This is a genomic window from Thiobaca trueperi, from assembly GCF_004342175.1.
Taxonomy (GTDB): domain Bacteria; phylum Pseudomonadota; class Gammaproteobacteria; order Chromatiales; family Chromatiaceae; genus Thiobaca; species Thiobaca trueperi.
In genome coordinates this window covers 54986-155056 of record NZ_SMAO01000009.1, presented here as the reverse complement: position 1 = coordinate 155056, position 100071 = coordinate 54986, and the positions used below count along the sequence as shown (strand labels likewise).

The following is a 100071-nucleotide window of genomic DNA, read 5'->3' as shown; positions in this document are numbered from 1 at the left end:
TGGCAGTTGGCAGTTGGCAGTTGGCAGTTGGCAGTTGGCAGTTGGCAGTTGGCAGTTGGCAGTTGGCAGTTGGCAGTTGGCAGTTGGCAGTTGGCAAGGATTGTGTTGTCCCGTTTCACCGTGTCAAGCTCGACTCTGACGACTGACGACTGACGACTCGAAAAGACCGATCGGCACAGGTGAGAAAATGGTTCAGATTACACTTTATACAACCCAAACCTGCCCCTATTGCACGCGCGCGCTCAGTCTGCTGAAACGCAAGGGCGTCGCCTTCACCGAAATCCCGGTCGATGACGATCCTGAGCAGTGGCGGATCATGGAGGAACGCAGTCAGCGTCAGACGGTGCCGCAGATCTTCATCGACGACCGACCAATCGGCGGCTATGACGACATGGCTCAACTGGATGCCAAGGGCGAACTGGACGCCCTGCTCGGTTTATGAACACGGACAGCCACAACGAAGAACTGCGCCTGGATAAATGGCTGTGGGCGGCGCGCTTCTTCAAGACCCGCCAGCTTGCGGTGGAGGCCATCAACGGCGGCAAGATCGAGGTGAATGGTCAGCGCGCCAAACCCGGTCGCGCCATCCGGCCCGGAGCGCGGCTGGAGATCCACAAAGACAGCCTCATCTGGGAAATCGAGGTGCTGGCGATCAACCGACAGCGACGCCCGGCCAGCGAAGCGGCCCTGCTCTATCGTGAAGACGAGGCCAGTCGCGCGCGGCGCGAGGAACGGCTGCGCGAACGCCGTGATCTCGGCATGGGTGCGAGCAGCGCCGATGGCCGGCCCACCAAACGCGATCGTCGCCAGATCCAGCGTTTCACCGGACGGGATGAGGGCGGTCACTCCGGCGGCGGCGATTGACGCCCATCGACCACGAGGCCATTGCTCATGACGACAGTCCTTCGCACCGCACTCATCACCGGCGCTAATTCGGGTCTGGGCAAGGCGGTTGCTTTGGGTCTGGCAGCCGAAGGCGCGCGGGTTGGTCTGGTGGCCCGCGACCGTGCACGTGGCGAGGCTGCGCGTGCCGGGATCCAGGCCGCGACCGGCAACGCGGACCTGCATCTGTTCGTCGCCGATCTGGCGGATCAGACATCGATCCGCGCGCTGGCCGAGTCAGTGCTGGCGCGTTTCGACCGGCTGCATCTGCTGGTGAACAATGCCGGTACCGCCTATCCCGCACGGCGTCTGAGCCCGGACGGGATCGAATGCGCGCTGGCGGTCAATCATCTGGCGCCTTTTCTGCTGACCCATCTGCTGCTCGACCGGCTCACATCCAGCGCATCGGCACGCATCGTCAATGTCGGCACCCGCATCGACGCGGCGATGGACTTCGATGATCTCAACTGGGAGCGCCGGCCTTATCGCATGATGCAGGGCTATGCGCAGTCCAAGCTCGGCAATCTGCATTTCACCTTCGAACTGGCGCGCCGGCTGCAAGACAGCGGGGTGACAGTGAATGCCGTGTTTCCGGGCGTCTTCCGCTCCAATCTCGGCGGCACCGATGGCGCGCAGGGGCCATTCTGGAAGCTGGTGGCCGCGCTCGGCGGCTGGGCGATCCCCTCGCCCGCTCAGGCGGCGCGGCGGGTGCTCTATCTCGCCAACGCCCCGGAGCTGGAGGGTGTCAGCGGGCAGTATTTCGGCAATCGCAAACCACTGCGGGCACCGGCTCAGGCGCGCGACCCGGAGGCCAACCGGCGTCTGTGGCAGATCAGCGAGCGGCTGACCGGGCTCGGCGTGGAATCGTCTTAACCGCCGAATCCGGTCAGGTGATTTCCTGGAGACCAGGATCCCTGAGCCGGGTGTCGATTTAAACCGCACCCGGTGCGGTATGTGATCGTTGAGGATTGAGTCGGCCTGGGCAGAATCGACGACCGTTCGAGCGGGTGCGGTTTAGCCGCGAGTCGCTGCCCGGTTTGTCTTCGCGAATGACAGTCCCCATGTTGGCTCCGCTTCCCGTCACCCTTATTGAATCGTCTCCGGGTTGCGCATGTCCTCCACATCCATCACGTCGCGCGAAACACGGACCCGCCGATCATGCCGATAGAATTGCTGTGGCTGCTGCTGCCCTGGAGTCTGGCCTTTGTGTTTCTCGGGCGTCTGCGCGCCTGTCCGCCGACGCCGGAGCAGGCACCGGAGCGGCTTGACGAGATCCGGGTTTCGGTCATCGTGCCCGCCCGCAATGAAGTAGCGCGTCTGCCGCCTCTGCTGGCTTCGCTGCGCGAACAGGATTATGTGAACCATGAGCTGATCGTGGTCGATGACAACTCGACCGACGGCACCGGTGAGCTGGCGCGCGCGGCGGGGGCGACGACCCTGACGCTGACCGAACTGGCGGATGGCTGGCTCGGCAAGCCGCGCGCCTGCTGGGTTGGCGCACAGCAGGCCAGCGGTGAGCTGCTGGTGTTTCTCGATGCCGATACCGAGCTTGCGCCCTCCGGTCTGCGACGTCTGGTCGCTACCCATGCGCGCTATGGCGGTCTGGTGTCGGTGCAGCCCTATCACCGGATGCGCCAGGCCTATGAGCGGCTCTCGGTCTTCTTTTCCATCATCATGATGGGCAGCATCCGTTCATTCACCCTGGCCGGAGAGCATGTCAAGCCCAACGGGAGCTTCGGTCCCTGCATGCTCTGTTCACGCGCGGATTATGTCCGCACCGGTGGACATCATCTGGTGCGTGCGGAGATCGTCGATGACGTGGCGCTGGCGCGGGAGATGAACCGACACGGCGTGCCGTCGCACAACTTCATCGGCGAGGGTGTCATTTCATTTCGCATGTATCCGCACGGCGTGCGTGATCTGGCCGAGGGCTGGACCAAGAATTTCGGACGTGGCGCCATCGCGACCGATCCGGTGCTGCTGTTGATGCTGACGGCCTGGATCTCGGGCAGCATCGCCGTGCTCGACGCCATCCGGGGCTGGCCGGCTGACGGTCTGTCCAACTGGGTCGTCGCCGGTCTGGCGGCCTATTGCGCCTATGTCGTCCAGCTCTGGTGGCTGCTGCGACGGCTGGGCAATTTCGGCTGGCTGACCGCACTGACCTATCCGGTCTCGCTGGCCTTTTTCGTTGCGGTCTTTTTACGCTCGCTGTCTCTCACCCTGACGCGGCAGAGCGTGCGCTGGAAGGGCCGCGTCATCCCGCTGCGCTCGTCGCGCTAAAGTGCGCGCGACGCGGCGCAGCCGGATACGGTTGTAGCGTTGCACGAGAATGCAGGGCAGATTGCTCGCCGCGCCATAGATCAGCATGACCACGCCAATCTGCCAGGGATTCCAGACAAAGAAAGTGAGCGCCAGACTCCAGGTCAGCCAGTGCGAGCACTCCGCGCGGCAGGTCTCCAGCGCGAACTGGCCGAGATAACCCGGATCTCCGCTTTGCAGATGTCGTTTGGGGAAACCGCCGCGCAGGAATCCACCGGCCTCGGGCAGATGATCCTTCCACCAGCGGATGCCGAGCCGCTCGTAGAGCCGGCCTGAATCCTCCCAGCCATATTCACGACTGACGAGCGGGAAGTCAGCAAACAGGCGCCCCGGCAGACGCTGGGCAACATAGCCGGCGCCCAGATGGAAACCAGTCCAGATGAGTCCATAGAGTATGAGGAGATTCAGCATCCGGGCTCCAGGCAGACCGCAAGCCCGCGATTATGGGCTATTCTTACCCTCTTTTCGTCTCTGTAGATGGTCTTCGAGTCATCCATGACAAATCCACCCCTCCCCTTTTGCCGTCTTGGTTTCTGGCCGGATCTGGCACTGCTCCTGTTAAGCGTACTGGCGATCAGTAGCGCCACGGCGGCAACGGCAGCCGATCCCATTGCCCAGGTCAAGGGCATGAATCAGGCGAGTCTGCTGCTCCAGGATCAGGGCCGCGAGGTGATCGCCTATCAGGCCGACACGCCGCGCGTCCCGGCCTCGACCATGAAACTGCTGACCGCCTTCGCCGCGCTGGAGACCTGGGGCCGGGATTATCGTTTCGAAACCGATTTCTATCGCGACGAGGCCGACTGGCTCTGGGTGAAAGGCTATGCCGATCCCTATCTGGTATCGGAAGAACTGGACCGGATCGTCGCCGCGCTCCAGTCCAAAGGGGTGCGCGAGGTCGCCGGAATCGGTCTGGATGACAGTTTTTTCGGCCCGGATGTCGAGATCGCCGGGCGCTCGTCTTCGGATAATCCCTATGACGCGCCGGTGACGGCGCTGGCGGCCAACTTCAACACGCTCAATCTGATCCGCGAAGGCGATCAGGTGCGCAGCGCCGAACCCCAGACTCCGCTTACCGCCACCGCACGTCGCTTCGGTCTGGCTGGCGGTCCCGGCAAACAGCGGGTCAATCTGCGTGAGCATGACACGGCAGTGCGCTATGTCGGCGAACTGCTCGCCGCCAAGCTGACCGGCGCCGGCATCCGTGTCGGTGAACCCCGACGGAATGCACCGGTGCCGCGTCAGGCGCAGCGCCTCTACCGTCACATCAACAGCCGCACCCTGGCGCAGATGGTTGAGCCGATGCTCAAATACTCCAACAACTTCGTCGCCAATGCGCTCTTTCTGCGGCTGGCGCAGCCCGAGGGCAAGGGGCAGGTGACCATGACGGCGGCCAGACGGGCGATGACCGATTTTTCCCGCAAGCGTTTCGGCTGGAGCGATGTCGTCATCGAGGACGGTGCCGGACTCTCGCGCGGCAACCGCCTGAGCGCGCGCCAACTGGTTGATCTGCTGGACGCCTTCGTACCCTATCGCGACCTGCTGGCGGCACAGGACGGCAACCCCAATGTGCGCGCCAAGACCGGCACCCTGCGCGGCGTCAGCACCTATGCCGGCTATGTGCGCCGCGATGGGCGATGGGCGTCTTTTGCCCTGCTCATCAACCAGCCGGTGGACGCCAGTCTGCGCCGCCGGGTGGCGAGCAGCCTGGCGCGTTAAGGTGATTTTCTGGAAAATTTATACCTGATACACGCATTAAATAGACAGGATTAACAGGATTTTCCAGGATGAACGGGATTTTTAGATCATTGTTTTTAATCCTTTTAATCTTGAATCATCCTGTTAATCCTGTCCATTGACGGCGTTTCAGGCGGGTACGAACTGTTCCGGGAATCACTTAAACCGCCGTCGTCACAACTCACAGGATCTGCCCGTGTCCTCATCGCCGCTCCGGTTTGGTTGGCCCGCTCGCGCCCTGTGGCCGCTGGCGCTGCACGCACTGCTGCTGACGGCCTGCGTGATGCCGCAGCCCATCGAGACGGCGGGGATCGAGACACCGAAATCAAGCGGCGCACTGTCCGGGCTCATGTCCAGTGCCGGCTATCCGTCGCTGGCCCCCTTGATGCGGCAGGTCACACCCGCCGTGGTCAATATCGCGGTGGAAGCCAAGGTCGCAAACGATCCACACGCCTTTCTCCGCGATCCCGATTTCCGGCGCTTTCTGGATCGCTTCGGTCTGCCGATGCCCGAGCTGGACGAGACCGAGCGGCAGCGCAGCCTCGGCTCCGGGGTCATCGTCGATGCCGCACGCGGCTATGTCATGACCAATGAACATCTGCTGAAAGACGCCACCGAAATCATGGTGACGCTCAAGGACCGGCGCAGTTTCCGCGCCCGGCGGATCGGTTCGGACGACGCCACCGATCTGGCGATTCTCAAGATCCCGCCCGTCAGCATCCAGCCCCTGCCGCTCGGCAATTCGGATCGGCTGGAGGTCGGGGACTTCGTGGTCGCGATCGGCAACCCCTTCGGTTTGGGACAGACCGTGACGCTCGGGATCGTCAGCGCAGTCGAGCGCAGCAGTATTTCGGGCAATCGTCTCGGCGAGTTGATCCAGACCGACGCCTCCATCAATCCCGGCAACTCCGGCGGCCCGCTGATCAATCTGGCTGGCGAAGTGATCGGCATCAACACCGCACTCATCGGTCCCACCGGCGGTAATGTCGGCATTGGTTTTGCCGTGCCCAGCAATCGTGCCCGCGCGGCCTTGAAAAAGGTGATGGGAGGACGCTGATGGCTCAGTCTGAGCGGATCGATCCACGCCTGAACGGCGTCCAGAGCAGGACGCCGGGTTTCGAGTCAGTTCGATGCTTCGCTTTTTCAGGATTCGCGCGCACAAAAAAACCGTGAACGACCACTGATTGATCGCACGGTTGCTTTGTCTTACAGAAATGGTGCCGAGGAGAGGACTCGAACCTCCACGAGCTTTCGCCCACATGGACCTGAACCATGCGCGTCTACCAATTCCGCCACCTCGGCTTGAGGGTCGGGATGAGCCTGAATGGCGTCTCACCCTGGCGAGAGCGCGAATATTAGTGAGACAGGCCGGGCTTGTCAACGCTACACTAGTATTTTTTAGCAGGAGCAAGGAACGAACGTGGCAAAACGTCGATCGCCCACCGTCAGAGACGCGGACCCCCATCGCCAGCGCGAGGCGAAGAAATACGCCAATCCCATCCCCAGTCGCGAATTCATTCTTGAGACACTGACCAGCAACGGCATGCCCCTATCGTTCGACGAGATGGGGACGCTTCTCGCCCTGACCGACGAGCAGGATCTGATCGCCCTGGAACGCCGTCTGGGCGCGATGGTGCGCGACGGCCAGTTGGTCCGCAATCGCAATCAGGCCTTCTGTCTGGTCAACAAGCGTGATCTCATCGCGGGACGGGTGATCGGGCATGCGGATGGGTTCGGCTTTGTGCGTCCGGACGAAGGCGGCGACGATCTCTATCTGTACCCCAAGGAAATGCGGGCGCTCTTCCACGGTGATCGGGTGGTGGTACGGGTCAGCGGACGCGACCGGCGCGGGCGGCTGGAGGCGGCGCTGGTGGAGATCCTGGAGCGTAACACCCGCACTGTGGTCGGACGCTTTCATCAGGAGAGCGGGGTCGGCTTCGTGATGCCCGACAACAAGCGTCTGACCCACGACATCGTCATCCCCAGCGACTGGATCAAGGGGGCCGAGCAGGGCCAGATCGTGGTGGCCGAAATCACCGATCAGCCGACCTCGCGCACCCCGCCGATCGGGCGCGTGCTGGAGGTGCTCGGCAACCATATGGCGGCGGGCATGGAAACGGACATCGCCATCCGCGCCCACGATCTGCCGGTGGACTGGCCGGTGGAGGTCGAGGCGGAAGTGGCCGGACTCGCCGCCGAGGTGCCGGAAGCCGCGAAGGCCGGTCGCACCGACCTGCGCAAGCTGCCGCTGGTGACCATCGATGGGGCCGATGCGCGTGATTTCGACGATGCCGTCTACTGCGAACGCAAGCCCAAGGGCTGGAAGCTCCTGGTCTGCATCGCCGATGTCTCCAGCTATGTGATCCCCGGCACGGCGCTGGACCGTGAGGCCCAGGCGCGCGGCAATTCGGTTTATTTCCCGGATCGCGTCATCCCCATGCTGCCGGAGGTGCTGTCGAACGGGCTCTGTTCGCTGAATCCTCATGTGGATCGGCTCTGCATGACGGCGGAGCTTTACATCAATGGGGAAGGAAAAGTCACGCGCACCCGCTTCTTCGAGGGCGTGATGCGCTCTCAGGCGCGTCTGACCTATGATCAGGTCGCCGCCATGGTGGTCGATGGGGACGGCGCGCTCTGCGAGCAGTACGCCGATCTGCTGCCGCATCTGCACGAGCTCTATCAGCTCTATCAGGTGCTCCACGCGGCGCGGGTCGCGCGCGGCGCCATCGATTTCGACACCACTGAAACCAAATTCATCTTCAATGATCAGGGGCGTATCTCAGGCGTCACACCGCTGGTGCGCAACGATGCGCACAAACTGATCGAGGAATGCATGCTGGCCGCCAACGTGGCCGCCGCGCGTCTCTTCGAGCGCAAGCGTCTCCCGGCCATCTATCGCGTCCACGACACGCCGAGCGAGGAAAAGCTGACCGATCTGCGCGAGTTTCTCGGCCAGTTGGCGCTCAAACTCCCCGGTGGTCCCAAACCGACGGCGGCGGATTACGCCAAACTCCTGGGACAGATCAAAGAGCGTCCGGATCGCCGTCTGATCCAGACCGTGCTGCTGCGCTCCATGCGTCAGGCCATGTACAGCTCGGACAACGTCGGCCATTTCGGGCTGGCCTTCGACGCCTATACCCATTTCACCTCGCCGATCCGACGTTATCCGGACCTGGTGGTCCATCGTCTCATCAAGCATCTGCTTGCGGGCGGGACGACGGTTGATCTGGATTACTCCCCGACCGAATTGCAGCAGATCGGCGAGCAGTGCTCCGGCACCGAGCGCCGCGCCGACGAGGCGACCCGCGACGCCGAGGACTGGCTCAAATGCGAGTTCATGCAGGACAAGCTCGGCGAACAGTTCGACGGCACCATCACCAGCGTCAATTCATTCGGCATCTTCGTCGAACTCGATGAGGTGCATGTGGATGGTCTGGTCCATATCACGGCGCTCGACAACGACTATTATCATTTCGACCCCATCGGTCATCGTCTGCATGGCGAGCGCACCGGCACAGTCTACCGTCTGGGCGACCGGCTGCGGATTCAGGTCGCCGCCGTGAACCTGGATGATCGCAAGATCGATTTCGTGCCGGCTCAATCGGCGGACTCGGGCACCCGCAAGCCCGCGAGTCGGGGCGGACGCAAACCGGCCGATCAGGGCGAACGTCAGCCCACTGCTCAGGCCGCCCGCAAACCGGCCGCCCAAGGTGCGCGCAAGGCCGCCGTGCCTGCCGCAAAGGAGACCGCGCCGGCTGACGCCAAAAAGCCCCGTTCGCGCAACCGGCGCAAGCGCAAGCCGGCCGGCTCGACCCCGGCGTCCTGAGCATGAGTGGCCTCGCATCCGTCGCCGGTATCCACAGCGTCCGCGCCGCGCTCAAATTCGGTACAGAAGGTGTGGCCGAACTCTGGCTGGAGCGCACCCGGCGTGACCGGCGTTTGTCTGAAGTCGCGGATCTGGCGCGTCAGGCCGGCGTCAAGGTGCGTCAGGTGGACCGCGATGAACTGGATGGTGCCGCCGAGGGGGCCAATCATCAGGGCGTGCTGGCCTGGGTCCGCGTGCCGGCTGCGCGTGCTGAACAGGATCTGACCGCACTGCTGGATCGGCTTCAGACACCGCCCTTTCTGCTGCTGCTCGACGAGGTGCAGGATCCGCACAATCTGGGCGCCTGTCTGCGCACCGCCGAGGCAGCCGGTGTCCAGGCCGTGATCGCGCCCCGTGACAATGCGGTCGGTCTGACCCCCGTGGTCTGCAAGGTCGCGAGCGGCGCGGCCGAAACCCTGCCTTATATCCAGGTCACCAATCTGGCGCGCGTCATGGACGCGCTCAAGGAGCGTGGAATCTGGCTGATCGGAACCGCTGGCGAAGCGGCTGAAGACCTGTATGGGGTCGATCTGCGCGGCCCGCTGGGGCTCGTTCTGGGCAGCGAAGGCAGCGGCCTGCGGCGTCTGACCCGCGAACGCTGCGACGCCCTGGTTCGGCTGCCCATGCTGGGCCAGGTCGAGAGCCTCAATGTCTCGGTTGCCGCCGGGGTCTGTCTCTATGAGGCGTTGCGCCAACGTCGTTGAGCAAGACGCGGTTTGGACCAAATCGATCTTCGGGCTGGCCGGGCGTATTCGCCCGGCGCCTGTTCAGTCCAGTCAGCCAACATTCCTTTAGAACGCATCCCCCGGCACGCGCACCCAGCCCTCCATCAAGACTCTCGCGCTGCGACTCATAATGGCCTTGGTCACGGTCCAGTCGCCATTGACCTGACTCGCTTCCGCACCCACCCGCAGCGTACCCGAGGGATGGCCGAAGCGCACAGCGGTGCGTGCGCCGCCGCCAGCCGCGAGGTTGACCAGCGTACCCGGAATCGCCGCCGCCGTGCCAATGGCGACCGCCGCCGTGCCCATCATGGCGTGATGCAGCTTGCCCATGGAGAGCGCGCGCACCAGGAGATCAATATCGCCAGCGGCGATCCGTTTGCCACTGGAGGCGACATAATCGGCGGGCGGGGCGACGAAGGCGACCTTGGGGGTGTGCTGACGCTTCGCGGCCTCACTGATGTCCTTGATGAGACCCATGCGCACGGCACCATAGGCGCGGATGGTCTCGAACATGGCGAGTGCCTGGGGATCGCCGTTGATGGCGTCCTGCAACTCGGTCCCTGTGTAACCGATGGCCTCGGCATTGACGAAGATGGTTGGGATGCCGGCATTGATGAGCGTCGCCTTGAGCGTCCCGACGCCGGGCACCTCCAGGTCATCGACCAGATTGCCGGTCGGGAACATGGAGCCGCCCCCCTCGCCTTCGCCTTCATCGGCCGGATCCAGGAATTCGAGCTGGACCTCAGCGGCCGGGAAGGTCACGCCATCCAGCTCGAAATCGCCCGTCTCCTGTACTTCGCCATGGGTGATGGGGACGTGCGCGATGATGGTCTTGCCGATGTTGGCCTGCCAGATCCGCACGGTCGCCATACCGTTCTGCGGGATGCGGCCGGCATCGACCAGTCCGGACGCGATGGCGAACGAACCAACGGCGGCGGACAGGTTGCCGCAGTTGCCGCTCCAGTCGACGAATGCGGTGTCGATGGAGACCTGGCCGAACAGGTAATCAACATCATGATCGGGCTTGCTGCTTTTCGACAGGATGACCGTCTTGCTGGTGCTGGAGGTCGCCCCGCCCATGCCGTCGATCTGTTTGCCGTAAGGGTCGGGGCTGCCGATGACGCGCAGTAGCAGCGCATCGCGCGCCGCGCCCGGCGTCTGACAGGGCTCGGGCAGGTCTTGCAGACGGAAGAAGACGCCTTTGCTGGTGCCGCCACGCATGTAGGTGGCGGGGATTTTGATCTGGGGGGTGTGGGTCATTGGGTTGAGATTCCTTGATGCGTTGGTGCGGTTTGCTTTCTCTCCCCCTCTCCCCAACCCCTCTCCCGCGAGGGGAGAGGGGCTATTTACGGTGCCTTGCGCGAGGTCGGGAGGCAAATTCTATCCGTATTGCTCCCCTTTCCCCTTGCGGGAGAGGGGCCTTTTTCAAGCCGCTTTGGTCGATTCCAGGAAATCCTGCGCAAAGCGTTGCAGCACGCCACCAGCCTCGTAAATCGAGACCTCTTCCGCAGTATCCAGACGGCAGGTCACCGGCACTTCGACGCGCTCGCCGTTCTTGCGATGGATGACCAGCGTCAGGTCAGCGCGCGGCGTGCGCTCGCCGATCACGTCATAGGTCTCGGTGCCGTCGATCGCCAGCGTGTTGCGATTCACGCCCGCCTTGAACTGCAGCGGCAGCACGCCCATGCCGATCAGGTTGGTGCGGTGGATGCGCTCGAAGCCCTCGGCGACGATCGCCTCGACGCCCGCCAGACGCACGCCCTTGGCCGCCCAGTCGCGCGACGAGCCCTGACCGTAGTCGGCGCCGGCGATGATGATCAGCGGCTGCTTGCGCTCCATGTAGGTCTCGATCGCCTCCCACATGCGGGTGACCTGGCCCTCTGGTTCGATGCGGGCCAGCGAACCCTGCTTCACCTTGCCGTCCGCGTCGCGCACCATCTCGTTGAACAGCTTGGGGTTGGCGAAGGTCGCGCGCTGCGCGGTCAGGTGGTCGCCGCGATGCGTCGCGTAGGAGTTAAAGTCCTCTTCCGGCAGACCCATCTTCGCCAGATATTCGCCGGCTGCGCTATCCAGCATGATGGCATTGGACGGCGACAGGTGGTCGGTGGTGATGTTGTCCGGCAGCACCGCCAGCGGACGCATGCCCTTCAGGGTGCGCTCACCGGCCAGCGCGCCTTCCCAGTAGGGCGGGCGGCGGATGTAGGTGCTCTGCGGACGCCAGTCGTAGAGCGGGCTGACCCGCTCGCCGCTCGCGGCGGAGATGGCGAACATCGGCTCGTAGACCTGACGGAACTGCTCCGGCTTGACGCTGGCGGCGACGGCGGCGTCGATCTCGGCGTCGGTCGGCCAGATGTCTTTCAGCCGGATCTCCCGGCCGTCGACCACGCCCAGCACGTCCTTCTCGATGTCGAAGCGGATGGTGCCGGCGATGGCATAGGCGACGACCAGCGGCGGCGAGGCCAGGAAGGCCTGCTTGGCGTAGGGGTGGATGCGGCCGTCGAAGTTGCGGTTGCCGGAGAGCACGGCGGTGGCATAGAGGTCGCGGTCGATGATCTCCTGCTGGATCGCCGGATCCAGGGCGCCGGACATGCCGTTGCAGGTGGTGCAGGCGAAGGCGACGATGCCGAAACCGAGCTGCTCCAGCTCGGACAGCAGACCGGCCTCCTGCAGATACATGGGGACGGTCTTGGAGCCGGGTGCGAGTGAACTCTTGACCCAGGGCTTGCGGGTCAGACCCAGTCGGTTGGCGTTACGCGCCAGCAGGCCGGCGGCGATGACGTTGCGCGGGTTGCTGGTGTTGGTGCAGCTGGTGATGGCGGCGATGATGACCGCGCCGTCCGGCATCTGGCCCGGGACCTCTTCCCACTGGCCGGCGATGCCCTTGGCCGCCAGGTCGGTGGTGGCCACGCGGGCGTGCGGGTTGGACGGACCGGCCAGGTTGCGGACCACGCTCGACAGGTCGAACGACAGCGTGCGCTCGTACTGGGCGTCCTTCAGGCTGTCGGCCCAGAGTCCGGCCTCCTTGGCGTAGGTCTCGACCAGCTTCACCTGGGCGTCGTCGCGGCCGGTGAGTCGCAAATAGTCGATGGTCTGGCCGTCGATGTGGAAGAGCGCGGCGGTGGCGCCGTACTCGGGGCACATGTTGGAGATGCTGGCGCGGTCGCCGATGGTCAGCGCCGCGGCGCCCTCGCCGTGGAACTCCAGATAGGCGCCGACCACCTTTTCCTTGCGCAGGAACTCGGTCAGGGCCAGCACCACGTCGGTGGCGGTGATGCCGGGCTGCGGCCTGCCGGTCAGCTCGACACCGATGATCTCGGGCAGACGCATCCAGGAGGCGCGGCCCAGCATCACGTTCTCGGCCTCCAGTCCGCCGACGCCGATGGCGATGACGCCCAGCGCATCGACATGCGGGGTATGGCTGTCGGTGCCCACCAGTGTATCCGGGAAGGCCACGCCGTCTTTGGCGTGGATCACCGGGCTCATCCGCTCCAGGTTGATCTGGTGCATGATGCCGTTGCCGGCGGGGATCACGTCGACATTGTCGAACGCGAGCTTGGTCCAGTTGATGAAGTGGAAGCGGTCTTCGTTGCGCCGGTCTTCGATGGCCCGGTTCTTGGCGAAGGCATCGGGGTCATAGCCGCCGCACTCGACGGCCAGCGAGTGATCGACGATCAACTGCACCGGCACCACCGGATTGACCTTGGCCGGGTCGCCGCCCTGATCGGCGATGGCGTCGCGGAGCCCCGCCAGATCGACCAGCGCGGTCTGGCCCAGGATGTCGTGACAGACCACGCGCGCCGGGAACCAGGGGAAATCGATCTCGCGCCTGCGCTCGATGAGCTGCCGGAGCGCATCGGTCAGATTGGCCGGGTCGCAGCGACGCACCAGATTCTCGGCCAGCACGCGCGAGGTATAGGGCAGGGTCGCATAGGCGCCGGGCTTGATCGACTCGACCGCTGCGCAGGCGTCGAAGTAATCCAGATGAGTGCCGGGCAGGGGTTTGCGGTGGGTGGTATTCATGAGCCGTCCATTCATATAGGGAGTTAGGCGCGTCGCGGAGGGACGCTGAGAAGCGGTTCGGTGCGGCGGAAGTCGCACGCCAGGCGGCAGAACGGTCGCCGCTGTGACAGGGCTGTGATCAATTCAGGCGCTCGGTGGAACAGGGTGTGAGTCCAGGCCGCAGGTTGACGCGGGGCGGTCGCATCATGCGGCGCCTCTATCGACCAGACGTCGCAGGGCGTGGATCTTAGCTGTACGTCATGCGCCGGGCAAGCGGCCCGGTTGTTTTGGCAGGGCGATCCCGACCCGGTTGCGCCCTGCCGACTTGGCCTGATAGAGCGCCGCATCCGCCCGCTGCAATGCCGCATCGGGGCCACGATCAGCACCGTCGAGAAGGGTCATGCCGACGCTGACGGTGATCGGGATCGCGTCCTCTTCTGTTTTCAGCACGGTGTCCGCGACAGCCTGACGCAGTCGCTCGGCGGCGTCCAAAGCCCCCTGCCCGTTCACGCCCGGCAACAGAACGGCGAATTCCTCGCCACCGATGCGCCCGATCAGATCGATCTTGCGCAAGGCGCCGCGTGCGACAGCGGTAAAGTGCTGGAGCACCCGGTCGCCCGTCGCATGTCCATAGGTGTCGTTGACGCGCTTGAAGAAGTCCAGATCGACCATTAGCAAGGCGCAGGGCTCATGCAGACGACTGAGGCGCATGAGTTGCTGAGTCAGTTGCTCCAGGAAATAGCGACGGTTGAACAGCCCGGTCAGCGCGTCCGTGGTCGCCAGTTGGATCAGGTCGGCGGTCTGTGCGTCGAGCTGGCGCTGCCATTCGCGGCGCAACAGAAACAGCACTCCCAAAAGCAGGGACTGCGCGACCAGATAGCCCGCCAGGGAAAATCCGTTGATCTGCTGACGCAAGTGTTTCAGCTTTCGCCACGGTTCGCTGACATTGTGCCAGATAATGATCGAGCCGACCGGCGGACGTGCGGCGTCCAGTTGCCCCAGATAATCGCGCAGCGGAAAACGGATGACCTGGAATAGCTGGCCCTGCCAGTCCAGCCTTGTCACACGATAGGTGCCGGCGTAGTCCGGCATCCTGGAATGGGCGAGCCAGTCGGCAAGTTCGGGACGGGAGGCCGCCAGCAGATAATCACCACGGAGTCCGCCCGTGACCTGAGGCGGATGATAGGTTTCGAGCATGGTCTCAACGACCGCTTCCTGATTGAGCAGAACGCCGTAACCGACACCTGTCTGCCCGCTCAGACGCTCGACATGTCCCGCAAAGCTGACGCCAACCTCAAGACTGCCGATCAGCACCCCTGATTCTGAGCCGGGTGCCCAGACAGGAACCACGCCCCGTACCCCAGCATAAGATGGGCCAATCTCGAAACCGCTGCGCCGCTGTCCATCGCGCTGCACATCCGGGATCAGTTGACGAGAACGCCGCAGTGCATCGCCGAAGGCTTCGGGCGCACGCATGCGCAGAAAGGATGTCGTTTCCGGGGCCAGATGCACATGAATCTGCTGCAAACCGATTTCCTGATGCAGGGTCTCCCATTGCGGCGCTATCCTGCGCCGGAGCGTCTCGCGCACCTGCGCCGCCCGCTCGCCGCCGCGCCCGCCGCCCTCAGCCTGCACAGCGGCGGCGGCCTCGGCCAGCAGTCGCCTGACATCCTGATCCGATGCCAGCAGGTCCGCGATGGAGACCATTTCATGTTGCAGCTCGATCTGCAGGACATCGAACGCGGTCTTGAGTCGCAGCGCCTGCTGGTCGAGATCCGCCGCCAGCCGTCGTTCCTCCAGATCGCCTGCCAGATGGGCGATGACCATGCAGGCGCCACCCAGCAGCAGACTGGCGAACAGGATGACCGCGCGATAGGACATGGCGCACCTCGCCGTAACCGCCATGGATCCAAAACCCTGTTCCACACACCAATGCCAAAGTCAACGACGCAGAGTGAATGGAGCGGATCCTCACTGGCAGACTAGTTCGCTTTGTTGCGCCCGGCAGGGTCAGGAATGAGATCTGTGTCACAGATCTGCATTGTTATCGATATTCGCGGGACAGAAGTGGCCGGAAAGCAGCCCCCGCACGTATCCCAATGCACATCCGGGATGATGAGGGGGCAGGGAACGGCGGCGAGAGTCTAGCGATCAGACCTGTTGGTCGAGGAACGGACAAAAGACATGAGACGATCCTGAAGATCTTTGACCGGTTGGGGCTGCGCCCAATTCCAGCCGATCAGGATACCGATCACCACTCCAATCACTAATGCAAGCATACTGGTTTCTCCTCAGCCGGATGCGTTGAAGACAGATCCGCGAAACAACCACTTAAGACAAGGGTTGCGTTGCGGATTATCTCAAAAACGACCTCTGAATTCACATTTTTTCAAAGGGAATTGTCATTCGTCACAGATGTTCATCGCCGGTCAGAATCAGGGGCACCTGACAGCATGGCCGGCATTGCGCTATAACAGCCACTTTCCTCATCGCCGTTCTGGCGCACGACCCAGGGGCCAGTCCGATAGACCAGGCACATCAGGATCCGTTCCAGACTGGCAAAGCGGGCGTCAGACAGCACCCGACCCCAGACCCATCAGTTCACCACCGGATAGCGATACAACCCATGTCTTCGCCCCCAGAAAACGGCGCCAAATGCAAGTTCGATGACGAGACGCGCATCTTTTACGATGGCTATTGGATCAAGTATTACGACGCACCGGAGGAGACGCTGGAGATGCGGCGGCGCCTGATCCAGGCGCTGACGCATCGTCTGTTCAACCATGTCGAGCATGGGATCAACATTCCGGGCTCGCGCCTGAAAGAGGCCCGCGCCGCCTATGAGGCCGAGACCGACATCGAACGCAAGCGTGTCAACGGCGCCATGCTGGCCGGCGCGCTCTTCAATCGCGCAGCGGACATTTTCCATAGCCTGGTCGATCTTCAGGGTGCCGGCGTCGAAATCGCTTCCAACCACCCGCTCATGCGCGAATGCGGGCAGTACCTGCTGGAGGCGCTGGAACTCGGCAAGATGGTGCGTCATCGCGGTGGCGACGAGGGTATCGACGAACTCTGGGGCGAGCCCTTCAAGGCGTTTTCAATCCCCATCGAGTCCTTTTACGAAGGCCGTTATCTGAAGATCGCCATGACCATGCGCGATATCGACCGGCTCGCCGCCGTGCTGAAGGACACCTTTGCCGACAGCCGGCAGATCGTCGATATCGCGACACGCATCGATGAACTGGCTGAGGCGGCCCGGCGCAAATGTGAAATTCTCCGCACCGATCCGGTGGTATTCGATGTCTGGCCCGCCTATGTCGTGACCAGCGAACGGCTGCGCAACATTGAACCGCTGCTGCCGACTGTCCCGAGCGCACTCGACATCCAGGAAGCCGTGGAAGGCAGTCGCCTGCTGCGGGACGGAACCGATCTGATCAGCAATATCGTGCGCGCCCGTGTGCCCATGCCCAAGAGCACCAGCGGGTTCATCGCACGCTGCCATCAATTTCGCCATACCTTTTTCGCCTCGCAGACTGTCGCAGCCAGTCAGCAGCCGGAAGCCACCCCGGCGTAGCCATCATGTCAGCCATGCAACCGCGACTCGTCTATCTCCACGGCCTCAACAGCTCCAGTCAATCCGCCAAGGCCAATCTGCTGCGGGAGCGTCTGAGCGATTTCCAGGTGCTGACCCTCGACTATCCGGCCCATCGTCCGGATGAGGCGATTGTGCGTCTGTCGCGCTTTTTCCTGGAGTTGGGCGAGGTTTGTCCGACCGTGATCGGGAGCTCGATGGGCGGCTTCTATGGACAGTATCTGGCCAGACACTTTCGGTTTTCGCATCTCTATCTGGTCAATCCAGCAATCACGCCCTGGACATTCCTGACCGAACATCTTGGCGAAACCATGACCACGGCCGACGGCGAGCCGTATCTCATCACTCAGACCCTGTGCGACAGCGCCCGCCGCTATGGCATCGCCGCCCCCTGCGACGGTGTACCGACCACGGTTTTTCTGGATCGGGGCGATGAAGTTCTCGACTACCGCATCGCCGAGCGGGCCTATGCGGACTGCGGTCGGATCTTGATCTGGGATGGCGGCAACCATGCCTTTACACACATGGAAACTGCTGTTGAGATCATCCGCGAGCACCTGGAGTCTTGATCTTAAATCGCGGCAGCTTCGACAGTCGTCGAGGCTGCCAGGGTTTGTTCAAGCCCAAAACATCGTCTGTCGCGCGGGGCGCGATTTAACCCGCAAAGAGCCGCTTGACGATCTGAAAGCTGGCCAGATAGGTACCGATCGCCGCCCCCAGCGAACTCAGGAGGAAGACCAGAAAAATTCGCGACACCCGATTGCGCCACCAGCCGCGCCAGGAGGCGACATCCGCGCGCAGACGGCTGAAATCGCCGACGCTGGGCTTGCGTAGATAAAGCTCGACCGCGCCGGTGATCATGCCCGCGCCGATGGCCGGATTCAGGGTTGTCATGGGTGCCGCGAGAAAGGCCGAAACGACCGTCAGCGGATGTCCGGCGGCCAGTATCGTGCCAAACGCCGACAGACCGCCGGTGATGAAGACCCAGGTGAGAACCAGATCCCAGCCGAGATCGGGGCTCATGGCAAAACCATAGGCAAACCCCGACAGGATCAGCAGCAGAATCGACCAGGCCAGGATCGTCGGCCAGCGGCTCGGCGGTGGGAGACGCTCCAGCTCTGCGAGCGTGGCGACCGGATCCTGCCGGTTCTGCTCCAGGATGTCGGCGATCCCCTTCATGTGCCCGACCCCAACCACTGCCAGCACACGCCTGGCGCCGACACGCTCCGCCTCCCGCTGCAACTTGGCGGCCATATAGCGATCACGCTCATCAATCAGCGGGCGATAGAGATCCTGACGGTCGGCAGCAAACTCGGCAAAGGTGGTCTCCAGCACATCGCCATCCTTTAACCGCTCCACGTCCTCCTCGGTCACTTCGTCGGAGGTCAGCATGGCCGTCAGCAGACCGGTAAAAAGGGTATAGCGTTTCCACCAGCCAAGATTGGCGGCGATGCGCTTGAGGGTGATGCCGATCTCGCGATCAATCAGCAGGATTGGCAGGTCGCGTTCCCTGGCCAGACGCAGCGCCATGCGTTGTTCGGCCCCTGGCTCGATACCGAATTGATCCGCGAGCCGTTGCTGATAGGCCGACAGAGCCAGATTGGCGACCACCATATAGACCCGGTTCTGCCGGATCACTGAGAAGAGATCCATCTGAGACAGCGACTTGGGATCCATCAATGAATTGAAGCGGCTCCGGCACAATTCGACCGCCACCGCATCATAGTCGCCGCTCTGGATCAGCCTGCGCACCTGCTCGGCGCTGGCGCGCGACACATGGGCCGTGCCAAGCAGGGTCAGCGTGACCCCCTCAAGAAGGATCTCGCGCTGCGGTTCGGGTGACTCGACCATGATGATGTTGCCGTTGGAAGTGGAAAACACAAAGGGCGTAATCATACCTCAGACGATGAACGTACCCCGCTCATCGATACCAGGCCGTGTTAGCGGGAGCCGATACCTTCGTCGAGATGGAGGCCTGGTTCCGCAAGAAGCTGGAATGGTTTCGGCGCGATCTCAAGCCCGAGCATGGCATTTCGTCTCATGACACGTTCGGGCGGCCGTTCGAACTGATCGATCCGGACGAGTTCGCACCTGCATTCCAGCCCTCGATCAGCAGCGTTCTGCCTGCCGTGGAGCCACAGGAGGTGGCTGCTATCGACGGCAAGGCCAGCCGACGCACGGGCAAAGTCGGTTCATGCGATTGCCCTGGATGGGCATGGACATGCAGCGGACTCAAGTTTAGAATGCGCACCCTGCTTGAGTTACTCAGCAGAGTTTGTCCTGGAGAGGTGCCGGAGTGGCCGAACGGGCCTGACTCGAAATCAGGTGTACGCGCGAGCGTACCGTGGGTTCGAATCCCACCCTCTCCGCCAATACCCTAAAATCCCTCGTTTTCATTTCAATCAATTAGTTAGAGCGTCAGCCAAGACCGTTCCCCCATACGGCCTGCCCACACGCTTTAACTGTCCAAGGCGCTGTAAGGCGCCCGCCTTGAGATCCGAGGTCTGCGGCTATCGACTTCTTGTTCTCGCCTTGAGCAATGCGAGGTTGGGAGGCGCGCACCAGCGCGGGGTAGCGAATGTGCTTGATCTGGATCCGGTGCTCGCGCAGCCGCTGTACATAGGCGATGGCTTTGTCCCGCAGCGGGCGACGCCCGGCGGTGGCGACCAGGGTCGGGGGATAGCCGGACGTGAGTGGCATGAAGAGCCGGGAGACCTCGCATGAAGTCTCTGCGTGCTGGAAGATGAGCGGCGCGCTTAACGCCGCCCATTTCAGGATGCCTTCTACTTCAGTCCCATGCAATTCGCGTAGTAGGTCACAGTTGCCGGCCAATCGGAGAAGATGCCAAGGATCTTGACCTGCTGGGCCAGGACATCAAGCGCCTTGTACATGTCGCTGTCCTTCTTGATGGCTTTGCCTTCCGGATCGAAGAGGTAGTACCAGCCACCCTTGGAGGCGCCCTGACGCAGATCGGAGCGTTCGAAGGTCCAGGCGATGATGGCAAGCCCGGCCTTCTTGATGTCTTTGGCGTACTGCGAGGGTACTACCTGGCCTGCTTCATTCACGTCCAGCAGTGCCCACATCGGGGGAGCAACGATACGCACACCGTCCTTCTTCAGCGCCTTGAGTTCGTCCAGAGTCAGGCGCGGGATGGCCGGATTAGTGGTGGGGTCGATGCTGTCCAGATAGACCGCCTGCTGGCCATAGGCAGGTGCATTCTGAATCCAGTAGAGCACGTCATCCTTGTTGAAGGATTGCAGCCAGACATCCTTCGGGTTCACCTTTGCCTCTTTCAGCTCGTCGATGAGTTTCTGGGCATACTCCTCCTGGCTGCCAAAGATGTCGTCTACCCGATCCTGATGGGTTGCGCCTTTAAGCTCTGGAGTGTGCTTGACACCGTTCTTCCGGTTGAGTGCAACACTCTCCTTGAAGGTAAGGATCTTTGCGCGACCAGTGTAAAGATCGGTACGCCAACTGGCGGTACCGCCCAGGAACTCCTCTGCCGTCTTGGCTGCCGGATTGCTTGCGTCCATCTTGGGCTGGAGGGTCTTGAGTTCGTCCAGGGTCAGGTCGCTGGTGCAGCATTGCACGGCCGGACTCTGGCCCGGACCCGTCCAGGGCACAGTGCATTTGGCATTGAGCGGGGTGGCGACGATGTTGGTTGTGGTCGCCAGATCGCACTCACTGTGCCGACAGACCAGCTCGCCATCGGCGGTGAAGGTCACGTCGCACTCCACGATCCCCGCGCCCATCTGCGCCCCGGCCGTGTATCCGATATCGGTATGCTCCGGTATCTGCAGGGCCGCGCCCCGGTGGGCGATGGAGAAATCGGTTCGCTGGAAGGGGCCATCCTTGCAGGCCATGAGGCGGCTCTTGAGATGCCCGGCATCCATCCCCTGCACCAGATAATAGGGTCGTGGACCAAGCTGTATCGTCTTGATGCTGGCAGCGGAAGCTGCATCCAGCGTTGCGCTTGACTCGTCGTCAGTCGCGGCGTTCGCCACTGCCATTCCAATGGCGGCAAATAATGCAAAGGCTATGCTGAGCGTCTTGTTCGTCATCGAATGATCCCTGTCTATTTAGTGAGTTGGAGCGGGTCGCTGTGTCGCCCGGCTCGAAACTCTAGGCGCTACGCATGAATATTGAGTGGCAGTTTGGTTGCCGGGTGGTGAACCCATACCATGAGCACCCAAGCATTCTGATTCGCTCTCGCGCTGTTTCAACGATGCTCCCGATATCTTTCCCTCAAGCTGCTGGAGCGCAGGCCGTGCGCCAGCCGGAAGGATTCGCGGCAAATACGCCCTCCCTGAAGCCGGGCATCGCTGTATTTATCCATCCTGCGAACCGGGGCACGGCCCAATTTGCCGGTCTCGGTTTGCTCTTCTGAGTGGCAGCTTTCCGCACCGGAGCGCCTTGAAACGGCGCGGTCTGGCCTTTGGCGTGGTAGAATTGGCGCCCTTCAAGCCTAGCGCCGCACCAATTTGGGGCGGCGCCGTTCGTTCACAGTCGGTTCATCGCTCATGCCAGATTTCGCCAGAGAAGTCCTGCCCATCAATCTCGAAGACGAGATGCGTCAGTCCTATCTCGATTACGCCATGAGCGTGATCGTGGGGCGGGCGCTCCCGGATGTCCGCGACGGACTCAAGCCGGTGCACCGCCGGGTGCTCTTCTCCATGCATGAGCAGGGCAACGTCTGGAACCGCGCCTATCGCAAATCCGCGCGCGTGGTCGGCGATGTCATGGGTAAGTATCACCCGCACGGCGACTCGGCCATCTACGACACCATGGTGCGCATGGCCCAGCGTTTCTCGCTGCGCTATCTGCTGGTGGATGGGCAGGGGAATTTCGGTTGCTTCACCGGCGATACCGCCATCAAGCTCGCCGACGGCACCGAGAAGACCTTCGCCGAGCTGGCGAAGCTACCGCCCAATGAAATTTTCTATGTCTATGCCGTAGACAAGGCCGGCAAGATCGTCATTGCCGAAGGCCGTCACGCGCGCATGACCCGCCCCAATGCCGAGTTGCTGGAACTCACCCTGGACACGGGCGATGTCGTCCGCTGTACCCCCGACCATCGCTTCATGCTGCGCGACGGCACCTATAAGGAAGCGCAGGATCTGACGCCGGATAATCATCTCCGGTCAGAGCAAGACAATATTAACTGCGTTGTCAGTCAACGTCTGCTCACGGAGCGTGAGGACACCTACGACATTACGGTCGATCATCACCATAATTTCCTGCTGGCATGCGGCGTTTTTGTTCACAATTCGGTCGATGGCGACCCGCCCGCAGCCATGCGTTACACCGAAGTACGCATGATGCGCATCGCCGATTCGCTGTTGGACGATCTGGACAAGGATACCGTCGATTTCACGCCCAACTACGACAACACCGAGCATGAGCCGGCGGTGCTGCCGGCGCGCTTTCCGAACCTGCTGGTCAACGGCTCGTCCGGCATCGCGGTGGGTATGGCGACCAATATCCCGCCGCACAATCTGCGCGAGGTCATCGACGCCTGTCTGGCGCTCATCGACAACCCGCTGACCAGTATCGAGGACATCATGGAGATCGTGCCGGGGCCGGATTTCCCGACCGCCGGTCTCATCAACGGCATTCGTGGCATCCGCGAGGCTTACCGCACCGGACGCGGACGGGTGGTGATGCGCGCGCGCACCCACACCGAGGTCCAGAAACGCAGCGGACGCGAGGCCATCGTCGTCACCGAGATCCCTTATCAGGTCAACAAGGCGCGGCTGCTGGAACGCATCGCCGAGCTGGTCAAGGAAAAGAAGATCGACGGCATCGCCCAGGACGGTCTGCGCGACGAATCCGACAAGGACGGCATGCGGATCGTCATCGAACTCAAGCGCGATGCCCATGCCGAGGTGCTGCTGAACAATCTGTTCCAGCACACGCAGATGCAGCAGGTGTTCGGCATCAACATGGTCGCCCTGGTGGATGGCCGTCCGCTGACGCTCAATCTCAAACAAATCCTGGAATATTTCATCCGTCACCGCCGCGATGTGGTGACGCGCCGGACCCTGTTCGAGCTACGCAAGGCCCGTGACCGGTCGCATATCCTGGAAGGCTACGCGATTGCGCTGGCGAATATCGATGAGGTGATCGCCACCATCAAGGCGTCCGCCAGCCCCGCCGATGCGCGCGAGCGGTTGATGACCCGCACCTGGCCGCCCGGCGCCGTGACCGGCATGCTGGCGCGCGCCGGTGCCGAGACCACGCGCCCGGAAGAACTCGAACGCGAGTTCGGTCTGAGCGAGGCGGGTTATCGCCTGAGCGAGCGTCAGGCCAAGGCCATCCTGGATCTGCAGCTACAGCGGCTCACCGGGCTGGAGCAGGACAAGATCCTCAAGGAATTCGAGGAGATCCTGGAAAAGATCGCCGCACTGCTGACCATCCTCTCCGATCCTGACCGGCTGATGGCGGTCATCCGCGAGGAACTGGTCGCCATTCGCGAGCAGTTCGGCGACGACCGGCGCACCGAAATCCAGGTCGATCATACCGACCTGACCCTGGAAGACCTCATCACGCCTGAAGAAGTGGTGGTGACGCTCTCGCATCAGGGCTACGTCAAGGCCCAGCCGATCAGCGATTATCAGGCGCAGAAGCGCGGCGGCAAGGGCAAGAGCGCGACCTCTTTCCGCGAAGAGGATTTCATCGACCGCATCTTCGTCGCCAACTCGCTGGATACGGTGCTCTGTTTCTCCAGTCGCGGGCGGGTCTACTGGCTCAAGGTCTACGAATTGCCGCAGGCCGGACGCAGCGCCCGTGGGCGACCCATGGTCAATCTGCTGCCACTGGAAGCGGGCGAGCGCATCAACGCCATGCTGCCGGTGCGCGAATATGAAGACGGTTATTGCGTCTTCATGGCGACCAGCGCCGGCACGGTGAAAAAGACCCCGCTCAAGGACTTCTCACGACCGCTGTCGCGCGGCATCATCGCCATCGATCTGCGCGAGGACGAGGTGCTGGTCGGGGTCGCCATCACCGACGGCAGACAGGATCTGATGCTCTTCACCTCTGCCGGCAAGGCGGTGCGTTTCTCCGAGGATCATGTGCGGGTCATGGGCCGCACCGCCCACGGCGTGCGCGGTGTGCGTCTGCAGGACGGTCAGCGGGTCATCTCGCTGGTGGTGCCTGAGCCCGGAACCGTGCTCAGCGTGACCGAGAATGGCTATGGCAAGCGCAGTCGGGTCGAGGACTTCCCGACCAAGGGACGCGGCACCCAGGGCGTCATCGGCATCAGCACCTCCGAGCGCAACGGCGCCCAGGTTGGCGCGGTGCTGGTGCGTCCGGGCGACGAGATCATGCTCATCACCGAAGGCGGCACACTGATCCGCACCTCGGTGGACCAGATCCCGGTGGTCGGTCGCACCGCCCAGGGCGTCAAGCTCATCAACCTGAGCGAAGGCGAACGGCTGGTCTATGTCGAGCGCATCGTGGCCCTGGAAGGCGACAAGGAAAATGGCGAGGAGACTGGCAACGGCGATTCATCTGCGGATGAGGGCGGCGCGCCCGATACCGACGACACGGATGAGTCAGCGTAAACATTTTTGAACCGCGAAGGCGCAAAGGACACGCAAATCGAAAGACTTCGTGACCTTTGCGCCTTCGCGGTTCCAATCTCTGAATTCAACAATCTGTATGGGGAATGTGAGAATGGCTCGCGTCTATAACTTCAGCGCCGGTCCGGCGATGCTGCCTGAGCCGGTCCTGGCCCAGGCCCGTGATGAAATGCTCGACTGGCAGGGCAGCGGCATGTGCGTGGCCGAAATGAGCCATCGCGGCAAGGAATTCATGTCCATCGCCGCGCAGGCCGAGGCGGATCTGCGCGAGCTGTTGCAGATTCCGGCCAACTACAAGGTGCTGTTCCTCCAGGGCGGCGCCTCCAGCCAGTTCGCCATGATCCCCATGAATCTGCTGCGCGAAGGCGGCAGCGCCGACTACATCAACACCGGATCCTGGTCGAAAAAGGCGATTGCCGAAGCGCGCCGTTATGGCACGGTCAATGTCGTCGCCTCCACCGAGGCCGACAAGTTCACCCGCGCGCCCGCGCAGGACGAACTCAAGCTCACCGCTGGCGCGGCCTATGTCCATTACACGCCGAACGAGACCATCGAAGGGGTCGAATTCCCCTATGTGCCCGAGACCAACGGCGTGCCGCTGGTTGCCGATATGTCATCCACCCTGCTCTCGCGCCCCATCGATGTGTCCAGATTCGGGCTCATCTATGCTGGCGCGCAGAAGAACATCGGCCCGGCTGGACTGACCATCGTCATCGTGCGCGAGGATCTGATCGGCCAGACCCTGCCCGGCACCCCGACCATGTTCGATTACAAGATCCACGCCGACAACGAGTCCATGTACAACACCCCGCCGACCTATGCCTGGTATCAGGCCGGGCTGGTGTTCAAGTGGCTGAAGGACATGGGCGGACTGGAAGCGATGGCGGCGGTCAACGCACGCAAGGCGAAAAAGCTCTACGACACCATTGATGCCTCGTCGTTCTACCAGAACCCGGTCGATCCGCCAGCGCGTTCCTGGATGAACGTCCCCTTCACCCTGGCGAACGCCGAGCTGGACGACACCTTCATCAAGGAAGCCAAGGCGCAGGGTCTGACCACACTCAAGGGACATCGCTCGGTTGGCGGCATGCGCGCCAGCATCTATAACGCCATGCCAGAGGCGGGCGTGGATGCGCTGGTGGCCTTTATGCAGGATTTCGAGCGTCGGCAGGGCTGATGTAGCGGATATCCGATGCGGTGAGCTTGTGGCGAGCCGCATCGGTTGATGATTCACCTGTGTGTCGTTATGCGGAAGGCTTCAGATGCTGGATTAATATTGACGGCATCTGATGCTGTGGTTTTGAGTTGGCTTTTTGACTGAACTGCTTTCGATCTAGCTAAGTGGATTAGGAAATTAATCTGGAGCACGTTAGCTCTTAGTAGTGGAAACAAAAGTCACATTTGCCGATTTTTTTGCACTTGCGCCAGGGTTGATCGCCCTGGATAGGGAGCTTGATGCTAAAGGTTGCCCTATTGCATATCGCAAGTATTTAGCCGCAGATTGGCTCATAGGGCGAAACTGGCGTAATGAAGCTATTGGCCGTGCAGAAGCTCTAATCACTGAGAAATGTTTTGATGTTCGAACGGTGTGCAGTGTTTGGTACAACAACGTATATGGACATGTTGTCTACCAGCCGCCTGCTTCTCGTTTTGTTGCGCTCTCCACTCCGGTTCCCGTCGTGATTACATGGAGTCCGTTAGATAAAGAGGTGACACTTCCGGATGTAACGCTGATCCAGTACGAGTTGGAGGAATCGCTAAACGAAATCTTGAATCCAGATGGTGTTTTTCTCGATGGGCTTCGCAAGTTCCAACAACTCCCGGTAGCCAAGTGGATATGGTTGGCGATGGCTGATTATGACGTATCGGTATCATCGTTCGAGCTTCCACGTCCGGCATACCATTTGTCCCTTTGGCATTCATTCCAGACGCTTGAAAAAATCCTTAAGGCGGTTCTTATCAGGTTCGGAGACACTCCTGAATTTTTAAGGAAGTATAACCATGATGTAAGGAAGCTCACTTCTGCTCTGAAGAAATATGGAGTCATCCTTACAGATACGGGCTCTCGTTTGGCGCAGGAGATAGAACGATTAACAGGGGGGCCGGGGGTCAGATATCTCGATGATTTAGACAATCAACGGAGCAGGCTCGAACTAGCAGAGCGGTCGCTTTTGGCGCATCACTCGCTGCTAAAATTTTTCGCCTCAGAGGGTGAATACATCGGTTCCGTCTTATCCGCTGAGGGAGCCGATTCTGTCTTTGGTGTAAATTCTCGCGAATCAGATCAGCACTTGAGAAGCAGGGTCCATTTGGAGCACAAATCAAGATGCAGCCACTACGCTTACATGGTGCCGCCATACACAGAGTCGAGGCAAGATATTATTCATCCTTTGCCGGGTATAGGACCATTGGGGCGAGCGAGGCAGGATGGATAGATCGCAGCGAAACCCATCATTCCCATTTGCTTTAGTGGCTACCTCGCTAAGTATGAGCTTTTATCAAGAACCATCTTACTACGAAAAAACGATACTGTCTGAATTACAGGGCGCTTGGAAACTTCTGAGAGATGCGGTAGTAACCGAACACGAAACAAAGGACTGTTCGCAACTGCTATTTCACATTGACGAAGCAATGAGCTGGGAGAGCGTGCGAAATATAGAGCACATGAAGAACACGCTTGTTCTCATTCAAAGCATTGCGCAACAAGTCAATATTTCTGACGAAACCACAGAGTTGATGGAAGATGTCAGAGATATTTTATATGAAACTTTAGAAGAAATTAAAAATGGGAGTGTCTTGTAAGCGAAATTAAATAGCTTGAGGTGGCCGATAAAATACAGAGTCGCTCTCCGAAAAACATATGCGCTATGCAATCTTCATCGAAAAGGCAGCAGGCAGTTTTTCCGCCTATGTTCCTGACCTTCCCGGCTGCATTGCGACAGGGAATTCGGTTGAGGATGTCGCGAAGGAAATCAAGAAGGCTATTGATTTCCACCTGGGGGGGATGCGAGAAGATGGAATCACACCTCCTGTTCCGCAAAGTTATGTCGACTATGTGGAAATAGCTGCTTAGCGAAGACGTGCAGAATGAGAACGGCCATGCGATAACCTCTCCGCTTGGTGTAAACAACTGCGCAAAATAAAGGGCCATAGGATGCGGTTCGTGCCTCATTGCATCCTAAATAGACTGTTGATCCGAGGCGCTCCGAAATTCATCACAAGATTCACCACATAGGGTTCGAGTCGATACACATGTTCAAGATCCAAACGCTGAATAACATCTCCGTGGCCGGACTGGAGCGCCTGCCGCGCGACCGCTACGAAATCGCCTCCGAGATCGCCCACCCGGACGCCATTCTGGTGCGCTCGGCCAAGATGCATGACCTGGTCATCCCCGAGACGGTCCAGGCCATCGGTCGCGCGGGTGCGGGCACCAACAATGTGCCGGTCGCCGCCATGACCAAACGCGGTGTGGCGGTGTTCAATGCGCCGGGCGCCAATGCCAATGCGGTGAAGGAACTGGTGATCGCGGGCATGCTCATGAGCGCCCGCAACATCGCGCAGGCGTGGAACTTCGCGCGCGGTCTGTCAGGCGACGATGCCGCCATCAATCAGGCGGTGGAGTCCGGCAAGAAGCATTTCGCCGGCTTCGAGCTGCCGGGACGCACCCTGGGCGTCATCGGACTCGGCGCCATCGGGGTCAAGGTGGCGAATACCGCACGCGCCCTGGGGATGCGGGTCATCGGTTACGATCCGACCATCACCGTGCAGCGCGCCTGGCAGCTCGAAAGCGACGTGCAGCAGGCGATCAGTATCGACGACCTGCTGTCGCGCTCGGATTTCGTCACCTTCCATGTGCCGCTCAACGACGAGACGCGCAACATGATCAACGCCGAGCGCATCCGCACCCTGCCGAAAGGCGCGGTGCTGCTGAACTTCGCGCGTGAGGGCATCATCGACGATGTCGCCGTGGTCGCCGCGCTGGATCAGGGACATCTCTACGCCTATTGCTGCGATTTCCCGAGCAATCTGCTGAAAGATCATCCGCGCGTCGTGACCCTGCCGCATCTGGGCGCATCGACCCGCGAGGCTGAGGACAACTGCGCCATCATGGTGGCCGATCAGATCCGCGACTATCTGGAAGACGGCAATGTGGCCAACTCGGTCAACTTCCCGGACATCTGCCTGCCGCGCAACGGCGGGGTGCGTCTGGCCATCGTCAACAGCAATGTGCCGAACATGCTGGGCCAGATCTCCACCGATCTCGCCCATGCCGGGCTGAACATCATCGACATGCTCAACCGCTCGCGCGGCGATGTGGCCGTGACCCTACTCGATATTGACCGGCCCTGCCCGGATGACACCCTGGCGCAGCTTCAGGCCATTGAGGGCGTGCTCTCGGTGCGCTGCCTGGGTTAGATCGCGCTTTTGGGAATGGACAGGATTAACAGGATGAATCAGGATTAACAAGATTAAAAACAATGACGTAAAAATCCTGTTCATCCTGGAAAATCCTGTTAATCCTGTCTCAATCTTAAAATATGCGCCCGGAGACTACCGCCATGACCGCCAGCAGTGATGAGGAACTCGACGCGGTTCGACGCCGGATCGATGCCATCGATCAGGATCTGCTACGGCTGATCAGCGAGCGCGCCCGTTGCGCCCAGCAGGTTGCCCACATCAAGACCGGAATCGAGGGGGGCGGGGTCCAGTTCTATCGCCCGGAACGCGAGATCGCGGTGCTGCGCCGGATCAAGGACGCCAATCCGGGACCGCTCGACGGCGAAGAGGTCGCGCGACTCTTCCGCGAGATCATGTCCGCCTGTCTGGCCCTGGAACGTCCGCTCAACGCGGCCTTTCTGGGTCCGGAAGGCACCTTCACCCAGGCGGCGGCGATCAAGCATTTCGGCCACTCGGTGGTCACGCGGGCGATGGCGACCATCGACGAGATCTTTCGCGAGGTCGAGGCCGGCGCCTGCGATTTCGGCGTGGTGCCGGTGGAGAATTCGACCGAGGGGGTGGTCAGTCACACGCTCGATCTCTTCATGAGCTCGCCGCTGCGCATCACCGGCGAGGTCAGCCTGCGCATCCATCATCATCTGATGAGCCCGGAAAGCGATCTGAGTACGATCCGCACCGTCTATTCGCATCAGCAGTCACTGGCGCAGTGCCGGGGCTGGCTCGACCGCTATCTGCCCCATGCCGAGCGGGTGGCGGTGGGCAGCAATGCCGATGCCGCGCGCACCGCGATGAACGAGCCGGGCGCGGCGGCGGTCGCCGGTCTCCAGGCCGCCGAGATCTATGGTCTGAAGGTGCTGGCCGAGCGGATCGAGGACGATCCGGGCAACACCACGCGCTTTCTGGTCATCGGCAAGCAGGATTCGCCGCCGAGCGGTCAGGACAAGACCAGTCTGCTGCTCTCCTGCCGCAATCAGGCCGGCGGTCTGCATGCGCTGCTGATGCCGCTGGCCGCGCATGGGGTCAGCATGACCCGGATCGAATCGCGTCCGTCACGTCGCGGCATCTGGGACTATGTCTTCTTCATCGACATCATCGGTCATCGTCAGGATCTGCCGGTCGCCGCCGCGCTGGAGCATTTGCAGAAGGAATCGCTGCTGTTCAAGGTGCTGGGCTCTTATCCGCTGGCGGTGTTGTAGGCGATTTCCGGGAAAGTTCGTACCCGCCCGAAACGCCGTCAATGGACAGGATTAACAGGATGATTCAAGATTAAAATGATTAAAAACAATGATTTAAAAATCCTGTCCATCCTGGAAAATCCTGTTAATCCTGTCTAAATTTAATCCTGTCTGTAAGGTAATGGCTCAATGATCCAAGCTGAAAACCCCTTTCTCTCCATCGCCACGCCCTGGATTGCCGGACTCACCCCCTATGTCCCCGGCAAGCCGATCTCGGAGCTGGAGCGTGAACTCGGCATCCGCGATTCGGTAAAACTGGCCTCCAACGAAAACCCGCTCGGCCCCGGCCCTAAAGCACGGGCGGCCATCGCGGCCCTGCTGGGCGAGATCGGGCGTTATCCCGATGGCGCGGGCTTCGAGCTGCGCCGGGCGCTGGCCGATCATCACGGTGTCTCGCCGACCGCCATCACCCTTGGCAATGGCTCGAATGATGTGCTGGATCTGATTGCCCGCACTTTTTTACAGCCCGGTGTCGAATCGGTCTTTTCCGAGTATGCCTTTGCCGTTTATCCCATCTCGACCCAGGCCGTCGGCGCGACGGCGCGGGTTGCCCCGGCGCGCGACTATGGGCACGATCTCGACGCCATGTCGGCCCTGATCAACGATCAGACCCGCGTGGTCTGGATCGCCAATCCCAACAACCCGACCGGCACCTGGCTCGCGGCGAGCGCACTCAGGTCATTCATCGGCTCGTTGCCCAAGACCTGCGTGGTCGTGGTCGATGAGGCCTATACCGACTATGTCTCCGAGCCGGATTTCCCGGACACGACCAACTGGATCGAGACCTTCCCGAATCTGATCGTCACCCGCACCTTCGCCAAGGCTTACGGACTGGCCGCACTGCGGGTCGGCTATGGCATCAGCGATCCGCGCGTCGCCGATCTGCTGAACCGGGTGCGTCAGCCTTTCAATGTCAATGCGCTGGCGCAGGCCGCTGCCGCTGCCGCCATCGGCGATCGCGAGCATGTACGCGCCTCGGTGGAACTGAACCGCGCAGGCATGCGCCAGTTGACCGACGCCTTCGCGCGCCTGGGGATCGATTACATCCCCTCGGTGGGCAACTTCGTCACCATCGATCTCAAACGCCCGGCCGGTCCAATCAATGACGCGCTGCTGCGACGCGGCGTCATCGTGCGTCCGCTCGCCAACTATGGTCTGCCGAATCATCTGCGCATCAGCACCGGTCTGGAGCAGGAAAACGCGCGTTTCATCGCCGCGCTGGAAGACGTGCTCGCGGCATGATCAAACGTCTCGCCATCATCGGGGTTGGACTCATCGGCGGTTCGCTGGCGCGTGCCCTGCGTGCGGCGGGCGCGGTCGGTGAGGTCGTCGGCTGCGGTCGTGCGCTGCCGAATCTGGAGAAGGCGCTTGAACTGGGCGTGGTCGATACCTTTACCCAGGATCCGGCGGAGGCCGTCGCGGGCGCTGACATGATCTTCGTCGCCGTGCCGCTGGGCGCCATGCGCGGCGTCTTCGAGACCATCCGCGATCACCTGCACCCGCAGGCCATCGTAACCGATGGGGGCAGTGTCAAGGGCAGCGTGGTCATGGACGCCATCGGGGCTTTCGGCACTCTGCCGCCACGACTGGTGCCGGGCCATCCCATCGCCGGCACTGAGCACAGCGGGGTCGAGGCATCCTTTGCCGAGCTGTATCACCATCGTCGGGTGATCCTCACGCCCCTGCCCGAGACCGACCCGGAGGCGCTGGCGCGCGTCACCGCCATGTGGGAAACCGCTGGCGCCGACGTCACCTGCATGTCGGTCGCCCATCATGACGAAGTGCTCGCCGCGACCAGCCATCTGCCGCACATGCTGGCCTTCGGACTGGTCGATACCCTGGCGCGGATGCGCGAGAACGACGAGATCTTCCGCTATGCCGCTGGCGGTTTCCGCGACTTCACCCGCATCGCCTCCAGTAATCCGGTCATGTGGCGCGACATCTGCGTTGCCAACCGTGAGGCACTGAGCGCCATGCTCGCCCGCTTCGGGGTGGAGATGACCGACCTGGCCGAGAGCATCCGCCATGCCGACGGCGAGCGTCTGCTGGAGATCTTCGCCCGCGCCAAGGCGGCGCGCGACCGCTATCTCGATAGCGCGCGCTAAATCGCGCGCGCTATTGGGTGAAGCGAATCGTCTTTTAGCAGGGTGAGACTTCGGCGAGAAATTTTTTGACAGGGTTAAACCGCGCCCGGTGCGGTATGTGATATTTGAGGATTGAGTCGATCTTGGCAGAATCGACGACCGTTCGAGCGGGCGCGGTTTAAGATATTAAAAAATATAAAATTTCAAACCGCGTCACAGCCAAGAGCGAAGGCTGTGCCAAGTGTCTGACTCACCCGAAACTCAGTCTCTTGCTCTGGACGCGGTTTAACGAAACTGGTAGGAGAGTTGCACCCACCAGGTGCGTTCTTCCAGCAGCGGGTAGTCGTCGCGGTAGGTGTTGACCGGCGCGGGTGACTTGATCGTCTCGCCGAGCAGATTCCTGATTCCGGCCCGGAACGTCAGCCCGGCGATGCCAGCATCGAACCAGTTCAGTGTCAGCGCCAGATGATTGGTTCCAGCGAGCGCTTGACGAAAATCACCCGCAGCCCGCAGACGTTCTCCAACAGCGCGCCAATGGCCGGTCAGCATTAGATCGGGATGCGGACGATAGAGCAGGCTCAGATTGCCCAGCCATTTGGCAGAACCGGCCAGCGGGCTGTTGGTTTCCTCATCCAGCGCGTCGGTGTAGCTGAGATTGGCCGCCAGTTTCCAGTCCGCGCCAAGTTGCTGCTCCCATTCGCTTTCCGCCCCTTGCAGGCGCGCCCGCCCGCGATTGAGATAGCGGCTGTTTTCGATGACGATCAGATTCTTCACCTGAGAATGAAACAGGGTGAGACGCGCCACGGTGTCGCCGGATCGCAGGATATAACCCAGCTCAGTGGTGGCGATGGCCTCTGCATCGGAAGCGGTCGAGGCGATTGGCGAACTCGGGTTGCCATAGATCTGGAGCAGCGAGGGCGGAAAGAAGGCCCTGGCATATTGCGCCTTGAACAGATGTTTCTCGCTCAGACGCCAGACGGCGGCCAAGCGAGGCGAAAAGTTATCGTCCACATCGCTGTAGCGGTCGTAGCGCAGACTCGCTGTCAGATCCAAAGACTCGTTGAAACGGTATTCATCCTGCACGGCGAGACTCAAAATGGAACGCCCTGCGTCCTCGTCGATAAAGTTCTGAGCACCGGTATAACACCGTGGTACCGGCACCGGTTGCAGGGTGCTGAGGTCGCCGTTGAATGACCACCAGGCATTATCGATCTGATCCTGGGTCGCGCTGAGATCAAACCGCCAGCGATGATTTTTCCAGCCGCTCCAGTTCAGGCCAAGCGCGGTCTCCCAGCGACTGGTACTGACCGCATTGCGAACCGAGACGCCATCCGGATAGATCCTGCCGAATGGCAGCGGATAGGGCGTCCCTGGCGGAAGCGCATCTTCCCGCCAGTCACCCTCGAACTGCCACCAGGAAAACTTGAGCTCGCCCCCCAGGGTCTCAGCCAGAGCGAACCCCTGGCGCAACTGGATCAGTGTCTGTTCGGTCAAGACCGCATCCGGGCTGTCGGTCGCGGCGGGCAGGACGTTGAAGGCGCCAAAGAAGGGGCCGTTCCGGCTGCGGTTGTACTGTGCCAGCAGAGAGAAATCGCCGTGGTCGAGCGTGAACACTGCCAGACGATTGCCCTCTGCGTTGCCGACCGGCCCCGGTGCACGCGAGAGTGCCCCCAGACCCAGCGCGTACAGCCGGTCAGTGCCGGCCATCACCTGACTCCCTTCTGTCTCCCAGCCAGCAACATTGAGGCTCAGACGCAGATCCCGTGCCGTATCCTGCATCGAGAACACGCTCCCGGCGCCTTGCGCATCGCCGCTGCCGACACGCAGATGAATGCGGTTCCCGTCCTGGCGGGTGACGATGTTGACGACCCCGGCAAAGGCAAATTCACCATAGACCGCCGAGCCCGGCCCCCGGATCACCTCAATGCGCTGCACCTGCTCGACCGGGATGGAGAGGATATTGGCGTAGCCGCTGTAGGCATTGTTCATGGCGACCGCATTGAGCAGCAGCTTGATATTGCCGTTGCCATGCTGAAGTCCGCGAATAAAGACCCGCAAAGCGCCATTGTTATTCCGGGCGATCTGCACGCCGGGCACCAGCGCCAGCGCCTCCCACACGCTCTGAACACCCAGCGCGACCAGCTCCTCGCCGTGGAGGACGGTCAGGATGCCCGGCACGAAATCGGCGTTCAGACGGGTGCGGGTGGCCAGTGCCGAGACATCGTCGATGATGCTCAGGAGATCGGACAGCGCCGCCTGATCGTCGCGCGCTGATTCAGCGGCAGCGAATGCGACCAGCGGTGCGCCAGCCATGAGCGCACCATAGCCAAGGGCGCTCAGGATGAGGATGGCTGATCCTCTGGCCTGTCTGGTCGTCATGAGGTGCGGCGGCGCGAATTCCGGTGACAGAGAACCGGAGTGTAATCGACCGCACGCAAATCATCACGCCAATCGTGTTCGATTTGAGCAAGGGACAATCCAGGTCACATGACCTTTCGCCTCGGCCTCTGATGCTGGAATATCAACAGGATTGAACCGCAATCCCGCAATTCAACTACTTTTTACGAGACAACTGCTTTATTCCGAAGGTGAGCGGAACAGCCGCCGGGCATCGATCCGACGGTCGATGTCATCAACCATGCGTTGATACCCGGGACTCTGCGGATTGCCGAAGGCAGCGACAAATTCACGCTGACCCATGCCTTCAGGCAGTCCGTCGATGGCCGGCATGAAATCATCCTCGGACCATCCCGGCGCGGCGAACTCCTGTACCCGCCGCGCGCTAACACTACTTGCGGTGGCAAGGGTGGCGAAGCGGATGCCAGCGCGGTTGGCCGCCATGTCGGCAAAGCTGAAGCCGCTGCCACCGTTGGAGTCGGACATTTCCTTGTACCAGCCAAGCACAGTGGACAGGGCGTCATTGCCCTGAATCGCCAGGGCCGCCGAGGTCATGAAGTGCTGCGCCAGATCGCGACGCCCGCGTAACCGCACCGGATGCTGGCGAGGTGGCGTCACAGTGGTTGCCGAGTCGGCGGGATCGCGGATGGCGCGACCGTTCACATAGGCCGCCAGCACCAGGATCACGGCCCGATTCTCCGTGATCGGATCGGCGCTGGCCGGTTGCGAGCGCGCCTCGTTCAGCAGGAAGGCGAGCAGCTCGGCCAGCCCGAGCGGCTGACCACGCGGGACGCTCGCCACCTTCTCGGCCAGACGCTCCTGATAATGCAGCAGATGCGGCAGATCGGTACCGGCAACAAAGCCGCTGCCGAGACGTTCCAGCAGGTCCGGACGCCAGATATAGGTGATCCGCGCCTGATCCGGCTTGAGTTCGACCGACTCGAACAACTGGGTGCGGTCGGCTGCCGTCAGGGCGCGATCCGCCAGGGTCTGAACCAGCGCACCGGGCAGCGGAAGTCCGGCCAGACGGGCTGCTTCGACCTGTGGCAGCGAACCGTCCTCAACCAGCACCAGTTCCAGATTGACAAATCCGCCAAGCTGATCCCAGGGCATGGCGAGCGAGACGCGCAGTCGGGCGCGACCGGCCTCCAGATGCACCACCGCCTGCCCCTGACCGAATTGATTGAGCAGTTCGTTGAGGATGAGATTGGCCTCGCGCTCGGACAGCGTGAGCGTGATGCGCTTCCCGGTCTGCCGGGCGCGAGGCCGGTTCACCGCCAGCCACTGTCTGACCCAGGCCTGTTCCGCCTCGGTGGCGACCGGATCGGCTGGCACGATGGGCTGGCGATCCAGGAGCATCAGCGTGCCCAGCGCCAGCACGGCCACGACCATCAGAGCCAGCAGCCACAGCAAAATTTTGAATGAGCGTCGCATGAATCGGTTTCGCCGTTTAGGTGATTTTCAGCAAAGTTGGTACCTGTGACCGGGTCTTTCTTCGACAGGATTAACAAGATTTTTAAGCCGCTATTTTTAATCCTGTCTCAATCAAACCCCTGATCCAGGTAGCGTATTTCCCCGAAATCGCCTTAATTCTCGAAGGCTGGTTGCGGCACGGGCTCGGGTGGCGCGCCGAAGCGGCGCTCGATCTGCGCCGCTGGCAAGGGACCGCCGAACAAATCGCCCTGCGCCTGACGGCAACCGATGTTCAGGAGCAGTAAACGCTGCGGATCGGTGCGCACGCCATCGGCCCGGATATCCAGATCCAATGCCTGGGCCATGGCGATGATCGCCTGCACCACCGCGAGATCGTCTGATGAGTCGGGCAGACTTTCGATAAAAGACGAGTGGATGGTAACGACCCTGACTGGCAGGCGTCGCAGGACGGCTGGGGCGACCCAGCCGCTGCCGGCATCGTTGAGCGCGATGCCGATGCCCATGCGATGCAGACCATTGAAGACCTGAGCGATCTGTTCCGGATGTTTCTGGAGCAGCAATTCGCTGAACCCCAGCTCCAGCAGCGTGGCTGCCGCCGGATGTGCGATCAGCAGGCGCTCCAGGACCGGCAGCAGATCGCCGCGCATGACCTGCGCCTCTGCAACCGGGATGGCGAGCGAGCAGACCGGCAAGCCCTGAGACAGCCAGACCTGAAGCTGACGGCAGGCCGTGGCGAGCGCCCAGTGCCCGAGCTCATATATGAAGCCGCTCTCGTTGGCGAGCGGCAGAAAGCGTTCCGCCGGAACCGGCCCCAACTCGCTGGACTCCCAATGGATGCAGGCTTCGCCCCCCTGACAGATTCCGGTTTCGAGATCCACCTGGGGACGGTATAACAACCGATATTCGTTCTTTTTGAGCCCGGTTCGCAGCAGTTCGAGCAGATGCCGATGCTCGTCGGCGGCATCCGCGGACTCGATGACGGTCATCCGAAAGGCGTTGCGCCCCTGCCGCTTCACCTGACGCAGAGCGGCTTCAGCCTGGGCGATCATGGCGTTGCGATCCGCCTTCAGACCAATCTCGACGGCCACGCCGATACTGGCCGTGACGAACACCTCATGACCGCGTGCGCGGATGGGGGCGCGCAGGGTGGCGTGGAGACGCCGCGCAATCTCGCTGGCCTCCTCGGCCTGGCTGATCGCCTCGAAAAGCAGTCCGAACTGATCGGCGCGCAGTCGGGCAAGGGTGTCGGCGGGACGGATCGCTTCCCGCAACCGCAGGGCGACCACGCGCAGCAGCTCATCGCCGATCTGATGACCCAGACTCGCGTTGAGATGGGAGAAACGATCCAGATCGACGAGAAAGAGCGCCAGCGGCGCTTCATGCCGATGGCAGAGTTCGAGCGCATGTTCGAGCCGGGATTCGAACAGCAGACGGTTTGGCAGCTTGGTCAGGGCGTCGTAATGCAGCAGATGTTCGGCGCGTCGGGGCGCACCCATCGTCACGCCCGGCTCGGCAAACACCCCGACGAGATTGATCAGCGTCCCGCGCGCGTCCTGCACCCGGCGGATCGTCAGTTTCTGCCGGTAGATCTCGCCGTCCTTGCGACGATTCCAGATCTCGCCCTGCCAACTGCCATGCCGCAGCACACGGCGCCACATGCCGACAAAAAAGGCCGGGGAATGCCATTGCGAGTTCAGGATATTTGGTTTGCGGCCCAGCACATCGGACTCGGCATAGCCGGTAATCCGGGTGAAAGCCGCGTTGACGGCAACGATGACGCCCGCACCATCGGTGATGAGCACACCTTCCGAGGTCGCGGCATAGACGGCGGCGGATTGCAGCAGACGCCGCTGCGCCTCGCGGATGACGGTGACATCCCGGATATAGATCACGATCCCGGTCACGCTCCCCTGATCGTCGCGATGCGGAAACAGCCTCACTTCTGCCTCGCGCATGTCGCCGTTATGGTGGGTCTCGCGGATGTCATCGATCACGCTCTGGCCGTGATCGAGACAGCGGCTCAGATGGCGATAGAGCAGATCGGGCAGTTCGCCGTCGCCGCAGATGTCACGGAACGAATGATCAATCACCTGCTCGTTCGCTCGCCCGACGGCGTCCAGAAAGGCGGCGTTCGCGGCCTTGATCCAGCAACCCCGATCCACGAAGGCGATGCGGTCGGGCGAGGCCGAGACGATATCGGCGTAGCGCGCGAGCGCCTGTTCCGCCTCGCACCGGGACGTGATATCCAGGACCGAGCCATAGAGACGTCCCGCTAGACCAGCGCCATCCGGCTCCAGGCGTCCGGTGCTTTCCAGCCAGCGCATCCGCCCATCGGGGCGCTGGATCCGAAAGCGCAACTGAAACGAGGATTCGGTCTCGCTGAGCCGCGCGAGCGCCGCGATGACCTGATCGCGATCCCGGCTGTCGATCCGCTGCAAACACCTGTCCAGCGTGACCGGTCGCTCCGGACAAAAGCCCCAGATGTCGTACCAGTTGCGCGAGGTCAACACCTGTCCGGTCGCGAGATCCAGCTCCCAGGTTCCAACCTGCGCGAATGCCTGCGCCTCATCGGCGCGCGTCTCCTGACGCGGATCCGCGCAAGACTCCGCATGGCGGACGATCATGGCCAGCAGACGCGGCGCAGACTGGCCGGGCGCGACGAAGCGCGAAAAGGCGACCGACGCCATCAGATCGCCGCCCCGTCGGTTCGCGAAACGCACATCCAACCGGAGACACTCGCCGTGGGACGATTCCAGCAGTCCGGTCAGTGCATCGGCATGGTCTGTCAGGGTCAGATCGTCGAAGACGCGACCCACAACCTGACCGGGCGAATAACCCAGCAGATCCAGAAAGGCCTGATTCGTTGCGAGGATCCCTTGCCGGTCGTCCAGAACGAGTGCGCCCATGGGCATGGCAGCGAGCAGAGGCATGGATTCGAGGTTGAGCACCGGCGGCAAGGTTGGAACAGTCAAGGTTGGCCGGAACGCAGATGCGGCGGACAACAACCTCGGGATTCGCGAAATCGGGAGCGCAAGTATAAACGGAAGCGGTACGACAGGTGACAGATCGTGCTAAACCGCCTCTCGGCAACCGCCATCGGAGAGGCGCCAAAATGTTAGCGGGATGTCCGACCGAACTGAGACGAGTCCAGCAACAGGGCTTTGATCGCCACCGTTGCCATGCGAATGATGTCCTGGCGAGGCGATGTCCTGGTCAATCCATCAGGCTCGCACACCAGCCGACAGCGCCAGTCGGTCGGCGACTCGAAATCGCAATGGCTTGCCCCGGCGATGCGCGCAACACGGGCATGGGGAATGGCGGCATAAACCGCCAGACCATTATTATAGGCATTGCAGGCGGATGCTTCGCCGGTCAGTCCGAGCAGTGGCCGGGTCATCCCATCCGCCATCCGCAGACCCAGACTCTGTGCATCGACCAGATCCAGCGCCACCACGCCGAGCGCACGCGGATCATGGCGTCCGGCGACCAGGGCCGCGAGCGCGCCAGCTGAGAATCCCGCATAGACCACCCGCCGCGCCGCGAGCGTATCGGCGAGCTGGATCATCTCGAATCCCCGGCGCACATGGCTGCCGCTCCAGATCCGGTCAGCGCAGGCGTCCAGAACGACCGTCGTGACGCCCGTCGCTGCCAGGGACTGCGCCAGATCGGCCAGATGCGCCCCACTGCGCAGAAAGCCCGGTCCCAGCACGATCAGATCGCCGTGCGACCCCTGCTCGGGCTGATAGCGCGCATAGTGCAGCGGACAGCCGGTCGCTGACAGCAGGGTGCCGGTTTCGATGGCGATACCCGGACGCCGGTTCTCGGGAGCCGCCACGCCAGCGCAGCCGGCCAGAACCAGACAGACGGACAGAATCACGGTAAGCTTGTGAGGATTGAAAAACGGGTTGTCTTTCATTGATGGAACCCGCCCCCCAAGGCGGACAACTGTGGTCAAATGCAGCGGGCGCCAGGATGAGAGCCATCGCCCAAGCGTCGCTGATGGTTGAATCGACTGCATCCTGAGATCCGCCGTCGCGCGCATCGACACCCAACCCTAAACCAACAGACAGAGGTCGAATGACATGGATTCTGCGATCACGCATCCTTCCGCCACGAGCCGTTCGCTGCCAGCCGCCATCGACGCACCGCGTCACGACTTCATCAGCGAACAGGCCGGGCGGATCCATTATTACGCCGATGACTCCGCAAGCGGGCGTCCGCTGGTGTTGATTCACAGCATCAACGCCGCGCCGAGCGCCTTTGAAATGAAGCCACTGTTCGAGCGTTATCGCTCGCAGCGTCCGGTTTTCGCGCTCGATCTGCCCGGCTTCGGCCATTCCGACCGCAGCAACCGGCGCTATTCACCCAAGCTGTTCGCCACCGCCATCACCGATTTCCTGGAGCAGGTGGTCAAGGTGCCTGCCGATCTGGTCGCCTTCTCGCTCGGCTGCGAATTCGCCGCCCGCGCCACCCTGATGAAACCGGAACTGGTCACGACCCTGACCCTGCTGTCGCCGACCGGCTTCAACGTCCGTGGCCTGCCGTCGGGCAAGGCCGCCGAGCGTGCGCACAAGGTTCTCAGTGTACCGGTCATCAATGACGGTCTTTTCGCGCTGCTGACCACGCGCCCCAGCATCAAATACTTCTATCGTCAGGCATTCGTCGGCGCCACGCCGCCCGAGCTGATCGATTACGCCCATGCGACCACGCACCAGCCCGGCGCCAAGTATGCACCGCTCTATTTCCTCTCGGGCCAGCTCTTCACCCAGCAGGCCGGCGAGACGCTCTATGGCCGGCTGACCCAGCCGGTGCTGGTGATCTACGACCAGGATCCGAATATCAACTTCCACGAGCTGCCGGACTTCCTCAGTCGTCATCCCAACTGGCGGGCCGAACGGGTCGCCCCGACACGCGGCCTGCCACAATGGGAAAAGCCCGAGGCGACCGCCGAGACCATCGATCGTTTCTGGGCGACGTTGCAGTAAAATATAAATGGACAGGATTAACCGGATTTTCCAGGATGGACAGGATTTTCAAATCATTGTTTTAAATCCTATTAATCCTGTCCCATGACGGCATCTCGGATGGGTATAAACCTTCCTGAAAATCAGCAACTGCCCGGTCGAGACCACCCGAGCGTGTGGGGTCTTGATGCGGCTTTTCGCCGCTGACATCGCGCCCCGACTCCGCCACCCCATCTGCCCCACGATCCCACTCATGCTTGCACCGCTCAAAGCCTTAGAGCAGCTTCAGGCGCGTCTTCGCGAGACGATCAGCGCCCTGCCACTCGACCAGCCGGACGGTTTCGCCTCGCTGATCCTCGAATGGCCCCATGCGCTCAACACCGCCCCCGATCTGGCCGGGCCGCAATTCCATTTCGCGCACAACCATCGCGGCGAACGGCGCGCGGGCTATGGAATCGCTGGCGAATGGCTTGCCGAGGGACCGGAGCGTCTGCCAAGACTGCGCGCCGCCGTCACCAGAGCCACCGCCAACTGGCAGCAGATCGATCCCGACGAAACCGGCTTTTCCGGCTTCGGTCTGCTCGGCCTCGCCGCCTCGCCGCATCCGCCGCTGCACGCCGATCAGGACGATCTGCCGAATGCACTCTTCTGGCTGCCGGAGCTGGCGCTCTGCTCGCGTTCGGGACAGGCGGCGCTGATCCTCACCACGCCCCTGCCGGCACAGGCCGACGCGCTGCTCAGTCGCTGGACGGCGCGGCTCGACCAGGTCGTCCCGCTGCTCGACCAGCCGGCGCTGGATCCGCTGACCCCGGCCCACCTGGAGCGCGGCGCCAGCGAACCGGATCGGGAAATCTGGCGCGATCTGGTCTTTGCCGCACTCGATGAGATCGACCAGGAACGACTGGAGAAGGTCGTCGTCTGCCGGCGGCTGCGGCTGGAGGGCCATCGACGCTTCGATCTGGCCCGGCTCAATGCCGCCCTGACCTATCTCTTTCCGTCGTGTCAGGTGATCCAGATCCGCCGCAACCGGAGCAGTTTCGTCGCTGCCACCCCCGAACGGCTTTTCACCCAGTACCGTGACCGCATCGAGGCCGACGCCATCGCCGGCACCGCCTGCCGCGCCGACGACGCCGAACGCGATGCAGAAATCACCAAAGGTCTGTGCGCCTGCGAAAAAAATCTGCGTGAACATCAGGTCGTCGTCGATGCCGTCACCGACGGGCTGCGCCAATGCAGCCGCCACCTGGAGCCGGCGGACGGCCCGCGCATCCTGCAACTCAACAACGCCCAGCATCTGTGGAGTGTCGTGCGCGGCCAACTGCTGCCGGGGGTCGATGTCTTCCGGCTGGCCGAACTGCTTCATCCCACCCCGGCGACCAACGGCCAACCGCGACAGGTCGCCCGCGACTGGCTGCGCCGCAACGAGCCACTGGAGCGTGGCTGGTACACTGGCGTCGCCGGCATCGTCGAGCCCGACCTGACCGGCGAACTCTGGGTGCTGCTGCGCTGCGCACGGATCGACGACCGGATCGCCGACCTCTATGCCGGCGCCGGCATCGTCGCCGGATCCGACCCGAGCAGCGAATGGCAGGAAACGGAACACAAGCTGGCGGCCATGGCGACGGCGTTGCAGTTTGCGTGAACATGGACCTGGCCTGCCTGAATCTCCGCTGGTCACTCGCCCTGTTTGATGGACTGGTCGCGGGCGGGATGCGCCGGCTCGTACTCTCGCCCGGCTCGCGTTCGACGCCGCTGGTACTGGCCGGACAGCGTCAGCCCGAGCTGGAACTGACGCCCATTCTCGACGAGCGCAGCGCCGCCTTTTTCGCGCTCGGACTGGCGCGGGCCTCGGGGCGTCCGGTGGGTCTGGTCTGTACCTCGGGCAGCGCCCTGGCACACTGGTTTCCCGCCGTCATCGAGGCGTCCGAATCCGGGATCCCGCTGATCCTGCTCTCCGCCGACCGACCGCCAGAGCTGCGCGGCTGGGGGGCGAATCAGACCATCGATCAGACCCGGCTCTTCGGCGGCTTCGTGCGCGAATTCCATGACCCCGGCCCGGCTGAAGACAGCCCGGCTGCGCTCAAGATGATGCGCGCGCTCGGCACCCGCGCGGCGGCGGTGAGTCGCGGCCACCGACCGGGGCCGGTGCACCTGAATCTGCCCTTTCGCGAACCCCTGGTGCCAGCGTCCGATTGCGTGGCGGAGCCTGACCCCAGGAGCGAGAGGTTTAGCCCCTCTCCCTTGAGGGAGAGGGGTTGGGGAGAGGGGGAATGCGATCAAACCGCTCTGACATCGCTCCTATCCGGGCGCGGCGTCATCTGCTGCGGTCCCGGCGACTGGCCGCCCGCATTCGCCCCTGCACTCTGGGCCTGTGCCGAACGGCTCAATGCTCCCGTACTCTGCGATCCGCTTTCCGGTCTGCGCTTTGGCTCCGCTCCCGTGCATCGCATCACCCGCTATGACAGCCTGCTGCGCAACCCCCGCACCGCCGCCCGCCTGAAACCGGACTGGGTGTTGCGCATCGGTCGCGCGCCGGTATCCAAGACCCTGCTCGGCTGGCTGGCCGACATCCCAACCATCCTGATCGATCCGGGTGCGGGCTGGAGCGATCCCAATCATGATGTCCGGCTCCAGATCGCCGTCGATCCGATTCATCTTTGCAACCGGCTCACCTGCGCCGGGCTGGTGGATCCCGACTGGCTCGCTGGCTGGATCGACTCTGAACAGCGCCTGAATCAGCTCACGGCGGATTATCTGGCCCAGGCGCCCTGGTGCGAGGCCCATCTGCTGGCCGATCTGCTCGCCGCGCTGCCCGAGGGTGACGGGCTCTTCTGCGCCAACTCGATGCCGATCCGTCAACTCGACACCTGGTCGGGCAGTCGCGCCAGCGCGCTGCGGGTCTTCGGCAATCGCGGCGCGAGCGGCATCGACGGCCAGACCTCGACCCTGGCCGGCCTCAACGCTGGCGGCGTCCCGACCACCGCCCTGCTCGGCGATCTGTCCTTTCTGCATGACCTCAGCGGGCTCCTGCTGCTGCGCGATCTGAACCGACCCTGCATCGTCCTGAACAATGGCGGCGGACGCATCTTCGACTACCTCCCGCAACATGGACTGCCTGATTTCGCGCGACTGTGGCGCACGCCGGTGGGAATCGATCTCAAGGGGCTGATTGAATCCTGCGGAATCGGCTATCGCACCGTCGAAGATGGCGAGGGGTTTCGTCAGGCATTGGCGCACAGTCTTGGCGAGACCGGCACTGGCTGCGGGGTCATCGAAGTGCGTGTGGATGCGGACCTCAGCCGACAGATCCACCGGGAGTTCTGGCGGCAGATGCTTGACTGAGCGTGCGTGGATCGACGATGTCATAAAAAAGCCCCGCCAGAGACGGGGCTTGGAGATAAGCGGCGGGAAACTTTAGACTGACTCGCAGTGGACACCGCTGCTGCGGCTTGTGTCGCCGCAGAATCAGCTACCGGACTCAAACCGGGGACGACTGGCGGCGCCGGGCGATACCGACTAGACCAAGGAGCGCCGAGCCGAAGAGCCAGGCGGCAGCGGGGAGAGGAACAACGGCGGTTCCACTAGAAAATGTTGCCGTGACCTCATTTTTTCCCAATTGGGTTGAAAATTGGAAGATGGCATTGGTCGTATCATAGTTAGAGTTAGTGGATGACAAAAAGCCGTATGCTGTAACAGAGAGATATCCATTCTCCTGTTTGCTGTCAATAGTATCGGTCTTAAACGTAAAGTTATCCCCACCTTTAACAAATGACCATATTGTTGTTCCAGATGGATCGGCGAATGAAAAACTTGGCATTTGAAGCTGGCCATTCGCGGTCGTTGCTCCAAGCATCACGCTGAGATCACCTGTGGCATTACTGGGAAGCCAGCTTCCAACTTCGCCATATAGAAAATTGACCCCCGTTGCACTCGGATATGTTCCAATTGTCTGCATGCCTCCGGTAATTTGAACTTGGCCGTTAATCGTCGCAGCGTTCGCCCCAAATGAAACGGCAAGCAAAGCCAAGCCGCCTATCAAAGAAGAGAAAATCTTGTTCATAAGTCGTACCTCTGGTTGAGAATGAAAGCAGCCATCGATTATCAGACGTTAAGTTTTGCTGCCGAACCCGCGCCCCGACAACTGGAAATTTTAATGCAAAAAACAAACCAAAAATAATTTATTTAAAATCAATCGTTTATTTTTTAGCAAAAAGACATACAGATCATTTTGTCACATTAAAAATACACAAAAACTTGGTGTTGACTCATCCGCATCCAATGTTTGCAGGATCTAAGCAATCAATCACATCAAGTCACCTTTTTGTGACAGTCGCTGTGACACTCACCCGGCTTCACCCACCACCCCCGGCATCCGCACCACCGGCGCGCTGTCCAGCAGCTTGCGCACGACCTCGACAATCGGCTCCAGACTCACGCGGTTGGCGAAGAGCGAGAAGGTGAGGATGGCGAGCAGGTAGCGCGGATCGCTGATCCAGGGTGGGAGAAAGCGCGGCGGACGGCACAGGCCCAGCGCATAGAGTTCGCAGAGTGCCGGGATGTCGAAGATATCGAGCTTGCCGCAGAACAGCAGGCTGAGACAGTCGGCGCGCCCGGCGGCAAAGCTGGCGCGGATGAAATTATTGACCTGAAGCAGTCCCAGCAGATAGACCAGATCCTTGGTGAAGGGTGCACCGCCGGTGATGACGCCACCGCGAAAGACGCGCCGGGCGTTCTCGAAGGATTGATCCGGGTCGTCGGTGCGCTCCATGAAATAGGCGTGGACCTGCAAAAAATCCGCGCCCTCAATCGCCATCTGGATCGCCTGCACCCGATCCGCCAGCCGCCGCAGCCGGTCAAGTTCAATCGAGCCGCTGATGACCTCGGCAAAGACCGCCAGCCCTTCCTGAGTGCGCGTGGTGCCAGGATGACCCGCCGCGAGGATCGGCAGCTCGGTCTGGTCGCGACCGTTGAGCGAGGTGGCGACGTGGATATAGGCCTCGTGATGCAGCAGTTGGGTGAAATCGCGGTCGGTGAAACGGGCACCGCTCCGGATGCGGATCGCCCGCGAGGTCGCCAGCGCATTCGCCGACAGCCGATCAACCAGTTCAATGGCCGGAGCCTGTTCGCCGAAATGCTCGCGCACCGCGTGCCCGATGTCTTCCGCCACCTGTTCGGCGCTGTGATAAGCCGGCGGGGCGGTGTGGACATCGATATGTGCAAGCTGAGTGATGGTGTCGAGCACCGTCTGCGCCAGATCGAGCGGGGTGATGGGGACATAGCGCAGCGGCGCGGTCGGCTCGCCATAGACCTGACGCCCGTACTCGAAGAAGCCCGGCGTGCCCACCGCCGCCAGCATCCGCGCCCCGAGTTCGATGGACTGCGCCTGACGCTCCAGCCAGAGATCGATGGTCGTCACTGGCACGATCTGGCGACGCGCCTCGCGGATGGCCTCAATGCTGGCGGTCGGGTCGAATGGTGTATAGGTCACCTGCGGCAGCTCGCGCCCGCCACTGGCGAGAAAGCGTTCCTTCACCTCCGGCCCCCAGGCGATGGTCCGTAGAATCCGCAGCGGTTTGCAGGCGGTATACAGGATCTGAGCAATCGAGGCGATGCGCGCAGTTTCGCGCTCACAGGCGGTCGTCTTCATCGGAACCTCTGATCTCATGCATGTGACGGCAATATTGCCACGACATTGCAGATCTCAACGACATGCCGATTCAGACGGGCAACATGCCCGCTCAGGCCGGGGAAAACAGACGCGACCGGATCTGCGCCCGGCCCTGCTGATGGACGACGGTTCGCGTCAATCGTCCCGGCGGTAGTCGCCCTCAATGGTGCGCGATGCGCGGCGATCATGGCTGCGTGCATAGCCCGACACGGACATCACGCGGACATGTCGACTGCTCAGATAGCGCTTGATCGTCCAATGGCGCAACGGCGGAATCAACAGTAAAAAACCGACCGTGTCGGTTAGAAAACCGGGCAGCAGCAGAAAAAAGCCGGCGATGAGCAGCAGCGCACCATCCAGCACTTCCAGCGCTGGTGATTCGTCGCGTTCGTTCATGTCGCGAATGCGTCGGAGTACCCCGAACCCCTGATGACGCACCAGCCCGGCACCCAGCACGGCGGTCAGAATCGCCAGCACAACGGTCGGCAGTGCACCGATTTTGGAACCGACCTCAATCAGCAGATAAATCTCGACCAGAGGCAGGCCGATGAGAAGCAGTAGAATAGGCAGCACGATGATTGTCTCTCCTGGCGTGAACGCAAGCCTGATGATGGAAGCGGAAAGAGTCTGTGGAACCAGACTTCACAGGCTGAAACCTTACCGATTCGGCCTGGCAAAGTCCAAAGTAGGAGCCCGCTTGAGGGCGACTGGCGGGCGGGCGACCGGGATCCCGCAGTCAGTCATCTTGACCGGTTTCCTCCTGGTCACGAAGCTCCAGCTTCGTGACCTCGGCGATGAAGCTCTGCTTCAAGACGCCCATCGCTTCCGGCCCTCGCGCTGGCTTGATCCGGGCGCTGGCCATCGGATTCGCGAAGCGGAGCTTCGTCTCGCGGGTGACGAAGCAGGAGCTTCATCACCAGATGCAAGCCCCAGCTTCGTGACCTCGGCGATCGCTTCCGGCCCTCGCGCTGGCTTGATCCGGGCGCTGGCCATCGGATTCGCGAAGCAGAGCTTCGTCTCGCGGGTGACGAAGCAGGAGCTTCGTCACCAGATGCAATCCACTCGTCACCTCGTAGGAGCCCGCTTGCGGACGACGGTGACTGAGCGGATTGCTGGAAACAAAGTCAGCTTCTGAGACCAGTCGCCCGCAAGCGGGCTCCTACGATGATGTCGCCCCAACATTCCTGGAACCGACTCCGAAGGAAATCCATTGACGATGAATGCCGATTACCGCCTGCTGTTCTGCACCTGTCCCGACCGTGACACGGCGCTCCGCGTGGCCGAGACGCTGGTGAATGAGCAACTGGCTGCCTGTGTCAGTCTGCTGCCGGACATGACTTCGATCTACCGCTGGCAGGGCGAGGTGCAGCGCGAGCCCGAAATTCTGCTGCTGATCAAGACCACTCAGGAGCGGGTCGAGGCGCTCGCCGGGCGGGTGGGTCAGATGCACCCCTATCAAGTGCCCGAACTCATTGCGGTCCCGATTGTCGCAGGTCTGCCCGATTATCTGAACTGGATCACCACATGTACCCAACCGCAGGACTGATTGCCCGGATGCCCTTTCGCCTGGACTGGACGCGCACGCTGCGCCTGCTGCCGATCCTGCTGGCGGTCTGTTTCATTCTGCCCGCTCAGGCGCAGAACGATTTTCTCCAGCCGGAACAAGCCTTCCGGGTCACGGCGAAGGCGGATGGACCGGAGGCGGTGCGGGTCAGTTGGAAGATCGCCGATGGTTATTATCTCTATCGGGACAAGCTCCGCTTCGCGACCGAAACCGCTGGAATCACCATCGGCACCCCCGACCTGCCCGAACCCGAGATCAAGCAGGATCAATTCTTCGGCGAGATGGCCGTTTATCATCACGCCGCCGAGATCCGTCTGCCGCTCACCCGTGAGCCGGGATCAGATCGCACCCTGATGCTGGATGTCACCGCTCAGGGCTGTGCAGACGCCGGGCTCTGCTATCCGCCGCAACGCCAGACACTCAAGGTGAAGCTGCCCAAAGCGTTTGCCGCACCGACGCCAGCCAAGCCAGCCGCCGCCGATCTGCCCGCCCCGCTGTCAGCGACCCGTTTCGCGCAATCGCTCGGTCTGGGTGGGACGGATGACCTGCCGCCAGTCGAAGCAGCCTTTCGCTTCCAGGCCGAGGTCGCGAGCCCCGAGCAGATCCAGTTGACCTGGGAGATCGCCCCTGGAACCTATCTCTATCGCGAGCTGATCGCGGTCACGCTGGAAGATGCCGATGGGATCACGCTCGGTGACATCCTCTGGCCGGCGGGAATCGTCAAGCCGGATTCGGTGCTGCCGGACGGACAGATCGGCGAGGTCGAGATCTATCATGACCGGATTGATCTGACCCTGCCCCTCCGGCGTTCATCGTCCGCGCCTGTAACCGCCAACCTGATCGTCAAGTATCAGGGCTGCGCCGAGATCGGCGTCTGCTATCCGCCCCAGACCCAACGGGTGACACTGAACCTGCCGGATTCATCGGCGCTCATCACGCCAGCATCTGCCGGAACCCTGACTACTGAGCCCCCCGCCCCGCTGCCAGCCATCACCGAGCCGCCCGTCTCCGAACAGGATCAGATCGCCGCCGTCCTCGCTGGCGGCAGTCTCTGGCTCATCGTCGCGGTCTTTTTCGGCATGGGTCTGCTGCTGGCCTTTACGCCCTGCGTCTTCCCCATGATCCCGATTCTGTCCGGCATCATCGCCGGTCATGGCGCGACCATGACGACCCGCAAGGCGTTCACGCTGTCACTGGTCTATGTCCTGGCGATGGCGCTCACCTATACGGTCGTCGGCGTGCTGGCCGGGCTGTTCGGTGCCAATCTCCAGGCGGTCTTTCAGGATCCCTGGATCCTCAGCGCCTTTGCCCTGATCTTCGTGCTGCTGGCGCTGTCGATGTTCGGCTTCTATGACCTGCAACTGCCGTCGAGTCTGCAATCCCGACTGGCGGCGCTCAGCAACCGGCAACAGGGCGGCACCCTGCTCGGGGTCGCCATCATGGGTCTGCTGTCGGCGCTGATCGTCGGTCCCTGCGTCGCCCCGCCGCTGTTCGGGGCGCTCATCTATATCAGTCAGACCGGCGATGCGGCGCTCGGCGGGGTGGCGCTCTTTGCGCTCAGTCTCGGCATGGGCGCCCCGCTGCTCGTGATCGGCGCCTCGGCTGGCAGGCTGCTGCCACGCGCCGGGGTCTGGATGGATACGATCAAGGCAGTCTTCGGCGTGGCCCTGCTCGGGGTCGCCATCCTGCTGCTCGAACGCATCCTGCCGGCGGCGGTCGCCATGCTGCTGTGGGGTCTGCTGCTGATCTGCTCGGCGGTCTACATGGGCGCACTCAGCCATCTGCCGACGGACAGCAGCGGCTGGAGCAAGCTGTGGAAAGGGGTAGGCTTCGTCCTGCTGATCTATGGCGCGCTCATGCTGCTCGGCGCCGCCGCCGGGGGCAAGGACACGCTGCAACCGCTGCGCGGGCTGGCGTTCGGCGGCCCGGTCGAGCACGCCAGCTTCCAGCGTGTCAAAACCGTCGCGGATCTGGATCGGGCATTGAGCGTCGCCCGCGCGGCGGGTCAGCCCGCGATGCTCGATTTCTATGCCGACTGGTGTGTGTCCTGCAAGGAAATGGAGCGTTACACCTTCAGCGATCCATCCGTGATCGCCGAAATGCGCCGCTTCGTGCGGCTACAGGCCGACGTGACCGCCAACGATGACGCGGATCAGGCGCTGATGCAGGGCCGTTTCGGCATCCCCGGCCCCCCTGCCCTGCTCTTCTTCGCGCCGACTGGAGAAGAACTCAAGGGCGCGCGACTGGTCGGCTTTACGTCGGCGGATTCGTTTGCCGGGCATCTGCGCCGCATCGCATCGACCGCATGGTCGGCGCGCTAGGCCATCAGGCTGCGAGCACGTGACGGCACGCCCGGCGCGGGTGACGGAGTCGGCGAGTTCTGATGCAGCATCAGCCGCCAGCCATCGGGTCCGCGACGAAAGATGTTGGTGGCATGAATGGCCGGCGGCGTCTGACCGCCGGGCTCGCTGGCGGGGCATTCCTCGACCAGATGGATCGCCAGATCACCGCACTCGATCCAGCGCAGATGGCGCACCTGCATCTCGAACCCGGCGCCCGGTTGCAGGATGCTTTGCCACAGACGCGCAACCGCCGGCCCGAGCGCCAGCGGGGTCATCGGCAACAGACAGACGATCTCATCCGACGATTCCCAAACCGCGATCATGGCCGATGCATCGCCGGCTTCAAGCGCGTCATAATAAGCGTCCTCAGCGTCCTGAGGGGTTGCGTAACACATGGACTGACACCTCGCCGGTTGTGCGTGGATTGGGGGTCGATTTTTAGCCACGGGTCAGTCACGACGCCAGTGGCATGGCTCTGTCAGCCGTTCTGACCGCGATTTGACTGCCCGTCCTGCCGGACCGGCTTGTGTGACATCATCCAGGATCATCCTCATGACCAGGTATCCCGTCTCGGCGCTGCTGGCGCTTATCCTTGGACTTTCCAGTCTTGGCATCGCCCATGCCGAATCACCGCTCTGCGCCAGGGACGCGCTCGAACAGGCGAAGCGTCTGCTCGAATTCCATTTCGGCGAAGATGAGCGGATCGTCATCGATCCGAAGGTCGTCGCGCAAGCGCCACTTCGCAATCCAGCCAACAAAGCGCAAAGCTTCCAGGTGCTGGAGGTTTGGGGAATGATCCACAAGGGAAAGTACCGCATGCACCTGATCTACTACCAACTGGATCAGGATTGCGTGTTGATGGGACAGGAAATCCTGGAATATGCGAGCCTGTGACATGTCCACCAACCCGCTGTCCCAACTGCTCGCAACCCTCGATTTCGTCTGGTCGCAAGCGCCAGACGTCACGCCAGAGCTGACCAACATCCAGTGGCGCACTGGCGACTGCGATGCCGGTTCGATCCTCTTCTTCCAGCGTTTCGACGATGACCTGAGCGACGCTGAGATTTATCGACGTTATTTCGCCGACAGCGCCTTTGCGGTGCTGGTCACCAACCGCCCGCTGAACTGCTTCGACCAACTGGCAGGCAGGGGCATCCATGTCACCCGTCCGGGCGACTGGGCATCCGTGGTCGGACGCTTCTGCGATCTGGTCTATCCGCTCAAGACCAGTGGGCTGACATTCATCGGCGTCACCGGCACCAATGGCAAGACCACGACCGTCAAATATCTGGAATCCATGCTGTCGGCTCAGGGACGGCGGGTGCTCTCCATCGGCACACTTGGCGTTTTTCTCGACGGCCAGCCGCTGCTGGAAACGGGTTTCACCTCGCCGCCGCAGATCGAACTGCGCCGGCTGCTCTCTGTCTGGCAGGATCAATGCGACATCGTGGCGATGGAGATCAGCAGTCACGCCCTGGATCAGGGACGGACCCACGGCATCCCGCTCCAGAACGCCGGCTGGACCAATTTCACCCAGGATCATCTGGACTATCACCACGACGAGGCCGCCTATTTCGCCGCCAAGTCGCGCATTCTCGATCTGATCCAGGACGGCGGCACACTCTATTGCACCAGCCCGGCGGTCGTCAGTCGCCTGCGTGAAGAGGCGTCGCAGCGGGTGCCGGTGCAGTTACTGGAGCCGGCGATCCTAGACGCGGAGGCGTTCGCCGCCAAGCCCTTTCTGGCGCTTGACCACAACCGTCAGAATTATGCGCTGGCCGTGGCGCTAGCTAATGGCGTGCTGGGTCCGGGGGCGCGCGAGGACTGGCGGTCTCTGCGCCCGGTCGATGGCCGTTTCGAGTGTCAGGTCGTCGGTCGTCACACCCTCGTCATCGACTTTGCCCACACCCCGGACGCGCTGGAGACCATCCTGACCGCCATCCGCCAGGGGTTTCCCGACGCCCGCGTCATCACCCTCTTCGGCTGCGGCGGCGACCGTGATCGCGGCAAACGTCCGCTGATGGGCGCGGCCGTCGCGCGCCACTCGGATCATGTCATCCTGACATCCGACAACCCGCGCACCGAAGAGCCGGAGCAGATCATCGCCGACATCCTGACCGGGATGCCGCCGACCGGGCATGAGGTCGTGGTCGAGCGTCACGCGGCGATCGCGCGTCTGTTCGACTGGCTGGCCGAACGTCCGACGGACGAACCCTGGGTGGCCCTGATCGCCGGCAAGGGTCACGAGCGTTATATCGACCGCAACGGGCACAAGACCCCTTACAGTGATCAGGATGAAGTGGAGCGCAATCTGCGCCGGCTCGGGTGGCGATGAGCCCTGGCTTCCGTCCCATGCACAGGCTCTATTCCATCCCCATCGGGCTGCTGCTCGGCATCCTGCTGGCGCTGCTCTTTCCCGCTGGCGCGCCTTATGTCGCCTGGCTGGGACAGATCTTTCTCGCGGTACTCAAGCTGCTGATCCTGCCGCTGATTCTGGTCTCCATCTATGCCTCGCTGGCCGGGGGTACGGATCTCAGACAGATCGGCGGGCGGGCACTGGGCTATTACCTGCTGACCAGCGCCGTCGCCGCCACGCTCGGCACCGTCATCGGTCTGAGTCTCTCGCACGACATCCCTGCCGGCCTGCTCGATCTGCCGCCAGCGCAGCCGACCGAGGCGGCTTTCAGTCTGGAGCGAATGATCGCCAACCTGATTCCGAGCAATCTCTTCGCCTCGCTGGCCGAGGGCAATGTGCTGCACATCGTCTTCGTCGCGGTCATCGCGGCCCTGGCCTCCCGGCGGCTTGCCGCAGATCATCGCGCGACCCTTCTCGGCGGCGCGCAGGCGCTGGATGCACTGGTGATGCAAATGCTTGCCGGCGTCCTCAAGCTCGCCCCTATCGGCGTCATGGCGCTGGTCTACACCGGACTGGCGGGGATGGATTGGACGGGGGTCTTGCAGCTTCGCCCCTTCGTCTGGGCCGTGGCGCTTGCCGCTTTCCTGCATGCCCTAATCGTCATGCCAACGCTCTACCGCGTCCGCGCGGGACGCTCGCCCTGGCCATTTGTCGCGGCCTGCCGCGAACCGCTGCTGACCGCGCTCTCGACCGCCTCCAGCAACGCCACTTACCCGGTCTCCAAACGAGCGCTTGAAGCGGCGGGAATCAGCGAGCGCGTCACCAGTCTCACCCTGCCGCTGGGCGCGACGCTCAACATGGACGGCTCGGCGCTCTATCAGTCCATCCTGCTGATCTTCATGTCCCAACTGGCCGGCGCCGATCTGAGTATCTGGCAGGCGCTCTTCATCGTCCTGCTGACCATGGCCTCCTCCGCCGGCACTGCCGGCATCCCCGGCGGCGGCATCGCCATGATGGCCTTCATGCTGGATCTGCTCGGACTGCCCCAGACCTATCTGGCGCTCTATCTGGTCGTGGATCGCTTTTTCGACTATCCCATTACCGCCATCAATGTCTGGGGCGATCTGGTGGTGGCGGCGATCGTGGATCGGGAGGTGCGAGGTTCCGGATTGAATAGACAGGATTGACAGAATTTTTAAGCGATTGTTTTAAATATCTTAAATCGCGCCAGCTCCGGCAGTCGTCGAGGCTGCCAAGGCCGGTCCAAACCCAAAACATCACCTGCTGCACTGGGCGCGATTTAACGTCTGGCGCGAAAAAACGCCCGCAGCATCCCACCGCACTCGTCGGCCAGCACGCCGCCCTGACACTCGGTGCGATGATTGAAGCGTCCATCGGAAGGAAGCAGGTCGAAGACGCTGCCACAGGCGCCCGCCCTGGGATCGGGCGCACCATAGATCACCTGACTGACCCGCGCATGGATGATGGCCCCGGCGCACATGACGCAGGGCTCCAGGGTCACGTAAAGCCGGGTGCCGGGGAATCGATAATTGCCGACGCGCCGCCCGGCATCTCGCAGGGCCTGAATCTCGGCGTGGGCACTGGCGTCGCATGTGCCGATGGGCCGGTTCCAGCCTTCGCCGACGATCTCGTTGTCCTGCACCAGCACCGCGCCAACCGGCACCTCGCCTTCATCCGCCGCGCGCTGCGCCAAGGCGAGCGCGTGCCGCATCCAGCGCAGATCGTCGGCGTCGGGCATCATGTCAGCAGCACTCATGCGCCTGAACTGTCCTTCGCCCTCACCAGCTTCGCGGCATTGGGATCGTAGATGTAACCGGTGATGCTGCCATCCTTGATGCGCGCGACGGCCTCGTCAATGACGAACAGCGGAACGAGAAACCACTCCTCGGGCTGCACGGGGCGGCCGAAGCGGTCAGCGATGGCGATGTTCAGCCGCGCGGGTGCGAACAGCCTGTGGAACAGATTCTCCATCCGGGTGCGATTGATCCCCGCAAGCCTGTAGGTCGCGACGACCTCGACTTTTGCCAGCAGGTAGGTCGCTTCGTTCTCGGCGTTGGCGATGCGCGTCTCCACCCTGCCACCGGTCACGCCCAGCTTGTGGATGAGGTCGCGGTGCTGCGCGACATAGGGATGATCGGACAGCGAGCGGAGAACGTAAATCGTGCCGCTTTCGACATCGTCGGCCTCGAATTCGCCGCCGAAGGAGAGTTGCCCGCTCTCGGGCGAGACCAGTCTGCGCGCGGCAGGGTCGTCGTAGAACGCGCGCTGGAGCGAACGCAGCAGCAGATTGCTCTCGGTGCCGTTGGCGAAGATGAGGCGCAGGCGGCGATCTACTTCCCCGGCAGTCGTCTTCAGCGGCTCGCCGACTCCGGCGACGTATAGCGTGATGCCGTCGAGAACGAAGAAATCCCCAGCCTCGATCGCCCGGCTTCCGGCCACGATGGGCTGGGACTGGCGCAAGCCGGTCCTGACTTCCGTCGTCACGCGCTCGAACAGCGGCTTGAACGCCTCGAAGTCCGAGCAGGGCTTGCGGTCCGCGATCGCCTCGGCGGCGCGCTTGTCGGCGCTGGTGCGGACATGGCGCAGCACGGTCAGATCGTCCGGTGCGGTTGCGCTGCCAAGTTCGGCGGCCAGCGCGTCAAGGTCGATGTACTCATCGGGCGGGGTGTCGGCGGTGAGCGCACCGGCAAGCAAACCCTGATGGTCCAGCGGTTCCAGCAGGGCGCGGCAATCCGGGAGCAGGCGCAGGCGGTCGAGCCGCACGGCGTACAGGCGCTCGAAGATGTCGCGGTCCTCGCCGTGCCGGGGCGCGCGACCGTGCTGCTCGTAGAAGCGCTGGATCTCCTCGAAGCCCGCGATGACGCGCGCTTCGCGTGGCGGGCGTCCGGCCTGCTTCTCGGGGGCGGCAAACTCAGCCAATTCCAGCGCGAGTTCGTCGAGATCAAGATCAATCATAGCGCCCCTCCTTCCTGTAGCGCATGAAGGCGGCCGCACCCTCGGCCATGCGCCGCTCCCACGGATCCTGCGCATCGAGCGCGGGCACCCGTCCGCGCTCCTTCTTGAACTGGACGGCGCGCACCGCCAGTTCCTTCGCCTCATCCGGCGTCAGACTCGTGCGTTTGGCCGAGATGGCCGCCGCGACCTGCTTCAAGCTGTCCTCGCTCATGGTCCTGGCGAGGATGGCGTAGGCTTCGCCGAAGGGGTTGATGCGGTCAATGAGGTCGATGTCCAGCTCACGCACATCCATCGCCAGGCGGCGCACGCCGTCGATCAGGGCGGTGTTGGGCGATGCGTCCTTGCCTTCACCCTCGTCTTCGGTGACAAGCCGCTTGGCCTGTTGCGTGAGGTTGAGGGCGGCGATGGCGTGCTGGCGCACGGCCTCCTGATCCTCGGCGTCCAGTTCGGGATACCTGTCCTTGACGATCTTGCCCATGCGAACCTGCGTCAGTTCCTCGGGCACCAGTTCCTCGTCGAACAGGCCGCGCTCGATGGCGGTCTTGTCCTGAACGAAACTGGCGATCACCTCGTTCAGGTCTTCCTGACAGATTCGCGCCGCCTCCTTGCTTTTGGGCTCGGCGAGCCCCCTGATCTCGATTTCGTATGCGCCTGTCTGCTCATTGACGCCGATATTGCACCGACTCGGATCGTAACCGTTCTCGCCATAATCAAAACCCGGCGTCGGGCCGCTGTCGGGGTTCTTGGGCCTGAACTCGAAACGCGGGGCGAGAACCTGCTCCATCAACAGGCTCGCCGCGATGGCCTTCAATGTATCGTTGACGGCCTCGGCGACGGCTTGCTCGCTCGCGTCCGGCTCGGCGATCAGGTTGGTGAACCTCGCCCTGGTCTTGCCCGGCGCGTCGCGGGTGGCGCGACCGATGATCTGGACAATTTCGGTCAGGCTGGCGCGGTAGCCGACGGTCAGGGCGTGCTCGCACCAGATCCAGTCGAAGCCCTCCTTCGCCATGCCCAGCGCGATGATGATGTCCACATGGTCCCGGTTGTGCTTCTGTGCCGGATCTTTCAGCGCGGCGGACACACGGTCGCGCTTGGCGGCGTCGTCATCGACCAGATCGGCGATGCGCAGCACCTGACCATCGGGGCGCCTGACAAGCTGAAAACCGGTTGCGGCGTCGATGCCCTGCCATTCGCCCAGCGCCTCGATGAGGTGCTCTACCTCCCGCATCTTGTCCTTCGTGCTCTCGCGCGAATTGACATTAGGGATGTGGATGATGGTCTTCTCGGCGGGGTCCAGCACCTCAAGGATGTCATCGACGTAGGGACCGCTGTAGAAGAAGTAGCCGATGTCGAGTTGTTTGAGGCACTGGTAGCCGTTGAGCTGTTCGTAATAGGTGTAGGTGACGGTCTCGAACTTCGCTTCGTCCAATGGGGCCAGCACGGCCTCCGCATCGCCCCGGAAGTAAGAGCCCGTCATGGCGACGATGTGCGTCTTGCCCCGCGCGATGAACTGCCCGAGGTGCACGCCCAGCCTGTTGTCAGGGTTGGCCGAAACGTGGTGGAACTCGTCCACCGCGATCAGGCGGTCGTCGAACGCCTCTACACCGTAGGCATCGACCGCGAAGCGGAAGGTGGCGTGGGTGCAGACCAGCACCCTGTCGTCGCCTTCGAGGAAGACGCCGAGCGACTTGACCTTGCCGCCGTTGTCGTTACCGGGCGCGTTACACAGATTCCATTTGGGGGCAACCTGCCAGTCAGACCAGAAGCCGTAACTGGACAGCGGCTCGTCGTTGAAGCTGGCCCCGATGGATTTCTCCGGTACAACGATGATGGCCTGCTTCAAGCCCTGGTTCGCCAGCTTGTCGAGCGCGACAAACATCAGGGCGCGGCTCTTGCCCGACGCGGGCGGCGACTTGATGAGCAGGTATTGCTCGCCGCGCTTCTCGTAGGCCCGTTCCTGCATGGGCCGCATCCCCAGGGCATTGGCTTGGGTGGATGTGCCGTTACGGGCGTAGGTGACGGAGACGGAAGGAACATGAACGTGGTCAGACATTTCCACCTCTGCCAACGTCGCAGCCGATGGCGCCAATCAAAGCGCGATCAAGAAGACAAAATGTCATGCGCAGAGTGCAATCCACTGAAATTGCAAATTTTTCAACTAACGAACTCATCAAGCCCCTTCTCGCCAATCAAAACCCGATCAAAACTTCTCCAAGCGAGACGGGGTATTCACGCCGTCCCGTGCGTTTTGGCGGCAGATCGGCACCGTTCAAACCATTTCGGACGGGGCGAATGCCCCGTCCGGCTGGCGTGCACGGCGGTCTCGATCATGAGCTGCCAACAAGGGGGTTGATGATGGTCAGACGGCCATCGATGATCTGCCCATGCTGCATGTCTTCGCTGAAGAGCGTGGTACATCCCGCATCGAGTGCCGCCGCCACGATCAGGCTGTCCCAATAACTGAACGCATATCGCTGCCGCAATTCCGAGGCCAGCATGTGCTGCGCGGCATTGGAAGGATGAACTTCGCACGCTCGATACCAATCCTGGATGATGGCGCGCAGCTTAACCTCACCAATACCGGCCTTCTTCAATAAATTGCTGCTGGCTTCGCGTATTACCTGAGAGTTGATCACTGGCCGAGTCAGCCCGAGTATAAATTCGGCGGCCAGCGCATGATTGGGATCATCGGCATTGGGGATCAGCGCATAGAGCCAGATATTCGTATCGATAAAAAGCCTAGCGGGCATTCGCGTCCTCCCGACTCAGCGGTTGAAAATCCTTTACTCCGAGCGGGTTCCTGATCCATTGCGCCAACGAAGATTCGGCAAGGGTTTTCGGTTCAGTCTGGTCAAGTTGCGTCCGCTGCACAAGAAACCTGGCGAAATCGAGCACCTCGGCTTGTTTCGCTGTTGGCAGTTGCTCCAGGGTTGCAATCAGTTCGGCTTGTATCATGACGGTTTCCTCGCTTTTTGATTACCAATTTCGGCAATGCTCATCGCTTCGATACCTTCGTCTGCTGACCCTTGTTGACCGTCATTTTCGTATAAAGCTCGAACAGCTTTTCCAGCCGCTCGGTGTCGTTCTTGAAGCAGCGGCCGATGTAGATGCGCTCGATGACTTCGTCGTTGCGGTCATGCGCCGCCCGCAGGTCGGCGGGCATGGTGTCGGGATCGTAGAGGTCGGCGATGGTGGCCGGAAAGTGATGCTCCCGCGCCAGCAGGATATTTTCGGCGCAGCGTGTGAGGTCGGTCGTGTTCTTTTCGGTCAGGGTCGGGACGGGGAAGGTGTTCCAGCCGAGGGTGTTGGAGTAGCGGAAATCCGTTTTCAGCTTGCCGCAGACGGTGGCGATCCAGACCAGATGCAGGCGTGAGGCGATGAGGGCGAGGTTCCAGAGCGGGGCGTCGTAGAGACCAAATACAAGGTTAGTGAGCGTGGTTCGCTCATCAACGATACCGACTGGCAAGTATGGACGGCGCTCCGAGGAAACGCTTGGCACGATGATCGTGTGCGTGTTGCCAATTCGCATTAGTTTGAGCTGATGGGGACGTTTGGCAAGAATGGTTCTTGCACCCTTGTCGGGACTTGCCAAGCGCAAGGCACGAACTGCCTCAATACGTTCACTTAATACTTGAATCTTCTGCGCTTCTGACAAATGTCTGTCTTCAATCCAGATGCAAAAGCGCGCGCCGCCATTGATGAAGTCCTGCGAGCCGTAGATACGACGAATGAATTTTTCTCGTTGTTTCTCTGTCAGCCCTAATGATTGCAGACCATCTCGGCTCAATAGCAGGTTGCCACCGTCACTTGGTTTGTTGCCAAATTCCATAACGGCCAGTTCTGAAAACGGCGCATTACGTTTTTCAACGATGACGGGCGAACCCATAGACAGGTATGGCGTGATAGATGTGCCATCGCGCAGCACAACGCTTCCATCGTCTTGATGCTCATACAAATGGCGCAGCCCATTGCTTGGCGCGCCAATGCCGACAATCGCGACGGTCACGCCTGCATTGTGGCTTGCAAGATTCGCCCACTTGAAAGATGTGTAGGCGAAAAGAATATCGCAGCCGGTGCTGTAAACCATCGGCCAGAGAATCGGAACGGTTTGTCCTTGACAAATGGAGTTCGTGCTGACGAAAGCGGCCAAACCGCCAGCGTGCTTGATGTAATCCGCCGCTTTGATGAACCAACCCGCCACATAATCGAGAAATCCGGGAGAGCGCGTGCGACCATTCGCCACATCGCGGATTTCTGCTTTCTGTTCTGCGGACTGCCAAGTATTCCCAAGATACGGCGGATTCCCGCAAATATACGTCTCCCCACCCTCGTTCTCGAAATCAATCTCCGTCTGATCAAGCGGCGTCTGAAAAAGATCATCGGCCAGCAACTTCACGCCCGTCCCGGTCGGCGGACAAATGCTCAACCAGTCCAGCCGCAGTGCATTGCCGCAGGTAATCCAGTTCTCATTGCTCAGGGGCAGAAAATCGGCCAGCGCCAACTTCTGGCCCCTGTACAGCACATCGCACTGATACTCGGCGATGACCAGCGCGAGACGCGCAATCTCCGCCGGGAAGTCGCGCAGTTCGATCCCGCGAAAATTCGTCAGCGGAATGACCGAACGGAGGTCAGGCTCGCCGCGCCGCCGGTTGATCTCGGCCTCGATCTCGCGCATCGCCTTGTAAGCGATGACCAGGAAATTGCCCGAGCCGCAGGCCGGATCGAACACCCGGATCCGCGCCAGGCGCTTGCGCAGGTTCAGCAACATGCGGGAGTTGTCGCCCGCTTCCTCCAGCTTCGCCCGCAGGTCGTCGAGGAACAGCGGATTCAGCACCTTGAGGATGTTGGGCACGCTGGTGTAGTGCATCCCCAGCTCGCCGCGCTCCTCATCGTCGGCGACGGCCTGGATCATCGAACCGAAGATGTCCGGGTTGATCCGGGTCCAGTCCAGCCCGCCGACGTGCAGCAGGTAGGAGCGGGCGATTTTGCTGAATCGCGGCACCTCCATGCTGCCGGAGAACAGACCGCCGTTGACGTAGGGAAAGTCGTCGCTGCTGGCCCAGCGGGGAATGTTGGCAGCGGCCCGGTCCTTGCGCTCGGTGTTCATGGCCAGGAACAGCGTGCCGATCACCTCGTGTGTGTTGGACGAATCCCGCGCGCTCATCTGTGCAACGGTTTCGGTGAACTTGCCCTTGCCGCCAAAGATGCCGGTATCCTCGGCGAAGAAGCAGAAGATGAGCCGCGCCATGAAGTGATTCATGTCGTGGCGGCGCTCGTCCCTGCCCCATTCGGGGTTGTCCTTCAAAAGTTCGACGTAGAGCCGGTTGAGGCGGCTGGTCGCTCGGATGTCGAAGGCGTTCTCGCTGATCTGCCGGACAGTGGTGATCCCCGCCAGCGGCAGGAAGAAGCCGAAATGGTCCGGGAAGTCGGGATAAGCGCAGGCGACGGTTTCGCCGCTCGCCAGGTCTTCAGCCTCGAAGTCGGTGCCGTCGGTGGCGAGGATGAATTTGGCTTTGGCCTTCACCGTCGCCGGGCTGGCCTTGAGGACGGCCAGCGTCTGCGTCACCCGCCCGGTATCGCAGGTCAGGATATGGATGTTGCTGGTCTGGAGCACGCCGCCCAGATCGGACTTGTTCGACGCCCCGGCGCGCAGGCGTTTGATGGTCGTCGCCTTGTTGCCGAAGGCTTCAAGGAAGGCGTAAGGGAACTCCACAGGGTCAAAGGGCTGCGCCGCCAGATCGGTGATGGCCTGTTCGATTTCGACGGCGTTCATGGGTGCCAGACGCCCAATCACTCCCACTCGATGGTGCCCGGCGGCTTGCCGGTGATGTCGTAGACCACGCGCGAGACGCCGGGAACCTCGTTGACGATGCGCCGGCAGACCAGATCGAGAAAGTCATAGGGCAGATGCGCCCAGCGGGCGGTCATGAAGTCGATGGTCTCGACCGCGCGCAGGGCGATGACCGGCGCATAGAGCCGGTTGTCGCCGACCACGCCCACCGAGCGCACCGGCAGAAAGACGGCGAATGCCTGCGAGACCTGATCGTAGAGGTCGGCACGGCGCAGTTCCTCAATGAAAATATGATCGGCCTTGCGCAGGGTTTCGGCGTCTTCCTTGCGCACCTCGCCCAGGATCCGCACCCCGAGTCCGGGGCCGGGGAAAGGATGACGGTAGACCATCTCGGACGGCAGGCCGAGTTCGATGCCGATGCGGCGCACCTCGTCCTTGAACAGCTCGCGCAGCGGTTCGACCAGCTTGAGATTCATGTCTTCCGGCAGACCACCGACATTGTGGTGCGACTTGATGACCTTGGCCTTGCCGGTCTTGCTGCCGGCAGATTCGATCACATCCGGGTAGATGGTGCCCTGCGCAAGCCAGCGGGCGTCGTCGAGCTTACCGGCCTCGTCGTCGAAGATCTCGACGAAGGTATTGCCGATGATCTTGCGTTTCTGCTCGGGGTCGGTCACGCCCTTGAGCCGACCGAGAAAGCGATCCTCCGCATCGACCCGGATCACCTTGACGCCCATGTGACGCGCAAAGGTGCTCATCACCTGATCGCCCTCGCCGAGCCGCAGCAGACCGTTATCGACAAAGACGCAGGTGAGCTGATCGCCGATGGCGCGATGCAGCAGCGCGGCAACCACGCTCGAATCGACACCGCCGGAGAGTCCGAGCACGACCCTGTCGGTGCCGACCTGGGCACGCACCCTGGCGATGCTGTCTTCGATGATGTTGTCCGGGGTCCAGAGCCGCCCGCAGCCGCAGATCTCATGAACGAAGCGTTCGATGAGACGCTGCCCCTGACGGGTATGGGTCACTTCGGGATGGAACTGCACCCCATAGAAGCGGCGCTCCTCGTCGGCGATGCCGGCGAGCGGGGCATTGTCGGTCTCGGCGATGACCTTGAAGCCGGGCGGCAGGGCGTCCACCCGGTCGCCGTGGCTCATCCAGACATCCAGCAGGCCGTGACCTTCGGGGCTGGTGTGATCCTCGATGTCGCGCAGCAGACGCGAGTGTCCGCGCGCCCGCACCTGGGCATAGCCATATTCGCGATGGGTCGCCGGAATCACGGTGCCGCCGAGCTGCGCCGCCATGGTCTGCAAGCCGTAACAGATCCCGAGCACCGGGACGCCCAGATCGAACACCAGGGGGTCGGCGCGCGGGGTCTTGGCCGCATGCACCGATTGCGGGCCGCCGGAGAGGATGACGCCGCTTGGAGCGAAGGCGCGGATCGCCTCGGCGTCCAGGTCATAGGAATGAAGCTCGCAGTAGACCCCGGCCTCGCGCACGCGCCGGGCGATCAACTGGGTGTATTGGGATCCGAAGTCGAGGATCAGGATGCGGTCGGCGTGGATATTGGGCATGAGGCTGCAAGATCAGTGGTCGGTGGAAAATAGCGATGGACAGGAATGGACAAAATCAACGCGATTCCAGGGCATCGGCGGTTAAACGGGTGTCTGACCAGGCGGCGAGCGCCACTTGACGCGACGCCGCAAGATCGAGGATCGGCAGCGGATAATCGCGACCGAGCCGCACCCCGCACGCCGTCAGAACGGCCTGGGAGGCGGTCCAGGGCTGATGGATGCAGGTGTCCGGCAGTCGCGCCAGCTCGGGACACCAGCGCCGCACATAGACGCCCTGCGGGTCGAAGCGTTCGCCCTGGCGCACCGGGTTGAAGACCCGAAAATAGGGCGCGGCATCGGCGCCACAGCCAGCGGTCCACTGCCAGCCAAGCGTATTGGAGGCCAGATCGGCATCGACCAGCGTCTCCCAGAACCAGCGTGCGCCGCTCTGCCAGGGCAGCCGCAGATTCTTGGTCAGCAGCGAGGCCGCCACCATCCGCACCCGATTGTGCATCCAGCCGCTGTGCCAGAGTTCGCGCATTCCGGCATCGACCAGCGGGATGCCGGTTCGTCCCTGTTGCCAGGCGGCCAGATCCTCGCTGGCCTCAGCGCCGCGCCAGGGAAAGGCGGCGAAGCGTGCATCCAGTGGTTCGTCGGTCGTGCGCGGGAAATGGTAGAGCAGGTGATAGGCGAATTCACGCCAGCCCAGTTCACGCACGAAGGCCTCCACCCGCGCGGCGGTCGGATCGCCATGGCGCGCGATCACCATCGTCAGCAAGCGGCGCGGGCTGATTTCGCCAAGATGCAGATGAGGCGACAGCCGCGAGGTGCCGGGGATGCCGGGCAGATCGCGCGCCGCGCCATAGACGGCAACCCGCTCATCGAGAAAAGCGGTCGCAGAGGCAAGCGCCGCCGATTCGCCCGGCGTCCAAGCCGCGCGCAGACCCGTATCCCAGAGGAAACGGGGCAGGAGCCCCAGATCCTCCACCGCGAGCCCTTTCTCCAAGTCAGGTCCGGCGGGCAGTGTGCTCGGGGCCGGCAGCGGAGACGGCTCGCACAGCCGTTTCGCGCAGGCGCGCCAGAAGGCGCTGAAAACACGATAGGGCCGGCCTTCGGCGGTGGCGATGTCCCACGGCTCGAACAGCAGCGTGGCGTTATGGCTCGCGCAATCCAATCCGTCTGCCTTCAGCGCCTGCTTGATCTGCGTGTCGCGCTCACGGATCACCGGATCATAGAGCCGGTTCCAGACCACGCGCGTCGCGCCGGTGACAGCCGCGATTCGGCGCAACTCGGCCAGACTGTCGCCGCGCGCGATCCACAGCCGGCTGCCGAGCCGGCGCAGGGAGGCGTCGAGCGCCAGCAGACTGTGATGCAGCCACCAGCGACTCGCCGCGCCCCGCGCCCAGGACGCTTCCTCGTCTGGCGCATGAATATACACCGGGATGACCGGCATCCCGTCGGCAATGGCGCTGACGAGCGCCGGATTGTCGTCGAGACGCAGATCGCGCCGGAACCAGAGAATCGCGGTCATTGACAGTCGATTGTCAGGCGTTCAATCGATCCGGTAATTGGGCGCTTCCTTGGTGATCTGGACATCATGGACATGCGACTCGCGCATGCCGGCGGTGCTGACGCGCACGAACTGCGGTTTGGTGCGCATCTCTTCGATGGTGGCGCAGCCGGTGTAGCCCATGCTGGAGCCCAGGCCCCCGACCAGTTGATGAATGACGTTCAACAGGCTGCCCTTATAGGGCACGCGCCCCTCGATGCCCTCGGGAACCAGCTTTTCCTTTTCGGTATCTTCCTGGAAATAGCGGTCGCTGGAGCCTTCGGACGCGCCCATCGCGCCCAGCGAGCCCATGCCGCGATAGGACTTGTAGGAACGCCCCTGATAGATCTCGACCTCGCCCGGCGCCTCGTCGGTACCGGCGAACATGCCGCCGATCATGACGCTGTGCGCGCCAGCGGCGATGACCTTGGCGACATCGCCCGAGTAACGCAGTCCGCCATCGGCGATGGTCGGCACACCGGTCCCTTCCAGCGCCTCGGTGACATTGGCAACGGCGGTGATCTGCGGGACGCCGACACCGGCGACGATGCGGGTGGTGCAAATTGATCCAGGTCCAATCCCGACCTTCACTGCGTCCGCTCCAGCCTCCACCAGCGCGTGCGCCGCGTCAGCGGTCGCGATATTCCCGCCGATGACCTGCAAATCAGGGTAGTGGGTCTTGACCCATTTCACCCGGTCGAGCACGCCCTGCGAGTGACCGTGGGCGGTATCGACCACGATCACATCGACTCCCGCCTCGACCAGCGCGGCGATGCGCTCCTCGGTGCCCTTGCCAACACTGACTGCCGCGCCGCAGCGCAGCCGCTCATGGGTGTCGCGCGACGCCTTGGGGAAGTCCTTGGCCTTCTGGATGTCCTTGACGGTGATGAGTCCGCGCAGCTCGAAGCGGTCATTGACCACCAGTACCTTCTCGATGCGATGCTCATGCAGCAGCTTGACCACATCAGCACGACTGGAGCCTTCAAGGACCGTGACGAGGCGTTCCTGAGGGGTCATGATGGCCGAGACCGGCGCGTTCATGCGGGTCTCGAAACGCAGATCGCGTCCGGTGACGATGCCGACCAGCTTGCCGTTCTCGGTCACCGGCACGCCGGAGATGTTATTGGCGTGGGTCAGCTTGACGACCTCGCCGATGCTGATGTCGGGCGAGACCGTGATGGGATTGCGGATGATGCCGCTCTCGTATTTCTTGACCGTCAGCACCTCGCGCGCCTGGCGCTCGGCGCTCATGTTCTTGTGAATGATGCCGATGCCGCCTTCCAGCGCCATGGTGATCGCCAGTCGGGACTCGGTCACGGTATCCATGGCAGCTGAGACCAGCGGAATCCGCAGCTCGATCTCGCGGGTCAGTTTGGTGTGGAAATCGACCTCGTTCGGCAGCACCCTGGAATGGGCGGGAACGAGCAGGACATCGTCGAAGGTGAGGGCTTCCTGGATCAGGCGCATGGGATGGGACTCCGCGAATCGCTTCCAAAGACTGGAAAGTAACCGCTGAGTATAGGATTTCAAATCCTGGCGGTAAACTTGCCAAAATTGCGTGTTAAACCGCGCCCAGCGCGAAATACCGGGTTTCGAGTGGATTCAACACTGGACTTTTCCCGCGACATCTACAGCGTGGCGCGCCTGACGAGCGAGGTGCGCGCAGTACTCGACGGCAGTTTTCCGCTGCTCTGGGTGCGCGGTGAGATCTCGAATCTGGCCCAGCCCGCCTCGGGACATCTCTATTTCAGCCTCAAGGACGAGGCGGCGCAGGTGCGCTGCGCCATGTTCCGCGCCAAACGTCTGTTGCTGGCCTTCCGGCCCGAGAACGGTCAGCAGGTGCTGGCGCGTGCGCGGGTGACGCTTTATGAGCCGCGCGGCGATTTCCAGTTGGTCATCGAACACCTGGAGCCGGGCGGCGAAGGCGCGCTGCGGGTGGCGTTCGAGCGACTCAGGCAGAGGCTTGCCGCTGAGGGACTCTTTGCCGAGTCGGTCAAACGCCCTCTGCCCGCCTTTCCGCGTCAGGTGGGTCTGATCACTTCACCCACGGGGGCCGCCGTGCGCGATCTGCTCGCGGTGCTCAAACGCCGGTTCAGCGCCCTGCCGGTCGTCATCTATCCGGCTCAGGTGCAGGGTGAAGGCGCCGCCGCCTCGCTGCTGGCCGCGCTGGCGCTCGCCAATGCCCGCAACGAGTGCGACGTGCTCATCCTGGCACGCGGCGGCGGGTCGCTGGAAGATCTCAATGCCTTCAATGACGAATCGCTGGCACGGGCCATTCGCGCCTCCAGCATCCCGGTGGTCAGCGGAGTGGGTCACGAGACCGACGTCACCCTGGCCGATCTGGTTGCTGACCGGCGGGCCGCCACGCCCTCAGCGGCGGCCGAACTGGTCGCGCCCTCGGTCGAGCATGTCCGGCAGCGGCTCCAGGCACTGAGCGCGCGTCTGCTCAATGCGCGGCAACGCCGTTTCGATCTGGTCCGACAGCAACTCAGCACCCTTGCGCGTCATCTGACCCAGCTGCACCCGACCGCCCGTTTGCAACAGCAGTCGCAGCGTCTCGATTACATCCGGCAGCGGTTGTCGAACCTCATCGCCGCGCGTCTGACGCAGGCGCGCAATCAGTTTCAGCCGGTCGCGGCGCGTCTCGCCGCCGGTTCACCGGAGCGGCGTCTGGAGCGCGACCAGGCAAGGCTCAGATCGCTCAGTCAACAGCTCATCTGGTCACAGGCGCAGGCACTGGAACAGCGACGGGGGCGTCTCGGGCGCGCCCTCGCCGGGCTCGACGCCCGCAGCCCACTGGCCACGCTGGCGCGGGGCTATGCTATCGTCACGCGCCTGCCGGATGGCGCGATCATTCGGGATCCACACCAAACCGCGCCCGGCACGCGCATTCAGGTGCGGATCGCGGACGGAACACTGGCGGCGGTCGTGGAGTCAACCGGTGCGAAGCCATCATCCCCGCAGGATGACCGGCATTCAGCCCTCAACGATTCAGGATGACGGCCTGGAGTCATCAGCCCCACGGATGGAGGGCGCGCGCAACGGCGGCTGTCCACTGCGAGCGCGCAGCCAGTTGATCGCCCCCAGAACCCTGGGATTGCTGGCAAGACGCCGTTCCAGCGTGAATTTCCCCGGAAAATCACTCAGCAGCAACCCCATGAGGATGGTCAGCAGCCCCTGCCCCGGCAGAACCAGCATGAAGAGACCTGAGAGGATGAGCAGCCAGCCGAGCAGATTCTTAAAGACGCGCAGCGCCAGATAGGCCAGAGGGTGCAGTCCCCTGAAATGACTGCGGTGACGCCGGGCGTCGCTGAAATAATACTCGGGAATACGCGCCGCCAGAAACGGCAGAGACAACAGTGAAACCACAAAGATCGCGGCGGACAGCCCGGCCAGCCAGAGACTCAACGCCTGATGCATCCCGATCCAGGTCATGACGCCATCGATCATCGCCATCTCCCCTCAATGACTCACGGATTGATGAATGGTTACGGCTGCCGATCCAGGGCGATTCTCCGATGCAACATGTTTCGACAGGATGAAACCGGCGCCAGATCCAACAATTGTTGATGAGGATCCGTGGCGCGGAATTAAACGCGCGTTGCGTTCGTGCAGCCGTGCAGATGTTCCGGGACCGTCTCTGATCGTTGTCGTTGTCGGCTTGCGAAACTTCGATTACGACAACGACAACGAACGACCTCGGCATTCCCAAGTTACTGCATCAGTGTGCCTCGCCTGCATGCAGCACGGCAGCCTGCAAGGTATTTTCCAGCAGGGTGGCGATGGTCATGGGACCGACGCCACCGGGGACCGGCGTGATCCAGGCGGCGCGCTCGGCGCAGGCGGCGAAATCCACGTCCCCGACCAGCTTGCCGTCTTCGCCGCGATTGATGCCCACATCAATGACGATGGCGCCTTCCTTGATCCAGTCGCCCGGCACGAAGCGCGCACGCCCCACTGCCGCGACCAGCAGATCGGCGTTGCGCGCCTTCTCAGCCAGATCCTTGGTCCGGCTGTGGCAGATGGTGACGGTACAGCGGGCCGCCAGCAGTTCCAGCGCCATCGGTCGCCCGACGATGTTGGACTGACCGATGACGACGGCGTCGAGCCCTTCCAGTTGCCGCCCGGTGCGCGCCAGCATGGTCATGATGCCTTTGGGCGTGCAGGGGCGCAGCAGCGGCGTCCGCAAGACCAGCCGCCCGACGTTGTAGGGATGGAACCCATCGACATCCTTCGTCGGCAGGATACGCTCGGTCACGGCCATTTCGTCCAGATGAGCCGGCAGCGGGAGCTGGACCAGAATCCCATTGATGGCGGGATCGGCATTGAGCCGGTCGATCAGTTCGAGCAGATCGGTCTGACTGGTGGAATCCGGCAGTTCGTGCAGGACGGAGTGAAAACCGACCTCGGCGCACGCCTTGCGCTTGTTGCGCACATAGACCTGCGACGCGGGATTGGCGCCCACCAGCACAACCGCGAGTCCGGGGGGGCGTCCTCCCGCAGCCAGAATGGTATCGACGTTTTCTTTGATTGACGCGCGGAGATCCGCGGCGATGGCCTGGCCATCGAGAAGCTGTGCGCTCATGGTGATCCTGTCGTGCAATGTCGGAGTCGCATCATAGCGAGGGGCACGGCGGATGAAAACGTGCGCCGTGTCTGCACTAGGCAGGTTCTGCCATTCACTCTACCATCCCCGCTCCAAAATCTTGATCGAGATCCTGTCTCATGGACCACGCCATCCAACGCTGCACCGACATCTACGCCATCGACCGCTGGGGCGAAGGCTATTTCGGCATCAACGCAGCAGGTCATCTCTGCGCCCGCCCGGATCCGCACGGGCCAATCGAGATCAATCTCCCGGAACTGGCCGGTCAGATCGAGGCGGAAGGGCTCTCGCTGCCGGTGCTGGTGCGTTTCAGCGACATCCTGCGTCATCGGGTGCGCTCGCTGCATCGGGCCTTCGTCGAGGCCAGCGCGGTCTGCGGTTATCAGGGACGCTATCAGCCGGTCTATCCGATCAAGGTCAATCAGCAGGCGGGCGTGGTGCGCGAGATCCTGCACTCGGGTCACGCGGGCCTGGAGGCCGGCAGCAAGCCGGAGCTGATGGCGGTGCTGGCGCTCTCGCCGCCCGGCGGGCTGGTGGTGTGCAATGGCTATAAGGATCGTGAATACATCCGGCTGGCGTTGATCGGGCGGCGGCTGGGGCTGCGGGTTTATCTGGTGATCGAAAAGCCGTCCGAGGTGCCGCTGATTCTGGAGGAGGCCGAACGGCTCGGGGTCGAACCCCTGCTCGGCGTGCGGGTGCGGCTGGCGGCGGCGGCGGCGGGCAACTGGCAGAGCAGTGGGGGCGAGAAGGCCAAGTTCGGTCTGGCGGCGAATCAGATCCTGGAACTGGTTTCGACACTGAAGCAGGCCGGGCGGCTGGACTGGCTCCAGTTGCTGCACGCCCATCTCGGTTCGCAGATCCCGAATCTCCAGGACATCCGCTCCGGCGTGGCCGAGCTGGTGCGTTTCTATGCCGAGCTGCGGCGTCTCGGCGCGCCGGTCGGCGTCATCGACGTGGGCGGCGGTCTCGGGGTGGACTACGAAGGCACCCGCACCCGCAATTACTGCTCGGTGAACTATGGCTTCGAGGGTTACGCCACCGCCATCGTCAACACCGTCGCCGCCGAATGCCGCCGTCGCGGCCTGCCAGAACCGGATCTGTTCAGCGAGTCGGGCCGCGCCATGACCGCACATCATGCGGTGCTGATCGCCAATGTCATCGACCGCGAAGCGGCCGGCGGGCTGGACGTGACGCCGCAGGACAGCGAGGGCGATGCCACCCTGGATGCGCTGGTCAGCCAGTTGCGCGCCGTTGCCGATTCGTCGCCACAGGAGGTCTATGCCGAATCGCGCGAACTGCTCGACACCGCCCGCGAACGCTTCGCGCAGGATCAACTCGATCTGACCGGTCGGGCGCGGGCGGAGGAGCTGTTCTTCGCCATCTGCCGTCGGCTGGCCGTGCGGCTCGATCCGGGCATCCGCCGTCATCGCGAACTGGCAGACGAGGTCAATGCGCTGCTGGCGGACAAGCTCTTCTGCAATTTCTCGCTCTTTCAGTCGCTGCCGGACATCTGGGCGCTTGATCAGATCTTTCCCATCGTGCCCATCCAGCGTCTCGACGAGATCCCCGAGGCGCGGGCGGTGGTGCATGATCTCACCTGCGATTCAGACGGCTGCATCGACCAGTATGTCGATGAGGGCGGGGTCGAGGCCAGCCTGCCGGTGCACGCGGGCGCCGGTCTGCATGCGCCCTATCTGCTCGGTTTCTTCATGGTCGGCGCCTATCAGGAAATCCTGGGGGACATCCATAACCTGTTCGGCGATACCGACGCCGTCAATGTGGAACTGGACGACAGCGCGCCCGGCGGTTACCGGCTGCTGGAGCCCGAGCGTGGCGATTCGACCGACGAACTCCTGAGCTATGTCCATTTCGAGCCGCGCACCCTGCTGGCCCACTATCGGCGCAAACTGGACGCGGCGGGGCTGGACCGACCGACCCGCGAACAGCTCTTCGTCGAGCTGAAGGCGGGGCTGTACGGCTATACCTATCTCGGCAACTGAACGGGGCGCGACAGGACAGATTTCATCCAGCGCCCGCCTGACGCCTGAGATGAATCAGCAGCAGTGAAACCGCCGCCGGGGTGACGCCGGGGATGCGCGCGGCCTGACCGATGGTCGCCGGTCGGACGCGGTTGAATTTCTCGCGCACCTCCAGCGACAGACCGCGCACCTGATCGAAATCGAAATGCTCGGGCAGGACTTTTGACTCCTGCTCGCGCTGGCGTTCGATCTCGGCGCGCTGGCGCGTGATATAGCCGTCATAGCGCGCCTGGATCTCCAGTTGTTCGGCGACCTCGGGCGAGACTGACGCGGGCGGCTCGCCGGTCAGGGCGCGGATGCCCGCATAGCCGACATTAGGACGCGCCAGCAGCTCCAGCGCGCGGGCCTCGCGGCGCAGCGGTTCGCCGAGCACTTGGGTCGCCAGCGCCGGATCGAGGGTCTCGGGGCGGATCCAGGTTTCGCGCAGACGCTGGCGCTCCTGCTCGATGGCCTCGCATTTGGCCTCGAAGTGGCGCCACTGCTGCTCCCCGACCAGACCGAGCCGACGCCCGATTACGGTCAGACGCAGATCGGCGTTGTCCTCGCGCAGCATCAGCCGGTATTCAGCACGGCTGGTGAACATGCGATAGGGCTCGCTGGTGCCGCGCGTGATGAGGTCATCGACCATGACCCCCAGATAGGATTCGTCGCGGCGCGGATGCCAGGGTTCGCGCCCCTGAACCTGAAGCGCGGCATTGGTCCCGGCCAGCAGACCCTGCGCGGCGGCCTCTTCATAGCCGGTGGTGCCGTTGATCTGACCGGCGAAAAAGAGCCCCGGCACCGGGCGCGTCTCCAGCGAGGGCTTGAGATCGCGCGGATCGAAAAAATCATATTCGATCGCATAGCCGGGACGGAGCAGGTGCGCCCGCTCCAGCCCTGGAATGGACCGCACCAGTGCTTCTTGAATGTCGTAGGGCAGACTGGTGGAGATGCCGTTGGGATAGACCTCATGCGTCGTCAGCCCCTCCGGCTCCAGAAAGATCTGATGCGAGTCCTTGCCAGCGAAACGCACGATCTTGTCCTCGATGGACGGACAATAGCGCGGCCCGATGCCCTCGATCAGACCGGTATAGAGCGGCGAACGCGAGAGCCCGGAACGGATGATGTCGTGGGTGCGTTCATTGGTATGGGCGATATGACAACTGACCTGACGCGGATGGTCCTCGGGTCGCCCCATGAAGGAGAAGACCGGGACCGGGTCGTCGCCCGGCTGCTCGGCCAGCCGGCTGAAATCGATGCTGCGTGCGTCGAGACGCGGCGGGGTGCCGGTCTTGAGCCGCTCGACCCGAAAGGGGAGTTCGCGCAGACGCCGCGCCAGCGCATTGGAGGGTGGATCTCCCGCCCGCCCGCCCTCATAGTTGGACAGCCCCACATGGATGCGTCCGCCGAGAAAGGTGCCGACCGTCAGCACCACTGCCGGGGCCAGGAAACGCAGACCCATCTGGGTCTGGACGCCGGCCACGCGGTCGCCCTCGACGATGAGATCATCGACCGCCTGCTGGAAGATGGCGAGCCCCGGCTGGTTCTCAACCGCGACCCGCACCGCCGCCTTGTAGAGCTGACGGTCGGCCTGGGCGCGGGTCGCCCGTACCGCCGGCCCCTTGCTGGCGTTGAGGATGCGGAACTGGATGCCGCCCCGGTCGGCGGCGCGGGCCATGAGCCCGCCGAGCGCGTCGATCTCGCGCACCAGATGACCCTTGCCGATACCACCGATGGCCGGGTTGCAGCTCATCTGGCCGATGGTCTCGATGTTCTGGGTCAGCAGCAGGGTGCGCGCACCGCAGCGGGCGGACGCCAGCGCCGCCTCGGTGCCGGCATGACCGCCGCCGACCACAATCACGTCGTATGTATCGCTTGCAAGCATCGCAAAGCAGGTCCGTGGGGGAGATAATAAAAGCAGGGCGGGCAGTTTAGGCGATTTGCCGCCGACCTTGCACCCTGGACCGTTGGGCGCTCTGGAATGTGTGACACTTGAGTCGTGGGGCAGCCAGACATAGCATATAGCTATGTATATTGCTAATGGCTATATCCGCATGCACTTCAATATCGATCTCGACGATGCCACCGGACAACAGCTCAACCAACTGGCGAAGCAGGCGGGAGAAACGCGCAACGCACTGATTCGCAAGGCCGTCCGCGCCTGGATGACGCAACAGGCCCAACCGCAATGGCCGCAGGCGATTCTCGACTTCACGGGGCTGCCCGACACGCCCGCATTCGAAAGCTATCGCAATGCGCTGCCCCATCCAGCCGAAGATCCTCTGGCATGACATACCTGCTCGATACCTGCACCGTCTCGGACTTCGTCAAGGGCCACCCCGCCGTCATGGCGCGGGTCAAGAACACCCCGCCCGACCTGATCGCGCTGTCTTCGTTGACACGCATGGAAATCGCTTACGGTCTGGCGCTCAATCGCCAACGCGCAGCAAGGCTTGAGCCGATTCTGGAAGCCTTTTTCGCGGTGACGACGACCCTGCCGTTCGACACCGCCGACGCTCAGGCAGCGGCGGCGATCCGTGCCGCCCTGAAGGCTCAGGGTCAGCCGATCGGTCCCTATGATGCGCTGATCGCCGGAACCGGCGTGGCGCGCGGTCTGATCGTGGTCACATCAAATCTCGACGAATTTCGCCGGGTGGCCGGATTGCAGGTCGAAAATTGGCGCTGACCTCGACCGTCTCCGCCCCCAATACAGTCCCTCGATCTCAGCGAGCCGCCGATGAGCCTACGCCCAACATCCACTCCCGCCCGTCCCAATCTCGCCGAGAATATCCTGCACGAGGCCGGTGCCATCATCCTCGGCAAGGATCGCGAATTACGGCTGGCGCTCGCCTGTCTGCTGGCACGCGGGCACCTGCTGATCGAGGATCTGCCCGGCGTCGGCAAGACCACTCTCGCCCACCTGCTGGCGCGTCTGCTCGGCCTGGACTATTCGCGCATCCAGTTCACCAGCGATCTGCTGCCGGCGGACGTGATCGGCGTCTCGGTCTATGACCGGGCGGCGGAAGGTTTCCGCTTCCATCCCGGCCCGGTCTTTTCGCAGTTGATCCTGGCCGACGAGATCAACCGCGCGACGCCCAAGGCACAGAGCGCATTACTGGAAGCGATGGAAGAGCGTCAGGTGACGGTCGAAGGCGAGACCCGACCGCTGCCGGTACCCTTCTTCGTCATCGCCACCCAGAATCCGCTGTTCCAGGTCGGCACCTTCCCCCTGCCCGAATCGCAGTTGGACCGCTTTCTGATGCGCATCCATCTGGGCTATCCGGCTGCCGATCAGGAAAAGGCGCTGCTCGCGGGCGAGGACCGGCGCGACATGGTGGCGCGCCAGCAGCCGGCGCTGACCAACGCCCAACTGATCGAACTCCAGAAATCGGTGAACCGCATCCACGCCGCGCCGCCCATCATCGATTATGTTCACGCCATCCTTCAGTTCACGCGCGGCTCGGAGCGTTTTGCCTATGGACTCTCGCCGCGTGCCGGGATTGGACTCCTGCATGCCGCCAAGGCCTGGGCCTTGCTTGCCGGGCGCGACTATGTCATCCCCGAAGACGTGCAGGCCGTGCTGCCGTCGGTCGCCGTGCATCGTCTGACTGGCGGCGAACCGGGACAGCGGGTGGGGGATGAGGAGGTCGCCAGCTTTATCCTTGCCAGCGTGCCGGTCTGAAGATTGAACCGGCCAATCGAATGACAGAACAAGCGCGCTGAAACAGTCTGTTTTGCGGGCAACATCAACCGGCGCTGGGCTCGGACGCCTCCAGCGTGACGGCGACCGGATCGCCGACCGGGTCGCGCCGCTCATGGGCGCGCAGCCAGAGCGCGAACGCCAGCGCCACGCCGAGCATCAGGATCGCGCCGACCACCACCCCCGGCCAGCCATGCCAGTGCCAGAAGGGTCCGAGATAGAAACTGCCGATGCTGGCCCCGCCGTAATAGCACATCAGATAGAGCGACGAGGCGCTGGCGCGGGCGCCGTCGGCCTTGCGGCTCACCCAGCCCGCCGCCTGGGTATGGGTGAAAAAGAAGCCGATGGCGTTGATCAGCATTCCGGCGACGATGGCCTCCAGTCGCGGGATCAGGGTCAGGAGCGTGCCTGCCATCAACATCAGAACGCCAGCCGCCATCGCCAGTGGCTGCGAGCCGCGCCCGACGATCCGTCCCGAGATACCAGCGGTCAGGGTGCCCGAGAGATAGGTCAGAAACAGGAGCCCCAGCCAGAAGGATGAGAGATTGTAAGGCGGCGCGCTCAGGAGAAAGGTGATGTAGCTGTAGAGATTGATGAAGACCAGAAAATTGAGCCCGCCGATGAGACAGGCGAAGAGGATCAGCGGATTGCGCGCATGGCGTCCCAGATCGTTCAGCATCGCCGCAGGATGCAGCGGCTTGGGCGTGAAACCGCGCGACGGCGGCAGCATCCAGGCAAAGACCATCAGGATGACGAGGCTCAGAACACCGGTCAGCAGAAAGCTCGCCTCCCAGCCCCAGACCGAGGCGGTCGCGCCGCTGATGAGCCGTCCGAGGATGCCGCCCAGCGAATTGCCGCCGATATAGATCCCGATGGCGAGCAGCATCGCCTCATGCTCGAATTCATCGCCCAGATAGGCCAGCGCCACCGCCAGCAGACCGCCGATGAACAGACCCTGCACCGCGCGCAGGGTCAGCAGGGTGGCGAAATCGGGCGCGAAGGCCATCGCCAGGGTGCAGAGCGTCGTCAGGCTCATGGTGACCAGCATGATGCCGCGCCGTCCGATGGCGTCCGACAGCGGGCCATAGATCAGAAGCGACAGGCTCAGAGTCAGGGTCGTCAGCGAGATGGTCAGGCTCGCATCGGTCGCGGACACACCCCAGGCCGCGCCGAACAGCGGCAGCAGGGGTTGCGGGGTATAGAGATTGGCGAAGGTGAGCATGGAACCCAGGCTCAGGGCCAGGGTGGCCCGCCAGAAAGCGGGCGTGCGTGCGGTGATCATGGGTGTGAAAGGGCTTGGCTCGCGGCAGGAGGCGGGGATTGTGTCTCCGGCACCATCGCGCTTGTCAAGACAGGCGATGCCCCCGGAGAGGGATCAATGGGCCCAATGGCATAACAGGCGCCGGCCCAGGATCGCAGCGATCTCCGATCAGTCGTGTGCATTCGGTGCGGACCAATTCGAGATCCTGGTGCCCTCGCTCTCGATCCTGGCGGAGCCGCCGGTCACCGTGGTTGATCGCACGGTGGACAAGAAGGGCACCCGCGCGGTCGCGACGGCCTATCTGGAATTCCTCTACTCGAAGGAAGGACAGGAAATTGCCGCCAGAAACTTCTACCGTCCCACCGATCCCGAGGTGGCGGCCAGACACAAAGGCCGGTTCGTTGAGGTCGATCTGGTGAAGATCGAGGATCTGGGCGGCTGGCAGGCGGCGCAGAAGAAACACTTCGCCGATGGCGGGGTGTTCGATCAGATCTATAACCCGCGCTGAGATTGGCGGGGCGTCAAACCGACGCCCCAGTCACACACGATCTTGCCCGCGCATCCGGCGAGGCCGTCGTCGTCTTGAAGAACATGATCACCATGAAATGGCCTGTGGCTGCCGGCATGCGCACCGACCTATAATGCGCGGCCAATTTTGACTCAGGCAGAATCATGTCAACCTTCCCCGCTTGTCCGCGATGCGCCCTGGAGAATACCTATCCGGATGGCGACAGCCGGATCTGTGCCGATTGCGGCCATGAATGGCAACCGACGGAGACCAGTGATCCAGATGACAGCGCAGAGGCCGTGGTCAGGGATGCAAACGGTCAGGTGCTGACCAATGGCGATACGGTTGTGCTGATCAAAGACCTCAAGGTCAAGGGATCATCCACCACGCTGAAGATGGGCACCAGGGTCAAGAGCATTCGCCTGGTCGGCGGCGATCACGAGGTGGACTGCAAAATGGATGCAGGCAGCTTCATGCTGAAGGCGTGCTATCTGAAGAAGGTTTAATCTGCAAGAGCCATGTTCGAAAACAGCAGCCGGAAGCAACTGCCGTGAGGCTCGACCGGCATGTATTTCAATTGCACCCCGTTCGTTTCAGCGAGTTCGCGGGCAATGTAAAGACCAAGTCCGGTGCCTTTGATCCGTGTCGTGTAAAAGGGGTTGAAGATGTCGTTCGCCGTGGCTGCATCGATTCCCGGACCGTCGTCGATGACTTCGACCAGTGGCTCGTGCTGATCGGCGCTCTGGCTGCTGCGGATCAGAATCTGCACTGACCGTCCGTCCGCTCCGCCATGGATGACCGCGTTCTCGCACAGGTTGGCGAGGATCTGATGCAGGTGACGGGGATCGACGGTGACGGCGATCCGGGGTGAGTCGAACTGGAGTTGGAAAACGCTCTCGCTCAGGCCATGACGCTCGCGGAATTCGCTCGCGAAATCCTCCAGCCAGTCATTCAGATCCATGCGGCAGGGATCCCGCTGGTGACGGCGCGAGAGTTGCAGCACGCTCTGTACGGTTTCCTCGATGCGGGCGCTGTTGCGGCGGATGATGTCGAGCAGATGACGATCATCGTCGGACAGACCCTGACCTTCGACCAGCAGTTGACTGGCATGGGTGATGGCGCTCAATGGATTGCGGATGTTGTGCGCGATGCTGGCGGTCAGGGTGCCAAGCGCGGCCAGTTTCATCTGTTGAACCTCTTTGACCACCTCCTGATTGTCACGCAGATAGAGGATCAGCCCGGCCGCGCGGCGTTCGCCCAAGAGCTTCATTGAAACATGGATGGCGCGTTCGTTGATTTCGATCAGGCCGCTTGGGGGCGCGTCGGACTGGAATCGGCAGGCCACCCAGGCGGCAAGTTCGGGCGACAGATCAGACAGCAGATCCCCGGTCCTGAATGGCGCGGCGCCGAGCAGATTCAACGCCGCCTGGTTGAGCAGACGCAGACGACGCTCACCATCGACCGCCAGGATGCCGGTGCCGATGCTGTGGATAATGAAACCGTTGAGCTTGGCGAGATCATCGATATCGACCTTGCGCTGGGCCGCCAGGGCTTCGGCGGTGCGCACCCGCCGATAGAGCACATGGGACAGCAGGGCCACCACGAAAAACAGCAGACCCAGGAGACCCGCCTGCGTGAAGGAGGCGGACTGGCTGTCGCCGAGCATGACCGCATAGACCTGCTGGGCGATCACGGCGAGCGAGGCAAGCGCGGCAAACAGCAGCGACAGGCGCCCTTCCATCATGAGTGCGCTGGCGGCAACCGTCACCGCCAGCAGAATGCCGATACCGCTCGTCACCCCTCCGGCTGCATGCATCAGGACGGTATAGGTCAGAATATCGATCACGATGGCGCTCTGGACCTGATGCGGACGGCGCGGCCAGCGGCGCGACAGACCGATCCCGCTGGCCAGAACCAGTAGCGCGTAGACGGCCAGGATATTCCACGCCAGTTGCGCGTCGGCATACGGAATCGAGGGATCCAGGGTGGCTGGCGAGAACGCCAGAATCAGGCCGACCACCATCAGCAGCCGGAACAGAAACAGCCAGCGCAGCGCGCCCCACGTGGGGTACGGATCAATGCTGTCGGCGCCGCGCCGCCGCGCCCGTGCACGTCCAGCGAACGGGGGCATGTCGGCATTGATGGTGTGGGTCTTGAGCGGGCGCTCGTCCGACATCCGTCTGTCTCGCTGTCAAATCGGGTCTGAAACGGATTCTTCTTTGGCAATCGACTGGAATTAGACCAGAATGATGCCACTCCTGAAGGTGGAAGTGTCGGGATCTTTATTGGTCGATCAGTGTGACCTCGGGCAGGCGGATGAATCTACACGAATATCAAGCAAAGCAACTCTTTCGGGACTATGGGCTGGCGGTGCCTGACGGGAGCGCGGTGACGACACCGGATGCGGCGGTGGCGGCCTGCAATGATCTGGGCGGATCGCGCTGGGCGGTCAAGGCGCAGATCCATGCCGGCGGACGCGGCAAGGCTGGCGGTGTGGTGCTGGCCGATTCCGTTGCGCAGGTCGAAACGGCGGCGCGGCGTCTGCTTGGCAGTCGTCTGGCGACCCATCAAAGCGGTCCCGAAGGTCTGCCTGTTGACGTGCTGCTGGTGGAGCGACCGACGGCGATTGCCCGCGAACTCTATCTGAGCCTGCTGGTGGAGCGCGCCTCGCAGCGCATCCTCTTCATGGCCTCGGCGGATGGCGGCGTGGAGATCGAGACGGTCGCCGCCGCAACGCCTGAGCGTCTGCTGCTGACGCGGGTTGATCCGGCGGTCGGTTTGCAGCCCTATCAGGTCCGGCGTCTAGGTTTCGGGCTGGGTCTGGCAGGTGCGCAGATTCAGGCGCTGGGCCGGTTGATGGACGGGCTCTATCGGCTCTTCAACAAGTGCGACGCCAGCCTGGTGGAGATCAACCCGCTGGTGGTGACGGACACCGGCGATCTGATCGCGCTGGACGCCAAGATCGATCTGGACGACAACGCGCTCTATCGCCATCCCGAGCTGGAGTCATTGCGCGATCCGCGTCAGGAAGACCCGCGCGAGGCGCAGGCGCGGGCGCATGAACTCAATTACATCAGTCTCGACGGCAACATCGGCTGCATGGTCAATGGGGCGGGACTGGCGATGGCGACCATGGATCTGGTCAAGCTCCACGGCGGGACGCCGGCCAATTTCCTCGACGTGGGCGGCGGCGCAACGGCCGAGCGGGTCGCCACGGCCTTCAAGCTCATCCTCTCCGACCCCAAGGTCACAGCGGTGCTGATCAATATCTTCGGCGGCATCGTGCGCTGCGATCTGATCGCCGAGGGCATCATTCAGGCAGTGCGCGAGGTGGGTGTGACGGTTCCCGTCGTGGTGCGGCTCGAAGGCACCCATGCCGAACAGGGGCGACGGATGCTGGCCGAGAGCGAGCTGGCGGTCGCGACGGCGGGCAGTCTGAGCGAGGCGGCGGACAAGGTGGTGGCAGCCGCTGGGCGCCTGACGGAGGATGCGCGATGAGCGTTCTGGTCGATGCGACGACGCGCCTGATCTGCCAGGGCTTTACCGGCAAACAGGGCACCTTTCATAGTGAGCAGGCCATCGCCTATGGCACCAATCTGGTCGGCGGCGTGACCCCCGGCAAGGGCGGTCAGCGACATCTCGACCGGCCGGTCTTCGATACCGTACAGCAGGCCGCGCAGGACACGGGCGCCGATGCGACCATGATCTATGTCCCGGCGGCCTTTGCCGCCGATGCCATCCTGGAAGCAGCCGATGCCGGGATCCGGGTCATCGTCTGTATCACCGAGGGGATTCCGACCCTTGACATGCTGCATGTCAAGGCCGCGCTCGCGCACACGTCTGCGGTGCTGATCGGTCCCAACTGTCCGGGAATCATCACGCCGGGCGCCTGCAAAATCGGCATCATGCCGGGCAGCATCCATCGTCCGGGGCGGATTGGGATCGTCTCACGCTCCGGCACACTCACTTACGAAGCGGTCTTCCAGACCACCCAGGCGGGTCTGGGTCAGAGCACCTGCATCGGCATCGGCGGCGATCCCATTCAGGGTCTGGATTTCGTCGATTGTCTGGCGCTGTTCGAGTCCGATCCCGAAACCGACGGGGTCATTCTGGTCGGCGAGATCGGCGGCGGCGCGGAAGAGGCGGCGGCGGATTTCATCCAGGCGCGGATGACCAAGCCGGTGGTGGCCTATATCGCCGGCGTGACCGCGCCTGCCGGCAAACGCATGGGCCACGCCGGTGCCATCGTCACCGGCGGACAGGGCACCGCCGAGGGCAAATATGCCGCGCTGGAGCGCGCCGGGGCCGTCACTGTGCGCTCACCCGCGCTGATGGGCGAACGGATGGCTGAGTTATTGGGGGCTGCTGTTATAAATGGACAGGATTAACAGGATTTTCCAGGATGGACAGGATTTTTAAAGCCGCTTTTTCAATGCTTTTAATCCTGAATCATCCTGTTCATCCTGCGAAATCCTGTTCATCCTGTCTATTTTGAAGGAGTGAATGATCGTGGCCTGTCGTATCCAGATCGCTCAACTGAATCCGCTGGTCGGCGATGTCGTCGGCAATGCGACGCGCATCATCGACTGGTCCGTGCGTGCGCGTGAGGCGGGCGCCGATCTGGTCGTTTTTCCCGAGCTCGCGCTGACCGGTTATCCGCCGGAGGATCTGCTGCTGCGACCGGAATTCATCCAGCGGGTCGAGACGGCGCTGGAGCGAATCCGCGCCGAAGTCGCTGGCATCACCCTGGTGCTGGGCTATCCACTGCGTGCCCTGGGCGGGCTGTTCAATGTCGCCGGGGTACTGCGCGACGGTCAGGTGATCGCCGAGTACGCCAAGCAACACCTGCCCAATTACAGCGTCTTCGATGAGAAGCGCTATTTTCAGGCGGGTGCGACACCAACGATCTTCACGCATGCCGGACTGCGCTTCGGGCTGAGTGTCTGCGAAGACATCTGGCATGACGGCCCGACCCGCCAGGCCGCCGAGGCCGGCGCTCAGATCCTCATCAATCTCAACGCCTCGCCCTTTCATGCCGGCAAACGGACAGCGCGCGAGGCGCTGGTGGCACGGCGGGCTGGCGATCATGGCCTGACGATCCTCTATGCGAATCTGGTCGGCGGACAGGATGAGCTGGTCTTCGATGGGGCATCATTCGTGATGGATCGATCAGGTCAGGTGATCGCCCGCGCGCCGGGCTTCGGGGAAGCCGTGCTGACGCTGGATCTCGACGACGCCGGGATACCGGTCAATCCGGATCCACTGGACAGCGAAGCGCCGCTCGAAGACGAGGCGTCCATCTATTCCGCCCTGGTGCTCGGGGTGCGCGATTATGTACGCAAAAATGGTTTCAGCGGGGCGGTGCTGGGTCTGTCGGGTGGGGTCGATTCGGCCCTGACCCTGGCCATTGCCGTGGATGCGCTGGGTGCCGGACAGGTCGAGGCGGTCCTGATGCCCTCGCGCTATACCGCCGACATGAGCAACGAGGATGCGCTGGAGCAGGCCCGGCGACTGGAGGTGACGACACGGATCATCCCCATCGAACCGGCCTTTCAGACCTTTCTCGGGATGCTGGAGCCGGTCTTCGCCGGTCAGCCGGCGGATGTCACCGAGGAAAACATCCAGGCGCGCTGTCGCGGCGTCATCCTCATGGCAATCAGCAACAAGAGCGGGCGCATTCTGCTGACCACCGGCAACAAGAGCGAGATGGCGGTGGGTTACGCAACCCTCTATGGCGACATGGCTGGCGGTTTTGCGCCCATCAAGGATGTGCCCAAGATGCTGGTCTACCGGCTCGCACGCTATCGCAACACAATCGCGCCGGTGATCCCGGAGCGGGTGCTGACCCGCGCGCCCTCGGCCGAACTGCGTCCGGATCAGACCGATCAGGACAGTCTGCCGCCCTATGAGATCCTGGACGCCATCCTGCGGCTCTATATCGAAGAGGATGAAGGCATCGACGCCATCGTGGCGCGGGGCCATGCAGCGGATGTCGTGCGCCGGGTCACACGGCTGGTGGATCGCAACGAATACAAGCGCCGTCAGGCGCCGCCAGGGGTGCGGATCTCGCAACGGGCCTTCGGGCGCGACCGGCGCTATCCGCTCACCAGTGGCTTCTGACCAGCGATCTCACGGACGCTGTTCATCACCTGATCGCGAACTTATACTTCCAGGCTTTCGAGAGCCGCGCCTTAACGGAGACACGCATGAAAAAAGTCGAAGCGATCATCAAGCCCTTCAAGTTGGACGATGTGCGCGAGGCACTGTCTGCGGCGGGTATTACCGGCATGACCGCCATTGAGGTCAAGGGGTTTGGCCGCCAAAAAGGCCACACCGAACTCTATCGCGGCGCCGAATATGTGGTGGATTTCCTGCCGAAGGTGAAGGTCGAGCTGATCCTCGCCGACGATCAGGTGGACGACTGCATCAATGCCATCACGGCAGCAGCGCGTACCGGCAAGATCGGCGACGGCAAGATCTTCGTCTCGGATGTCTCGCGAGTGGTGCGGATCCGCACCGGAGAAGAGGACGAAGCGGCGATTTGAGATTAAACCGCGTCCGAAGCGAAAGGCTTGGTTTCGAGTGTGTTTAATGTTTGGTGCATTGACGGTTCTTGGTGGGACGCGGTTTAAAATTTTATATTTTTAATAGCTTAAACCGCGCCAGCTCCGACAATCATCGATGCAGCCAGGGCTGGTCCAATCCAAAAATATCGCATACTGCACGGGACGCAGTTTAATTCTTGTCGAGACTCAGGTAGTCCCAGAGCTTGCGCGCGATGTCGCCCTTGTCCGGCTCAGGTTCATCCGCCACGAAACGTCCGGCCTGACGATTGAGATCCAGCACTCGTCTGGCATCCGCCGCCAGTTCCTCCTTGCCGAGCGCGCGGTAGGCATCGATCAGCACTTCCAGCGCACTTTCCACGGCGCTGGTGCGCTGGAAACGCTCGATGACATAGTTGGCGCGATTGGCGGCAGCCAGATAGGCGCCGCGCCGCATGTAATAGCGGGCGACGTTGACCTCGTGTTGGGCGAGATTGTTGCGCAGATAGAGCATGCGCTGGCGGGCGTCCTCGGCATATTTGCTGTCGGGAAACTTCTCGACCAGGGCCGAAAAATCGACAAAGGCATCCAGCGCCGAACCGGGGTCGCGCTGTGAGGCATCGACCGGGATGTAGCGGTCCAGAAAGCCCACGCTGCGGTTGTAATTGACGATGCCTTTGAGATAGTAGGCGTAATCGACGAATGGATTCTGCGGATAGAGCTTGATGAAACGATCCGCCGCAGCGATGGCTTCCTCCGGCTCTTCGGCGCGGTAGTGTGCATAGGCCACATCGAGCTGGGCCTGCATGGCGTAGCGGCCGAATGGATAACGCGACTCCAGCTTTTCATACAGCTCGATGGCGCGCTCGTAGTTGCTGGAATCCAGCTCGCCTGCCGCCTCCGCATAGAGCTTGGCGGCGCTCCAGCCCTCGGTCTGATCGATCTCCTTGCCGAAGATCCCGCAGCCGGCAAGCGCGGCGACGAGCAGTATCACGGGCAGTCGTGTTAACGTGCGCGACATGTCTCAAACACACCTTTGCAAAATGATCCGCAGTATACCCGAAGGGCGCATGTTGGGCTCAGACTGTTGCGTTCGACATCGATGCCCGCCACAGTTGGTGCGCTCATGAATATGCCGATTGCCGATGTCGTGCGCCGCTCGGTGCAGGTCGATCCAACGCTGGCGGGCTGCCGGCTCGATCAGGCGCTGGCTGCACTCCTGCCCGAATTTTCGCGCAGCCGGTTGCAGCAGTGGATCGAGTCCGGACAGGTACTGGTCAACGATGCGCCACGTCGCTGTCGCGACCGGGTCTGGAACGGCGACGCGATCCGGATCGATGCCCCGCTCCGGCTCAACGACGACTGCGCCGCCCAGGCAATCCCGCTGGATCTGGTCTATGAGGACGCGCACCTGCTGGTGATCAACAAGCCTGCCGGTCTGGTCGTCCATCCGGCCGCCGGCAATCCCGATGGCACGCTTCAGAATGCACTGCTGCATCATGCCCCGGAGCTGGCGGCGATCCCGCGCGCCGGCATCGTCCATCGGCTCGACAAAGACACCACCGGACTCCTGGTCGTCGCGCGGACGCTCTCCGCCCATCAATCGCTGGTGGCGCAGCTTCAGGCGCGCGAGGTGCACCGCGAATACCGCGCCCTGGCGGTTGGCGAGCTGGTTGCTGGCGGGCGGATCGAGGCGCCGGTGGGACGCCATCCCACGCAGCGCACACGGATGGCTGTGGTGGCGCGGGGACGCCCGGCGGTGACGCATTATCGCGTATTGGAACGCTATGCCGGCCATACCCTGCTGGCTGTCGAACTGGAAACCGGACGCACCCATCAGATTCGCGTGCATCTGACGCACAGCCATCATCCGCTGGTGGGCGACCGCACCTATGGCGGTCGTCCGCGTCCGCCGCGTGGCGCCGATCCGGCCCTGGTCGCGGCCCTGCAGGGCTTTCCGCGTCAGGCGCTGCATGCCATCCGTCTGGGTCTGAATCACCCGGCGACCGGCGAGCCCATGGTCTGGGAGGTGCCAATGGCGGCGGATCTCGACGATCTGCTGGCGCTGTTTCGACAGGAGCGTGCGCGTGGAACTGATTCGTCCTGACTGGCCCGCACCCGCCTGGGTGCAGGCGGTCTCCACCACGCGCCATGGCGGCCTGAGCGGCGGCCCCTTTGCGAGCCTCAATCTGGGTGACCATGTCGGCGACGAGCCGGCGCAGGTCGCCGGCAATCGCGCCCGCCTGATCGAACATCTGGGCCTGACTGCCGAACCCTGCTGGTTGAATCAGGTGCATGGACGGACGATCATTCACGCCGATGCGGTCGCGCCGGGGCGTGAAGCGGATGGCGCTGTGACGGATACGCCCGGCGCGGTCTGTGTCGTGATGACCGCCGACTGTCTGCCGCTGCTCATCTGCGACGACCGGGGAACGCAGGTCGCCGCCGTTCATGCCGGCTGGCGCGGCCTGGCCGATGGCGTGGTGGACAGCGCCCTGGACGCGCTGGGCGTTGCACCCGAACGGCTGCTGGTCTGGCTCGGCCCGGCGATCGGACCCGCTGCCTTCGCGGTCGGCGACGAGGTGCGTGATCGTTTCATCGCGGCGGCCCCTGATGCGACAGCCGCCTTCCAGCCGCATGGCGCTGGCCGCTGGCTGGCCGATCTCTTTCTGCTGGCCCGCCAGCGGCTGGCTCTGCTTGGCATCGACCGCATTTATGGCGGCGGAGACTGCACGGTCTCGCAGCCGCACCGTTTTTTTTCGTACCGGCGCGATGGCGTCACCGGACGCATGGCGAGCCTGATCTGGCTGGATCCTGGCCGGGAAAATAGACAGGATTAACAGGATTTTTCAAGATTGACAGGATTTTTAAGTCACTGTTTTTAATATTTTTAATCCGGTCTAAATGAAAATTCTGATCTAAGAGGAGTGTTTCCCGGAAAGCGCCTGAATACAGCACTTAAAAATCCTGTTAATCCTGCGAAATCCTGTTAATCCTGTCCATTCAAACGACAGTCTGATGGAGAAAAAATCCATGCCTGATTGGAATATGCTGACCCTGGTCGGGGCCGACCGTCCGGGGATCGTGTCACGCGTGACCCGTGCGCTCTACCAGGTCGGCTGCAATCTTGGCGAGGCGTCGATGATCCGGCTCGGCGGTAATTTCACCATCATGCTGATGGTGAGCGGCGAGCATACCGATTCCGAGATTCAGGCCGCGCTGGCGCCGGTCGCGGAGGAACTGGGTCTGCGTCTCCATCTGGATCCCGTGCAGGGCGGTCTGCACCGTCATCTGGCGCCCAATCTCCAGGTGCGGGTCATGGGCGCGGATCGCGCCGGCATCGTCGCCGATGTCACCGAAATCCTCGCGGAACAGGGGTTTAATATTTTAGAGCTGGAATCGGATGTGGCCGGCCACCAGGAGCGTCCGATCTACATCATGAACATTCAGGGTTACTGCGATCGCACGCTTGAGACCCTGAATGCGGCGCTCTCCACCCTGAGTGATCGCGGCGTTTCCGTGGATGTCTCGCCTGTCGATGTGCTGATTGGTTGACCGATGGCGATTCTGGACATTCTCACACTCCCCGATCCACGGCTGAAACAGGTCTCAGCGCCGGTTGAGTCATTCGACGACGAGCTGCGGTCATTCATTGCGGATCTGGAGGAAACCCGTCTGGCGGGACCGGCGGCGGTCGGCATCGCCGCGCCCCAGGTCGCGCGCTTCCAGCGCATTCTGATCATGAATGTCTCGGGGCGGCCCAAGACGCCGAATCACGGTCATCTGGTGCTGGTCAACCCCGAGATCGTCCACTGGGAGGGCTATGCGATCGGACGCGAGGGCTGTCTCTCGGTGCCCGACTACACGGGCAATGTGATCCGCGCGACCCACATCCGTCTCAAGGCCCAGGATCCTCAGGGCCAGAGCCATGAGTATGAGATGGAGGGCTATGAGGCGCGCGCCCTTCAGCATGAGATGGATCATCTGGACGGGCTGCTCTTCGTTGATCGGGTGGTCAGCCGCCGGACGGATCTGTACCGGCGCAAGGTCTATCAGACCTGAAGCCCGCCCCGTCGTCTTAAATCGCGCCTCGTGCGGTATGCGATGTTTTGGAGTTGGATCGACCCCGGCAGCATCGACGACCGTGCGAACTGGCGCGGTTTAACGCTGTTGCAAAAATAATTCGTTGTAAAAATCTCATTCAGGCTCTACTGTGAAGGCTTTTTATGGCCTAAGATTTGTCAGTTTCACACCAAGCCGCGACTTGAGTGCGTTTTTGGTCACGACACCTCCTTTGGTCAATTTTGTCTCTCTGTTGATCGAGATCGAACACGAGTACTGCCCATGAGACGGCCGCTTTCACTGTTTCTGTCCGCTGTTGCGCTAATGATGACGGCCACCGCCCTGGCCGCGCCGCATCCCGTTCCACTGTCCGAGCTCTTTCCGAATTCGGGGCACGCCAGGTCCGCAATCATCATCAACAAGGTGCTGGAGCGTTATCACTACCGCAAAGTGAAGCTCGACAACGCCTTTGCCCGGCAGGTGCTCGCCAAATATCTGGCTGCGCTGGATCCCAACCGCGCCTTTTTCCTCGCGCGCGACGTGGAGCGTTTCGAAAACGGCGCCCGTCGCCTTGAGGAGAACCTGCGCCGGGGCGAACTTGATGCCGCATTCGACATCTTTCGCGTTTACCGGATGCGGGTCGATGAGCGGGTGGCGGGCGCGCTCAAGCTCCTGGACGGTCAATTCGATTTCGGTCGCGCGGAATCCTATGCCTTCCCGCCGTCATCCGCCTCGTCACCATCCACCGCTCGCTGGGCGCAGGACAGCGCCGAACTCGACGAGTTGTGGCGCAAGCGCGTCAAGAACGATTTCCTGACCCTGCGCCTGGCCGGCAAGGCCGATCCTGAGATTCGCGAGCGTCTCCAGAAGCGGTATGAAGGACTGGCGCGGCGAATCCATCAGTTCAATGGCGACGATGTCTTTCAGACCTTCATGAACGCCTATACCGAGACACTCGAACCGCACACCAGTTACATGTCGCCGAGCACCTCGGAAAATTTCGACATCAGCATGAAACTCTCGCTGGAGGGCATCGGCGCGGTGCTGCGTGGCGACAACGAATACACCGTGGTGCAGAGCACGGTCCCTGGCGGTCCCGCCCGGGAATCCGGGCAGATCCACGCAGGCGATCAGATCGTCGGGGTCGCCCAGGGGCTCGACGGTGCGCTGGAAGATGTGGTCGGCTGGCGACTGGAAGACGTGGTGGACAAGATCCGGGGACCGAAGGGCTCGGTCGTGCGTCTGCAACTGCTGTCGAAATCGAGCGGCTCGACTGCCCAGACGCGCGAGGTGTCGCTGGTTCGCAACGAAATCAAACTGGAGGATCAGGCAGCCAAGACCTTTGTTGTCGATCCACTCGCCAATGCGCCGGGGCTCAAGATCGGGGTTATTGAGATCCCGGCCTTTTACCGGGATTTCGCCGCAGAAGGCGCCGGTAATCAGGATTTTCGCAGCACCACGCGTGACGTGCGCAAGCTGGTCGAACAATTGGTGGCGCAGGGTGTGGATGGCATCCTGATCGATCTGCGCGCGAATGGCGGCGGCTCGCTGGCCGAGGCGACCTCGCTCGCCGGCCTTTTCATCGATACAGGGCCGGTCGTGCAGGTCAAGGACAACTTCGGCAAGGTCGAGGTCGAGACCGACACCGATCCGGGGGTCGCCTACAACGGCCCGCTGGCGGTTCTGGTTGATCGCGACAGCGCCTCGGCCTCCGAGATCTTCGCCGCCGCCATTCAGGACTATGGACGCGGACTGATCATCGGTGAGCCCACCTTCGGCAAGGGGACGGTGCAGACCCTGATCGATCTCAACCGCTATGTGCCGGGCGAGCACAACGATCTCGGTCGTCTGCGCCTGACGATGGCCGAATTCTTCCGCATCAGCGGCGGCAGCACTCAGTTGCGCGGTGTCGAGCCCGACATCCGCTTTCCGGGCGCCGATTACTTGACCAATCATGGCGAGCGTTCGCTCGACAACGCACTGCCCTGGACGCAGATCAAGCCCGCCGACTACAAGCGGGTCGGACAGGTCAGTGTGGACCGGCTGGCGCAACAGTCCGCCGAACGCATCGCCCAGGATGTCGGTTTCAGGATGCTCACCGAGCGCAGCAAGCTGATGCGCGACGCCGAGGCGCAAACCCAGGTCTCGCTACGGGAGACGGAGCGCCGCGAGGAAGACAAGCGGCGTGAGCGTGCCTTCAAGGAGCTTCAGAATCGTTTTCTTCAGGCGCGCGGCATCACGCCAGTGGACGAAGACGCGGATCAGATCGATGAGGACGCGCTGGACGCGCAGCGCAAGGCCATCGCCCGCATTGAGGTGGACGAGGCGGCGCGGATCCTCGCCGACCGGATCCTGATGGAGCGCGAGCGCCAGCCGCGCGCGGTCATGAAGGATTAAGATGATCTCCTGAAAACCGATACCTGATACACGCCTCAAACAGACAGGATCAACAGGATTTTCCAGGATGAGCAGGACTTTTAAACTATTGTTTTTATCCTGTTAATCTTGAGTCATCCTGTTAATCCTGTCTCATCTCCCGGACACCACCCGAATTGAACGACTCGCAAACCAGCCTGGAGCGGCGTGTGGCGGACCTCGCCGCCGCCGGGGCGTCGGCCACCCTGGCCGGCAATCGGATCGGCCTGGAAAAAGAGGGGCTGCGGGTCACGCCCGCTGCCCGGCTCGCCGACTCGCCGCACCCACCGGCCCTGGGATCCGCGCTGACCCATCCTTACATCACCACCGATTTCTCCGAGTCGCTGATCGAGCTGGTCACGCCGGCCCTGACCGGCGCGCAGGAGGTGCTCGACTTCCTGACCGACATCCATCGCTACGTCTATCGGCACCTTGGCAATGAGTGGCTGTGGGCGACCAGCATGCCCTGCGTACTGGAGCGCGCCGGTCAGATCCCGCTGGCCCGTTATGGCGCGTCCAATGCGGCAACCATGAAGACCGCCTACCGGCGCGGGCTGGGCAACCGCTACGGGCGCACCATGCAGATGATCGCCGGGGTGCATTTCAATTTTTCCTTCGCGGACGCCTTCTGGACGCTGTATCAGGAGCAGACCGGCACACCGGGCGAGGCCCGCGCCTTTCGCGATGCGGCGCAGATGGGCATGATCCGCAACTTACAGCGGATCGGCTGGATCCTGCCCTATCTCTTCGGCGCCTCGCCAGCGGTCTGCGCCAGTTTTGTGCAGGGACGGGCGACCGATCTCCAGCACTTCGATGCCAGCACACTCTTCTATCCCTACGCCACCTCACTGCGCATGGGCGACATCGGCTATCAGAACAAACAGGAAGAGGGCGTTGGCATCAAGGCCAATTACGACAGCCTGGATGCCTATGTCCGCAGTCTGACCTGGGCCATTCAGACGCCCTGTCCGCGCTACGAGGCCATCGGCGTCAAGGTTGGCGACCGCTATGAGCAGCTCAACGCCAATGTGCTCCAGATCGAAAACGAGTACTACAGCACGGTGCGACCCAAGCAGATCACCGACTGGCTGGAAAAACCGAGCCTGGCACTGCGTCGGCGCGGGATCGCCTATGTCGAACTGCGCTCGCTGGATGTCAATCTCTTTGAGCCGGTCGGGGTCGGGATCGAGCAACTGCTCTTTCTGGAAGTCCTGATGCTCGATTGCCTGCTGCGCGACAGTCCCCGTATCGGCACGCGCGAACGACGCGACATCGACGAAAATCAGGTGCTGGCGGCCCATCGCGGACGCGAGCCGGGGCTGCGACTGGCCCGTGACCATACCGAGTTGGAACTTCGCCAGTGGGCGCACGAACTGCTCGACGGCATGGTGGCGACGGCTGCATTGCTCGATGGGGTGGCGGACGGCCCGCGCGCGGCGAACCTGCGCGTGCAGATGGAAAAGATCGCGCATCCCGATCTAACCCCGTCGGCGCAGATGCTGCAAAGGATGCGCGAACGCGGCGAGGGTTTTTTCGCCTTTGCCCAGCATCTATCCGAAGCGCACGGGCGTGCCCTGCGGTCATCGACACTGAGCGCCGAACGCCTGGCCAGCTTCGACCGTCTGGCCGCCGAATCAGTCCAGCGCCAGCGCGAGATCGAAGCGTCGGATGACCGGAGTTTCGATGATTTTCTGCGCGATTATTTTGCTCAGGGTAAAGCCGGCAATCCGTCTGAACCGCGTGTTTAACTGACCATTCGCTGACAGACCCGTACAGCCTTCGGTCAGCGCCCCCCCGTTAATCTGCGTCCCAAGGTCGTGATTGATCGCGACCGACTTCACCGACAGCCGTCGCAAGGGGACAGACAGATGACGATTCAAGCCGCGACCCCGTCCGGGATCGCCTCACTCGACACCACCACGCCCGTGACAACCGAACGGGTCCGCGTCTGGGATCCGCTGGTGCGGATCTTTCACTGGTCGCTCGCCGCTGGCTTTGCGACCGCCTTCATCGTCGAAGACGATCTGCTCGGCGTACATGTCTGGGCCGGCTATCTGGTCCTGAGCCTGATCGCCGTGCGTCTGGTCTGGGGCGTGATCGGCACCCGCCATGCACGCTTCACCGATTTCGTACACGGCCCACGGCAGATTCTGGGCTATCTCAAGGATGCACTGCGGTTTCGCGCTCCGCGTTATCTGGGCCACAACCCGGCGGGCGGCGCCATGGTGATCGCCCTGCTGTTCTGCGTCGCGGCGACCGGACTGACCGGCATGGCGCTCTATGGCGCGGAGGAATTCGCGGGACCGCTGGCCGGACTGATGAGCGCCCTGCCCGAGTTCAGCGGCGATGCCCTGAAAGAGGTCCACGAATTCCTGGCCAACACCAGTCTGGCACTGATCGTCCTGCATCTGGCCGGCGTGATCTTTTCCAGTCTGTCGCATCAGGAAAATCTGATCGGCTCCATGATCACTGGATTCAAACAGAGAGAAAAACAATGAAAACAAGCCTTGTGCTCGCACTGGCCGCCGCTGGCGCACTCAGCCTCCCCGCCACACTGCTCGCCGCCGATGCGGCGGCAGGCAAAGCGGGTTGGTCTAAAGAATATCCCCAGTCGGACGGCTCCCCGGCACGCAGTTGTGTCACCTGCCATGGCAAGGATCTGACTCAGCCGGGTCGTCAGGCCAACACCGGCAAGGTGATCGAGCCGCTCGCGCCATCGGTCAATCCCAAGCGGCTGACCGATCAGGCCAAGATCGAGAAATGGCTGCTGCGCAACTGCAAATGGACCCTCGGGCGCGAATGCACGGCCACCGAAAAGGCTGATTTCGTCGCCTATATCAAGACGCAGTAAGCGAGAGAGCGAATCCATGACCCATCGCAAAGGCATCCTCATCCTGCTGGGCCTTGGCCTCATCACATTCGGCACGGCTGGCGTGGCTGTCAGCGATGACGGCGACCGGAACGGAAAGCGCGGCGGCTGGCTGACCGCCCGCGCCGATGTCGCCCCGGTCGCCAATGCCACTTACGGCGAGGAATGCGGTTCCTGTCACCTGGCCTATCAGCCGGGACTGCTGCCGGCACCGGCCTGGGCACAGGTCATGGATCCCGCCGCGCTGGGCGATCATTACGGCGACGAGGCCACGCTGGCGGAAACGCTGCGCACCGGGATCCTCGCCTATCTGACCGCCCATGCCGCTGATCAGGCCAGCGAGGTCCGTTCCCGCGCCTTTGCCGTTGGCTTTGATGCCCATGCTGGAACCGGGCTGCCGCGCATCACCGAGACGCGCTATTTCAAACGCAAGCATGACCGGGTGCCGACATCGCTGGTGGCCGGCAACCCCGATGTCGGCAGTTTCAGCCAATGCCCGGCCTGCCATCGCGGTGCCGCCAAAGGGATCTACAACGACAGTCAGATCGATATCCCCGGCCACGGCCCTTGGAAGGATTGATTCTGGGCGGGCATGGTCTTTCGCACCGGAAAACCTGATCGGCTCCATCGTCGCCGGACTCGCACCTCAAGACACAACGAACGGGAAACCATACTCATGAACCATCACAAACCGATCCTCACGATCTTCACCATCGGCCTGCTCTCGCTGGGCACTGTCGGTCTGGCGTTTGGGGATGACGATGAGGAGAGGGAAGAAGACGAACGCGAGTCAAGTGGCTGGATGGACTCCCGCACGACCCTCGCCCAGGTGGTCAACGCCACCTATGAACAGGAATGCGGCTCCTGTCACATGGCCTACCAACCGGGATTACTGCCGCCACAAGCCTGGGCGCAGATCATGGAGCCTGCCGCGCTGGCGAATCATTATGGCGACGATGCCTCTCTAACGGATGAACTGCGCACCGAAATCAGTACCTTCCTCGGCGCCAACACCGTCAATCTGGCCCAGCAGGGTAACCCCTATGCCCAGAATCCCGCGAATTCGACTGCGGGTCAGGGCCTGCCGCGCATCACCGAGACCCCGGATTTCAAGCGCAAGCACGATGAAATTCCGGCGCGTCTGATCCAGGACAATCCGGAGGTTGGAAGCCTCAGCCAGTGCAATGCCTGCCATCGCCAAGCGGCTGAGGGTGACTACAACGAGCGCCAGATCAACATTCCCGGCCATGGTCCCTGGAACGACTAAACCACAATCTGTTGCACCTGTGGCGCTTGATGATCGGGGATGCGCGTCGGCGCCCTGATGTTTGCGTGTGGTACAACCATGGCGATAGGCCGAACAAATGACAAAACTGAGTGACATTCCGGTGCGAATTGACCGCCCTCGCGGATCCAGGGCCGATGTGGCGAGCGTAACCGCCATTCTGACGGAGCTCAGCGAGATGCTCGCCAACTTTGTCGAAACCGGACAGCCTGGCGTCATCGATTTACGTCAACGACCACGGATGCGGAAAGCGACCTATCAGACCCTCAAAGACGCTTTAGCCACCGGCGAGGTCAGCGCCGTGGTCGATACGGAGTCGAAGGTCGAGGTGCTGGAGACGCAGTACCCGGGGGTGTGGTGGGTGACTCACCGCGATGAACGTGGCGGCATCCTGACTGAACTCATCGAAATCACGGCCATCCCGGCCATTCTGCGGTCTCATTCGACCGAGATCCAGGCAGGTCTGAGACGGCTGCAACGCCGTCTGGCGGAGTCAGTACCCACGCGCGAGTCGGTCGCTGCCATGGACGAAACGACGGATCGTCCCAGCGACGCCGACAACGGCCCGCCAGCTCTGTGAAACCCCGGCAGACACCGGCCAACGGCGAGACCTCAAACCGGGGCCGCCCTTTGTCGCCGCTGGGAGCCCCGCACCACCCGAAGTCGTCCAACCGCCACACGGCCCATCAGCGAGAGGAAACACGACCATGACTGTAGCGTTCCGAAATCGCGCGACCACGCCCGTTTCCCCTGCTCCTGCGCAAAAGGACATCGCACTGGACGACGCCACCGCGAGCCGACTGCTTGAAGCGGGCATCAGTCGGCGGCGCTTCCTCTCCTATTGCGCCGGCCTGGCATCCATCATGGCGTTGCCGCAATCCATGGTGCCCCGGCTGGCTGCGGCGGCCACGTCTCCGACCAAGCCCTCGGTGGTCTGGCTACCGTTTCAGGAATGTACCGGTTGCACCGAGTCGATGGTGAACTCCTTTGCCTTCAGCGGCGGCGCGACCATCGAGAACCTGATTCTCAACCTGATCTCACTGGATTATCACGAAACCTTGATGGCGGCGGCCGGTGACCGGTCCGAGCAGCGGCTGAAAGAGGTCACCAAGTCCGGTCATATTCTGATCGTCGATGGATCGATTCCCGCGCCATGGGATGGAAGCCAGCGCAATGGCTACTTCATCAGTGGCGGTCGGAGCGGCGCCAAACGCTTCGAGGCCGCCGCCAGAACCGCCAGGCTGGTCATCGCGGTCGGGACCTGCGCGAGCTTCGGCGGCTTGCCCAAAGCCAATCCGAACCCGACGGGCGCACTGTCGATCGGTGCGCTCATGACGCGACTTGGCATCAAGACCCCCTTGATCAACGTGTCCGGCTGCCCGCCGATTCCGGAAGTGATGACCGGGGTGATCCTCTACTATCTGGCGAAGGGGATGCCGGCCCTGGACAGTCAGGGCCGACCGGTGATGTTCTATGGCGATACCGTGCATGACGACTGCTATCGCGAAGAATTTTTCGAGGACGGGCCGTTCGTTCAGCAGTTCGATGATGGGGTCTCGCGCAAGGGCGGCTGTCTGTACAAGGTCGGTTGCAAAGGACCGGTGACCCACAATGCCTGTTCACGCATTCGCTGGAACCAGGGCACCAGTTTTCCCATGATGTCCGGCCATGGATGTATCGGGTGCGCCGAGCCTGATTTCTGGGATGGGCTCAACTTCGAGGGCAAACAGGGGTTCTATATCCCCCTGGGGACCGGCTCTGGCCATAGTCGCGGCATGCCCTGCGAGACCTGCCACAGCGACGGCGGCGGCGATGACGATGACGATGACGACGATGATTAGGATCGCGGTTAGGACCGTTCCATCGGATCGGTTGCCACGGACGCCCGCCGCCGCCTGCGGCTGACATTCTCGATTGAGGAGCAAGGTCATGGCTACAACAACAACATCGACGATCGTCATCGATCCGGTGACGCGCATCGAAGGGCATCTGCGCATCCAGGCATATGCCGAAACCAGCGATGGGAAAAGCGGCAAAATTACTCAGCCGGCGCTCAGCTCCAGCACCATGGTGCGGGGTCTCGAAATCATCCTCCGGGGGCGTGACCCGCGTGACGCCTGGGCCTTCACCCAACGCATCTGTGGCGTCTGCACCGTCGTCCATGGCTTGACCTCGGTGCGGGCGGTGGAAAATGCCATTGGCATCAAGGTGCCGAGGAACGCCGACTACATCCGTAACATGATGATCGGCGCTCAATATGTGCATGATCATGTCATGCATTTTTACCATCTCCACGCGCTGGATTGGGTGGATGTCGTCAGCGCCTTGAAGGCCAACCCGGCCAGCACTGCCGCCCTGACAAAACTCAACAACCCCGCCTATAAGCCCAACAATGGGGCGCTTCCCGACGCCGCGTACTTTCAGTCGGTCCTGAACAAGTTAAACGGCTTGGTGAGCCGGGGCCAGCTTGGCCTCTTCGCGAACGGTTACTGGGGCCATCCCGCTTACAAACTGTCGCCGGAAGAAAATCTGCTGCTCGTCTCCCATTATCTGGAGGCGCTGGCCTGGGCGCGGGAAGTGGTGAAGTTACACACGGTCTTCGGCGGCAAGGATCCCCACCCCAATCTGGTGGTGGGTGGGATGCCCTGCACCCTGAGCACCAACACCGGGGCGGTCAATGAGGAGATCGGCGGCACCTCGCTCAACACGGCGGGTCTGACGCTGATCAAGACGGCGGTGGCGAAGATGAAGTCCTTCGTCGATCAGGTCTATATGCCCGACGTCGTCTTGGTGGCAAAGCGGTACAAGGCGTGGGCGAGTATCGGCGCCACCGCCGGCAATTTCTTGTCTTATGGCGAGTTTCCCGACCCGAAACTGGTCAAGCAGGAATTCGTCGATGGCGCCATCGACTACCCGAGCGGTTACGTTTTCCCGCCCGGCGTCATCTGGGCCGGCGCGCTCGGGAAGCTGGAACCCTTCGATGAGCAACGGGTGACCGAGGACGTCACCCACGCCTGGTATCAGCGTGGGAGCAGCCAAGCGGTCCATCCCTCGCGTGGCTGGACCGTCCTCGACTATCGTGGGCCGCCTCCGGATGGGACGGCTTATATGCTGAAAGAGAGCGATGCATACTCTTGGATCAAATCGCCTCGCTACGATGGCCAGCCCATGGAGGTGGGGCCGCTGGCCCATATCCTGACCATGCATGCGCGGGGCACCCAACCGACCGACAAGCTGGTGCGCCGCTTCGTCCAGCAAATCTGGACCAATCCCGCGTCGAATGGCGGTCTTGGCCTGCGTTTCGACCAACTGAACTCGACCCTGGGTCGCATCTTCTGCCGGATGTTGGAGACCAAAATCATCGCCGACCAGATGGCGGGCAGAACCGCCGACAAAGCGGCAGGCACTCCCGCTTACCCGGGCTGGTATCAGCTTTACTACAGCAATCGAGCGGGAGCCTACTGGAATCCAGAAACGTTCCGGCGCCTCCAGCAGCCGACCTTGTGGCCCAATAACGGCATCGGTTTCGGTTTCACCGAAGCGCCGCGCGGCGCCCTGGGTCACTGGATCGACATTAATCCAGGGACGGGCATGATCGACAACTATGAATGTGTCGTAGCCAGCGGCTGGAACGCCGGTCCACGGGACGCTGGCGGCACGCCTGGACCCTACGAAACGGCGCTGCAAGGGCATGTCCTGGCCGATTTGTCGCAGCCGCTCGAAGTGCTGCGGACCATCCACAGCTTCGATCCCTGTATCGGATGTGCAGTACACATCATCGACGCAAACGGCACGCCCTTGGTTCAGGTCAATCTCAACCACGGAGCCGGACCTCTAACCAAGATATCCTGTGCAGCGGGCAGCGTTTGAACGCCTCGCTTGGGGTGAAACCCCCTAGATGACCTTGTCAGCGGATGATCACCTAAAACCATCTTCTATGTAGCGATTAAGTAGCGCCGTCCGCAGCCAGCATTTGATCATAGACTTCCCAAGCCGCTGCTGCCGCAGAGGGGCTGATCCGATCCATGGCATAGCCCAGATGGACGACCACATAGTCGCCGACGGCCAAGGGCTCGTGCTGGAGCATGAAGAGGTTCACCTCCCGTTCCACGCCCTTGGCGGCGCAACGGGCAGCGAAACCATCGATAGACTGAATCTGCATCGGGATACCGAGACACATCGTGTTTGCACTCCGGACGTTTGACGCGATGTGACAGGCTAAGCGTCAAGGGTAAATTGAACAAAATCCACAGACATGGTGGCGGGAGTAACCACATGACGCAAAGCACGCTCGTCCTTGGCCTTGGCAACACGCTCATGACGGATGAGGGCGTCGGTCCGCTGGTCGTCCGACACCTAAAGGCGGAGGCAGACCCCGCCGGACCGCTGCTGTTCCTTGACGGCGGAACCCTCAGTTTCACCCTCGCGGGGCCGATTGAGGATTGCCGATGTTTGATCGTCGTGGATGCCGCCGCGATGGGTGATCCCCCAGGAACCGTTCGCGTCTTCGAGGGAGAGGCCATGGATCGACAGTTGCGCCAGCACGCCAACAGCGTGCATGAGGTGAGCCTTGCCGACCTGCTGGACATGGTGCGGCTGACTGATCGGTTGCCTGAGCGACGCGCCCTGGTGGGGATCGAACCGGCGGTCATCGGCTGGGGTGACAGACTCACCCCGGCGGTCGAGGCCGCAGTGCCCATCGCGATGGCCCGTGTGCAGGAGATCCTCCGCCAATGGGATGAAACGGAAACCGGTTGTTCGATTGGGCAAGGGCGGTTTGCGGTTCGTTAGGGTACCCAGGGTGATACGCCAATGGGCGGTCTGTGTGGCCGGATCATTGCGTTGCAGCATGGCGTTTGCGTTCAAGTCGGCGATCCTCGTTTAAAGGCTTTCCCGTATGTCACGACGCGGTGGCTACCGTTCTCATCACGCATTGTCATCCGTTATGATCTTGGCACTCCTGGCATCGGTAGCGCTGACGGGTGCAGCAACCGAAACTCAACCTTGCGCCTCCGGTCAAGCATCGATTTAGCCTGTAATCGGCGTGATTGAAACGGTGCGCTTGATAGCCGGGCGATCATGATGTCATTGGCGACCGTTAACAGGATCGGTTTCATCTCATGCCACAACGGTGTCGATTCAGTCGCCGATGATGGGTCATGACTCCCCGCGCTCCCGCGCCGCGCCTTCGCGCGGGACTTCGTAAGGAAAGCGCACATGGCCGTAGCGGATCAGGAGCACGGCGCCCGCCAAAATCAGAACCCCTGACGCGATGGCGATGATCTGCCACTCGGTGAGTCCTTTCAGATCAAGGATCAGGTGTCGCGCCAGGGCCACCATGGCGATATAGAGCGGCATCCGCACCGGCAACGCGCCGGATTCCAGATAGACCGCGACCATGCTCAACACCTCCAGGTAAATGAAGAGCAGGAGCAGGTCGGCCAGAGTCACCTGACGGAGCGCAATCATGTCGGCGACCTCCTGGCCGCCGGCAATGAGCGTGGCAATGGAAATCACCGTGAGGCCAATGAGTTCGACGTAGGAGAGGAGCCGCGCGCCGGCGGAGGCCATTTTGGGATGATAAAAACGATTCGTCATGAGTAAATTTTTAGGTGTGTGAACCATCATGCCGGCGCTGAGGCGTCGTGCGCGGCCCGTTCAGCCTCTCCGTCCTCAACCGCCTGGGTATCAATCTTCTTCGACGCTGAGGATGCGTCCCGTCGCGGCATCGA

At 62.4% G+C, this 100071-nt stretch carries 87 protein-coding genes, 2 tRNA genes and 1 pseudogene (1 of these 90 running past the window's edge); 56 read left to right on the top strand and 34 right to left on the bottom strand.

From position 1 onward, the window contains the following. The first annotated feature begins 187 nt into the window (after positions 1 to 187). From grxC to EDC35_RS15970, 4 genes are all read left to right on the top strand, one after another. Positions 188 to 442 carry a glutaredoxin 3 gene (gene grxC, locus EDC35_RS15985; protein WP_132978251.1) on the top strand — a complete coding sequence of 85 codons (255 nt, stop codon included), beginning with the start codon at positions 188 to 190 and terminating at the stop codon, positions 440 to 442. Next, a complete protein-coding gene (locus EDC35_RS15980; protein ID WP_132978250.1) occupies positions 439 to 864 on the top strand; it encodes an RNA-binding S4 domain-containing protein in 426 nt (141 codons plus the stop codon). Before grxC ends, EDC35_RS15980 begins: the two co-directional genes overlap by 4 nt. Positions 865 to 891: 27 nt before the next feature. Then, positions 892 to 1755, top strand: a complete 864-nt coding sequence (locus tag EDC35_RS15975) for an SDR family NAD(P)-dependent oxidoreductase (protein ID WP_132978249.1) — start codon at positions 892 to 894, stop codon at positions 1753 to 1755. A gap of 285 nt (positions 1756 to 2040) precedes the next feature. Continuing rightward, positions 2041 to 3162, top strand: coding sequence for a glycosyltransferase (locus EDC35_RS15970; protein ID WP_132978248.1), 1122 nt, complete (start codon positions 2041 to 2043; stop codon positions 3160 to 3162). Here EDC35_RS15970 and EDC35_RS15965 read toward each other — a convergent pair. Next, entirely contained in the window at positions 3082 to 3612 is a 531-nt protein-coding gene (locus EDC35_RS15965) for a glycosyl-4,4'-diaponeurosporenoate acyltransferase CrtO family protein (protein WP_132978247.1), read from the bottom strand. The two genes, EDC35_RS15970 and EDC35_RS15965, sit on opposite strands and share 81 nt — an antisense overlap. Positions 3613 to 3696: 84 nt before the next feature. Here EDC35_RS15965 and EDC35_RS15960 point away from each other — a divergent pair, with 84 nt between their 5' ends. Then, positions 3697 to 4917 carry a D-alanyl-D-alanine carboxypeptidase/D-alanyl-D-alanine-endopeptidase gene (locus EDC35_RS15960; protein ID WP_132978246.1) on the top strand — a complete coding sequence of 407 codons (1221 nt, stop codon included), beginning with the start codon at positions 3697 to 3699 and terminating at the stop codon, positions 4915 to 4917. A gap of 208 nt (positions 4918 to 5125) precedes the next feature. Further along, positions 5126 to 5992, top strand: coding sequence for a trypsin-like peptidase domain-containing protein (locus tag EDC35_RS15955; RefSeq protein WP_424565301.1), 867 nt, complete (start codon positions 5126 to 5128; stop codon positions 5990 to 5992). Between the two features lie 158 nt (positions 5993 to 6150). On the opposite strand, the gene EDC35_RS15950 is transcribed toward EDC35_RS15955, so the two are convergent. After that, positions 6151 to 6237 (bottom strand) — tRNA-Leu (locus EDC35_RS15950). 118 nt (positions 6238 to 6355) lie between these two features. Here EDC35_RS15950 and rnr point away from each other — a divergent pair. Beyond that, positions 6356 to 8761, top strand: coding sequence for a ribonuclease R (gene rnr / locus EDC35_RS15945; RefSeq protein ID WP_132978245.1), 2406 nt, complete (start codon positions 6356 to 6358; stop codon positions 8759 to 8761). A 2-nt stretch (positions 8762 to 8763) separates the two neighbouring features. Next, positions 8764 to 9504: a 23S rRNA (guanosine(2251)-2'-O)-methyltransferase RlmB gene (gene rlmB, locus EDC35_RS15940; RefSeq protein ID WP_132978244.1), complete on the top strand. Its 741-nt coding sequence runs from the start codon at positions 8764 to 8766 to the stop codon at positions 9502 to 9504. 87 nt (positions 9505 to 9591) lie between these two features. Here rlmB and prpF read toward each other — a convergent pair whose 3' ends face one another. The 3 genes from prpF to EDC35_RS15925 form a co-directional block, all read right to left on the bottom strand. Continuing rightward, positions 9592 to 10785: a 2-methylaconitate cis-trans isomerase PrpF gene (gene prpF, locus EDC35_RS15935; protein ID WP_132978243.1), complete on the bottom strand. Its 1194-nt coding sequence runs from the start codon at positions 10783 to 10785 to the stop codon at positions 9592 to 9594. Between the two features lie 165 nt (positions 10786 to 10950). Next, positions 10951 to 13545, bottom strand: a complete 2595-nt coding sequence (acnD, locus tag EDC35_RS15930; protein ID WP_132978242.1) for a Fe/S-dependent 2-methylisocitrate dehydratase AcnD — start codon at positions 13543 to 13545, stop codon at positions 10951 to 10953. Between the two features lie 237 nt (positions 13546 to 13782). Then, complete coding sequence (locus tag EDC35_RS15925) at positions 13783 to 15405, bottom strand: sensor domain-containing diguanylate cyclase (protein ID WP_165903457.1); 1623 nt, start codon at positions 15403 to 15405, stop codon at positions 13783 to 13785. Between the two features lie 745 nt (positions 15406 to 16150). Between EDC35_RS15925 and EDC35_RS15920 the strand changes: the two genes are divergently transcribed. Together EDC35_RS15920 and EDC35_RS15915 are read left to right on the top strand one after the other, a co-directional pair. Continuing rightward, complete coding sequence (locus EDC35_RS15920; RefSeq protein ID WP_132978240.1) at positions 16151 to 17098, top strand: hypothetical protein; 948 nt, start codon at positions 16151 to 16153, stop codon at positions 17096 to 17098. 5 nt (positions 17099 to 17103) lie between these two features. After that, positions 17104 to 17685, top strand: coding sequence for a YqiA/YcfP family alpha/beta fold hydrolase (locus EDC35_RS15915; RefSeq protein WP_243651728.1), 582 nt, complete (start codon positions 17104 to 17106; stop codon positions 17683 to 17685). Positions 17686 to 17770: 85 nt separating this feature from the next. Here the strand turns inward: EDC35_RS15915 and EDC35_RS15910 are convergent, their stop codons facing one another. After that, positions 17771 to 18967, bottom strand: coding sequence for a TraB/GumN family protein (locus tag EDC35_RS15910; protein WP_132978310.1), 1197 nt, complete (start codon positions 18965 to 18967; stop codon positions 17771 to 17773). Positions 18968 to 19053: 86 nt separating this feature from the next. On the opposite strand from EDC35_RS15910, the pseudogene EDC35_RS19155 reads away from it, so the two are divergent. Continuing rightward, positions 19054 to 19206: pseudogene (locus tag EDC35_RS19155) on the top strand (transposase family protein); the annotation flags it as partial. Between the two features lie 192 nt (positions 19207 to 19398). Then, positions 19399 to 19488: transfer RNA gene (locus EDC35_RS15900), tRNA-Ser, on the top strand. 46 nt (positions 19489 to 19534) lie between these two features. Here the strand turns inward: EDC35_RS15900 and EDC35_RS15895 are convergent. Beyond that, positions 19535 to 19816, bottom strand: a complete 282-nt coding sequence (locus EDC35_RS15895) for an alpha/beta hydrolase fold domain-containing protein (protein ID WP_132978239.1) — start codon at positions 19814 to 19816, stop codon at positions 19535 to 19537. An 83-nt stretch (positions 19817 to 19899) separates the two neighbouring features. After that, positions 19900 to 21177 (bottom strand): glycerophosphodiester phosphodiesterase family protein, encoded by a 1278-nt coding sequence (locus EDC35_RS15890; protein ID WP_165903456.1) that lies wholly within the window; start codon positions 21175 to 21177, stop codon positions 19900 to 19902. A 74-nt stretch (positions 21178 to 21251) separates the two neighbouring features. Here EDC35_RS15890 and EDC35_RS15885 point away from each other — a divergent pair, with 74 nt between their 5' ends. The 10 genes from EDC35_RS15885 to EDC35_RS15840 all read left to right on the top strand — a co-directional run bounded on the left by EDC35_RS15885 (position 21252) and on the right by EDC35_RS15840 (position 32500). Then, positions 21252 to 21503 (top strand): hypothetical protein, encoded by a 252-nt coding sequence (locus EDC35_RS15885; RefSeq protein WP_132978238.1) that lies wholly within the window; start codon positions 21252 to 21254, stop codon positions 21501 to 21503. 133 nt (positions 21504 to 21636) lie between these two features. Continuing rightward, a complete protein-coding gene (gyrA, locus tag EDC35_RS15880) occupies positions 21637 to 24681 on the top strand; it encodes a DNA gyrase subunit A (protein WP_132978237.1) in 3045 nt (1014 codons plus the stop codon). Between the two features lie 112 nt (positions 24682 to 24793). Next, complete coding sequence (gene serC, locus EDC35_RS15875; RefSeq protein WP_132978236.1) at positions 24794 to 25876, top strand: 3-phosphoserine/phosphohydroxythreonine transaminase; 1083 nt, start codon at positions 24794 to 24796, stop codon at positions 25874 to 25876. A gap of 205 nt (positions 25877 to 26081) precedes the next feature. Beyond that, on the top strand, positions 26082 to 27134 hold the full coding sequence (locus tag EDC35_RS15870; protein WP_132978235.1) for a HEPN domain-containing protein: 1053 nt from the start codon (positions 26082 to 26084) through the stop codon (positions 27132 to 27134). Continuing rightward, a complete protein-coding gene (locus tag EDC35_RS15865; RefSeq protein ID WP_243651727.1) occupies positions 27127 to 27501 on the top strand; it encodes a hypothetical protein in 375 nt (124 codons plus the stop codon). Before EDC35_RS15870 ends, EDC35_RS15865 begins: the two co-directional genes overlap by 8 nt. Before the next feature lie 58 nt (positions 27502 to 27559). Continuing rightward, complete coding sequence (locus tag EDC35_RS15860; protein WP_132978234.1) at positions 27560 to 27772, top strand: type II toxin-antitoxin system HicB family antitoxin; 213 nt, start codon at positions 27560 to 27562, stop codon at positions 27770 to 27772. A gap of 179 nt (positions 27773 to 27951) precedes the next feature. Further along, positions 27952 to 29118: a phosphoglycerate dehydrogenase gene (locus tag EDC35_RS15855; RefSeq protein ID WP_132978233.1), complete on the top strand. Its 1167-nt coding sequence runs from the start codon at positions 27952 to 27954 to the stop codon at positions 29116 to 29118. A 143-nt stretch (positions 29119 to 29261) separates the two neighbouring features. Beyond that, on the top strand, positions 29262 to 30356 hold the full coding sequence (gene pheA / locus EDC35_RS15850) for a prephenate dehydratase (protein ID WP_132978232.1): 1095 nt from the start codon (positions 29262 to 29264) through the stop codon (positions 30354 to 30356). Between the two features lie 168 nt (positions 30357 to 30524). Beyond that, positions 30525 to 31637, top strand: a complete 1113-nt coding sequence (gene hisC / locus EDC35_RS15845; RefSeq protein WP_132978231.1) for a histidinol-phosphate transaminase — start codon at positions 30525 to 30527, stop codon at positions 31635 to 31637. Further along, positions 31634 to 32500 carry a prephenate dehydrogenase gene (locus EDC35_RS15840; RefSeq protein WP_132978230.1) on the top strand — a complete coding sequence of 289 codons (867 nt, stop codon included), beginning with the start codon at positions 31634 to 31636 and terminating at the stop codon, positions 32498 to 32500. The genes hisC and EDC35_RS15840 overlap by 4 nt, the downstream gene beginning before the upstream one ends. A gap of 264 nt (positions 32501 to 32764) precedes the next feature. Here EDC35_RS15840 and EDC35_RS15835 read toward each other — a convergent pair whose 3' ends face one another. The 4 genes from EDC35_RS15835 to EDC35_RS15820 all read right to left on the bottom strand — a co-directional run bounded on the left by EDC35_RS15835 (position 32765) and on the right by EDC35_RS15820 (position 40226). Continuing rightward, a complete protein-coding gene (locus EDC35_RS15835) occupies positions 32765 to 34858 on the bottom strand; it encodes a TonB-dependent receptor plug domain-containing protein (RefSeq protein WP_132978229.1) in 2094 nt (697 codons plus the stop codon). A gap of 198 nt (positions 34859 to 35056) precedes the next feature. Beyond that, positions 35057 to 36310, bottom strand: coding sequence for a YfiM family lipoprotein (locus EDC35_RS15830; protein ID WP_132978228.1), 1254 nt, complete (start codon positions 36308 to 36310; stop codon positions 35057 to 35059). Between the two features lie 152 nt (positions 36311 to 36462). Next, the gene (locus tag EDC35_RS15825) at positions 36463 to 39282 is read right to left on the bottom strand and encodes an EAL domain-containing protein (protein WP_243651725.1); all 2820 of its coding nucleotides are present in this window, start codon (positions 39280 to 39282) and stop codon (positions 36463 to 36465) included. A 143-nt stretch (positions 39283 to 39425) separates the two neighbouring features. Beyond that, positions 39426 to 40226 (bottom strand): alpha/beta fold hydrolase, encoded by an 801-nt coding sequence (locus EDC35_RS15820; RefSeq protein WP_132978227.1) that lies wholly within the window; start codon positions 40224 to 40226, stop codon positions 39426 to 39428. Between the two features lie 166 nt (positions 40227 to 40392). Here EDC35_RS15820 and EDC35_RS15815 point away from each other — a divergent pair, with 166 nt between their 5' ends. The 3 genes from EDC35_RS15815 to menD all read left to right on the top strand — a co-directional run bounded on the left by EDC35_RS15815 (position 40393) and on the right by menD (position 44616). Next, positions 40393 to 41295, top strand: coding sequence for an alpha/beta fold hydrolase (locus EDC35_RS15815; protein ID WP_132978226.1), 903 nt, complete (start codon positions 40393 to 40395; stop codon positions 41293 to 41295). Between the two features lie 232 nt (positions 41296 to 41527). Then, positions 41528 to 42916: an isochorismate synthase gene (locus tag EDC35_RS15810; protein WP_132978225.1), complete on the top strand. Its 1389-nt coding sequence runs from the start codon at positions 41528 to 41530 to the stop codon at positions 42914 to 42916. 2 nt (positions 42917 to 42918) lie between these two features. Continuing rightward, positions 42919 to 44616: a 2-succinyl-5-enolpyruvyl-6-hydroxy-3-cyclohexene-1-carboxylic-acid synthase gene (menD, locus tag EDC35_RS15805; RefSeq protein WP_132978224.1), complete on the top strand. Its 1698-nt coding sequence runs from the start codon at positions 42919 to 42921 to the stop codon at positions 44614 to 44616. A 136-nt stretch (positions 44617 to 44752) separates the two neighbouring features. On the opposite strand, the gene EDC35_RS15800 is transcribed toward menD, so the two are convergent. The 3 genes from EDC35_RS15800 to EDC35_RS15790 form a co-directional block, all read right to left on the bottom strand. After that, entirely contained in the window at positions 44753 to 45334 is a 582-nt protein-coding gene (locus EDC35_RS15800; RefSeq protein WP_132978223.1) for a VPLPA-CTERM sorting domain-containing protein, read from the bottom strand. Between the two features lie 282 nt (positions 45335 to 45616). Further along, the gene (locus EDC35_RS15795) at positions 45617 to 46921 is read right to left on the bottom strand and encodes a peptidase MATCAP family protein (RefSeq protein ID WP_132978222.1); all 1305 of its coding nucleotides are present in this window, start codon (positions 46919 to 46921) and stop codon (positions 45617 to 45619) included. 156 nt (positions 46922 to 47077) lie between these two features. Further along, entirely contained in the window at positions 47078 to 47515 is a 438-nt protein-coding gene (locus tag EDC35_RS15790; protein ID WP_424565300.1) for an FxsA family protein, read from the bottom strand. A gap of 172 nt (positions 47516 to 47687) precedes the next feature. Between EDC35_RS15790 and EDC35_RS15785 the strand changes: the two genes are divergently transcribed. The 3 genes from EDC35_RS15785 (at position 47688) to dsbD (ending at position 50827) form a co-directional block, all read left to right on the top strand. Beyond that, entirely contained in the window at positions 47688 to 48077 is a 390-nt protein-coding gene (locus EDC35_RS15785) for a hypothetical protein (protein ID WP_132978221.1), read from the top strand. Between the two features lie 81 nt (positions 48078 to 48158). Then, positions 48159 to 48488, top strand: coding sequence for a divalent-cation tolerance protein CutA (cutA, locus tag EDC35_RS15780; protein ID WP_132978220.1), 330 nt, complete (start codon positions 48159 to 48161; stop codon positions 48486 to 48488). Further along, positions 48467 to 50827, top strand: coding sequence for a protein-disulfide reductase DsbD (gene dsbD, locus EDC35_RS15775; protein WP_243651723.1), 2361 nt, complete (start codon positions 48467 to 48469; stop codon positions 50825 to 50827). The genes cutA and dsbD overlap by 22 nt, the downstream gene beginning before the upstream one ends. Here the strand turns inward: dsbD and EDC35_RS15770 are convergent. Then, positions 50824 to 51243: a YybH family protein gene (locus EDC35_RS15770; RefSeq protein ID WP_132978219.1), complete on the bottom strand. Its 420-nt coding sequence runs from the start codon at positions 51241 to 51243 to the stop codon at positions 50824 to 50826. The genes dsbD and EDC35_RS15770 overlap by 4 nt on opposite strands. A gap of 157 nt (positions 51244 to 51400) precedes the next feature. Here EDC35_RS15770 and EDC35_RS15765 point away from each other — a divergent pair, with 157 nt between their 5' ends. Genes EDC35_RS15765 through EDC35_RS15755 form a run of 3 tightly spaced genes read left to right on the top strand, consistent with a single transcriptional unit; the run spans position 51401 to position 54391 of the window. Continuing rightward, positions 51401 to 51742, top strand: a complete 342-nt coding sequence (locus EDC35_RS15765; RefSeq protein WP_132978218.1) for a hypothetical protein — start codon at positions 51401 to 51403, stop codon at positions 51740 to 51742. 1 nt (position 51743) lies between these two features. After that, on the top strand, positions 51744 to 53183 hold the full coding sequence (locus tag EDC35_RS15760; RefSeq protein ID WP_132978217.1) for a Mur ligase family protein: 1440 nt from the start codon (positions 51744 to 51746) through the stop codon (positions 53181 to 53183). Next, the gene (locus EDC35_RS15755) at positions 53180 to 54391 is read left to right on the top strand and encodes a dicarboxylate/amino acid:cation symporter (RefSeq protein ID WP_243651722.1); all 1212 of its coding nucleotides are present in this window, start codon (positions 53180 to 53182) and stop codon (positions 54389 to 54391) included. The genes EDC35_RS15760 and EDC35_RS15755 overlap by 4 nt, the downstream gene beginning before the upstream one ends. Before the next feature lie 113 nt (positions 54392 to 54504). On the opposite strand, the gene tadA is transcribed toward EDC35_RS15755, so the two are convergent. The 9 genes from tadA to guaB all read right to left on the bottom strand — a co-directional run bounded on the left by tadA (position 54505) and on the right by guaB (position 66540). Further along, positions 54505 to 54981 (bottom strand): tRNA adenosine(34) deaminase TadA, encoded by a 477-nt coding sequence (gene tadA / locus EDC35_RS15750; RefSeq protein ID WP_243651720.1) that lies wholly within the window; start codon positions 54979 to 54981, stop codon positions 54505 to 54507. Continuing rightward, on the bottom strand, positions 54978 to 56180 hold the full coding sequence (locus EDC35_RS15745) for a GIY-YIG nuclease family protein (RefSeq protein ID WP_132978216.1): 1203 nt from the start codon (positions 56178 to 56180) through the stop codon (positions 54978 to 54980). The genes tadA and EDC35_RS15745 overlap by 4 nt, the downstream gene beginning before the upstream one ends. Continuing rightward, a complete protein-coding gene (locus EDC35_RS15740; RefSeq protein ID WP_132978215.1) occupies positions 56173 to 58233 on the bottom strand; it encodes a DEAD/DEAH box helicase in 2061 nt (686 codons plus the stop codon). Before EDC35_RS15740 ends, EDC35_RS15745 begins: the two co-directional genes overlap by 8 nt. A 274-nt stretch (positions 58234 to 58507) precedes the next feature. Further along, positions 58508 to 58930: a PIN domain-containing protein gene (locus tag EDC35_RS15735; protein WP_132978214.1), complete on the bottom strand. Its 423-nt coding sequence runs from the start codon at positions 58928 to 58930 to the stop codon at positions 58508 to 58510. Next, positions 58920 to 59135 (bottom strand): DUF2281 domain-containing protein, encoded by a 216-nt coding sequence (locus tag EDC35_RS15730; protein ID WP_132978213.1) that lies wholly within the window; start codon positions 59133 to 59135, stop codon positions 58920 to 58922. Before EDC35_RS15730 ends, EDC35_RS15735 begins: the two co-directional genes overlap by 11 nt. Before the next feature lie 40 nt (positions 59136 to 59175). Beyond that, the gene (locus EDC35_RS15725; protein ID WP_132978212.1) at positions 59176 to 61953 is read right to left on the bottom strand and encodes a class I SAM-dependent DNA methyltransferase; all 2778 of its coding nucleotides are present in this window, start codon (positions 61951 to 61953) and stop codon (positions 59176 to 59178) included. Positions 61954 to 61970: 17 nt separating this feature from the next. Next, entirely contained in the window at positions 61971 to 63545 is a 1575-nt protein-coding gene (gene guaA, locus EDC35_RS15720; protein WP_132978211.1) for a glutamine-hydrolyzing GMP synthase, read from the bottom strand. Positions 63546 to 63600: 55 nt separating this feature from the next. Then, on the bottom strand, positions 63601 to 65055 hold the full coding sequence (locus tag EDC35_RS15715; RefSeq protein ID WP_132978210.1) for a cryptochrome/photolyase family protein: 1455 nt from the start codon (positions 65053 to 65055) through the stop codon (positions 63601 to 63603). 21 nt (positions 65056 to 65076) lie between these two features. Continuing rightward, on the bottom strand, positions 65077 to 66540 hold the full coding sequence (gene guaB, locus EDC35_RS15710; RefSeq protein WP_132978209.1) for an IMP dehydrogenase: 1464 nt from the start codon (positions 66538 to 66540) through the stop codon (positions 65077 to 65079). A 141-nt stretch (positions 66541 to 66681) separates the two neighbouring features. On the opposite strand from guaB, the gene xseA reads away from it, so the two are divergent. Beyond that, positions 66682 to 68073, top strand: coding sequence for an exodeoxyribonuclease VII large subunit (gene xseA / locus EDC35_RS15705; protein WP_132978302.1), 1392 nt, complete (start codon positions 66682 to 66684; stop codon positions 68071 to 68073). Here xseA and EDC35_RS15700 read toward each other — a convergent pair. Together EDC35_RS15700 and folD are read right to left on the bottom strand one after the other, a co-directional pair. Beyond that, entirely contained in the window at positions 68065 to 68529 is a 465-nt protein-coding gene (locus tag EDC35_RS15700) for a PGPGW domain-containing protein (protein ID WP_243651716.1), read from the bottom strand. The two genes, xseA and EDC35_RS15700, sit on opposite strands and share 9 nt — an antisense overlap. Positions 68530 to 68794: 265 nt before the next feature. Beyond that, positions 68795 to 69658 carry a bifunctional methylenetetrahydrofolate dehydrogenase/methenyltetrahydrofolate cyclohydrolase FolD gene (folD, locus tag EDC35_RS15695; protein WP_132978208.1) on the bottom strand — a complete coding sequence of 288 codons (864 nt, stop codon included), beginning with the start codon at positions 69656 to 69658 and terminating at the stop codon, positions 68795 to 68797. Positions 69659 to 69798: 140 nt separating this feature from the next. Here folD and speA point away from each other — a divergent pair, with 140 nt between their 5' ends. Continuing rightward, positions 69799 to 71679 (top strand): biosynthetic arginine decarboxylase, encoded by a 1881-nt coding sequence (speA, locus tag EDC35_RS15690; RefSeq protein ID WP_132978207.1) that lies wholly within the window; start codon positions 69799 to 69801, stop codon positions 71677 to 71679. A 22-nt stretch (positions 71680 to 71701) separates the two neighbouring features. On the opposite strand, the gene mnmG is transcribed toward speA, so the two are convergent. Further along, positions 71702 to 73582: a tRNA uridine-5-carboxymethylaminomethyl(34) synthesis enzyme MnmG gene (mnmG, locus tag EDC35_RS15685; protein ID WP_132978206.1), complete on the bottom strand. Its 1881-nt coding sequence runs from the start codon at positions 73580 to 73582 to the stop codon at positions 71702 to 71704. Between the two features lie 142 nt (positions 73583 to 73724). Here mnmG and EDC35_RS15680 point away from each other — a divergent pair, with 142 nt between their 5' ends. Genes EDC35_RS15680 through EDC35_RS15670 form a run of 3 tightly spaced genes read left to right on the top strand, consistent with a single transcriptional unit; the run spans position 73725 to position 75379 of the window. Next, a complete protein-coding gene (locus tag EDC35_RS15680) occupies positions 73725 to 73988 on the top strand; it encodes a ribbon-helix-helix domain-containing protein (RefSeq protein ID WP_132978205.1) in 264 nt (87 codons plus the stop codon). Then, on the top strand, positions 73985 to 74383 hold the full coding sequence (locus tag EDC35_RS15675; protein ID WP_132978204.1) for a type II toxin-antitoxin system VapC family toxin: 399 nt from the start codon (positions 73985 to 73987) through the stop codon (positions 74381 to 74383). Before EDC35_RS15680 ends, EDC35_RS15675 begins: the two co-directional genes overlap by 4 nt. 51 nt (positions 74384 to 74434) lie before the next feature. Next, on the top strand, positions 74435 to 75379 hold the full coding sequence (locus EDC35_RS15670) for an AAA family ATPase (RefSeq protein WP_132978203.1): 945 nt from the start codon (positions 74435 to 74437) through the stop codon (positions 75377 to 75379). Between the two features lie 64 nt (positions 75380 to 75443). Here the strand turns inward: EDC35_RS15670 and EDC35_RS15665 are convergent, their stop codons facing one another. Continuing rightward, positions 75444 to 76679 carry an MFS transporter gene (locus tag EDC35_RS15665; RefSeq protein WP_132978202.1) on the bottom strand — a complete coding sequence of 412 codons (1236 nt, stop codon included), beginning with the start codon at positions 76677 to 76679 and terminating at the stop codon, positions 75444 to 75446. Between the two features lie 187 nt (positions 76680 to 76866). Here EDC35_RS15665 and EDC35_RS15660 point away from each other — a divergent pair, with 187 nt between their 5' ends. After that, complete coding sequence (locus EDC35_RS15660; protein ID WP_341539445.1) at positions 76867 to 77166, top strand: hypothetical protein; 300 nt, start codon at positions 76867 to 76869, stop codon at positions 77164 to 77166. 164 nt (positions 77167 to 77330) lie between these two features. Then, entirely contained in the window at positions 77331 to 77672 is a 342-nt protein-coding gene (locus tag EDC35_RS15655) for a zinc ribbon domain-containing protein YjdM (RefSeq protein ID WP_132978201.1), read from the top strand. On the opposite strand, the gene EDC35_RS15650 is transcribed toward EDC35_RS15655, so the two are convergent. Then, positions 77669 to 79342, bottom strand: a complete 1674-nt coding sequence (locus EDC35_RS15650; RefSeq protein WP_341539444.1) for a sensor histidine kinase — start codon at positions 79340 to 79342, stop codon at positions 77669 to 77671. The two genes, EDC35_RS15655 and EDC35_RS15650, sit on opposite strands and share 4 nt — an antisense overlap. A 122-nt stretch (positions 79343 to 79464) precedes the next feature. On the opposite strand from EDC35_RS15650, the gene sucC reads away from it, so the two are divergent. The 4 genes from sucC (at position 79465) to EDC35_RS15630 (ending at position 83711) form a co-directional block, all read left to right on the top strand. After that, entirely contained in the window at positions 79465 to 80664 is a 1200-nt protein-coding gene (gene sucC, locus EDC35_RS15645; protein WP_279388005.1) for an ADP-forming succinate--CoA ligase subunit beta, read from the top strand. Beyond that, positions 80661 to 81554 (top strand): succinate--CoA ligase subunit alpha, encoded by an 894-nt coding sequence (gene sucD / locus EDC35_RS15640; RefSeq protein ID WP_132978199.1) that lies wholly within the window; start codon positions 80661 to 80663, stop codon positions 81552 to 81554. Before sucC ends, sucD begins: the two co-directional genes overlap by 4 nt. 115 nt (positions 81555 to 81669) lie before the next feature. Continuing rightward, positions 81670 to 83286 carry an NAD+ synthase gene (locus EDC35_RS15635; RefSeq protein ID WP_132978198.1) on the top strand — a complete coding sequence of 539 codons (1617 nt, stop codon included), beginning with the start codon at positions 81670 to 81672 and terminating at the stop codon, positions 83284 to 83286. Between the two features lie 86 nt (positions 83287 to 83372). After that, positions 83373 to 83711, top strand: coding sequence for a P-II family nitrogen regulator (locus tag EDC35_RS15630; protein WP_132978197.1), 339 nt, complete (start codon positions 83373 to 83375; stop codon positions 83709 to 83711). 190 nt (positions 83712 to 83901) lie between these two features. On the opposite strand, the gene EDC35_RS15625 is transcribed toward EDC35_RS15630, so the two are convergent. Further along, positions 83902 to 84729, bottom strand: coding sequence for an outer membrane protein assembly factor BamD (locus tag EDC35_RS15625; protein ID WP_132978196.1), 828 nt, complete (start codon positions 84727 to 84729; stop codon positions 83902 to 83904). A gap of 105 nt (positions 84730 to 84834) precedes the next feature. Here EDC35_RS15625 and rluD point away from each other — a divergent pair, with 105 nt between their 5' ends. From rluD to EDC35_RS15560, 13 genes are all read left to right on the top strand, one after another. Continuing rightward, positions 84835 to 85815: a 23S rRNA pseudouridine(1911/1915/1917) synthase RluD gene (rluD, locus tag EDC35_RS15620; protein WP_132978195.1), complete on the top strand. Its 981-nt coding sequence runs from the start codon at positions 84835 to 84837 to the stop codon at positions 85813 to 85815. Beyond that, on the top strand, positions 85796 to 86548 hold the full coding sequence (pgeF, locus tag EDC35_RS15615; RefSeq protein WP_132978194.1) for a peptidoglycan editing factor PgeF: 753 nt from the start codon (positions 85796 to 85798) through the stop codon (positions 86546 to 86548). Before rluD ends, pgeF begins: the two co-directional genes overlap by 20 nt. 193 nt (positions 86549 to 86741) lie before the next feature. Beyond that, complete coding sequence (locus EDC35_RS15610) at positions 86742 to 87263, top strand: glycine cleavage system transcriptional repressor (protein WP_132978193.1); 522 nt, start codon at positions 86742 to 86744, stop codon at positions 87261 to 87263. A gap of 3 nt (positions 87264 to 87266) precedes the next feature. Then, complete coding sequence (gene def / locus EDC35_RS15605) at positions 87267 to 87770, top strand: peptide deformylase (protein ID WP_132978192.1); 504 nt, start codon at positions 87267 to 87269, stop codon at positions 87768 to 87770. A gap of 282 nt (positions 87771 to 88052) precedes the next feature. After that, complete coding sequence (locus EDC35_RS15600; protein WP_132978191.1) at positions 88053 to 90167, top strand: carboxy terminal-processing peptidase; 2115 nt, start codon at positions 88053 to 88055, stop codon at positions 90165 to 90167. 155 nt (positions 90168 to 90322) lie between these two features. Next, complete coding sequence (gshA, locus tag EDC35_RS15595) at positions 90323 to 91933, top strand: glutamate--cysteine ligase (RefSeq protein WP_132978190.1); 1611 nt, start codon at positions 90323 to 90325, stop codon at positions 91931 to 91933. 120 nt (positions 91934 to 92053) lie between these two features. After that, positions 92054 to 92683, top strand: a complete 630-nt coding sequence (locus EDC35_RS15590; protein WP_132978189.1) for a cytochrome b/b6 domain-containing protein — start codon at positions 92054 to 92056, stop codon at positions 92681 to 92683. After that, positions 92680 to 93036 (top strand): DUF1924 domain-containing protein, encoded by a 357-nt coding sequence (locus EDC35_RS15585; protein WP_132978188.1) that lies wholly within the window; start codon positions 92680 to 92682, stop codon positions 93034 to 93036. Before EDC35_RS15590 ends, EDC35_RS15585 begins: the two co-directional genes overlap by 4 nt. A 16-nt stretch (positions 93037 to 93052) precedes the next feature. Then, complete coding sequence (locus EDC35_RS15580; protein ID WP_132978187.1) at positions 93053 to 93634, top strand: cytochrome C; 582 nt, start codon at positions 93053 to 93055, stop codon at positions 93632 to 93634. A 96-nt stretch (positions 93635 to 93730) separates the two neighbouring features. Continuing rightward, positions 93731 to 94321, top strand: coding sequence for a diheme cytochrome c (locus EDC35_RS15575; RefSeq protein ID WP_132978186.1), 591 nt, complete (start codon positions 93731 to 93733; stop codon positions 94319 to 94321). Between the two features lie 97 nt (positions 94322 to 94418). After that, on the top strand, positions 94419 to 94919 hold the full coding sequence (locus EDC35_RS15570; protein ID WP_132978185.1) for a hydrogenase expression/formation C-terminal domain-containing protein: 501 nt from the start codon (positions 94419 to 94421) through the stop codon (positions 94917 to 94919). Between the two features lie 127 nt (positions 94920 to 95046). Further along, positions 95047 to 96180: a hydrogenase small subunit gene (locus tag EDC35_RS15565; RefSeq protein WP_132978184.1), complete on the top strand. Its 1134-nt coding sequence runs from the start codon at positions 95047 to 95049 to the stop codon at positions 96178 to 96180. A 73-nt stretch (positions 96181 to 96253) separates the two neighbouring features. Next, entirely contained in the window at positions 96254 to 98209 is a 1956-nt protein-coding gene (locus tag EDC35_RS15560; RefSeq protein ID WP_341539443.1) for a nickel-dependent hydrogenase large subunit, read from the top strand. A 76-nt stretch (positions 98210 to 98285) separates the two neighbouring features. Here the strand turns inward: EDC35_RS15560 and EDC35_RS15555 are convergent, their stop codons facing one another. Then, positions 98286 to 98519 (bottom strand): HypC/HybG/HupF family hydrogenase formation chaperone, encoded by a 234-nt coding sequence (locus tag EDC35_RS15555; RefSeq protein WP_132978183.1) that lies wholly within the window; start codon positions 98517 to 98519, stop codon positions 98286 to 98288. 95 nt (positions 98520 to 98614) lie between these two features. On the opposite strand from EDC35_RS15555, the gene EDC35_RS15550 reads away from it, so the two are divergent. Next, entirely contained in the window at positions 98615 to 99130 is a 516-nt protein-coding gene (locus EDC35_RS15550; RefSeq protein ID WP_132978182.1) for a HyaD/HybD family hydrogenase maturation endopeptidase, read from the top strand. 366 nt (positions 99131 to 99496) lie between these two features. Here the strand turns inward: EDC35_RS15550 and EDC35_RS15545 are convergent, their stop codons facing one another. Together EDC35_RS15545 and EDC35_RS15540 are read right to left on the bottom strand one after the other, a co-directional pair. Then, positions 99497 to 99937, bottom strand: a complete 441-nt coding sequence (locus EDC35_RS15545; protein WP_132978181.1) for a phosphate-starvation-inducible protein PsiE — start codon at positions 99935 to 99937, stop codon at positions 99497 to 99499. 90 nt (positions 99938 to 100027) lie between these two features. Then, a protein-coding gene (locus tag EDC35_RS15540; RefSeq protein ID WP_132978180.1) for a PepSY domain-containing protein crosses the window boundary here: on the bottom strand, positions 100028 to 100071 show its final stretch. 298 nt of this gene lie beyond the right edge of the window; only the last 44 of its 342 coding nucleotides appear in the window; its start codon lies off the right edge, out of view — the gene reads right to left on this strand; its stop codon occupies positions 100028 to 100030.

Coding starts and splice junctions, on each gene's coding strand:
- grxC (WP_132978251.1), top strand. CDS start 188: ATGGTTCAGATTACACTTTATACAACCCAAACCTGCCCCTATTGCACG.
- EDC35_RS15980 (WP_132978250.1), top strand. CDS start 439: ATGAACACGGACAGCCACAACGAAGAACTGCGCCTGGATAAATGGCTG.
- EDC35_RS15975 (WP_132978249.1), top strand. CDS start 892: ATGACGACAGTCCTTCGCACCGCACTCATCACCGGCGCTAATTCGGGT.
- EDC35_RS15970 (WP_132978248.1), top strand. CDS start 2,041: ATGCCGATAGAATTGCTGTGGCTGCTGCTGCCCTGGAGTCTGGCCTTT.
- EDC35_RS15965 (WP_132978247.1), bottom strand. CDS start 3,612: ATGCTGAATCTCCTCATACTCTATGGACTCATCTGGACTGGTTTCCAT.
- EDC35_RS15960 (WP_132978246.1), top strand. CDS start 3,697: ATGACAAATCCACCCCTCCCCTTTTGCCGTCTTGGTTTCTGGCCGGAT.
- rlmB (WP_132978244.1), top strand. CDS start 8,764: ATGAGTGGCCTCGCATCCGTCGCCGGTATCCACAGCGTCCGCGCCGCG.
- prpF (WP_132978243.1), bottom strand. CDS start 10,785: ATGACCCACACCCCCCAGATCAAAATCCCCGCCACCTACATGCGTGGC.
- acnD (WP_132978242.1), bottom strand. CDS start 13,545: ATGAATACCACCCACCGCAAACCCCTGCCCGGCACTCATCTGGATTAC.
- EDC35_RS15925 (WP_165903457.1), bottom strand. CDS start 15,405: ATGTCCTATCGCGCGGTCATCCTGTTCGCCAGTCTGCTGCTGGGTGGC.
- EDC35_RS15920 (WP_132978240.1), top strand. CDS start 16,151: ATGTCTTCGCCCCCAGAAAACGGCGCCAAATGCAAGTTCGATGACGAG.
- EDC35_RS15915 (WP_243651728.1), top strand. CDS start 17,104: ATGTCAGCCATGCAACCGCGACTCGTCTATCTCCACGGCCTCAACAGC.
- EDC35_RS15910 (WP_132978310.1), bottom strand. CDS start 18,967: ATGGTCGAGTCACCCGAACCGCAGCGCGAGATCCTTCTTGAGGGGGTC.
- EDC35_RS15895 (WP_132978239.1), bottom strand. CDS start 19,816: ATGCCACTCACGTCCGGCTATCCCCCGACCCTGGTCGCCACCGCCGGG.
- EDC35_RS15890 (WP_165903456.1), bottom strand. CDS start 21,177: ATGACGAACAAGACGCTCAGCATAGCCTTTGCATTATTTGCCGCCATT.
- EDC35_RS15885 (WP_132978238.1), top strand. CDS start 21,252: ATGAATATTGAGTGGCAGTTTGGTTGCCGGGTGGTGAACCCATACCAT.
- gyrA (WP_132978237.1), top strand. CDS start 21,637: ATGCCAGATTTCGCCAGAGAAGTCCTGCCCATCAATCTCGAAGACGAG.
- serC (WP_132978236.1), top strand. CDS start 24,794: ATGGCTCGCGTCTATAACTTCAGCGCCGGTCCGGCGATGCTGCCTGAG.
- EDC35_RS15865 (WP_243651727.1), top strand. CDS start 27,127: ATGGATAGATCGCAGCGAAACCCATCATTCCCATTTGCTTTAGTGGCT.
- EDC35_RS15860 (WP_132978234.1), top strand. CDS start 27,560: ATGCGCTATGCAATCTTCATCGAAAAGGCAGCAGGCAGTTTTTCCGCC.
- EDC35_RS15855 (WP_132978233.1), top strand. CDS start 27,952: ATGTTCAAGATCCAAACGCTGAATAACATCTCCGTGGCCGGACTGGAG.
- pheA (WP_132978232.1), top strand. CDS start 29,262: ATGACCGCCAGCAGTGATGAGGAACTCGACGCGGTTCGACGCCGGATC.
- hisC (WP_132978231.1), top strand. CDS start 30,525: ATGATCCAAGCTGAAAACCCCTTTCTCTCCATCGCCACGCCCTGGATT.
- EDC35_RS15840 (WP_132978230.1), top strand. CDS start 31,634: ATGATCAAACGTCTCGCCATCATCGGGGTTGGACTCATCGGCGGTTCG.
- EDC35_RS15835 (WP_132978229.1), bottom strand. CDS start 34,858: ATGACGACCAGACAGGCCAGAGGATCAGCCATCCTCATCCTGAGCGCC.
- EDC35_RS15830 (WP_132978228.1), bottom strand. CDS start 36,310: ATGCGACGCTCATTCAAAATTTTGCTGTGGCTGCTGGCTCTGATGGTC.
- EDC35_RS15820 (WP_132978227.1), bottom strand. CDS start 40,226: ATGAAAGACAACCCGTTTTTCAATCCTCACAAGCTTACCGTGATTCTG.
- EDC35_RS15815 (WP_132978226.1), top strand. CDS start 40,393: ATGGATTCTGCGATCACGCATCCTTCCGCCACGAGCCGTTCGCTGCCA.
- EDC35_RS15810 (WP_132978225.1), top strand. CDS start 41,528: ATGCTTGCACCGCTCAAAGCCTTAGAGCAGCTTCAGGCGCGTCTTCGC.
- menD (WP_132978224.1), top strand. CDS start 42,919: ATGGACCTGGCCTGCCTGAATCTCCGCTGGTCACTCGCCCTGTTTGAT.
- EDC35_RS15800 (WP_132978223.1), bottom strand. CDS start 45,334: ATGAACAAGATTTTCTCTTCTTTGATAGGCGGCTTGGCTTTGCTTGCC.
- EDC35_RS15795 (WP_132978222.1), bottom strand. CDS start 46,921: ATGAAGACGACCGCCTGTGAGCGCGAAACTGCGCGCATCGCCTCGATT.
- cutA (WP_132978220.1), top strand. CDS start 48,159: ATGAATGCCGATTACCGCCTGCTGTTCTGCACCTGTCCCGACCGTGAC.
- dsbD (WP_243651723.1), top strand. CDS start 48,467: ATGTACCCAACCGCAGGACTGATTGCCCGGATGCCCTTTCGCCTGGAC.
- EDC35_RS15770 (WP_132978219.1), bottom strand. CDS start 51,243: ATGTGTTACGCAACCCCTCAGGACGCTGAGGACGCTTATTATGACGCG.
- EDC35_RS15765 (WP_132978218.1), top strand. CDS start 51,401: ATGACCAGGTATCCCGTCTCGGCGCTGCTGGCGCTTATCCTTGGACTT.
- EDC35_RS15760 (WP_132978217.1), top strand. CDS start 51,744: ATGTCCACCAACCCGCTGTCCCAACTGCTCGCAACCCTCGATTTCGTC.
- EDC35_RS15755 (WP_243651722.1), top strand. CDS start 53,180: ATGAGCCCTGGCTTCCGTCCCATGCACAGGCTCTATTCCATCCCCATC.
- tadA (WP_243651720.1), bottom strand. CDS start 54,981: ATGAGTGCTGCTGACATGATGCCCGACGCCGACGATCTGCGCTGGATG.
- EDC35_RS15745 (WP_132978216.1), bottom strand. CDS start 56,180: ATGATTGATCTTGATCTCGACGAACTCGCGCTGGAATTGGCTGAGTTT.
- EDC35_RS15740 (WP_132978215.1), bottom strand. CDS start 58,233: ATGTCTGACCACGTTCATGTTCCTTCCGTCTCCGTCACCTACGCCCGT.
- EDC35_RS15735 (WP_132978214.1), bottom strand. CDS start 58,930: ATGCCCGCTAGGCTTTTTATCGATACGAATATCTGGCTCTATGCGCTG.
- EDC35_RS15730 (WP_132978213.1), bottom strand. CDS start 59,135: ATGATACAAGCCGAACTGATTGCAACCCTGGAGCAACTGCCAACAGCG.
- EDC35_RS15725 (WP_132978212.1), bottom strand. CDS start 61,953: ATGAACGCCGTCGAAATCGAACAGGCCATCACCGATCTGGCGGCGCAG.
- guaA (WP_132978211.1), bottom strand. CDS start 63,545: ATGCCCAATATCCACGCCGACCGCATCCTGATCCTCGACTTCGGATCC.
- EDC35_RS15715 (WP_132978210.1), bottom strand. CDS start 65,055: ATGACCGCGATTCTCTGGTTCCGGCGCGATCTGCGTCTCGACGACAAT.
- guaB (WP_132978209.1), bottom strand. CDS start 66,540: ATGCGCCTGATCCAGGAAGCCCTCACCTTCGACGATGTCCTGCTCGTT.
- EDC35_RS15700 (WP_243651716.1), bottom strand. CDS start 68,529: ATGGCGATGATCGATGGCGTCATGACCTGGATCGGGATGCATCAGGCG.
- folD (WP_132978208.1), bottom strand. CDS start 69,658: ATGAGCGCACAGCTTCTCGATGGCCAGGCCATCGCCGCGGATCTCCGC.
- speA (WP_132978207.1), top strand. CDS start 69,799: ATGGACCACGCCATCCAACGCTGCACCGACATCTACGCCATCGACCGC.
- mnmG (WP_132978206.1), bottom strand. CDS start 73,582: ATGCTTGCAAGCGATACATACGACGTGATTGTGGTCGGCGGCGGTCAT.
- EDC35_RS15680 (WP_132978205.1), top strand. CDS start 73,725: ATGTATATTGCTAATGGCTATATCCGCATGCACTTCAATATCGATCTC.
- EDC35_RS15675 (WP_132978204.1), top strand. CDS start 73,985: ATGACATACCTGCTCGATACCTGCACCGTCTCGGACTTCGTCAAGGGC.
- EDC35_RS15670 (WP_132978203.1), top strand. CDS start 74,435: ATGAGCCTACGCCCAACATCCACTCCCGCCCGTCCCAATCTCGCCGAG.
- EDC35_RS15665 (WP_132978202.1), bottom strand. CDS start 76,679: ATGATCACCGCACGCACGCCCGCTTTCTGGCGGGCCACCCTGGCCCTG.
- EDC35_RS15655 (WP_132978201.1), top strand. CDS start 77,331: ATGTCAACCTTCCCCGCTTGTCCGCGATGCGCCCTGGAGAATACCTAT.
- EDC35_RS15650 (WP_341539444.1), bottom strand. CDS start 79,342: ATGTCGGACGAGCGCCCGCTCAAGACCCACACCATCAATGCCGACATG.
- sucD (WP_132978199.1), top strand. CDS start 80,661: ATGAGCGTTCTGGTCGATGCGACGACGCGCCTGATCTGCCAGGGCTTT.
- EDC35_RS15635 (WP_132978198.1), top strand. CDS start 81,670: ATGATCGTGGCCTGTCGTATCCAGATCGCTCAACTGAATCCGCTGGTC.
- EDC35_RS15630 (WP_132978197.1), top strand. CDS start 83,373: ATGAAAAAAGTCGAAGCGATCATCAAGCCCTTCAAGTTGGACGATGTG.
- EDC35_RS15625 (WP_132978196.1), bottom strand. CDS start 84,729: ATGTCGCGCACGTTAACACGACTGCCCGTGATACTGCTCGTCGCCGCG.
- rluD (WP_132978195.1), top strand. CDS start 84,835: ATGAATATGCCGATTGCCGATGTCGTGCGCCGCTCGGTGCAGGTCGAT.
- EDC35_RS15610 (WP_132978193.1), top strand. CDS start 86,742: ATGCCTGATTGGAATATGCTGACCCTGGTCGGGGCCGACCGTCCGGGG.
- def (WP_132978192.1), top strand. CDS start 87,267: ATGGCGATTCTGGACATTCTCACACTCCCCGATCCACGGCTGAAACAG.
- EDC35_RS15600 (WP_132978191.1), top strand. CDS start 88,053: ATGAGACGGCCGCTTTCACTGTTTCTGTCCGCTGTTGCGCTAATGATG.
- EDC35_RS15590 (WP_132978189.1), top strand. CDS start 92,054: ATGACGATTCAAGCCGCGACCCCGTCCGGGATCGCCTCACTCGACACC.
- EDC35_RS15585 (WP_132978188.1), top strand. CDS start 92,680: ATGAAAACAAGCCTTGTGCTCGCACTGGCCGCCGCTGGCGCACTCAGC.
- EDC35_RS15580 (WP_132978187.1), top strand. CDS start 93,053: ATGACCCATCGCAAAGGCATCCTCATCCTGCTGGGCCTTGGCCTCATC.
- EDC35_RS15575 (WP_132978186.1), top strand. CDS start 93,731: ATGAACCATCACAAACCGATCCTCACGATCTTCACCATCGGCCTGCTC.
- EDC35_RS15570 (WP_132978185.1), top strand. CDS start 94,419: ATGACAAAACTGAGTGACATTCCGGTGCGAATTGACCGCCCTCGCGGA.
- EDC35_RS15565 (WP_132978184.1), top strand. CDS start 95,047: ATGACTGTAGCGTTCCGAAATCGCGCGACCACGCCCGTTTCCCCTGCT.
- EDC35_RS15555 (WP_132978183.1), bottom strand. CDS start 98,519: ATGTGTCTCGGTATCCCGATGCAGATTCAGTCTATCGATGGTTTCGCT.
- EDC35_RS15550 (WP_132978182.1), top strand. CDS start 98,615: ATGACGCAAAGCACGCTCGTCCTTGGCCTTGGCAACACGCTCATGACG.
- EDC35_RS15545 (WP_132978181.1), bottom strand. CDS start 99,937: ATGACGAATCGTTTTTATCATCCCAAAATGGCCTCCGCCGGCGCGCGG.